Annotated in this window: 104 protein-coding genes, 3 tRNA genes and 1 pseudogene (1 of these 108 running past the window's edge); 66 read left to right on the top strand and 42 right to left on the bottom strand. The window is 59.9% G+C overall.

What is annotated here, in order from left to right:
- Window positions 1-834 precede the first annotated feature (834 nt).
- The 13 genes from INF35_RS12585 to INF35_RS12645 all read left to right on the top strand — a co-directional run bounded on the left by INF35_RS12585 (window position 835) and on the right by INF35_RS12645 (window position 14,291).
- Window positions 835-1,614, top strand: a complete 780-nt coding sequence (locus tag INF35_RS12585) for a type III pantothenate kinase (RefSeq protein ID WP_193503026.1) — start codon at window positions 835-837, stop codon at window positions 1,612-1,614.
- Between the two features lie 101 nt (window positions 1,615-1,715).
- Window positions 1,716-1,792 (top strand) — tRNA-Asn (locus INF35_RS12590).
- A 565-nt stretch (window positions 1,793-2,357) separates the two neighbouring features.
- The gene (locus INF35_RS12595) at window positions 2,358-3,143 is read left to right on the top strand and encodes an ABC transporter permease (RefSeq protein WP_193503028.1); all 786 of its coding nucleotides are present in this window, start codon (window positions 2,358-2,360) and stop codon (window positions 3,141-3,143) included.
- Window positions 3,119-3,910, top strand: a complete 792-nt coding sequence (locus INF35_RS12600) for an ABC transporter ATP-binding protein (RefSeq protein WP_193503030.1) — start codon at window positions 3,119-3,121, stop codon at window positions 3,908-3,910. The genes INF35_RS12595 and INF35_RS12600 overlap by 25 nt, the downstream gene beginning before the upstream one ends.
- 62 nt (window positions 3,911-3,972) lie before the next feature.
- A complete protein-coding gene (locus INF35_RS12605) occupies window positions 3,973-5,052 on the top strand; it encodes an ABC transporter substrate-binding protein (RefSeq protein WP_193503032.1) in 1,080 nt (359 codons plus the stop codon).
- A gap of 233 nt (window positions 5,053-5,285) precedes the next feature.
- Entirely contained in the window at window positions 5,286-6,806 is a 1,521-nt protein-coding gene (locus INF35_RS12610) for a sensor histidine kinase (protein ID WP_193503034.1), read from the top strand.
- On the top strand, window positions 6,803-7,474 hold the full coding sequence (locus tag INF35_RS12615; protein WP_193503036.1) for a response regulator transcription factor: 672 nt from the start codon (window positions 6,803-6,805) through the stop codon (window positions 7,472-7,474). The genes INF35_RS12610 and INF35_RS12615 overlap by 4 nt, the downstream gene beginning before the upstream one ends.
- 51 nt (window positions 7,475-7,525) lie before the next feature.
- Window positions 7,526-8,347, top strand: a complete 822-nt coding sequence (locus INF35_RS12620; protein ID WP_193503038.1) for a sugar phosphate isomerase family — start codon at window positions 7,526-7,528, stop codon at window positions 8,345-8,347.
- Between the two features lie 15 nt (window positions 8,348-8,362).
- Entirely contained in the window at window positions 8,363-9,514 is a 1,152-nt protein-coding gene (gene nagA, locus INF35_RS12625; RefSeq protein WP_193503040.1) for an N-acetylglucosamine-6-phosphate deacetylase, read from the top strand.
- A gap of 53 nt (window positions 9,515-9,567) precedes the next feature.
- The gene (locus INF35_RS12630) at window positions 9,568-10,722 is read left to right on the top strand and encodes a class II fructose-bisphosphate aldolase (RefSeq protein WP_193501174.1); all 1,155 of its coding nucleotides are present in this window, start codon (window positions 9,568-9,570) and stop codon (window positions 10,720-10,722) included.
- 2 nt (window positions 10,723-10,724) lie between these two features.
- Complete coding sequence (locus tag INF35_RS12635) at window positions 10,725-11,570, top strand: triose-phosphate isomerase (protein ID WP_193503042.1); 846 nt, start codon at window positions 10,725-10,727, stop codon at window positions 11,568-11,570.
- A gap of 41 nt (window positions 11,571-11,611) precedes the next feature.
- On the top strand, window positions 11,612-13,108 hold the full coding sequence (locus INF35_RS12640) for a lactate racemase domain-containing protein (protein ID WP_193503044.1): 1,497 nt from the start codon (window positions 11,612-11,614) through the stop codon (window positions 13,106-13,108).
- A 13-nt stretch (window positions 13,109-13,121) separates the two neighbouring features.
- Entirely contained in the window at window positions 13,122-14,291 is a 1,170-nt protein-coding gene (locus INF35_RS12645) for a diphosphate--fructose-6-phosphate 1-phosphotransferase (protein WP_193503047.1), read from the top strand.
- A gap of 284 nt (window positions 14,292-14,575) precedes the next feature.
- Here the strand turns inward: INF35_RS12645 and INF35_RS12650 are convergent, their stop codons facing one another.
- Entirely contained in the window at window positions 14,576-14,764 is a 189-nt protein-coding gene (locus INF35_RS12650) for a DUF3873 family protein (RefSeq protein ID WP_193503048.1), read from the bottom strand.
- 296 nt (window positions 14,765-15,060) lie between these two features.
- Between INF35_RS12650 and INF35_RS12655 the strand changes: the two genes are divergently transcribed.
- Window positions 15,061-16,260, top strand: a complete 1,200-nt coding sequence (locus tag INF35_RS12655) for a winged helix DNA-binding domain-containing protein (RefSeq protein WP_193503049.1) — start codon at window positions 15,061-15,063, stop codon at window positions 16,258-16,260.
- A gap of 110 nt (window positions 16,261-16,370) precedes the next feature.
- On the opposite strand, the gene INF35_RS12660 is transcribed toward INF35_RS12655, so the two are convergent.
- The 5 genes from INF35_RS12660 to INF35_RS12680 form a co-directional block, all read right to left on the bottom strand.
- Entirely contained in the window at window positions 16,371-19,394 is a 3,024-nt protein-coding gene (locus INF35_RS12660) for a glycoside hydrolase family 3 N-terminal domain-containing protein (protein WP_193503050.1), read from the bottom strand.
- Between the two features lie 202 nt (window positions 19,395-19,596).
- Window positions 19,597-20,874: an ATP-binding protein gene (locus tag INF35_RS12665; RefSeq protein WP_193503051.1), complete on the bottom strand. Its 1,278-nt coding sequence runs from the start codon at window positions 20,872-20,874 to the stop codon at window positions 19,597-19,599.
- A complete protein-coding gene (locus tag INF35_RS12670) occupies window positions 20,874-21,581 on the bottom strand; it encodes a LytR/AlgR family response regulator transcription factor (protein ID WP_193503052.1) in 708 nt (235 codons plus the stop codon). Before INF35_RS12670 ends, INF35_RS12665 begins: the two co-directional genes overlap by 1 nt.
- A 113-nt stretch (window positions 21,582-21,694) precedes the next feature.
- Entirely contained in the window at window positions 21,695-22,885 is a 1,191-nt protein-coding gene (locus tag INF35_RS12675; RefSeq protein ID WP_193503053.1) for a pyridoxal phosphate-dependent aminotransferase, read from the bottom strand.
- Between the two features lie 103 nt (window positions 22,886-22,988).
- A complete protein-coding gene (locus tag INF35_RS12680; protein ID WP_193503054.1) occupies window positions 22,989-23,651 on the bottom strand; it encodes an HAD family hydrolase in 663 nt (220 codons plus the stop codon).
- Between the two features lie 256 nt (window positions 23,652-23,907).
- Between INF35_RS12680 and INF35_RS12685 the strand changes: the two genes are divergently transcribed.
- From INF35_RS12685 to INF35_RS12710, 6 genes are all read left to right on the top strand, one after another.
- Window positions 23,908-24,777: an undecaprenyl-diphosphate phosphatase gene (locus INF35_RS12685; RefSeq protein WP_193503055.1), complete on the top strand. Its 870-nt coding sequence runs from the start codon at window positions 23,908-23,910 to the stop codon at window positions 24,775-24,777.
- 169 nt (window positions 24,778-24,946) lie between these two features.
- Window positions 24,947-25,174 (top strand): acyl carrier protein, encoded by a 228-nt coding sequence (locus INF35_RS12690; RefSeq protein ID WP_193503056.1) that lies wholly within the window; start codon window positions 24,947-24,949, stop codon window positions 25,172-25,174.
- Window positions 25,175-25,224: 50 nt separating this feature from the next.
- Window positions 25,225-25,935, top strand: coding sequence for a hypothetical protein (locus tag INF35_RS12695; protein WP_193503058.1), 711 nt, complete (start codon window positions 25,225-25,227; stop codon window positions 25,933-25,935).
- 247 nt (window positions 25,936-26,182) lie between these two features.
- Window positions 26,183-27,175: an ornithine carbamoyltransferase gene (gene argF, locus INF35_RS12700; protein ID WP_193503060.1), complete on the top strand. Its 993-nt coding sequence runs from the start codon at window positions 26,183-26,185 to the stop codon at window positions 27,173-27,175.
- A gap of 336 nt (window positions 27,176-27,511) precedes the next feature.
- Window positions 27,512-27,603, top strand: a tRNA-Ser gene (locus tag INF35_RS12705).
- A 76-nt stretch (window positions 27,604-27,679) separates the two neighbouring features.
- Window positions 27,680-28,240: a zeta toxin family protein gene (locus INF35_RS12710; RefSeq protein WP_007047949.1), complete on the top strand. Its 561-nt coding sequence runs from the start codon at window positions 27,680-27,682 to the stop codon at window positions 28,238-28,240.
- A 12-nt stretch (window positions 28,241-28,252) separates the two neighbouring features.
- Here the strand turns inward: INF35_RS12710 and INF35_RS12715 are convergent, their stop codons facing one another.
- The 5 genes from INF35_RS12715 to INF35_RS12735 form a co-directional block, all read right to left on the bottom strand.
- Window positions 28,253-29,440 carry a tyrosine-type recombinase/integrase gene (locus tag INF35_RS12715; RefSeq protein WP_193503062.1) on the bottom strand — a complete coding sequence of 396 codons (1,188 nt, stop codon included), beginning with the start codon at window positions 29,438-29,440 and terminating at the stop codon, window positions 28,253-28,255.
- A gap of 181 nt (window positions 29,441-29,621) precedes the next feature.
- Window positions 29,622-30,977, bottom strand: a complete 1,356-nt coding sequence (locus tag INF35_RS12720) for a relaxase/mobilization nuclease domain-containing protein (protein ID WP_193503064.1) — start codon at window positions 30,975-30,977, stop codon at window positions 29,622-29,624.
- A gap of 27 nt (window positions 30,978-31,004) precedes the next feature.
- Entirely contained in the window at window positions 31,005-31,274 is a 270-nt protein-coding gene (locus INF35_RS12725) for a plasmid mobilization protein (RefSeq protein WP_193503066.1), read from the bottom strand.
- Window positions 31,271-32,485, bottom strand: a complete 1,215-nt coding sequence (locus INF35_RS12730) for an AAA family ATPase (RefSeq protein ID WP_193503068.1) — start codon at window positions 32,483-32,485, stop codon at window positions 31,271-31,273. Before INF35_RS12730 ends, INF35_RS12725 begins: the two co-directional genes overlap by 4 nt.
- 270 nt (window positions 32,486-32,755) lie before the next feature.
- Window positions 32,756-33,028, bottom strand: coding sequence for a helix-turn-helix domain-containing protein (locus INF35_RS12735; RefSeq protein WP_193503070.1), 273 nt, complete (start codon window positions 33,026-33,028; stop codon window positions 32,756-32,758).
- A gap of 259 nt (window positions 33,029-33,287) precedes the next feature.
- Here INF35_RS12735 and INF35_RS12740 point away from each other — a divergent pair, with 259 nt between their 5' ends.
- Entirely contained in the window at window positions 33,288-33,800 is a 513-nt protein-coding gene (locus tag INF35_RS12740; protein WP_193503072.1) for a helix-turn-helix domain-containing protein, read from the top strand.
- Window positions 33,801-33,947: 147 nt separating this feature from the next.
- On the opposite strand, the gene INF35_RS12745 is transcribed toward INF35_RS12740, so the two are convergent.
- Window positions 33,948-34,571: a hypothetical protein gene (locus INF35_RS12745; protein ID WP_193503074.1), complete on the bottom strand. Its 624-nt coding sequence runs from the start codon at window positions 34,569-34,571 to the stop codon at window positions 33,948-33,950.
- Between the two features lie 587 nt (window positions 34,572-35,158).
- Between INF35_RS12745 and INF35_RS12750 the strand changes: the two genes are divergently transcribed.
- From INF35_RS12750 to brxL, 9 genes are read left to right on the top strand one after another with little or no spacing between them, the layout of a single operon-like run.
- Entirely contained in the window at window positions 35,159-35,428 is a 270-nt protein-coding gene (locus INF35_RS12750; RefSeq protein ID WP_193503076.1) for a helix-turn-helix domain-containing protein, read from the top strand.
- Window positions 35,425-36,054, top strand: a complete 630-nt coding sequence (locus INF35_RS12755) for a DUF1819 family protein (RefSeq protein WP_193503078.1) — start codon at window positions 35,425-35,427, stop codon at window positions 36,052-36,054. Before INF35_RS12750 ends, INF35_RS12755 begins: the two co-directional genes overlap by 4 nt.
- A gap of 15 nt (window positions 36,055-36,069) precedes the next feature.
- Entirely contained in the window at window positions 36,070-36,648 is a 579-nt protein-coding gene (locus tag INF35_RS12760; protein WP_193503080.1) for a DUF1788 domain-containing protein, read from the top strand.
- On the top strand, window positions 36,645-40,175 hold the full coding sequence (gene brxC / locus INF35_RS12765; protein WP_193503082.1) for a BREX system P-loop protein BrxC: 3,531 nt from the start codon (window positions 36,645-36,647) through the stop codon (window positions 40,173-40,175). The genes INF35_RS12760 and brxC overlap by 4 nt, the downstream gene beginning before the upstream one ends.
- Before the next feature lie 15 nt (window positions 40,176-40,190).
- Window positions 40,191-43,838, top strand: a complete 3,648-nt coding sequence (gene pglX, locus INF35_RS12770; protein WP_193503084.1) for a BREX-1 system adenine-specific DNA-methyltransferase PglX — start codon at window positions 40,191-40,193, stop codon at window positions 43,836-43,838.
- Between the two features lie 14 nt (window positions 43,839-43,852).
- On the top strand, window positions 43,853-44,317 hold the full coding sequence (locus INF35_RS12775; protein WP_193503086.1) for a TFIIB-type zinc ribbon-containing protein: 465 nt from the start codon (window positions 43,853-43,855) through the stop codon (window positions 44,315-44,317).
- The gene (locus INF35_RS12780) at window positions 44,304-45,104 is read left to right on the top strand and encodes a hypothetical protein (protein WP_193503088.1); all 801 of its coding nucleotides are present in this window, start codon (window positions 44,304-44,306) and stop codon (window positions 45,102-45,104) included. The genes INF35_RS12775 and INF35_RS12780 overlap by 14 nt, the downstream gene beginning before the upstream one ends.
- 27 nt (window positions 45,105-45,131) lie before the next feature.
- Window positions 45,132-47,732 (top strand): BREX-1 system phosphatase PglZ type A, encoded by a 2,601-nt coding sequence (gene pglZ / locus INF35_RS12785; RefSeq protein ID WP_193503090.1) that lies wholly within the window; start codon window positions 45,132-45,134, stop codon window positions 47,730-47,732.
- A 27-nt stretch (window positions 47,733-47,759) separates the two neighbouring features.
- Entirely contained in the window at window positions 47,760-49,853 is a 2,094-nt protein-coding gene (gene brxL / locus INF35_RS12790) for a protease Lon-related BREX system protein BrxL (RefSeq protein ID WP_193503092.1), read from the top strand.
- A 376-nt stretch (window positions 49,854-50,229) separates the two neighbouring features.
- Here the strand turns inward: brxL and INF35_RS12795 are convergent, their stop codons facing one another.
- From INF35_RS12795 to INF35_RS12805, 3 genes are all read right to left on the bottom strand, one after another.
- The gene (locus INF35_RS12795; protein WP_193503094.1) at window positions 50,230-50,748 is read right to left on the bottom strand and encodes a hypothetical protein; all 519 of its coding nucleotides are present in this window, start codon (window positions 50,746-50,748) and stop codon (window positions 50,230-50,232) included.
- A 3-nt stretch (window positions 50,749-50,751) separates the two neighbouring features.
- Window positions 50,752-51,939 carry an AAA family ATPase gene (locus INF35_RS12800; RefSeq protein WP_193503096.1) on the bottom strand — a complete coding sequence of 396 codons (1,188 nt, stop codon included), beginning with the start codon at window positions 51,937-51,939 and terminating at the stop codon, window positions 50,752-50,754.
- 395 nt (window positions 51,940-52,334) lie between these two features.
- Window positions 52,335-52,964, bottom strand: a complete 630-nt coding sequence (locus INF35_RS12805) for a helix-turn-helix domain-containing protein (protein ID WP_193503097.1) — start codon at window positions 52,962-52,964, stop codon at window positions 52,335-52,337.
- A 321-nt stretch (window positions 52,965-53,285) separates the two neighbouring features.
- Here INF35_RS12805 and INF35_RS12810 point away from each other — a divergent pair.
- Both INF35_RS12810 and INF35_RS12815 read left to right on the top strand, forming a co-directional pair.
- Window positions 53,286-53,374: transfer RNA gene (locus INF35_RS12810), tRNA-Ser, on the top strand.
- 166 nt (window positions 53,375-53,540) lie between these two features.
- Window positions 53,541-54,146, top strand: coding sequence for a Crp/Fnr family transcriptional regulator (locus INF35_RS12815; protein WP_193503099.1), 606 nt, complete (start codon window positions 53,541-53,543; stop codon window positions 54,144-54,146).
- Between the two features lie 106 nt (window positions 54,147-54,252).
- On the opposite strand, the gene INF35_RS12820 is transcribed toward INF35_RS12815, so the two are convergent.
- The 3 genes from INF35_RS12820 to INF35_RS12830 are packed head-to-tail and all read right to left on the bottom strand — an operon-like array spanning window position 54,253 to window position 56,169.
- On the bottom strand, window positions 54,253-54,576 hold the full coding sequence (locus tag INF35_RS12820) for a hypothetical protein (protein ID WP_235983245.1): 324 nt from the start codon (window positions 54,574-54,576) through the stop codon (window positions 54,253-54,255).
- 19 nt (window positions 54,577-54,595) lie between these two features.
- A complete protein-coding gene (locus tag INF35_RS12825; protein WP_193503101.1) occupies window positions 54,596-55,273 on the bottom strand; it encodes an alpha/beta hydrolase in 678 nt (225 codons plus the stop codon).
- A complete protein-coding gene (locus tag INF35_RS12830; RefSeq protein ID WP_193503103.1) occupies window positions 55,270-56,169 on the bottom strand; it encodes an AraC family transcriptional regulator in 900 nt (299 codons plus the stop codon). Before INF35_RS12830 ends, INF35_RS12825 begins: the two co-directional genes overlap by 4 nt.
- A 293-nt stretch (window positions 56,170-56,462) precedes the next feature.
- Here INF35_RS12830 and INF35_RS12835 point away from each other — a divergent pair, with 293 nt between their 5' ends.
- The 10 genes from INF35_RS12835 (at window position 56,463) to INF35_RS12880 (ending at window position 68,240) form a co-directional block, all read left to right on the top strand.
- Window positions 56,463-57,740 (top strand): ABC transporter substrate-binding protein, encoded by a 1,278-nt coding sequence (locus INF35_RS12835; protein ID WP_193503105.1) that lies wholly within the window; start codon window positions 56,463-56,465, stop codon window positions 57,738-57,740.
- Window positions 57,740-58,624 carry a carbohydrate ABC transporter permease gene (locus INF35_RS12840; RefSeq protein ID WP_193503107.1) on the top strand — a complete coding sequence of 295 codons (885 nt, stop codon included), beginning with the start codon at window positions 57,740-57,742 and terminating at the stop codon, window positions 58,622-58,624. The genes INF35_RS12835 and INF35_RS12840 overlap by 1 nt, the downstream gene beginning before the upstream one ends.
- A gap of 3 nt (window positions 58,625-58,627) precedes the next feature.
- The gene (locus tag INF35_RS12845; protein ID WP_193503109.1) at window positions 58,628-59,464 is read left to right on the top strand and encodes a carbohydrate ABC transporter permease; all 837 of its coding nucleotides are present in this window, start codon (window positions 58,628-58,630) and stop codon (window positions 59,462-59,464) included.
- 139 nt (window positions 59,465-59,603) lie between these two features.
- Complete coding sequence (locus INF35_RS12850; protein ID WP_193503110.1) at window positions 59,604-61,802, top strand: alpha-galactosidase; 2,199 nt, start codon at window positions 59,604-59,606, stop codon at window positions 61,800-61,802.
- A 272-nt stretch (window positions 61,803-62,074) separates the two neighbouring features.
- Window positions 62,075-63,193 (top strand): ABC transporter ATP-binding protein, encoded by a 1,119-nt coding sequence (locus INF35_RS12855; protein ID WP_193503112.1) that lies wholly within the window; start codon window positions 62,075-62,077, stop codon window positions 63,191-63,193.
- A 23-nt stretch (window positions 63,194-63,216) separates the two neighbouring features.
- Window positions 63,217-64,107 carry a carbohydrate ABC transporter permease gene (locus tag INF35_RS12860; RefSeq protein ID WP_193503114.1) on the top strand — a complete coding sequence of 297 codons (891 nt, stop codon included), beginning with the start codon at window positions 63,217-63,219 and terminating at the stop codon, window positions 64,105-64,107.
- 13 nt (window positions 64,108-64,120) lie between these two features.
- Window positions 64,121-64,996, top strand: coding sequence for a carbohydrate ABC transporter permease (locus INF35_RS12865; protein ID WP_193503116.1), 876 nt, complete (start codon window positions 64,121-64,123; stop codon window positions 64,994-64,996).
- Complete coding sequence (locus INF35_RS12870) at window positions 64,993-66,597, top strand: ABC transporter substrate-binding protein (RefSeq protein ID WP_193503118.1); 1,605 nt, start codon at window positions 64,993-64,995, stop codon at window positions 66,595-66,597. Before INF35_RS12865 ends, INF35_RS12870 begins: the two co-directional genes overlap by 4 nt.
- Window positions 66,598-66,729: 132 nt before the next feature.
- Window positions 66,730-67,512 (top strand): type I 3-dehydroquinate dehydratase, encoded by a 783-nt coding sequence (aroD, locus tag INF35_RS12875; protein WP_193503120.1) that lies wholly within the window; start codon window positions 66,730-66,732, stop codon window positions 67,510-67,512.
- Window positions 67,513-67,547: 35 nt separating this feature from the next.
- Window positions 67,548-68,240 (top strand): tRNA1(Val) (adenine(37)-N6)-methyltransferase, encoded by a 693-nt coding sequence (locus INF35_RS12880; RefSeq protein WP_193503122.1) that lies wholly within the window; start codon window positions 67,548-67,550, stop codon window positions 68,238-68,240.
- Between the two features lie 110 nt (window positions 68,241-68,350).
- Here the strand turns inward: INF35_RS12880 and INF35_RS12885 are convergent, their stop codons facing one another.
- From INF35_RS12885 to INF35_RS12895, 3 genes are all read right to left on the bottom strand, one after another.
- Window positions 68,351-69,703, bottom strand: a complete 1,353-nt coding sequence (locus tag INF35_RS12885) for a hypothetical protein (RefSeq protein WP_193503124.1) — start codon at window positions 69,701-69,703, stop codon at window positions 68,351-68,353.
- Window positions 69,700-70,257 carry an RNA polymerase sigma factor gene (locus tag INF35_RS12890; protein WP_193503126.1) on the bottom strand — a complete coding sequence of 186 codons (558 nt, stop codon included), beginning with the start codon at window positions 70,255-70,257 and terminating at the stop codon, window positions 69,700-69,702. Before INF35_RS12890 ends, INF35_RS12885 begins: the two co-directional genes overlap by 4 nt.
- 102 nt (window positions 70,258-70,359) lie before the next feature.
- The gene (locus INF35_RS12895; protein WP_193503128.1) at window positions 70,360-71,301 is read right to left on the bottom strand and encodes a magnesium transporter CorA family protein; all 942 of its coding nucleotides are present in this window, start codon (window positions 71,299-71,301) and stop codon (window positions 70,360-70,362) included.
- 480 nt (window positions 71,302-71,781) lie between these two features.
- Between INF35_RS12895 and INF35_RS12900 the strand changes: the two genes are divergently transcribed.
- The 9 genes from INF35_RS12900 to INF35_RS12940 all read left to right on the top strand — a co-directional run bounded on the left by INF35_RS12900 (window position 71,782) and on the right by INF35_RS12940 (window position 82,010).
- On the top strand, window positions 71,782-73,020 hold the full coding sequence (locus INF35_RS12900) for an argininosuccinate synthase (protein ID WP_193503130.1): 1,239 nt from the start codon (window positions 71,782-71,784) through the stop codon (window positions 73,018-73,020).
- Window positions 73,021-73,116: 96 nt separating this feature from the next.
- The gene (gene argH, locus INF35_RS12905; RefSeq protein WP_193503132.1) at window positions 73,117-74,499 is read left to right on the top strand and encodes an argininosuccinate lyase; all 1,383 of its coding nucleotides are present in this window, start codon (window positions 73,117-73,119) and stop codon (window positions 74,497-74,499) included.
- Between the two features lie 450 nt (window positions 74,500-74,949).
- Window positions 74,950-75,882: an N-acetyl-gamma-glutamyl-phosphate reductase gene (argC, locus tag INF35_RS12910; RefSeq protein WP_193503134.1), complete on the top strand. Its 933-nt coding sequence runs from the start codon at window positions 74,950-74,952 to the stop codon at window positions 75,880-75,882.
- A 54-nt stretch (window positions 75,883-75,936) separates the two neighbouring features.
- Window positions 75,937-77,172, top strand: a complete 1,236-nt coding sequence (argJ, locus tag INF35_RS12915) for a bifunctional glutamate N-acetyltransferase/amino-acid acetyltransferase ArgJ (RefSeq protein WP_193503136.1) — start codon at window positions 75,937-75,939, stop codon at window positions 77,170-77,172.
- A 51-nt stretch (window positions 77,173-77,223) separates the two neighbouring features.
- Window positions 77,224-78,078, top strand: a complete 855-nt coding sequence (argB, locus tag INF35_RS12920) for an acetylglutamate kinase (protein ID WP_193503138.1) — start codon at window positions 77,224-77,226, stop codon at window positions 78,076-78,078.
- A 36-nt stretch (window positions 78,079-78,114) separates the two neighbouring features.
- Window positions 78,115-79,320, top strand: a complete 1,206-nt coding sequence (locus INF35_RS12925; RefSeq protein ID WP_193503140.1) for an aspartate aminotransferase family protein — start codon at window positions 78,115-78,117, stop codon at window positions 79,318-79,320.
- A gap of 5 nt (window positions 79,321-79,325) precedes the next feature.
- Window positions 79,326-80,240, top strand: coding sequence for an ornithine carbamoyltransferase (argF, locus tag INF35_RS12930; RefSeq protein ID WP_193503142.1), 915 nt, complete (start codon window positions 79,326-79,328; stop codon window positions 80,238-80,240).
- Window positions 80,241-80,388: 148 nt separating this feature from the next.
- Window positions 80,389-80,907 carry a hypothetical protein gene (locus INF35_RS12935; RefSeq protein WP_193503144.1) on the top strand — a complete coding sequence of 173 codons (519 nt, stop codon included), beginning with the start codon at window positions 80,389-80,391 and terminating at the stop codon, window positions 80,905-80,907.
- A 32-nt stretch (window positions 80,908-80,939) separates the two neighbouring features.
- On the top strand, window positions 80,940-82,010 hold the full coding sequence (locus INF35_RS12940; protein ID WP_193503146.1) for a hypothetical protein: 1,071 nt from the start codon (window positions 80,940-80,942) through the stop codon (window positions 82,008-82,010).
- 108 nt (window positions 82,011-82,118) lie between these two features.
- Here the strand turns inward: INF35_RS12940 and INF35_RS12945 are convergent, their stop codons facing one another.
- Window positions 82,119-82,856: a metallophosphoesterase gene (locus tag INF35_RS12945; protein WP_193503148.1), complete on the bottom strand. Its 738-nt coding sequence runs from the start codon at window positions 82,854-82,856 to the stop codon at window positions 82,119-82,121.
- 201 nt (window positions 82,857-83,057) lie between these two features.
- Here INF35_RS12945 and INF35_RS12950 point away from each other — a divergent pair, with 201 nt between their 5' ends.
- From INF35_RS12950 to INF35_RS12975, 6 genes are all read left to right on the top strand, one after another.
- Window positions 83,058-83,414 carry a hypothetical protein gene (locus tag INF35_RS12950; RefSeq protein WP_193503150.1) on the top strand — a complete coding sequence of 119 codons (357 nt, stop codon included), beginning with the start codon at window positions 83,058-83,060 and terminating at the stop codon, window positions 83,412-83,414.
- An 88-nt stretch (window positions 83,415-83,502) separates the two neighbouring features.
- Window positions 83,503-84,150, top strand: a complete 648-nt coding sequence (locus INF35_RS12955) for a rhomboid family intramembrane serine protease (protein WP_193503152.1) — start codon at window positions 83,503-83,505, stop codon at window positions 84,148-84,150.
- A 109-nt stretch (window positions 84,151-84,259) separates the two neighbouring features.
- On the top strand, window positions 84,260-84,583 hold the full coding sequence (locus INF35_RS12960; protein ID WP_193503154.1) for a cyclic-di-AMP receptor: 324 nt from the start codon (window positions 84,260-84,262) through the stop codon (window positions 84,581-84,583).
- Window positions 84,583-85,494, top strand: a complete 912-nt coding sequence (locus INF35_RS12965) for a hypothetical protein (protein WP_193503305.1) — start codon at window positions 84,583-84,585, stop codon at window positions 85,492-85,494. Before INF35_RS12960 ends, INF35_RS12965 begins: the two co-directional genes overlap by 1 nt.
- Before the next feature lie 35 nt (window positions 85,495-85,529).
- The gene (locus INF35_RS12970; protein ID WP_193503156.1) at window positions 85,530-86,396 is read left to right on the top strand and encodes a PSP1 domain-containing protein; all 867 of its coding nucleotides are present in this window, start codon (window positions 85,530-85,532) and stop codon (window positions 86,394-86,396) included.
- Window positions 86,397-86,568: 172 nt separating this feature from the next.
- Complete coding sequence (locus tag INF35_RS12975; protein ID WP_193503158.1) at window positions 86,569-86,736, top strand: DUF362 domain-containing protein; 168 nt, start codon at window positions 86,569-86,571, stop codon at window positions 86,734-86,736.
- A 101-nt stretch (window positions 86,737-86,837) separates the two neighbouring features.
- Here INF35_RS12975 and INF35_RS12980 read toward each other — a convergent pair whose 3' ends face one another.
- The 5 genes from INF35_RS12980 to INF35_RS13000 all read right to left on the bottom strand — a co-directional run bounded on the left by INF35_RS12980 (window position 86,838) and on the right by INF35_RS13000 (window position 91,945).
- On the bottom strand, window positions 86,838-87,356 hold the full coding sequence (locus INF35_RS12980) for a hypothetical protein (RefSeq protein ID WP_193503160.1): 519 nt from the start codon (window positions 87,354-87,356) through the stop codon (window positions 86,838-86,840).
- Window position 87,357: 1 nt separating this feature from the next.
- Window positions 87,358-87,852: a DUF4430 domain-containing protein gene (locus INF35_RS12985; RefSeq protein WP_193503162.1), complete on the bottom strand. Its 495-nt coding sequence runs from the start codon at window positions 87,850-87,852 to the stop codon at window positions 87,358-87,360.
- Window positions 87,853-88,233: 381 nt separating this feature from the next.
- On the bottom strand, window positions 88,234-89,703 hold the full coding sequence (locus INF35_RS12990) for an ABC transporter permease (protein ID WP_193503163.1): 1,470 nt from the start codon (window positions 89,701-89,703) through the stop codon (window positions 88,234-88,236).
- Complete coding sequence (locus INF35_RS12995; RefSeq protein WP_193503165.1) at window positions 89,690-91,063, bottom strand: COG1361 family protein; 1,374 nt, start codon at window positions 91,061-91,063, stop codon at window positions 89,690-89,692. The genes INF35_RS12990 and INF35_RS12995 overlap by 14 nt, the downstream gene beginning before the upstream one ends.
- A 39-nt stretch (window positions 91,064-91,102) precedes the next feature.
- Window positions 91,103-91,945, bottom strand: coding sequence for an ABC transporter ATP-binding protein (locus INF35_RS13000; RefSeq protein ID WP_207728324.1), 843 nt, complete (start codon window positions 91,943-91,945; stop codon window positions 91,103-91,105).
- A 244-nt stretch (window positions 91,946-92,189) separates the two neighbouring features.
- On the opposite strand from INF35_RS13000, the gene INF35_RS13005 reads away from it, so the two are divergent.
- Entirely contained in the window at window positions 92,190-93,344 is a 1,155-nt protein-coding gene (locus INF35_RS13005; RefSeq protein WP_193503169.1) for a hypothetical protein, read from the top strand.
- Between the two features lie 134 nt (window positions 93,345-93,478).
- Here INF35_RS13005 and galE read toward each other — a convergent pair whose 3' ends face one another.
- The 15 genes from galE to ruvC all read right to left on the bottom strand — a co-directional run bounded on the left by galE (window position 93,479) and on the right by ruvC (window position 108,142).
- Window positions 93,479-94,504, bottom strand: a complete 1,026-nt coding sequence (galE, locus tag INF35_RS13010; protein ID WP_193503171.1) for a UDP-glucose 4-epimerase GalE — start codon at window positions 94,502-94,504, stop codon at window positions 93,479-93,481.
- Window positions 94,505-94,638: 134 nt separating this feature from the next.
- Window positions 94,639-95,571 (bottom strand): AraC family transcriptional regulator, encoded by a 933-nt coding sequence (locus INF35_RS13015; protein WP_193503173.1) that lies wholly within the window; start codon window positions 95,569-95,571, stop codon window positions 94,639-94,641.
- Window positions 95,572-95,589: 18 nt separating this feature from the next.
- Window positions 95,590-96,678, bottom strand: a complete 1,089-nt coding sequence (locus tag INF35_RS13020) for a hypothetical protein (RefSeq protein ID WP_193503175.1) — start codon at window positions 96,676-96,678, stop codon at window positions 95,590-95,592.
- Window positions 96,679-96,700: 22 nt separating this feature from the next.
- A complete protein-coding gene (locus tag INF35_RS13025) occupies window positions 96,701-98,992 on the bottom strand; it encodes an ATP-dependent Clp protease ATP-binding subunit (protein ID WP_193503177.1) in 2,292 nt (763 codons plus the stop codon).
- Between the two features lie 151 nt (window positions 98,993-99,143).
- The gene (locus tag INF35_RS13030; RefSeq protein ID WP_193503179.1) at window positions 99,144-99,824 is read right to left on the bottom strand and encodes a CvpA family protein; all 681 of its coding nucleotides are present in this window, start codon (window positions 99,822-99,824) and stop codon (window positions 99,144-99,146) included.
- Between the two features lie 46 nt (window positions 99,825-99,870).
- The gene (locus INF35_RS13035) at window positions 99,871-101,220 is read right to left on the bottom strand and encodes a DUF5711 family protein (RefSeq protein WP_193503181.1); all 1,350 of its coding nucleotides are present in this window, start codon (window positions 101,218-101,220) and stop codon (window positions 99,871-99,873) included.
- A 51-nt stretch (window positions 101,221-101,271) separates the two neighbouring features.
- Complete coding sequence (gene truA, locus INF35_RS13040) at window positions 101,272-102,072, bottom strand: tRNA pseudouridine(38-40) synthase TruA (protein WP_193503183.1); 801 nt, start codon at window positions 102,070-102,072, stop codon at window positions 101,272-101,274.
- 22 nt (window positions 102,073-102,094) lie between these two features.
- Window positions 102,095-102,910 carry an energy-coupling factor transporter transmembrane component T family protein gene (locus tag INF35_RS13045; RefSeq protein WP_193503186.1) on the bottom strand — a complete coding sequence of 272 codons (816 nt, stop codon included), beginning with the start codon at window positions 102,908-102,910 and terminating at the stop codon, window positions 102,095-102,097.
- Window positions 102,900-103,787 carry an energy-coupling factor transporter ATPase gene (locus INF35_RS13050; protein WP_193503188.1) on the bottom strand — a complete coding sequence of 296 codons (888 nt, stop codon included), beginning with the start codon at window positions 103,785-103,787 and terminating at the stop codon, window positions 102,900-102,902. Before INF35_RS13050 ends, INF35_RS13045 begins: the two co-directional genes overlap by 11 nt.
- 88 nt (window positions 103,788-103,875) lie before the next feature.
- Window positions 103,876-104,712 (bottom strand): energy-coupling factor transporter ATPase, encoded by an 837-nt coding sequence (locus tag INF35_RS13055; RefSeq protein ID WP_193503190.1) that lies wholly within the window; start codon window positions 104,710-104,712, stop codon window positions 103,876-103,878.
- 37 nt (window positions 104,713-104,749) lie between these two features.
- Window positions 104,750-105,616: a class I SAM-dependent methyltransferase gene (locus INF35_RS13060; protein WP_193503192.1), complete on the bottom strand. Its 867-nt coding sequence runs from the start codon at window positions 105,614-105,616 to the stop codon at window positions 104,750-104,752.
- Window positions 105,617-105,682: 66 nt separating this feature from the next.
- On the bottom strand, window positions 105,683-106,750 hold the full coding sequence (gene ruvB, locus INF35_RS13065; protein ID WP_193503194.1) for a Holliday junction branch migration DNA helicase RuvB: 1,068 nt from the start codon (window positions 106,748-106,750) through the stop codon (window positions 105,683-105,685).
- An 18-nt stretch (window positions 106,751-106,768) separates the two neighbouring features.
- Entirely contained in the window at window positions 106,769-107,371 is a 603-nt protein-coding gene (gene ruvA / locus INF35_RS13070) for a Holliday junction branch migration protein RuvA (protein WP_193503196.1), read from the bottom strand.
- A gap of 38 nt (window positions 107,372-107,409) precedes the next feature.
- Window positions 107,410-107,592, bottom strand: coding sequence for a PF20097 family protein (locus INF35_RS13075; protein ID WP_193503198.1), 183 nt, complete (start codon window positions 107,590-107,592; stop codon window positions 107,410-107,412).
- Window positions 107,593-107,644: 52 nt separating this feature from the next.
- On the bottom strand, window positions 107,645-108,142 hold the full coding sequence (ruvC, locus tag INF35_RS13080) for a crossover junction endodeoxyribonuclease RuvC (RefSeq protein ID WP_193503200.1): 498 nt from the start codon (window positions 108,140-108,142) through the stop codon (window positions 107,645-107,647).
- A 281-nt stretch (window positions 108,143-108,423) separates the two neighbouring features.
- Here ruvC and INF35_RS13085 point away from each other — a divergent pair.
- From INF35_RS13085 to INF35_RS13120, 8 genes and pseudogenes are all read left to right on the top strand, one after another.
- Window positions 108,424-109,095, top strand: a pseudogene (locus INF35_RS13085) (response regulator transcription factor).
- The gene (locus INF35_RS13090; RefSeq protein ID WP_193503202.1) at window positions 109,092-110,210 is read left to right on the top strand and encodes a HAMP domain-containing sensor histidine kinase; all 1,119 of its coding nucleotides are present in this window, start codon (window positions 109,092-109,094) and stop codon (window positions 110,208-110,210) included. Before INF35_RS13085 ends, INF35_RS13090 begins: the two are co-directional and overlap by 4 nt.
- The gene (locus tag INF35_RS13095; RefSeq protein WP_193503204.1) at window positions 110,173-110,700 is read left to right on the top strand and encodes a hypothetical protein; all 528 of its coding nucleotides are present in this window, start codon (window positions 110,173-110,175) and stop codon (window positions 110,698-110,700) included. The genes INF35_RS13090 and INF35_RS13095 overlap by 38 nt, the downstream gene beginning before the upstream one ends.
- A gap of 220 nt (window positions 110,701-110,920) precedes the next feature.
- On the top strand, window positions 110,921-111,229 hold the full coding sequence (locus INF35_RS13100; RefSeq protein ID WP_193503206.1) for a hypothetical protein: 309 nt from the start codon (window positions 110,921-110,923) through the stop codon (window positions 111,227-111,229).
- Between the two features lie 42 nt (window positions 111,230-111,271).
- Window positions 111,272-111,643, top strand: coding sequence for a hypothetical protein (locus tag INF35_RS13105; protein WP_193503208.1), 372 nt, complete (start codon window positions 111,272-111,274; stop codon window positions 111,641-111,643).
- A 106-nt stretch (window positions 111,644-111,749) separates the two neighbouring features.
- Entirely contained in the window at window positions 111,750-112,676 is a 927-nt protein-coding gene (locus INF35_RS13110) for a hypothetical protein (RefSeq protein ID WP_193503210.1), read from the top strand.
- A 184-nt stretch (window positions 112,677-112,860) separates the two neighbouring features.
- Entirely contained in the window at window positions 112,861-114,351 is a 1,491-nt protein-coding gene (locus tag INF35_RS13115; RefSeq protein ID WP_193503212.1) for a DUF1846 domain-containing protein, read from the top strand.
- 140 nt (window positions 114,352-114,491) lie between these two features.
- Window positions 114,492-115,064 carry the 5' portion of a response regulator transcription factor gene (locus INF35_RS13120; protein ID WP_193503306.1) on the top strand. It continues 102 nt past the right edge of the window, so only the first 573 of its 675 coding nucleotides appear in the window; it begins with the start codon at window positions 114,492-114,494; the stop codon falls past the right edge of the window.

A 115,064-nucleotide genomic window follows, 5' to 3' on the forward strand; every position in this document is an offset into this window, starting at 1 on the left:
GCGCCGCCAGCGTTCGTCCTGAGCCAGGATCAAACTCTTTATAAATGGTATTTAATCACTTACAAAGTGTTAAATCTCTGTAATTTCTCAGACACAATCGCTTGCGTCCTGTCGAATTACTTGTTTTGGAATTGTTTATCGTGTTCTTTCCAAACACGTTCAAGGTTCCACAAGTTTCAGTATTGTTCAATTTTCAAGGTCCTGTGCCGACCGTTTCTCGCGGACAGCTTGTTTATTATATCTCATTGAGTTCCGTTTGTCAAGAACTTTTTTGAAGATTTTTTTGAAGCCGCCCGGCCGTTCGGCCGGTGCTGCTTGAAGCGGCATTGCCTCATCAAAACAGCTTATTTATTTTACCTCACCCAAAGCCTTTTGTCAAGGACTTTTTTCGAGGTTTTTCGCTGCGCTTTCGGCAGCCTTACGAAAGGGTTTCACCGGGTAACTGAGCCTCCCGCAATCAGGAGCAAGTCTCGTTATGTCCGGTTTATCGCCTTTTTTCAGGGCCTGTCGTTCGTGACAGCTTGACTATAATACATCTTCCCAGCTCAAATGTCAACACCTTTTTTGAGGTTTTTCGATAATTTTTTTGCCGCATTTTTGTGCATCCCTTATATCGGTTTTGCTCGATCTCCAAGCCACAAAATATAGGGATTCTTCTTTCTTTGCCAGTCGCCTCACTCCTCAATCGGCATTTGGGGCGGAAAATACCGCTTTTATTATATATACATTATATAAGCAGGGAAAAGTTCTATCCCCATCGGAGAGTCTCACTTGCAATCGCCCTGTTTTCTTTTATAATGGTAAGCACAGGATTTACTGTTTAGGAGGCCCGCCATGCTTTTGGCCATCAATATCGGAAACTCCAACATTGCCTGCGGCGGCTATACCGACGACGGCAAGCTGACTTTCTGTTCCAAGCTTTATTCCGACAGTGCGCTCAGCTCGGACGAACTGACTTATAAAATTGTCGGCATTCTGGATTTGTACGGCGTCTCTCCCCTGGAGATCACCGATGCCATTCTGTCCAGCGTGGTGCCCGCTCTCACCCCCCGGGTGCGGGAGGCCATCGGCAAGCTGAGCCAGGCGCCCCTCATGACGGTGGGCCCCGGCCTCAAGAGCGGCGTGCGCATCCGCATGGACAACCCCGCTCAGCTGGGCGGCGAGCTGCTGTGTGCCGCGGTGTCCGCCCTGCGCCTGGTCAAACCTCCCGTCATCGTCATGACGGTGGATACCGCCATCACTATGCTGGCCATTGACAGCGCCGGCAGCATTGTGGGCGGCGCCATTCTGCCCGCGCCCCAGCTGGCCCTGACTGCCCTGGTGCGCAACACCGCCCAGCTGCCGCAGGTGGAAATCGAAAGCCGTCCCAAGGGCATTCTGGGCTCCAACACCGCCGACAGCCTGCAGAGCGGCATTGTCAACGGTTCCGCGGCCATGATGGAGGGCATGATCGGCCGTTTCCGCCAGGCCCTGAACGCCCCCGAGGCTCCTGTCATCGCCACCGGCTCCCTGCCCGACAGCATCCGGGAGTCCTGCAGCATTCCCATCCTCTACCGGGAGACGCTGATCCTGGACGGCCTTTACGCCATCTGGCGCCGCAATGCCCGCCGCTGAATCCCATGCCGGAACTTTCTGCATTTTTTGCAAAAAAGTGCTTGACAAACCACATACCCGGGGCTATAATAAAAAAGCTGATTCGTTCAGCGGTTATCTATTGCCCCTTAGCTCAGTCGGTTAGAGCACCTGACTGTTAATCAGGGTGTCCTCGGTTCAAGTCCGAGAGGGGCAGCCATCAAGACGGAAGAACTTCGGTTCTTCCGTCTTTTTGTTTTGTCCAGCGCCCCGTCCGCCGGACATTGTCCCAGAAAAAGGCATTTCTTTCTGTCACTCTTATCCAAGCCGCTCCTGTGAGCCCCTGTAAGGCTGCTCCGGTTTGCTCTTCATTTTTCACATTTTTGTCCCTGCTGCCTTTTCCCCGTGCATCGCACGTTTTCACACTTTGAAGCGTGAAACACCCGGGTCCGCAGTCGGGTTTGACCCACAGACTCTTGACACGTGTGTAACAGGGCGCTACAATGAGCGCAATGATTGATCAGCCACAAAGCGGTGGAACGAAAGTTCCGCCGCTTTGTTTTTGTCCCGGGCCGTATTGTCCCTTTTTTGCCACTCTGGTACATGATATTGCCTCAGAGCGCCCCCTGTTTTTTGTGCACTGTCCATAAAAGACAGGGGGATAAAAGTTCCCCCTTTTAGTCAGTATCTTTTTCCGTTATACTTGAGACAACGGTAAAGCAACTATGGAACGCAGCATCGACCGAAAACGGTGCTGCAAAGAAAAAAGAAGGCAGGGTGATTCCGTGAACAAAAAGTCAGGCGGTCTGGCAGATCGGATCCCGACCAAAGTCTGGCTGCTCATTTCTCTGGCAGCCGCACTTATCGTCTGGACGATCCTTTCTATCATTCCGGTCACATCCAGAAGTTTCCCCAACGTAATCGTAACAATCCAGCAGATCAAGGTCATGTACGACCGCGGCGTACTGCTCACCGATATCGGCAGTAGCTTGATCTCGGTCGGCGCCGGCTACGTCATCGGCTTCGTCATCTCGCTGCCTGTGGCCATCCTGATGGCCTGGTACGTCCCGGTCCGCAACATTCTGCAGCCGTGGATCTCCTTTATCCGCAACATTCCCCCTCTGGCCTACGTCCCGCTGATTGTTCTGTCCGCCGGCATCGGCCGCCGCCCGCAGATCATCACCATCACCATCGCAACCTTCCTCATCATGTGCATCACCATCTACCAGGGCGTTATGAACATTGATGAGACCCTCATCCGTGCCGCCCGGGTCCTGGGTGCCAAGGACCGGGACATCTTCATCCGGGTCATCGCACCGGCCAGCCTGCCCTTCATCATGACGGCCATCCGTCTGGGCGCTTCCACCGCGCTGACCACCCTGATCGCCGCCGAATCCACCGGCGCCATGGCCGGCCTGGGCATGCGTATCCGCACACTGAACTCCAACTTCGATACCGACCCCATGCTGCTGTACATCATCATCATCGGCATTATCGGCTTGATTATCGAGAAAGTGATTGACTTTGCAGAAAGGAAACTGACAGGATGGCAGGAGAAACGAGAAGCGTAAAGGTCAAGATTGACAACGTCAAGATGATCTTTAATACCCGCAAGGGTCAGATGACCGCCCTCAACGGCGTCAATCTGGACATTCACGAGAACGAATTCATCACCGTCGTCGGCCCGTCGGGCTGCGGCAAATCCACCTTGCTGAACATCATCGCCGGCCTTCTGCAGCCTTCCTCGGGCGAGGTCCTCTGCAACGGCCAGAAGGTGGAGGGCGTCGGCCGTGAGCGCGGCGTCGTCTTCCAGCAGTACGCCCTCTTCCCCTGGCTGACGGTCAAGAAGAACGTCTGCTTCGCCCTGGAGATGCGGGGCATCAAGGGCGCCGAGGCCGAGAAAGAGGCCATGCGCTATCTGCAGATGGTCGATCTGGAGAAATTCGCCGACCACTATCCCAAGGAGCTGTCCGGCGGCATGAAGCAGCGCGTCGCCATCGCCCGCGCCTACGCCGCCGAGCCGGAGATCCTGCTTATGGACGAGCCTTTCGGCGCGCTGGACGCCCAGACCCGTACCCAGCTGCAGACCGACCTGCTCAACACCTGGGAGAAAAAACAGAAGACCTGCTTCTTCATCACCCACGATGTGGAGGAGGCCATCATTCTGGGCCAGCGCTGCGTCATCATGAGCGCACGCCCCGGCCGCATCAAGAAGATCATCGACATCGACATCCCCTATCCCCGCACTCAGGAGACCCGCATGAGCCCCCGTTTCAACGAGCTGAAAAACGAGATCTGGGGCGAGGTCTACAAGGAGTATCTGGAAGTCCGCAAATAATCCCGGTACGAACGGGCGCCCGCCGGGTCCCGCACTGATACAGAATTGGAGGAAAGAAACACATGAAAAAACTGCTTGCAACCCTGACAGCTGCAGCCCTAGCTCTGAGCCTGGCGGCCTGCAGTTCCCCCAGCTCCACCAGCACCGACACTTCGTCCACCGCACCGGACAGCAGCTCTGCTGCCACCACCGAGGGCGCTGATGCTGCGGATACCGCAACCTCTCAGGAGCCCATCACCCTGAACATCGCCTACATGCCCAACTACGCCAGCCTGGTCGAGGTTGTCACCGCCGAGCAGATGGGCTACTTCGAGGAGGAGGGCATCACCGTCAACCTGAACTCCTTCGCCGACGGCCCCACCATCATCGCCGCCATGGAGAACGGCTCCATTGATATCGGCTACATCGGTTCCGGCGCTCACAAGCTGTGCATCAACGGCCAGGCCAAGATCTTCTGCTTCGCTCACGTGGGCAACGGCGACGCCGTCATGGCTCTGTCCGACCACGGCATCACCACCGCCGCCGACCTGAAGGGCAAGAAGGTCGGTTACGCTTCCGGTACTTCCAGCGAAGCCATCCTGCAGCAGACCCTGACCCAGGCCGGCCTGACCATGGATGACATCGAAGCTTACGAGATGGACGCTTCCGGCATCGTTAGCGCCATGATCTCCGGTTCTCTGGATGCCTGCGCTCTGTGGAGCCCCAGCACCCTGGCCGTTGAGGAAGAGCTGGGCGACAACGTGGTCGTTCTGGCCGACAACCTGAGCTTCTCCGACACTTCCGCTTCCATCTCCTCCTGGATCTGCATGGCAAACTACGCCGAGACCAACCGCGACAACCTGCTGCGCTTCACCCGCGCCCTGTACAAGGCCAAAGATTACCGCGCCGATCCCGCCAATGCCGAGCAGATCAGCCAGTGGATCGCTTCCGAGTGCGCTCTGGATTACGACACTGTTTACTCTCAGCGCGGCGACGCCGAGTGGCTCACCAGCCAGGAAATGATCGATCAGATCAACGACGGCACCATTGAGTCGCTGTACAAGTCTCAGCAGAACGCTTTCATCGCCAGCGGCGATGTGGCTGCGGAAGTTCCTGTTGAAGACTACGTCATGTTCGACCTGATGCTTGAGGCTGCCGAATAAAACGCGGCCCCGTGCATCCCGCTGACCGATAGAAAATAAAGACGGGGCACATACCAAAGGCGTGTCCCGTCTTTTTCATCGGCAAAGCACTTTCCCGTACAAAACTCCTTTTTTCGGCACAAGTTGCCCGGCAGCGTTTTTACACGGCAAAAGATTGTCTTTCTTTTCACTTTTTACTATAATAAAATTAACAAACAATTTGTTTTTCAGCCATTAAACAAATGGAGTGCATCATGCCGTTGATCGTTGCTGCCGGCCTTCTGGCCGTATCGGTTGCTTTTTCGATCCTCAAGCGCCAGAGAGGTTACTTTTTGCTTGCGGGTCTGTCCGCCAGCCTGTTTGTTTACCTGCTGTTCACCCTGATCTACATTGCCAAAAAGGGCGGCGTTGGGGAACAGCTCAGTTTCATTCTGTTTGTGGCCCCCGGCTTCCGGACCTTTCTCCAGTATTTGCAGCTGACTCTGCCCCAGCTGGGTTACAGCATGGCCGTGGGGCGCTACCTGTTCCCCTGGCTGTTTCTTCTCACAGCGCTGGACCATTCCAGCACCGCACGAATGCACGGTCTGCTTAAATTTACCGTTCCTTCCGCGCTGCTGCCGGTTTTTTCGCTGATTCTGTATTATCCCAGTGTTTTTCAGGCTGTCGCTTACAATGAGTCCCGCCAGCACATGGCTGTGACATTTTCTCTTGTGTGGGTGTTTGCCTATCTGATTCTGGGCTGTGCCATTCTGCTGCACGGTATGCGCAGCACCCGCATCCGCTACATCCGCAATCTGGAGCTCATCGTCCGGGTGCTGCTCATCAGCATTGCCGTCCTGTTTGCCTCCTATGCTCCCCAGGATCCGGCGCAGGTCTATCTCTTCTATCGGGAGACCTACATGTCCTCCCTGGGCCTGTGGTATCTGAACCCCTATCTTTCTCCGGCCATGTACGCAGCCATCCTGCTGGTCAATGCCGTCTCGTTGCTGCTCAGCATCTTCTCCATGATGACGGTGGCCAAGATGGAATGGAGCGAGACGCAGGACGATATCCGCCTGGAGCGCAAGTATGACATTGCCCGCACCGGCGGCGGGGTCTTCATGCACGGCATCAAGAACCAGCTGCTGGCCAACCGGGTGCTTTGCCGCCGCCTTAATGAGGCGCTGGAGGCCGACACCCCCGACCTGGAGCAGGTTCGGCTGTGCGCCAGCCAGCTGGCCGACAACACCGACGGCATGCTCTCCCATGTACAGGAGCTGTACAAGAGTCTCAAATCCAATTCTCTCTCCATGCGGCTGTGCAGCCTGGATGAGATTCTGGACGGCGCAGTCCGGAGCCTTTCCAAAAAGTATCCCACCGCCGCCGTCACCGTCTCTCCCCCCTGCGGCCTGTCGGTCCTGGCCGACCCCGCCCACCTGCAGTCGGCGCTGAGCAACCTGCTCATCAACGGCTGGGAAGCTACCGTTTCCGCCGGACGCAGCGATCCCCTGCGCCTGTCGGTGCAGGAAAAAAACACCTTTCTTGTCATCAGCGTGCAGGACAGCGGCACCGGCATCAGTAAGTATGACATGAAGAGGATCTTTGAGCCGTTCTATTCCAGCAAGAGTTCCAACTCCAACTGGGGCATGGGACTTTATTATGTACGCACGATCATAAAAAGGCATATGGGCACTCTCAAAGTGGAAAGCAGCTACGGCAAAGGTTCCTGTTTCTATGTTCTGCTGCCCAAGCTTCTTCCCGAGCACACCTCCAGAAAGGGGAACACCAAGTCATGAGTATCCGTATCCTTGTGGTCGACGACAACGACATCCTGCGGGAGGATCTCTGCCAGCAGCTGGCCAAACAGCCCGACTTTACCGTGGCGGGCAGCGCCTCCAGCGGCGCCGAGGCGGTGCGTCTGGCAATGGAGGTCGAATGCGACCTCATCCTCATGGATATCGAGATGGAAAGCATCCGCGCCGGCATCGACGCGGCCACCCAGATCCATTCCCGGCGCCCCAAGCTCCAGATCATCTATCTGACTGCCCATGACAACGACGACATGATCCTCACCGCCATGGCCACCGGCGCCGTGGACTACTTTGTCAAGGGCAGCGACAACGACGAGCTCTACCGTCACATCCGCATGGCTTACGAGGGCAATCCCATCATGAGCGCCCACACGCAGGAGGTCATGCTGCGGGAATACTCCCGCCTGCGCCGCAACGAGTTCAGTCTGTTGTATTTTGTCAACACGCTTGCGTCGCTGACGCCCACCGAGCGCACCCTCATCCGCTATCTTCTGCAGGGCCTCAACGCCCGGCAGATCAGCGAGATCCGGGTGGTGGGCATCGAGACCGTCAAGTCCCAGATCCACAGCATCCGGGAAAAGTTCGGCTGTACCCGTACCAAGGAGATCGTCGCCTTCATCCGGCAGCTGGGACTGGAACATCTGTTTTTGTAAGACCGCATCTTCACATATCGTATTCCAACCATTGAAAGGAGAAAAAGCAAGATGGACAAGGCATATTATCATATTTCTGAAGCACAGCTGGGCGAGGGCTCCAAGATTCCTCTCGTCAAGATGGAGAACTCGGAGGCCGTCTTCCGCAAGCTGGCCGACATCATGGCCGACTGCATCGTGGAGAACAACGCCGCCGGCCGCCGCACCGTCTTTATCTGCCCCGTTGGCCCTGTGGGCCAGTACCCCTTCTTTGTGGAGCGGGTCAACAAGGAGCGCATCAGCCTGAAGAACGTCTGGTTCTTCAACATGGACGAGTACCTCAACGACGACGGCAGCTATATCGACGCTTCCAATCCTCTGTCCTTCCGGGGCTTCATGGACCGTGTGGTCTACACCCAGATCGACCCTGAGCTGGTCATGCCCCCGGAGCAGCGCGTCTTCCCCGACCCGGCCGATCCTTCCCGCGGCGACCGCATGATCGAGGAGCTGGGCGGTGTGGACATCGCTTTCGGCGGCATCGGCATCACCGGCCATCTGGCCTTCAACGAGCCCCAGCCCGAGCTGTCCTGTGAGGAGTTTGCCGCTCTGCCCACCCGCGTGCTGGACATCCATGCCGAGACCCGCGCCACCAACTCGGTGGGCGATCTGGGCGGTGCCCTGGAGTGCATGCCCAAGCGCTGCGTCACCATCGGCATGAAGCAGATCCTCTCCGCCAAAAAGATCCGCCTGGGCGTCTTCCGTGACTGGCACCGCGCCGTCGTCCGCCGCGCCGGTTACGGCGACCAGACTGCGGATTTCCCCGTCACCCTGGCCCAGAACCATCCCGATGTTCAGATCCTCATCAATGACGTTGCTGCCAAGCAGCCCTACTGAGAGGAGGCCGCCATCATGTCGGATGTTCTCTTCAAAAATGCCCGGGTCTACCGGGATCACGCCTTTGAAACGGCGGACGTTCTGGTCTGCGGCGGCAAGATCGACGGCATCGGCCCGGAGCTCAACGCCCCCGCCGGCTGTGAGGTGGTGGACCTGACCGGTCTGACGCTGGTCCCCGGCTTCATTGACCTGCACACCCACGGCGGCAACGGCATTGATGTCAACGCCGCCACCGCCCAGGACCTGGACAGCATCGGTGCTTTCTTTGCCAAACACGGCACCACCGGCTGGCAGTGCAGCATCCTCACCGACACCGAGGAACAGACCCTCTGGTGCATCGACCAGGCCAAGGCCGCCATGGCGGCGCCGGCCACCGGCGCCAAGCTGCTGGGCATCCACCTGGAAGGCCCCTTCCTGGCACCCGAGTACAAGGGCGCCATGCCGGAAGACCTGCTGCGCAAGGGCGATGCCGAGCTGTTCCGCCGCTACCAGAAGGCCGCCGAGGGCGCCATCCATTACATGACCGTCTCCCCCGAGGTGGAGGGCGTGCCTGAGATGATCGCCGAGATTGCCGGCGAGGTCACCATTGCCATCGGCCACTCCGGCGCCGACTACGAGACCGCCATGCAGGCCATTGCCAACGGCGCCAAGGTCTGCACCCACACCTTCAATGCCATGGGCCTGTTCCACCAGCACCGCCCCGGCATGATGGGCGCGGCCCTGGAAAGCGATATCTTCTGCGAGGCCATCTGTGACGGCCGCCATTTGCATCCCGGTTCCGTCCGTATGCTGCTCAAGTGCAAGGGCTGGGACAAGGTGGTCGCCATCACCGACAGCATCCAGGCCGCCGGTCTGCCTGACGGTCACTACAAGCTGGGCGTCAACGACGTGGTGGTGGTGGACGGCGACGCCAAGCTGGCCAGCACCGGTGTGCGCGCCGGCAGCACCCTGTCCCAGGACACCGCCCTGCGCAACATTATGGCCTTCACCGGCCATCCCGCCGAGGATGTCATTCCCCTGCTCAGCGAAAACCCCGCCCGGGCGGTGGGAATCTTCGACCGCAAGGGCAGCATCGAGACCGGCAAGGACGCCGATTTTGCCGTGTTTGACGCCGACTGGACCGTCCGCCGCACAATTGTCGGCGGAACGACGGTTTATCAGGCTTGACACACGTGTGTATTTGAAATACAATGGAGAAAAAATAGAGGAGGAACCCCCATATGCTGGTACCCATGAGAGCCATTCTGGAAGCCGCCGACAAGTACCGTTACGGTCAGGCCGCTTTCAACATGAACAGCGTCGGCCAGATCGAAGCCGCCATCCGCATCCATGAGCTGCTGCGCTCCGGCGCCATTCTGCAGGGCGCGGAGGCGTCCAACGCCTACATGAGCGGCGAGCTGGACTTCATGCACGGCACTCCCGAGCAGAAGGCCGTCGGCGCAAAGAACATCGGCGACACCGTCAAGAAGTACGGCGCCGACAGCCCGATCCCCATTGCCCTGCATCTGGACCACGGCAAGACGCTGGAAAGCGTCAAGGCCTGCATCGCCGGCGGCTACACCTCCGTCATGATCGACGGCAGCAGCCTGCCCTATGAGGACAACGTGGAGCTGACCCGCGAGGTCGTCAAGTATGCCCATCCCTACGGCGTCACCGTCGAGGGCGAGCTGGGTGTGCTGGCCGGCGTGGAAGACCACGTCTTCAGCGCCACCTCCACCTACACCAACCCCATGCAGGCCGTCGACTTCTTCAAGAAGACCGGCTGCGACGCCCTGGCCATCAGCTACGGCACCTGCCACGGCGCCAACAAGGGCAAGGACACCAAGATCCGCCGCGAGATCGCCATCGCCACCAAGGAGTGCATGCTCCACGAGGGCATCAGCGGTTTCCTGGTCAGCCATGGTTCCTCCACCGTGCCCCAGGAGTACGTTCAGCAGATCAACGCCATGGGCGGCCAGCTGGAGAACGCCTTCGGCATCGACGTGGCCCAGCTGGTGGACGTGGCCCACTGCGGCATCAACAAGATCAACGTGGACACCGACATCCGTCTGGCCTGCACCCGCAACATCATGGAGCTGTTCCGCGACCATCCCGAGCTGAAGGAGAGCCCCTCCATCGGCCAGGTCTACCGCGATATGGCAGCCAATCCCAAGAACTTCGATCCCCGCAACTACACCGCTTCCATCATGGACGCCATCCTCTACGGCAAGATCGCCGACGAGGACGTGGCCAAGGTGGTGGAGTGCATGAAGAACGGCGTCACCGAGTCCATCGCTCCCCTGCTGGTCCAGTTCGGCAGCTACCGCAAGAGCAACCTCATCGAGCCCGTCACCTGCGAGCAGATGGCCGACCGCTACAAGAAGGAGGGCATCTGAGCATGAAGCACATCTTCCTCAACCTCAAGCGCTTTGACGTACCCGTGGAGATGGGCGGCGTCAACCGTCTGGCCCCCGTGGCCGACTGGGGCAAAGCCATTGTGGAAGGCACCCAGGACGGCCTGGCTGCCTACGACAAGAATGAAGTAGAGTTCGCCGCCTACCTGCCCGAGGCTCACCTCCTCAGCGCCGCAGCCGCCCGCAAGCCGGGCTGTGCTTTGCAGCTGGGCTGCCAGGGCGTGTTCCGCGCCGACACCGCCGTGGGCGGCAACTTCGGTGCCTTCACCACCAACCGTCCCGCATCCGCTGCGGTGGCCCTGGGCTGCGAGAGTGTCCTCATCGGCCACTGCGAGGAGCGCAACGACAAGATGGGCATCCTGGCCGAGGCTGGCGTCACCGGGCTGGAGGCTTCCCGCGCCGTCAACCGCCTGCTGAATCAGGAGATCCGCTGCGCCGTGGCCCGTGGCATGACGGTGCTCTACTGCATCGGTGAAAAGAGCGAGGAGCAGGACAACTGGGAGCAGGTGCTGGGCGAGCAGCTGTCCATCGGCCTGGAAGGCGTGGACAAGAGCAAGGTCGTCATCGCCTACGAGCCCGTCTGGTCCATCGGCCCCGGCAAGACCCCGGCCGACAAGCCCTACATCACCAAAATTGCCCGCTTCGTCAAGGAGCAGACCGGCGGCATGGACGTGGTCTACGGCGGCGGCCTGAAATCCGACAACGCCGCCATGCTGGCCTCCATCCCCGAGATCGACGGCGGCCTCATCGCCCTCACCCGCTTTGCCGGTGAGATCGGCTTCTACCCCGAGGAATATCTGGAGATCATCCGCCTGTATCTGGGCAAGTGAATCCGCCCTACCACACCGTAAAACAGCAAAGGAGCGTTATCATGAAGCATTTTGAGTTTGAGTACGGCGCCGGCACCATGGGTGCGGATCTGCCCGATTCCACCGACGAATTCATCCCCGGCATCACGGTGCCCGACCCGGACTATATCCCCGAGGACAAGCTGGAAGCCGCTTACCGTGAGAGCCTGGACCATCCCATCGGCATGCCCACCGTCAAGGAGCTGGCCCACAAGGGCAGCAAGGTGGTCTTCGTCGTGCCCGACCGCGTCAAGGGCGGCGAGCAGCCCACCAGCCACCGCAAGCTGTCCATCAAGTACATCCTGAAAGACCTGTACAGCGTGGGCGTGGAGAAGAAGGACATCCTGTTCATCATCTCCAACGGCCTGCATCCCCGCTCCACCGACAAGGACGCTCTGGCCATCTTCGGACCCGAGCTGTACAACCAGTTCTGGCCCACCGGTCAGATCATCAGCCATGACTCCGAGGACCCGGACAACATGGTGGATCTGGGCTTCACCAAGCGGGGCGACCCCGTGTGGATGAACCGCATGGTCTTTGAAGCCGACCTGCCCATCCTCATCGGCCACGTCAACGGCAACCCCTACGGCGGCTACTCCGGCGGCTACAAGCACAGCGCCACCGGCATCACCAACTGGAAGAGCATCGCCAGCCACCATGTGCCTTCCGTCATGCACCGGGACGACTTCACCCCCGTCAACAACGGCAGCCTGATGCGGGACAAGTTCAACGAGATCTCCATGCACATGGAGGAGAAGATGGGCCACCCCTTCTTCTGCTGCGACGCCGTTCTCGACTCCAAGAGCCGCCAGATCGCCATCTTCTCCGGCTATGCCAAGGAAATGATGCCCGAGAGCTGGAAGGTGGCCGACAAGCGCACCTACGTCCACTGGGCGGAGAAGAAGTACGATGTCCTCGTCTTTGGTATGCCCCAGAAGTTCCACTACGGCGACGGCATGGGCACCAACCCCATCATGATGATGCAGGCCCTGTCCGCCCAGGTGCTGCGCTTCAAGCGCGTCATGAGCGACCACTGCGTCATTATCTGCTCCTCCCTGTGCAACGGCTTCTTCAACGACAAGAAGTGGCCCTACCTGCGGGAGTGCTACGAGTGGTTCCAGCATGACCAGATGAACCAGCTGCCCGACATGAACCGTCTGGGCGAGTACTTTGCCACCAACGAGGAGTACATCCGCAAGTACCGCTTCACCAACGCCTTCCATCCCTTCCACGGCTTCTCCATGATGAGCTGCGGCCACATCGCCGAGATGAACACCAGCGCCATCTACATTGTCGGCGCCGAGGATCCGGGCTATGCCCGCGGCATGGGCCTCAAGACCCGCGCCACCTTCGAGGAGGCTTTGGAGGACGCCAAGAAGAAGTATGTGGGCGAGAACCCCAACATTCTGGCTCTGCCCCTGACCTTTAAGACCACCAGCGTCCATCTGTGCATGAAGAACCCCGCCGACGACTGCATGGACGAGTACGGCCATCGCCACGGCGGCTGCGGCTGCGGCTGAAAGGAGGCCGCTCATGGCCGGTAATCTTCTCATCGTACACGGCGGCGGTCCCACCGCCGTCATCAACTCCTCCCTGTACGGGGCCATCCGTCAGGCCCAGGACTGCCCGCTGGTGGACCGCGTCTATGCGGCCATCGGCGGCACCGGCGGCCTGCTGAAGGAAAAACTGCGGGATGTCACCGACCTGCCCGACGCGGAACTCCGGGGCCTGCTGTCCAGCCCGGCGTCCGCCATCGGCACCAGCCGGGACGCCCTGGAAGCCCCCGAGTATGAGGCCATGGTGCCCATTCTTGAAAAATACGGTATCCGCTATGTTCTCATGAACGGCGGCAATGGCACCATGGACACCTGCGGCAAGCTGTATGCCCGCTGCGCCGAACGGGGCATCAACGTCATCGGCATCCCCAAGACCATGGACAACGACCTGGCCATCACCGACCACTCGCCGGGCTTCGGCAGTGCGGCACGGTACATGGCGGGCAGCGTGGCGGAGGTCTGCTGCGACGTGGAGGGCCTGCCCATCCACATTGTGGTGGTGGAAGCCCTGGGCCGCAATGCGGGCTGGGTCACGGCGGCGGCATCCCTTGCCACCGACAGCTATGCCCACGGCCCGGACCTGATCTACCTGCCCGAGCGCGCCTTCAAGGAGGAAGAGTTCCTCTGCGACGTGGAGCAGCTCATTAAAACCAAGGGTCACGGTGTGGTGGTGGCCAGCGAGGGCCTGCACTACGCCGACGGCACCCCCATTGTGGAGCCCATCTTCACCGTGGGCCGGGCCACCTATTTCGGCGACGTGTCCGCCCATCTGGCCAACCTCATCACCAAAAAGCTGGGCTACAAGGCCCGTGCGGAGAAGCCGGGCCTGCTGGGCCGGGCGTCCATCGCCTGGCAGAGCGACACCGACCGCACCGAGGCGGAGCTCTGCGGCCGTGCGGCAGTGGATGCCGTCACCACCGGCCAGAGCGGCAAGATGGTGGCTTTGCGCCGTGTCCCGGGGCCCAATTACCGCTGCGAGACCTTCCTCGTGGACATCCAGGAAGTCATGATGACCGAGCGCAAACTGCCCGACGAGTTCATCAATGCCCGGGGCAACAACATTACCGAGGCTTTCAAGGAGTGGTGCCGCCCCCTCATCGGCGCACCGCTGCCCAAGCTCATGGACCTGCGCCCCGACGAGGACTGATGCCCTCCTGAGCCGCTGATTTCCGCCTGCCTTTGCACGATCCCCCCCTGATCGCAAGCATTCCTGCATCGCAGACGGACAGCGCCGTATGGTTGCTTTCTTTTCTCCACATTCCAAGACGGAGCCGTACCCGACTGCCTCCCGCTCCCGAGGGGCGGCAGAAGGGTCACGGCTCCGTCTTGTTATGTGTTATACAGGGCGCTAAAAAGCCCGGCCGTCCGGGGAAATCATCCCAGACGGCCGGGCTGTATCTGTATCATGCAGACTCCGTGGCAGTTGGAGGCTCAATACCGCTCACGGCGGGCCATCCAGTCCTCGCACAGATTCCGGGCTTCCTCCACGCTGCGGCAGACACAGGAAAAGAATTCCCCACGCTCCGAACGATAAGAATACTCCACGCGTTTCTGGCCGTTTTTGTTTGCCGCAAAAGGAACGCAGCGTTCCTGGCCGGGCAGCAGATATGCAACTTCCACAAGATCGCCCCTCTATATGTTGTGATGCTGCCGGCCGCATTTTGACCCGCAACGGTTCTTATCTTATCACAGCGGCCGCTTTTTTTGAATGGACTTTCGGCACGCACCGAATCCCGCCCCCCGGCGGCCGTTCAGCTGCCGGGGCTTGCATTATTGTTGCGGCGGAGCCGGTTCGACGGTTTTCGCGCTTTCTTTTTGTCAAAAACGACGGGGAAAATCCAGCCTTCCCGCTCTCCTTTTGAGGCAGAGATGCGCTATAATTTTTATAAGAATCTCTTCCCGAAAGGAGCCCTGCCATGGAACTGACCACTCCCAGGGTATGTGCGCTGCGTCTGCACGCCCATCATCTGGACCAGCCTCTGCCAGCCGACGGGCTGCTGCAGGCCGCCGGGGCCTGCGGGCTTCAGAACTCCCCGCCCGGCGCGTGGGAGACGGCCGCCTTCAACCGGGTGGAGGGGTGCTCGGTCTGTTCGCTGCACACCGCTCTCTATCACGACAAGACACTGCTGCAGGCATGGAGCTGGCGGGGTGTGCCTGCGGTCTTTCCCACCCGGGATGCCGGGGTGTTCCTGACGCCGCTGTGCGCCCGCCCGGGGGAGGACCCCTGGATCTACACCAAGGGCATCGGGCTGGCACTGGACTTTCTGGGCATGAGCTTTGAGGAACTTCTGCCCGTGGTGCGGCAGGCCTGCCGCTGTCTGGACAGCGAGACCGTCCGCAGCAAGGAAAGCCTGGACCAGCGTCTGGCTGACGCTGCCCGGGACAGCCTGCCCCCGGACAAGCGTCCCCTGTGGGATGCCCCCACCATGTACGGGCGGCCTGACCGGCAGACGGTGGGCGGGGCGGTCGTATCCTTTCTGCTGCGGCCCTGTTCCTTTGAGGGCCGGGTGGTTTTTGGGGAGCGCAGCGGCCCCACCCCCACCTTCACCTCCATGGCGCGCTGGCTGGGCAGTCTGCCGCCCGCCGTCCCCGACGGGGAAGCCGAGCTGGTCCGCCGCTTCCTGCATTGCTACGGTCCCGCTCTGCCCGGGGATTTTGCCGACTGGCTGGGAGCCAGCCCCGCGCAGGCAGCCCGGCTTTGGAACGCTTTGCCCCCGGAGGAAGCCGTCAACGTGACGGTGGAGGGCAAGCGCCGCCGGATGCTGGCCGCAGACCTGACTGCCGCCCACACCCTGCCGGAGCCAGACCCGGACCGTGTCCTGCTGCTGGGGCCCCACGACCCTTATCTGGACCTTCGGGACCGGGGACTCATTCTGCCGGACAAAAAGCGGCAGCGGGCGGTGTGGCGTACGGTGGGCAACCCGGGAGTGATCTTGCAGGGCGGATGCGTGGCGGGCATCTGGCGCACCCGGACGGTGCGAAACGGGCTGGAACTCACCCTCACCCCATGGGAGCAACCCTCCCCCGCCCTGCGCGCCCGGCTTGCTGAACTGGCAGAGGCTTACGCCGCCTTCCGCCTGCTTCCTCTGCACAAATGCACAGTGGAGGCCGGGTAAACACCCTGCTATTTGCCAACATCATAAACCGTAAACAAGCGGGGCCTCCCGGTCAGGAGGCCCCGCTTGCTGATGTATGGAATTTAGAGAATGTCGGTTTCAGGGTGCGGTCATTCCGCTTTCTGTGCAGCGGAGGTATTCGCCTTCTTGCGGCGGATGGCCAGCACCAGCTTGACGATGCACAGCACCGTCACAACGCCCAGCACCACATCCAGCACAATGAGGGCGATCTGCCACCACGGGGTGACGGAAACGATACGGGTATCGGCAGTAAAGCCGTTCATGGCGTTGGAGTTGGCCACCGTGTAGAGAATGCGATGGGTGGCCTGACGCATGGCCTGGGTCAGGTCGGGATCGCCCTGGTACAGGTTGATGAGGTCGTCGGTCCACTGCTCGGCGCTGGAGTCCCAGCTGTCGGTGCCGGCCATCAGGCCCCAGGCCACGTCAAAGCTCTTCATCATGATGCCGTAGGCAGCAAACTGAGAGTTGCCAGAGAAGTCGGTCAGCGCGAAGCCGGTCATGCCCCACTCGCCGCGCAGGACGTTGGTCATCAGACCCTTGTGCGCGCCGGACCAGGTGGCGCCGAAGCGGGCAAAGGAGTTCATGACGTTCTTGGCGCCGCCCTCGGTCACCGCGATGCGGAAAGGCTCCAGGTAGATCTCACGGATGGTCTGCTCGTCGGCCCAGGTGGAGATGCAGCGGCAGTGGCTCTCGGTATCGTTGAGGGCAAAGTGCTTGATGTAGACGTAAACGCCCTTGGACTGGATGCCCTGGATCTCGGAAGCGGCGATCTTGCCGGAGAGGAAGGAGTCCTCGGAGTAGTACTCGAAGTTACGGCCGGAGTAAGCGGTGCGGTGGATGTTCATGGCGGGGCCGTACAGGCCGGAAGCGCCCAGATCCAGCATATCGTTGCCGATGCAGCGGCCCACTTCCTCCATCAGTTCCACGTTAAAGGTGGCGGCCATGATGTTCTCGTCAGAATAAGCGCAGTGGCAGGTGGAGATACCGGTCAGCGTCTGGGTGAAGCCCTGGGGACCGTTGTCGTCCACGGTAGCGGGCTTGGAAACGGACAGCATGCGGGCGGTGTTGTGGTAGCCCTTGCCGATGAGCTCGGCCATCTCCTCAAAGGTGACCTGGTCCAGCAGCAGATCCCAGTCGGGATCGTCGTAGGCCTTGCCGACCATCATGCCCAGGGTCATGCCGTTGTCGGCGCCCATGGTGGGCATCTCGGTGGTGGAACCGTCCACGCCGTCATAGGTCTGGTAGAGGTTCAGGTCAGCCAGGATGGCGTCGTTGGCCTCCAGCTCAATGACCTGGGGCCAGGTGCCCTGCCAGTCACTGCGGGACAGGGTGGTCATGGTGTCCTCAACGCCGTAGTATTCCAGGCTGGCGTTGTCGAACTGGTTGGTGATCTCAGCGCCGGTGGCGGCGGAGACGGAGTAGGTCTCGGCATCCAGGGCGGCGTTGGTGTACTTGTAGGTCATGGCGGCATCGCCGGCGGCGGTCATGCCGTTTTCCACGGTGTAGCCCTTGGCGGCCAGGACGTTGTTGACGGCGTCGTGGGCGTCATGGGCGGCGGTCAGGTAGTAGTCGCCGGCGTCCAGGATGTAGGTCTTGGCGGTAGTTGCGTCGTAGCAGGTCAGTTCGGAGCGGGGCACGGTGATGGTGACCGTCTCGGAAGCGCCAGGCTCCAGGGTCTCGGTCTTGTCAAAGCCGCACAGCTCCACGCTGGCCTTTTCAATGCCGTTGGCCTTGTCGTAATCGGTATAGGGGGACTGGAAGTAGACCTGGACCACTTCTTTGCCGGCAACGCTGCCGGTGTTGGTGACGGTCACGCTGACCTGGAAGCTGTCCGACGCGGCGTCGTAGGTGGTGGAGAATCCGGACCAGTCAAAGGTGGTGTAGGACAGGCCGTAGCCAAAGGGATAGGCGACCACAGAGTTGTAGTCGTAGTCCCCGGCATTGCCCTGGCCCATGACCACGTCCTCGTAGCGGGTCTCGTAGTAGCGGTAACCCACGTAGATGCCTTCCTGGTAGGCGATGTAGTAGCCGTTGCCGTCCAGGCCGCCGTTGGCCACAGAGTACCAGGTAGCGGTGTCGGCCTCGTCAAAGTTGGTGTAAGCCTGGGCATAGTAGCCCACCAGGCCGGGGGCGGTGGTGTTGTCGTAGCAGTAGGTGTCCACCAGCTTGCCGGAGGGGTTGACGTTGCCCACCAGAATGTCGGCAACGGCGTTCAGGCCCCAGGTGCCGGTGTAGCCGATCCACAGAGCGGCGTCCACACCGTAGGCGGGATCGTTGAGGAAGCCGCATTCCAGAGCGTTGGTGGAGTTGATGAGGACAATGACCTTGTCAAACTCCTCGTTGGCCATCTTGAGCATGTCCTGCTCTTCCTGGGTCAGTGCCAGGACGTTGGTGCCGTCGGTATAGTCGCCGTATTCCAGGTCAGCGCCTTCGCCCGCCACGCGGGAGATGGTGACGATGGCGGCGTCACCGTACTGGGCAAAGCTGGAGCGGACGTCGGTGATGCTTTCCAGGCCGGCGGCGACATCAGAGGCGCTGACGTTGGTGCCGTAGGCGGAGACGGGCACCTCGTTGATGTGCCAGGCGGCACGGTCGCCCAGGCTGACGCCCTTGCCGGGGGAGCGGACGTAGTCCTTGCCGGCGCCGGTGGTGTAGAAGTCCCACAGGACAGGGTTGACTTCCAGGCCGACTTCTTCCAGAGCTTCCTTGAGGGTGGGAGCGTTGGAGGTATCAATGTCCGCAGAGCCGGTGCCGCAGGTCACGATGTCCACCGAGGAATGGCTCAGGGTGCTGACCTTGCTGCCCGCAGCCAGGGGCAGTGCGCCGTCGTTTTTGAGCAGGACGGCGCCCTCGCCGGTGAGCTGCTCGGCGATCTCCTTGTCGTGGGCTTCCAGTTCTTCCACGCTGTCGAAATCGCTTTCAAAGTAGACCGCCTCGTCATCGGTATTCTTGGTGGCAAAGGTGGAGGTCTGCAGGGCGATGTTTACCGCCTGCGAGCTGGCAAAGGCCAGCTGGGTGCCGATGCAGGCCGCCGCAAACAATACGGCGAACAGCACCGACAAAACAGAGAACAGCGCAATACCGCTGCCCTTCTTTTTTGCTTTGCTTTCCATTTTTCTTCTCCTTACATCATCAAACTGTTTCGGCGGACCGCCATTTCCGCCAAATGTCGATGTCAAGTGTAAACGTTTCTTTTTTCCCCATCAACCTCTTTGCGAAAAGCGGTCGCCAGGGCGGGATAATCGGTTTTTGGCACACAAAAAAGGAGCCCCGGTCTTGTGCATTTTGCGCAAGACCGGGGCTATATTTTCAGCATTATAACGTAGTCTCTCCTACCGGGATAACCACCCGCACGGTGAGCACACCGTCGTTCACATCCACGTTCAGCATACCATCGTACCGCCGCACGATGCGCCGCACACCCTTGAAGCCAAACCCCTGGAGCAGTGTGGCGCGGCGGGCCCGGGGCAGGCCGTCCTCAATGGTCAGCTTGCCGTAAACCGGATTGGATACATTCACCACAACAAAATCCTGCCTGCGACATACCAATACTTCCACCAAACGGCGGTCACTGTCCGCAAAGGCGGAGACCTCCTCAATGGCGTTGTCCAGCGTGATGGAAAACAGGCCGTACAGATCCGCGGCTTCCAGAAAATCCAGGGCTGTACCGTCAGCCACGCAGGTCAGGCGGATGCCCCGCTCCTCACATAGCAATCCCTTTTCGGTCAGGACGGTGTTGAGGACCTCGTTGCCGGTGCGGATCATACCGTCATAGTTGTCAATGGCCTGTTCCAGCTCTGTGTCGGGAGCGCCGCCCGCCTTGCGCAGGGCGGCCATCTCCATTTTCAGGGCGTGGCACCGGCGGTTGATAAGCTGAACACTGCGCCGGGCGTTGGCATACTGCCGTTTCTGCTGGTCCAGCAGCAGGTTTAGGGTATTCAATTCCTTTTGGATGGCCGCTTTTTTGAACAGTTCGTTCTGCAGGTAGAGTACCGTCAGACAATAAAACTGCCCCAAAACAGCAGGCAGGACAATGTTGTCCTGCCAGGCGGTGACCATCAGGCCCTGGCTGAGCAGTTCAAACAAAAGGGAAAACAGCAGTGCCAGCAGTCCCGCGCTGATCAGCTGCATGGCGCTGGGGTCATAGCGGCCGTTGTTGGGCATCCACCGGGCGGCGGTGAACCGCACCAGCAGATAAACCAGGGTGCCGAACAGCACCTCTACCCACCAGAACTGCCGCCAGGGCAGGGTGCCTTCCTCCAGCACGATGCCCTGCACGGCCATCCAAAGCTCATGCACACACTGGGCAGCCACGGTGCTCAGCACCGCACAGTAAGCGGCGCCCAGGGCAGACAGCTTTGCGCAGGAACCGGCCAGAAAGGTAAGTACCACCCACATCAGGATGCGCCGGGGCATGGCCCACATATCCTGCCCCAGAGGTGACAGTAAAAGCGCCGCCAGTACGCATGCGGCGATCCCGGCCACTGCGCGGATGGCATACTTGCCCCGGTGGCGCAGCGGGTCAATAAAGCACATGGCCGCCTGCCAGTAAAAAAGGCCTTCCAGCAGACCGCCGGCGATCAGCTCTCCCATCACGCACCGCCTCCCACATAGGCGGCTACCGCCGCCAGAAAAGCGGTCTTGCACCGGCGGCTGATCTCCAGGGAATGCCCCGCCACCGTCACGGTATCCCGCACGATGCCGCTGACATACCGCAGATTGACCAGGTAGCACTGGTTGCACCGGACAAAGTTCCAGGGGGCCAGTTCCTTTTCCGCCGCGGACAGACTGCCCCGCAGCCGGAATACCCCTTTGGCCGTATGATAATAGAGCATCCGGTCCCGGGTCTCCAGGTAATAGATTTCCTGGGTGTCCAGCATCTGCATGCCGTCGGCCAGCTGCAGGCAGACGGTGTGCCGTGCCTGCTGCCGGGCCCGACGCACCGCCCGGTCCAGCTTGACACTGAAGGTGAAATAGTTCACCGGCTTGAGGATGAAGTCCAACGCCTCCACCTCGTACCCATCCACCGCGTACCGGGCAATGTTGGTGATGAACACAATGACCACATCTCTGTCCCGCTGCCGCAGAGCGCGGGCGGTCTCCATGCCGTCGATGCCGGGCATTTCCACGTCCAGCAGCAGAATATCGCAGGAAGTGTCGTACTGCCGCAGCAGTTCGTCCCCGCTGGCAAAGGCCCGGACCTCCAGTTCCAGCCCGTGCTCCGCGCCGTACCGGTCCAGATACTGCCGCAGCTGCAGCGCCATGGCCGGGTCGTCCTCCGCAAAACTGATGTGCAGCATCTTTTCCTGCCTCCTCTGCTGCAAATTCAAAGGGCTGCGCCGCGGCACCCGCGGCGCAGCCCTGCTGCTGTCATTATACAGGGAATGCCGTCCCTTTTTCAACTGTGACCGTCTCAGCGGCGGTACTCCTCATGCACAAAGCGCTCCAGAGCGGCAAAGCTGCGCCGGACCTTGTCGGTGTCGATGCAGTAAGCCATGCGGAAATATCCCGGGCAGCCGAAGGTATCGCCGGGGACAAGCACCAGATCGTAGCGGGTGGCCTTCTGGCAGAAGGCGTTTGAGTCCTCCTCCAATGCCTTGGGGAAGATGTAGAAGGTGCCGTCCGGCTTGACCACCGTAAAGCCCAGGCGTTTCAGTTCGGCGTAGATCAGCTCCATGTTCTTCTCATACACCGAAAGATCGCTGGTCAGTTCCAGGCATTGGGCCACCGCCAGCTGGATGATGGAGGGCGGGCAGTTGTGGCCGGTGCCCCGGGAGATCTGCCCGCATACCGGGACCATCTTGTCCGCCTGCTCAGCGGCAGGGTTGACCGCCACGTAGCCGATACGCTCGCCGGGGAGGCTCAGGCTTTTGGAGAAGGAATAGCAGGTCAGGGTATCGTCGTAGAATTTGGCGGGATAGTTGATCTGCCGTCCCCCGAACAAAATCTCCCGGTAGGGCTCGTCCGAGATGAGGAAGATATGCCGCCCGTATTTGGCCGAGGCCCGTTTCAGGATGTCCGCCATGCTGGTGAGGGTCTCGCTGCTGTAGGCCGCGCCGGAGGGATTGTTGGGGGTGTTGATGAGCACCGCGGCAGTCTGGGGGCCCAGCGCCGCCTCAAAGGCAGCCAGGTCCACCTGGAAATCCTCCACCCGGGGCGGGACAATGTGCAGTTTCAGCCCGGCGCCCTCGATGTAGGGCTTGTACTCGGGAAAGAAGGGGGCCATGACCACGACCTCCTCCCCGGGGTTGGCCACGCAGCGCAGGGCGTGGGCGATGGCGCCCGCCGCACCGCTGGCCATAAAGATATGCTCAGGGCCATAGTTCATGCCGAAGCGGCGGTTGAGGCTTTCGGCCACAGCAGCCCGCACCGAGGCAATGCCCAGGGAGGGGCTGTAGCCGTGGAGCTCCACCGGGCGGGCAGTGCGCAGCAGATGGATCATGGTCTCGGTGAACTGGGGCGGGCAGGGTACGCTGGGATTGCCCAGGGAATAATCGAACACATTGTCGTAGCCGATCTCGGCGCCCCGGGCGGCAGCCCACTCGCTGAGGGTCCGGATGACGGATTTGGCGCCAAGCATGTCAAGATATTGCTGCGGAATCATCGAAACAACCTCCTCATATTCTTTCGCACGGCAGGCAGGGCCGCCCCGATGGGCCGCCGGGCCGTGCACCATGTCTTTGGATCTTTCCCGCCGGGGAGGGCCGTCAGACATCCTCCCCCAGGATGACCCGGGCCAGGGCGTCGGTGTCGGCGGCCAGATAATCGGCCCCCGCCTCGCTCAGTTCCTCCCGGGTGCGGAAGCCCCACAGCACGCCGCAGCAGGGCAGCCCGGCGTTTTTGGCGGTGGCCACATCCACGTTGCTGTCTCCCACGTAAAGAGTAGTGGCCGGGTCGGCACCGATCTGCGCCATCAGGGCCAGAGTGCCCTCCGGGGCGGGCTTTTTGGGCACGTCGGCAAAGGCCCCCCGCACCTGCACAAAGAGGGACGGGTCAAAGTAATGGGCCACCACCCCTCTGGCCAGGGCATCGTCCTTGTTGGAGAAGACCGCCAGCCGCACGCCCCTGGCATTGAGGACGGCCAGCAGCTCGGGCATACCCGGATAGGGCGCAGTCTTGTCGAACATGTGATCGTGGTAGTCGGCATCAAAGTCGTGATAAGCGGCTTCCAGCACCTCGGGGGTGCGCCGGTCCTCCGGTGTCAGACGCTCGATGAGCTTGGGAATGCCGTTGCCCACCAGGTAGCGGAACTGGTCCACCGTATGGGTGGGCCAGCCCCGGGCGGCGCACAGGCGGTTACCCGCGTCGGCCAGGTCCTCGATGGTGTTGAGCAGCGTCCCGTCCAGATCAAACAAAACGGTATGATACATCTTTCCTTTCCCTTTCCGCGGCGTGCCATTATCTGCCCCGCCGCTGTGCTACCTATTATAGAAGCATTTTTTCAAAACGGCAACGGGGAGGGGCAAATCCCGGGCAGGAATCTTTCCCCGGGAAAGATGTGGGCAGGTTTTGCCGGGCCGTCTGCCGGAATTTTACATCTTTCCCGCCGGACGAAGGGGGCGCCGGGGCTTTCCTTCCGCCAAATCTGTGATAAAATAGGAGCATAGAATCAGGGGGTAAATGGAAATGGCATTTTTGTTTGAGATTCTCAAGGCCGTGGCCTACGGCGTCATCGAGGGCATCACCGAGTGGCTGCCCATCTCCAGCACCGGCCATATGATCCTGGCCGAACAGATTTTGAAGTTCGACCTCTCCGCCGACTTCATGGAGATGTTCCGGGTGGTCATTCAGCTGGGCGCCATCCTGGCGGTGGTAGTGCTCTACTTCCAGAAGCTCTGGCCCTTCTGCCGGGACAACGGCCGGGACAACGGTCTTGCCCGCCATGTGCGCTGGCCCATCATGCGTATGTGGTTCAAGATCATTGTGGCCTGCATCCCCGCCGCCGTGCTGGGCATCCTGCTGGACGACTGGATGGATGAACACCTCTACAACAGCATTGTGGTGGCCCTCATGCTCATTGTCTACGGCGTGGCCTTCATCCTCATCGAGCGCCGTCCCCGCCCGCCCAAGGTCACCAAGCTCTCCCGCATCACCTACAAAAACGCGCTGGCCGTGGGCGGCTGGCAGGTGCTGTCCCTCATCCCCGGCACCTCCCGCAGCGGCTCCACCATCCTGGGCGGCATGCTCTGCGGCCTCTCCCGCCCCTGCGCGGCTCAGTTCACCTTCTTCCTGGCCATTCCCGTCATGGCCGGCGCCAGCCTGCTCAAGCTGGTCAAGTTCTTCGCCAAGGGCAACCTCTTCACCTTCAATGAGGTGGTCATTCTGCTGGTGGGCTGCCTGGTGGCCTTCTTTGTCTCCATCGCCGCCATCCGCTTTTTGATGGACTATGTCAAACGCCACAGTTTTACGGTGTTTGGCTGGTACCGCATCGTGCTGGGCGTCATCGTGCTGGCCGTCTGGGCGGTGCAGCAGCTCACCGCCGTGCCCGCCGCCTGACACAAAGACAAACCATTCCTGTTCTCCCCGCAAGGTGCCCGACCTGCGGGGATTTTTTTGTACAATTCGCCGTGGTTCCCTCTCTTGACGCACAACATCCCGGCCGCTATCATAAAAACAGAAACCGGCGGCGAGCTCCGCCGGGCAGTCAGGATTGGAGGGATTCAGGATGACGTTTGAAGATCTGCAGGAGATTCTGGCCGAGCAGTTCAGCTGCAGCCCTGAGGATGTGACCGAGGACACCGACCTCTTTGACGACCTGGGCGCCGATGAGCTGGACTTGACCGAGCTGGCCTGGAACGTGGGCGAGGGCATCGGTGAAGAGGTATCCGACGAGGACATTGCCGCCTGCCGCACCGTGGGCGATGTGTGGCAATATATCTGCGATCACACCTGATCCGCCCCGGATGTACCACACACGGTAAAAAAGAGAAAGAGGATGCATTCATGAGAAAAGCAAGAGCAATGGCGGTTATTGCCATGACCCTGGCCGTCCTGACTCTGGCCGGCTGTCAGTCTGGCGGACCGGGGGTCGGCCAGCCAGGCAGCCAGACGAGCGGAGAAGTGGAAGTGCCGGAATACGGCTGGGACACCACCCTTGATGAGGTGATCGCCGAACTGGACCAGGCCGGTGCGGAGTATTCTTCCTCCGACGACTGGATCGAGATCGAGGACGGAACGCTGTTCGGCCTGGACGCGTATACCGTGGAACTGAACTTTCAGGACGGTCAGCTGGTCGCGGTGTCGGGATACCTGATAGAAGATGAAGAAACCTGCATCGATGCCATCCGTTCGGCGCTGGGCGCTCCGGCAGAGGACTTCCGCCAGATCATGTCCCAGCTGTCGGACGACGGTCCCAAGGCCTATGAAAACGAAGCCATGGATGGCTATGTCTGGATCAGCACCAATACCCTGGCGGATAATCTTTCTCCCGAAGCCCTGGAACAGTACCGCAGTATCTACACCAAGGACTACGATGAAACCCAGATGGCCAGCCGGGAAGAAACCGAAGACGACGGGACCCGTGTCTGGTACGGTGAGGCAGCCATCGACGCTTTCCTTTCCAACCCCAGCAGCTACTGCCTGTGCGAGAAATACAACGCTTGGCAAGTCACCGTACAGCGCTATGACCTGCTTTTTGAAAATATGATCCTTTGATCGTTTTTCCACATCCCCGTGCAAATCATTTTTCAGCCGCCCGGTGTCCCGCAGCTGCGGAGCGCCGGGCGGCTGTCTGCTGTTGCGGGACCGCCCACAGGCAGGTCGCATAAATATGCAAAATATGCAAGAAATATAGATTTCTCTTGCAAATTCCGTCCGGTTGTGCCATACTGGAATCACACATTGTACCCAGGGACAGGCAGCTGTGCTCTGCCGTTTGGGAAAGAAAAGGAGAGAACATGGCATGAATCTGAAAGGCAGAGATTTTCTTACACTGCTGGACTATCCCCCGGAAGAGATCGGGGCGCTTCTGGACCTGGCCGCCGAGCTCAAGGCCAAAAAGAAGGCCGGCGTCCTCCACGACGTGCTGCGGGGCAAAAACGTGGCCCTGATTTTTGAAAAGACCTCCACCCGTACCCGCTGCAGCTTTGAGGTGGCGGCCCACGACCTGGGCATGGGCACCACCTATCTGGACCCCACGGGCAGCCAGATCGGCAAGAAGGAGAGCATCGCCGACACCGCCCAGGTGCTGGGCAGCATGTTTGACGGCATCGAGTACCGTGGCTACGGCCAGAGCATCGTGGAAGAGCTGGCAAAGTATTCCCCCGTACCGGTGTGGAACGGCCTGACCAATGAGTTCCACCCCACCCAGATCCTGGCGGATTTCCTGACCCTGCGGGAGCACTTCGGCCATCTGGCGGGGCTCAAGTTTGTCTATATGGGCGACGCCCGGTACAATATGGGCAACTCCCTCATGATCGGATGCGCCAAAATGGGCCTGCACTTCACGGCCTGCGCCCCCAAGGCCTACTGGCCGGAGGACGCCCTGGTCCAGCGCTGCCAGGCCATCGCTGCCGAGACCGGCGCCACCCTCACCTTTACCGAGAACCCCGACGATGTGGCCGGTGCCGACGCCGTCTACACCGATGTGTGGGTGAGCATGGGCGAGCCGGAGGAAGTCTGGGCCCAGCGCATCCACGACCTTGCCCCCTACCAGGTCAACGCAGCCCTCATGGCCAAGGCCGGGCCCCAGGCGGTGTTCATGCACTGCCTGCCCGCCTACCACGACCACTGCACCCAGGTGGGCCGCACCATGGGTGAAAAGTTCGGCCGGGACGCCATGGAAGTGACCGACGAGGTCTTTACCGGCAAGCAGAGCATCGTTTTCCAGGAAGCGGAAAACCGCATGCACACCATCAAGGCGGTCATGGCCGCCACTCTGGGCGCGGAGTTCTGAACCGGCTCCGCCGTCCTCATACTGTTTCGCGCCTCGCCCTGCGGCGGGGCGCTTTTTGCGCGCTGCCGCAAAAAAGAATTGACGCAATATATAAAGTTTGCTATAATATTCAGGTACATCGGCGCCGGTATCCGGCGCCATGATAGGGAGCAGTACTCAAGTGGTCGAAGAGGCGTGACTCGAAAGTTTGCAGCCCGTTGGCCGATTCGTCCGCCGCGAATGGCGTGACGGCGGGATTTTCCCGGGGTATGCATCCGGTTATTATCCGCTTATCTTGCATCGAAATCTTGCATTTTTCCGAAAGGTTTGCAAGGCGGTGCTGGAAAAACTTAATATGGAGATGTACTCAAGAGGTCGTAAGAGGGAGCACTCGAAATGCTTTAGGTCTCGAGAGAGGCGCGTGGGTTCGACTCCCACCATCTCCGCCAAATCCCTCAGGAATCTTCCTGAGGGTATTTTTGTATTTTCACGGCAAGAACCCCTTGCCGTTTGGGAGGAAGCGCTATGCCGACATTTACCATCGTGGGCGGGGTCAACGGGGCAGGCAAGAGCAGCCTGTCCGGTGTTCTGAAGGATTGTTTGGACGACTTGGGCGTTATCGTGGACCCCGACAGACTGACCGCCCAGCACGGCGGCGATGAGTATGCCGGGGGCCAGGCTGCCGTTGCCAAACTGCAGGACTGCCTTGCCCAGGGCATTGACTTCACCGAGGAAAGCACCCTTTCGGGCAGCTTCTCCCGCAAAATGGCCCGCGCGGCCCGGGACAAGGGCTACACCGTGCGGCTGTACTATGTGGGCCTGGATACCGCCGAGGAATCGGTCCGGCGGATCGCCAACCGGGTAGCCCGCGGCGGCCACGACATCCCGACCCAGGACGTGGAACGCCGATTTGCCCGGCGTTTCCGGGACCTGGGCAAGCTGCTGCCGCTGTGCAACGAGGCAACCTTCTATGACAACGACAATGGCTTCCGGGTGGTGGCTTTCTATCGCAACGGGGAACTGCTGCCCGCAACCGATACGCCGCCTGTCTGGCTCACCGACCTGCGTCGGGAGCTCGCGCTCTGAACCAGTGTAGGATTACCACCGGTTTTCGGGCAGTTCTTCCGGCAGCGGCAGGGCTTGCTCCATCGTGGCGGCGCTGAGCTGCTTGGACTGGGAATCCAGGTGGGCGTAGATGTTGGCCGTGGTGGAGATGTCGCTGTGGCCCAGCCATTCCTGGATCTGCTTCATGGGCACGCCCTGCTTGAGCAGCAGACTGGCGCAGGAGTGGCGCAGATCGTGGAACCGGATCTTCCGCAGGCCGTGGTCGGCCAGCAGCTTGGCAAATCCGTCGGTCACCGCGTTGGGCAAAATGAGATTGCCCATCTCGTCCACGAACAGGTAGCCTTTGTACTTCTGGTTGTAGCAGTTGCCGCACAGCTTCTCGTTGTAGGCCTGCTGCTCTTTCAACGCCCGCAGCCGCTGGGCAAAGCTGGCCACTAGCGGCAGGGTGCGCAGGCTGGACTTGGTCTTGGCCCGGTCAGCCTCCACCAGGACGTGTTTGCCCTCCAGGTTGGTGCTGGTTACGATGTGCCGGATGGTCAGGGTACCGGCCTCAAAGTCCACGGCGTCCCACCGCAGGCCCAGCACCTCGCCCCGGCGCAGCCCGTAGAAGGCTGCAAACTGGATGATCAGTTCCAGCCGATGACCCCGGGCGGCTTCGAAAAGCTGCTCCATCTCCTCGGCGGTGTAGTAGGCGGCCAGGTACTTCTCGGGTTTGGGCCGTTCTACCTTGTCCACCGGGTTGCCGGGGATCAGGTCCAGCTTCACGGCGTATTTCAGCGCCTTGTGCAGGTTGGCGTGCTGCCGCAGTACGCTGGTGGCTTTCAGCGTTTCCAGCTCGTGGAGATAGAAACTCTGGATATGCCGCGCCTGCAGCCCGCCCAGCGTGATGCCGGTGGGCTCGAAGTAGGGGACGATGTGGTTCTTCACATTGAAGTTGTAGGAGGACCAGGTGGTTTCCTGTACGGCGGGGCGGATGATTTTCAGCCAGTAGAGCATATAGTCACTGAACACCATATCAGGGCTCAGTTCCTCTTTGCGGTTGGGTTTGGGCGGCGTGAAGCTGCGGCGCAATTCCCGCAGCATCTCCTCCGCCCGTTTTTTGTTGCCCTTCACAGGCAGGCCGGTGGCGTGCCAGGGCTGTTTGCGCTTGCCGTCGGCACCGGTGTAGCTGAGCACCATGTAGTAATATCCGTTTTTCTCTTGCAGTCGGCCTGCGACCATAGGCATTTCTCCTTTCATACTCGTTTGTACGGGTTTTCCGGGTCCAGCACAACAATACCCGGAATCCCCGGCAAAAGCTATTCACAAATCTACACAAGGATACGGCCTTGTTTTGGGTACGAATCTACCAAAGCGCCCGCGTCGGGAACTTCCCGGCGCGGGCTTTTGGTATGGTTGTGGTTCAGCGCTCCAGATCGCGGCGGCGCTTGCGGTGGCGGGCTTTTTCCTCGGCCCGCTGGCGGGCCTGTTCCGCCAACGCCTTGCGGCAGGTGGTGGTGGCTCGTACCCTTCGGAGAATCCTGTCACAGACTTCATCCTCGTGCCGCAGCGCCTTGATCTGGCAGGTCAGTCCGGCCCGACGCTCGGCGGTACCGGGCGGCGTGACCTTGTGCCGCAGCAGCCGGGCACAGTTGGCGCGCTCCTTGCAGAGGGCGTCGATCTGTGCCGCCAGTTCCCGGCGGTGGGCCTCCACCTCGTCGGTGGTGTGGAAATCCCGGTCAAAGCAGAGGTGCATCTCCTCCAACGTGCGCTCCACGTTGCGCCAGATTGCTTCGATCTCGGGCCAGTTGATGGACGCCTGGGGATTCGGCTTGGCCTGCACCTTGTACCGGAAGTAGAGATACTGCCGGCCCAGGTGAGGCTTCCCGAAGAGCTCATCCAGCAGTCCCCTGTACCGTACCTTGGCCCAGGAACGGCAGACCGGGCGTTTGGGACGGTCGTACCCGCCGAACAGGCTGTAATAGTGGGGACCGAACTGGTAATAGTGGGCGTCCAGCACCTGGGCCAGCGCGAGCCAGTCGAACTCCGGGCCCAGGCGATGCACCCGCACCGGGCGGCCGCCGTCCACCGAGCGAAGCGTGGCGTACTTGCGGCCCTCCTCCCGCCGCCACAGGTAGCCCATCCGACGCAGGGCCAGGGCAAAGTCCTCCTCGGTGCTGGTCTGCTGGAGGGCGGTTTGCAGAGCCTCCCGCATCCGGTTGTACCGGGTGGGTTCACCCCGGCGTTCCGCTTCGTAGAGGGGACGCGGTGTGCTCTTGCCGGGGGTCTGTACCACCGACAACCCCTGGGCCCGGCAGAGGGCATCGGAAGCGCGGCGCAGTTCCCGGTACTGGCTGCGGCGCTGCTCGTACTTTTTGCCATCCACATAGGACACTGCGTTGATGACAAAGTGGTTGTGCAGGCAGTGGGTGTTCATGTGGGTGGCCACCAGTACCTGAAACCGCCCGCCCCACACCTGCCGGGCCAGCTCCACCCCGATGGCGTGGCACTGTTCCGGGGTCACCTCGCCGGGCTGGAAACTCTGGTAGGCGTGCATCGCCACCACGCCCTCGGTCTTGCCGAACTTCCGCTGCACCGCCCGCATATCCGCCCAGGCGGTTTCGGGGCGGCAATGAATGCCCGACACCAGCTTGGCGCTTTCCGTCAAGGTAGTCTTGGCGTCGTTCCCGGCGTAGTGCAGCGCCTGGGACAGGGCGCCGTATTCGGTTTTCTCCGGGTTGGCAGCATAATCCACCACCCGACGCAGGTTGTCCCGCACCGGCCAGATCTTGGTGACGGCCAGGGATTACTCCTTCGGCAGCAGGGCATCCCGGATCTGGTCTGTGGCCGCCCGGCAGGGGAGCGCGTCCCCGGGCGGCAGACGGTCCGCCAGCGCGTCCAGTTCTTCCAGAGCGGAAAATAAAGACGCGGGCGGATGAAACTGCGGTGTGTACCCCAGTGCCTGCTGCCGGAGATATTCCGACAGCGTCAGACCGCAGCGCCGGGCGGCGGATGCCATCCGGTGTTTTTCAGCCGGTGTCACCCGCACGTTGATGCCCACGGTGCGGTTTCTCACGAGACCGCCTCCTGTGAGAAATCGGGGCTCGGGGCCGTCCCCGTAGGAGCGGCGGTGTCCGCCGCGGCGAAGGGTTGCCCGTCGGCAACACAAAGCCCATGCTCGCTACCGTGATGCGGCCCCGGTGACGGTGATGACGATGATGACGGTACGGGGGTCGCACCCTCTTCACCAGCCGGTACCGTACCAGACGGTAAAGGGGATCTGCCGGTATCATCGTCACTACCGTCATGACCGTCATTCCTGTCACAGGTGAAGCACAGCAGCCGGGTGTTGGAGGTGCGCCGGGACTGGTAGCGGATGCCCTGCGGGGCAAACACCGTGTAGAAGTGCTCCACCAGTTTGCGGGTGAACTGGTTGGGCTGTACCCCGGTGATAGCCGCGGCGGTCAGCAGGTCGGTGGCGGTGCCTGTCCAGGTGCCGACGCGCTGGACAAAGTCCGCCGCCCGCCACAGGTAGTCCGGAACAGCCTTCCGGACCTGCTCCTCGGCAGATTCCTCCTCCAACAGCTGCCAGATGCAGTCCCGTGTCTGCAGGTGGAGGGTGCAGCTGTCCATGTCACGGCCTGTCACCAGCAGCCGGGCCGTGTCGCTCATCCGCTGGCGCTGCAGAAGCCAGATGGTGTCGGCGGCGCCCATCAGGCCGTTGGACCCGGAAATTTGCTGGAATGGGTCGGATGCGCCCTGTTTGCGCAGATGATGCACCAGCAGCAACCCGATGCCGCGGCGGTCCGCCAGGGATTTCAGCGCGCTCATATCCTGATAATCGCTGGCGTAAGCGCCGTTGTTCGGGTCGGCGGTGCGGACCTTCTGCAAGGTGTCGATGACCACCAGCCCGGTTTCGGGGTGCTGGGACAGGAATTTCTCGATCTGGAGTTCCAGTCCGTCCCCGATGGCGCAGCTTCCGGTCTGGAAGTACAACCGGCTGGGAACGGGGTCCTCGGTCAGGCGGAACAAACGACCCTGAATGCGGGCATAGGTGTCCTCCAGACAGAGGTACAGTACGGTCTGCGGCAGGGTGGTGCGGCCCCAGATCTCGCCGCCCCGGGCCAGCTGCAGGCAAAGCCACAGGCACAGCCAACTTTTGCCTGCCTTGCTGGCACCGGCCAACAAGGAAAGCCCGGCGGGCAACAGGCCGGGAATCAGCCACCGTACCGGCGGCAGCGGGGTGGAAAGTAGAGTTTCAGCATCAATAGGTTCGTTTCTCTGCATGGCATACGCCTCCTTCTTGCTGGGCCACAGGCCGCCCAACGGGGCCCTGTGGCGCAACCTTTGCGACAATGCGGGTAACGGTGCCCGCCGCCCGGCGGCGCGCGGCACGGCGCGGATTTGGGCGGAGGTACAGAGTGAATCTTAATAAGATTCACTCTGTCGGGAAAATCGCTTGCGTGAATCTTGTTAAGATACCTTTGGCCGCAATACAGCAGAAAGTGAATCATGTTATGATTCACTTTTCCTGCGGCGGATTTCCAGTGAATCATGCTATGATTCACTTTGCAGGTCTTGCCCGGCAAAACCTGCCCCTTGTGCATTGGTCAGCAGATAGCGGATGACGTTGATTTTGGGGATCTTGTAGGCGTTGCCCAGTTTGAGGGCTCCGATTTCACCCTCTCCCAGCAGATCATACGCCGCGTGACGGCTGATGCCCAACATAGTTTGCAGCTGCCGGACCGTCACCACATCGGGATAGTCGGCAAACAGCAGACCATAGCAGGCTTTCAGCTCTTTTTCCGGGATGAGGTGTTTCGCAGACATGCGACCCTTATAGAATGGAAGTGTACGAATTGGATAATCATAGGCAAATCTCCTTTCTGTAATCGTTTGCGGAAGATCTATTGAACTTTCGCAAATTTGATGAGAATATTATAATTCGCAAAAATGCGAACGTCAATATATTTCGCAAATTTGTTACAATTTCCTTGTAAAACGGGGACGGGTAGGGTACAATGAATACAAAAAGACGCGCCCACGGGAAATCCGTGGACGCGATAACGGCTTGGAGAGGAGCAAAACCGTGACGACCGGCGAGAAAATCAAACGCATACGCCGCCATCGGCAGATGACGCAGAAGGAACTGGGAGAAAAGATCGGGCTGGGCGCAGGCGGCGCCAACCGTATCGCCCAGTATGAGATGGGGTACCGGATTCCCAAAAAGCCACTGCTGGAGAAAATGGCTGAAGTACTGAACGTATCTGCGATGGCCTTGTCGGAAGGCGGAAACGGTGCAGCTGCTGATATGATGGAGCAACTGTTCTGGCTGGATGAGGAAGTGCCCGGTATTATCAACCTGGTCCGGACACAGCGGTCAGAGACCCGGTACAATGCCAACCAGGATTTTTCGTTGCGCTATGATGACAACGATGACTGGCCGCCAAACAGCCCTGTGGCCATGTGGTTCAATTCGACGATCTTGAACGATTTCCTTAAGGACTGGGCGGATGTGCAGCGGAAGCTTCGCCAGGGGGAGATTACCGAAAAGGAATACTTTGAGTGGAAGATTTGTTGGCCGGAGAGTGCGGACAAATAGGGAATAGCAGAAGTGCTTTTGTGAGAAAAGAGACCTGCCTTATAAAGTTGTGTGGATCTGTTGCTCTACAGTGAAATCTGAGGCTTTGAAAGAGACCTCTAGTGGCTTCGGTGTTTATTGGGGGAAATTTGCTCTTTCGCACGATAATTAAGTTGTAAGTACACAGCAGCAGAAAAATTGCTTGTCTTGATTCTGTTGAACAAAAAAGGAGAGCTCTTCTCCGCGGTGGCAACCGAAATTCTGATCCGGCTCATTAAGTAAAGTGCCCTTCAGACTGTGTTCTTCCAGGCCGGTGATGCGAACCCAGCAACCTTCCGGCGAAAGACGCTCTTTGAACAGATAGACCAGTACATCATCAATGTAAGAAGGATCACGGCTGGCATCCAGAAAATTCATCTGCCGAGTCTGCTCTACTTCCTGGCTTGCATCATAGTGGCGCAACTGTTCGATTTTGGTTGCGTGTTCAGCATAAAGGGAGCCGTCTTCATCCCTCAGAGCAAAAAACTCCTGCTCCATGACGGCACCAATGCGGAGAAAGGAGCGATAAGTGTCTGTGCCTTCAAAAAAGGTGACATTGTCCTTCTCTGCCACACCAACAGCTAGAATCTCCAGAGTCAGGCCGGCAGAGCGGTCAATATAACCATACGTCAAGATACAGTTCCCCTGCTCGGCACCGGGAAATTTTTTTGTGACCTCTCGCAAGGTGTCAGTGAACATAAAAACAGTGAATTTCCTGTAGAAAGCACGGAATCCGGTTTCTTTGTACTTCATGGGGTGAATCTTCCTTTTCCGTCGTGATGAGCGGTGGTCTTTTCTCTATTATAGTAGAGTGATAGTCCTATATTTTGGATATCCAGAAAATAAGGACTTGCCAAGAATGTAATCGCTAAAGAGATAAGATGATTGATAAAATTGTGATTGGATGCCGTCGGCAATCTCGACCAAGCGGCGCTGCAGCTGTTTTGCGGTTGCACTTGATTTCTATAATGCAGATCATCTGTTTTTCCATGATAATTCTCTATTCGAGTCATCCAGTACACCATAGTGCGAGATTTGAGAATATCTTTTTGAGAGAAAACTGTCTGACCGGAAATTTGAGGCTATAATTTACGGTTGTTTCTTTACCCATTATAGCGAAAAAATAGGACTTATAACATAAAAAATAAAATGGTTGACTATATATGCGATGTACACTTGTGTATTTCCTGCCTTCAACAAGGCTTTGTTTCACAAACACAAGAAAATTAAAAGCATCGCATCAATTTCTTCGAGAAAATTGTAGAAGCTTACAGGCGTTTCTGATATACTTTGAAACAGAATTGTGCGTATTTCAAATCTGAGAGGACGCGAGGTAAAATATGGCTATCCGCTATAAAAAACTATTTAAACTGCTAATTGATCGGGATCTTAAGAAAAAGGATCTGCGGGATATGACAGGCATCAGCTATGCCACGCTGCAAAAATTAGAACGTGGTGAAAATGTAATGACAGAGGTCCTAAACACCATCTGTCTTGCATTGCATTGCAAAATAGAGGACATTGCCGAGGTCGTTCCTGATGAACAGGACGCTGAAAAAGCGCCTGAAGCCAACGCGCAGCGACTCGCAGGAGGACAAGCGAAAGTATGATACCGCAGAATAAAAAAGCGCTTAAAGAGGCCAGCCCCTACACCGGCGTCATCACGAGAGAGCAGTTCCTTTTCTATGAAATGCGCACCACTGCGCGGTTGGTGGAAGAGGGGCTGACGGCCGCCGAGATTGCAGATCGTATATGCAAGGAAAATCTTTTCCAGTACCCCACGGAAAAGTCGGTACGTCAAATGGCGTTTACCTGTATCCGGCGCTTGAAAGCGCTGGATGATCCGGAACTGGTGTCTGCCATTGCAGTCCAGCCCAGTGAGATTGCAAAACAGATCTGTCTTTACGCAATGATGAAGCAGTACCGGCTGGTCTGGGATTTTATGGTGACGGTGATTGGGGAAAAGTACCATTTAAAGGACCTGTCTTTTGGTAAAATCGATTTGAATACATTCTTTATGCGCCTGCAAGAACAGGATGACTGGGTCGCCGCATGGAGCGAAGCTACGATCAGAAAAATCAAGCAGGTGCTGACAAGGGTGCTGGTGGAAAACGAATACTTGGACAGTGCGACTTCCGATCGTCTGAACCCGGTCCTGATTTACCCAATCCTGGAAAACGCCATTCAGGAAAAAGGAGACACAAGAGCACTGGCCGCATTCAACTGTTTTTCATAAAGGAGAGCTTGGGGTATGAGCAAATTAAAAGAGCGGCTCGACCTGCTTCGAGAAGAAATCCAAAAGGATGACTTTCTGGATGGAAAGGGCCTGAGTAATGAGGTCAATATCCGTATTTTTTGTTACGACGCTGCCGAAGAAATCACGGTGATGCATTTTCTCGATCAGCTTAGGACCGACCCGGCGCTCCAGTGCCGTCTGATCGAATGTAATCTCTATAAAATCTTTCTTGCCCTCTGTGATGATCTGGACATTACCGATGCGATTCCCGAGATGGAAGAAAGTGAAGGTAGTGACTTCCTTCTGGAGCAGTTGCATTCCGCCATCGGTGAATCCGAATTTATCGAAAAAATGCAGTATGCACCACACATGCGTGACGATGTTCTGTTGCTCACTGGCGTGGGTGATGTGTTCCCCTTTATGCGAGTTCATTCTTTGCTGGAAGCTTTACAGCCGCATTTTTCTGATATCCCCATTTTGGTGATGTATCCCGGCGAGTTTGACGGTCACTATTTGAAGTTATTTGGCAGGCTGAAACCCAACGACTATTACAGGGCATTTAATTTCTTCGCGGAGGAGGACACGAAACAATGATAATTCGTGACATGTTTGCCGAGGATATCAATCGGAAAATCAACGGAGTTATCAAGGTTGATCAGGATACAACAGATGTAATTGAACAGGAAGTGCGGGAATACGTTATCACCAAGGAACTGAAGAAGCATTTCATCTCCTTCTTTGACTATTACAGTGACGCCTTTGACAAGCCCACCGCCGACATTGGCGTATGGATCTCCGGCTTTTTTGGAAGCGGTAAATCTCACTTTCTGAAAATGCTGTCCTATATCCTTGAGAATAAATCCATTGGCGGCATCCCCACTGTAGAAAAGTTCCGCCAGAAATTCGCAGACGATCCCGCCACCTTCATGCTGATTGACCGCGCTACCCGCGGCAAGACCGAAACCATTCTGTTCAATATCGACATTGAAGGCTCAATCAACAAAGACAAGACCGCAGTGCTCCGCGTCTTTGCGAAGATGTTCTATACCCACCTCGGGTTTTATGGTGAAAACTTGAAAGTGGCCATGCTGGAGCAATACATCGACCAGCTCGGCAAAACGGAGGAGTTCCGCCGTGTCTTTGAGGCAAAGAAGGGTAAGCCCTGGACCGAGCAGCGCAAGGCATTTGCGTTTAACGGCAAGTTCATCGTCCCGACCCTGATGGAAGTGCTGGACATGAGCGAGGAAGATGCAAAATGTTGGTTCAATGACAAGACAGCTGTCGAGTTTTCCATCGCCCGGTTGGTAGAAGACATCAAAAGCTATGTGAATAATCAGCCGGACAATTTCCGCCTCCTGTTTATGATCGACGAAGTGGGTCAGTATGTAGGTACGGATACCGATATGCTGCTGAATTTGCAATCTCTGACAGAGAAGATTGGCAGCGAGTGCGGTGGTAAGGTGTGGGTCATGTGTACCGGCCAGGAGGCCATCGACGAGATCATCAAGGTTCGCGCTGATGAGTTTTCCCGTATCCAGGCTCGTTTCAAAACACGCCTCAGCCTGTCTTCCTCCTCGGTGGATGAGGTCATTCAGAAGCGTATTCTGAAAAAGAAGCCGGAGGCAGAGCAGAAGCTGGAGGCGCTGTACCAGGAGAATGACTCCGTGCTCCGCAATCTGTTCAGCTTCACAGATTCCATTCTGGACATTAAGGGGTTTGCCGGTGCTGGTGAATTCGCGGTGAATTTCCCCTTTGTGCCCTACCAGTTCATTATCATGCAGAAGGTGTTTGCCGAGATCCGTAAACATGGCAACTCGGGCAAGCACCTGTCCGGCGGCGAACGCTCCATGCTCTCCGGTTTCCAGGAGGCCGCCCAGAAGATCCAGGACCAGGACGAGTATGCCCTCGTCCCGTTCTTCCGCTTTTACGATACGGTCCACTCCTTCCTGGACAGCTCCATACGCCGCGTGATTGAGCGATGCCAGAACGCAGCGGATATGGGAGCTGGTATCCAGCCGCAGGATGTGGATGTGCTCAAGCTCCTGTACTTAATCCGCTATGTGGACGATATTCCTGCCAACGTGGACAACATCGTGATCCTGATGGCGGATGATATTCGCACAGACAAGATTGTCCTTCGGGAAAAAGTAGGCGAATCCTTGGGCCGCCTGATGAGCCAGAACTATATCGGGCGGTCTGGCGAGACCTACAACTTCCTCACTGATGAGGAGCAGGATATTCAGCGGGACATCAACAACACGGTCGTGGATACTGCCTCCATTGTGGAGCGCATCGCCCAAATGATCTACGCCGACATCTACCAGACCAAGAAGTTCCGCCGGGATAAATACGACTTCGACTTCGATAAAATGGTGGACGGTGTCACCACCGGCGCTGTGACCGGCGGCATGAAGCTGCGCTTTTTGACGGTTGCCACAGATGCGGTGGAAAAGTCCGAGCTTCGCTTGATGACGGAATCTCACGGGCAGGCTATTGTGGTGTTGCCTGGTTCTTCCTACTACGAATCGCTGGAAAGCGCCATGAAGATCCGCAAGTTCGTCAAGCAGCGGAACGTGGCCCAGCTGCCCAAGTCCATGCAGGACATCATCCGCGACCAGCAGGATGAAGCTACCCGCTATGAGCAGTCTGCCATGGAGGACTTGAAGCAGGCGATTGTCAACGCTGCGTTTTATGTGGATGGCGAGCACATTGAGATTCGCGGCGGTGACGCCAAATCCCGCATCGACCAGGCGCTGGACTACCTGGTCACCCATGTTTACAGTGAGCTGGACCTTGTCAACAAAAACATGGAAACGGATGCGGATGTCGAGGAGGTTTTAACCGGGAATTTCTTGCCCGGTGCAGAGCCGAACCGCGATGCCGCCGCAAAAGTCGAGGAATTTTTGGTGGTGCAGGATCGCACCAAGCTGCCCACCTCCATGTACGATGTGCAGAGCCGGTATCAGGGCATCCCCTATGGTTGGCGGGAAATAGACATTGCCGCCGTGGTGGCACTGCTCATCAACCAGCAGAAGGTGACCATCAAGTACGGCGGTGCGACCATCCAGCCGGATGATCCCAAGCTGTTGGACATGCTGCGAAAAAAGAACGAGATTGGCAAAACCAGCATCTCCATCCGGCAGGCGGTGACCGCCGTCAAGATGAAAGCGGTGAAGGAGCTGCTGCGGGAGTTCTTTGACGTCATGGATGTTCCCGACGACGAGGACGGTTTGGTCGCCTACATCGTCAAGAAATTTGAAGAACTGAAAACTCACTACGAGGATCTGAACCAGCGATATACCACCGGGCGCAAGTATCCTGACCAGAGCAAGGTACAGCAGGCAATGCAGCTGGCAACCGATGTCCTGTCCCAGAAAAAAGACAACATCGCGCTCATTGACCGGCTGTTGAAGCTGGAGGATCAGCTGTTTGACAGCAAAGAGGACCTCCAGGCTGTGGAAGGCTTTTTCAAAAATCAGGTGCAGGTGTTTGATGCCGCTGCCCAAATGGAGGAGAACTTGCGCAATGAGCTGGACTACCTTTCTCGCGAACCGGCAGCCAACGACGCGCTGAACAAGATCCGGCTGATCGTTGCTGTGCAGGGCGGGTTCAGTTATCAGAAAATCCCCGAGCTGAACGGCTTGATGGCTACGGTCCGGGACGGCCACGGCCGCTTGCTGGATGCCAAGCGGGCGGAAGTGGACGAGATGATCACCCAGTGCATGGGTGCGGTGCATCAGGCCGCGAACGGCGATCTCAAGGCAAAAGACCTGATCACACGGGCAGACAAATTTTATGCCCAGCAAAAGCAGAAGGTGCGGGACTACCAGAGCCTGGCCTTGCTGGATGGCCTGATCCCGCCCATGCTTCAGTACAAGGACGACGCGCTGGAGCGGATCGAGACGCTGCTGGCTCCCCCTGCACCTCCCAAGCCTCCGGTCCCGCTTGCGGACGGCGGCCCTGCACCGGCTGCCAAAAAGGTGATTCGGCCCTACAACCGTTCCATCATCTTCCCGGCAAAGAAGCTGGAGACGATGGAGGATGTGGACGATTATGTGGAAAAGATTCGGGAACAGCTCAAGCAGCTTTTGAAAAACTGCGACGGCATCCAGCTTAAATAAAGCGAGGAATCAAGGATGGACAAAAACGCAATCAAGAAATTCGCGGTTTGGGCCCGGCGGGAGCTGATCTCCCGGGTCAGTCAGCGGGCGGCATATTTTGAAATTACAGAAGCCGGGTTTGGCGACCCGGCAGCGGACAGCGTTCTGGGGAGGGTCCTATCCGCAGAGGAAAAGACCCAGCGGCAGGCGCTGATCGCCCAGATTCGGCAGAAGGGTTACCAGCAGGTAATGGAGGAGGTGGCCTATACCTGGTTCAACCGTTTCATCGCTCTGCGCTTCATGGAGGTCAACGGGTATCTGCCCTCCCATGTGCGGGTGTTCACCGATGAGGACAACCAGTTCAAACCCCAGATCCTGGCCGAAGCCATCCACATGGAACTGGACGGCTTGGATATGCAGAAGGTCTATGCCTTCAAGAACGCCAATAACGACGACGGCTTGTTCAAGTATATGGTCATCGTCCAGTGCAACGCCCTTTCATCCATCCTGCCCGGCATGTTCCAGCAGATCTCCGACTATACCGAACTGCTTTTCCCGGATAACCTCTTGCGGGAGGGCAGTGTTCTCCAGCAGATGATCCAGCTGATTCCCGAGGAGGACTGGAAGGACGCGGTGCAGATCATCGGCTGGATGTACCAGTATTACATAACTGAGTTGAACGAACTGGTTTATGATGGCTCTATGTCCAAAGCCCGGATTACGAAAGAATTGCTTCCAGCGGCTACCACGATATATACGCCGGACTGGGCTGTCCGCTACATGGTGGAGAACTCCCTGGGCCGCCTGTGGGTGGAGGGGCATCCCAACGACGAACTGAAAGCCACCTGGAAGTATTATCTGGAGGAAGCCGAACAGGAACCGGATGTGCAGGCGCAGCTGGCCGAGCTCCGCAAAGAGTATGCTGCTATGCCCCCGGAGCAGATTAAGTGCATCGACCCCTGCTGCGGTTCCGGCCATATTCTTGCCTATCTGTTTGATGTCCTGGTGCAGATTTATGAGAGCTACGGCTATACCACCCGGGAGGCGGTGACCAGCATCGTCCAGAACAATCTCTATGGCCTGGACATTGACGACCGCGCCGCCCAACTGGCCTATTTTGCGGTAATGATGAAGGCCCGCCAGTATGACCGGCGTTTCTTCAGCCGGGGGATGCAGCCCCATGTGTACGCCATCCAGAACAGCGGACCCTTGTCCCATGAGGCGTGGGGACTTCTGGGCGAAGAAGAGGAAATTGCCCACCGCCTGTGGGATTCCTTTGCAGATGCCAAGGAGTACGGCAGTCTGGTGAAGCCGAATGCCACTTTGGAAGAACTGGAAAGACTGAAAAAGCGGGTCACTGAGGTGGACCGTATGAGCAGCTATGGCAATCTGTTCACCGATGCCATGAGCTATGAGATACTGCGAACGTTTGAGCCGCTGATAGAACTGACGCAGGCGCTGGTGCAGAAATATGATGTGGTGGTCACCAATCCACCTTATTTGGGTAGTAGTCGGTTTTCTCCATTGCTTGATAAATTTGTAAAAGAAAACTATCCAGATGTCAAAAATGATCTAAGCATGGTCATGTATAAACATGCACTTGTTGATTTGGCAAAACCAATCGGATATACTGCATTTATAACGACATCTTCTTGGATGTTTCTCTCGGGCTTTGAAAAGCTCCGCAAATTTGTTGATTCTACCGCGGCGATTACCAGCCTTGTCGATTTTGGCACGGAACTGTTCGACGGAAAGGTGGGACATAATCCGATTGTATCTTGGGTTACATACAGTGCCAATCTCGATTACAAAATGTCTGCAGTTCGTTTGGTAGAATACTGTTATGCCCGTAGAGATGAAAAAGAACCAGAATTTTTTAATCAGAAAAATTGCTATACTGCCCGGCAGTCCAATTTCTCCAAGATTCCAGGAAGCCCGGTGACATATTGGGTAAATGAAAAAATAATAGGGTTATTAGAAAACAAAAAATTCTATGATGAATTTTCTTTTAAACGCGGATTGACAACAGCAGATAATAATCGCTTTTTACGTCTTTGGTTTGAAGTAAATCTAGCTGATGAAAGTTTATCAATATATACTCCTTCCAAGCGCTGGTTTTCTTATAATAAGGGCGGCGAATATAGGAAGTGGTATGGAAACAGAGAATATGTTGTAGATTGGGAAAATGATGGAGAGCGATTAAAAAACTATTCTGGCAGTGCAATGAGAAATTTGGCATTTGCATTCTCGAAAGTAATTAGCTATTCATCTTTAACCTCAGGTAAACTATCTTTCCGTATGTGCGACAATTGCCTCAACGATCAAGCTGGGAATTACTTTGTCCCTACAGCTACGACAACACTCACATATGCATTGGCATTACTAAACTCTTGTGTATCTGAATTTTTTATAAAAATCAAAAGTCAAACATTAAATACAACAGCAGATGACTTTAGTGCATTACCAATATGTGTAGATAGTGAATCTACGATTGAAAATTTTTCAAATGATAACATGGCACTTGCAAAGGCCGATTGGGATTCCTTTGAAACGTCCTGGGACTTCAAACAGCATCCGTTGGTTCGATTGAGGCTAGCTGGGGCGTATGCTTGGGGGAGCAAATTGCCGGTTACACTCCTTTCTTCTGCTTATCGCTCATGGAAACTGGAATGTGATGGCCGGTTCCAAAAGTTGAAAGCTAATGAGGAAGAACTCAACCGCATTTTCATCGCCATCTATGGTTTGCAGGACGAGCTAACCCCGGAGGTTACCGACAAGGACGTGACCGTCCACTATCTGGTGGATACCAAAGACGACATTCCCGCATCGTTGCGGGGCTCCAACTATGTGCTCACCAGGCGGGATGTCATCGTGTCCCTGATTTCCTACGCTGTGGGCTGTATGCTTGGCCGCTACTCCCTGGATGTGGAAGGGCTTGCCTATGCCGGCGGCGACTGGGACTCTGTGTATCGTATGCAGCAGGAAATTTATACGGTAGAGGGCAAAGAAGTTCATCTGGCAGATGGCAGAGTATTGACCGTGAAGCCGACTGGATATAACCAAATTAAAACAGATGATGGCTGGAAAACTCTTTCCTACCCGGTGGATGCTGACAATGTCATCCCCATCTGCGACGACGAATACTTCGATGATGACATGGTGGGCCGTTTTGTTAAGTTCATCGAGACGGTCTACGGCAGCGACACGCTGGAAGAAAACCTCAAATTCATTGCCGATGCCCTGGGCGGCAAAGGTACGCCCCGCGATGTGATCCGCAGTTATTTCCTGAACGACTTCTATGCCGACCACTGTAAGACCTACCAGAAGCGGCCCATCTACTGGCTCTTTGACAGCGGCAAGAAAAACGGCTTCAAGGCGCTTATCTATATGCACCGCTATCAGCCGGACACCATCGCACGCATCCGTACCGACTATGTCCATGAGCAGCAAAGCCGCTACCGCACCGCCATCGCCGACCTGGAAAGCCGCATCGCTGCGGCGTCCACCGCTGAGCGTGTGAAGCTGAACAAGCAGCTGAAGAAATTGCAGGAGCAGGACGCCGAGCTGCGGACCTACGAGGAAAAAATTCACCATCTGGCTGACCAAATGATTTCCATCGACCTGGATGACGGCGTTAAGGTCAACTACGCCAAATTCCAGGACGTGTTGGCAAAAATCAAGTGAGGGGGAAAAGTCCTGTGAGCGATGAATTTCACATGACCATTTCGATACCTGCTGATGATGATGGATATGTCCTCTTGCAGTGCGAACATTGCGGAACCTTTTTTAAGGCAACGCCCTCTGATATAGAGGATGATGGAGTGCTGCATATATTCTGCCCCAGCTGTGGATTAGTCAGTGATAGTTACGTTACAGAAGATGTAATAGAACTTGCAAGGCGGATGGTCGAAAATAAAGTCAATGATATGCTATATGACGCGTTCAAGGATTTGGAACGCCATAACAAGAGAAATAGTATCATTAAGTTTAAGGCTGGAAAGCGCCCAAATCATGAGCCAGAAGATCCAATTCGATCTGGGATAGAAGCATTAGAGATAACAATGTTTCCATGCTGCGGTCGTACAGCCAAAATTAAACCATTGTTAAAAATGACGGGGGCGTATTGCCCTTTTTGCGGGGTAAAGAACTATGAGATTGAGTAGGAGAGATTTAAGAAAAATACAATACGATTTCAACAGCATCTCCAATCGGTTACTTCAGGCTGATTATCAGGATTACTTGGATGTACTTGGGAAATTTCTTGGGTTTATTAAAAATACCCCGATTATCTTTGAGTATATTTCTGATTGCGGTTGCTGCGATTGGAATTTAGAAGAGAAAGCTAAGCAGGTGCAATCTTCTTATGGGCGGGTAATATTCCCGACTGGAGACACTGAAGAAGAAGAGGTTAGAAACGTGTATGCCGTTCTAGAATATATCGTAGAGCGACATATAGAGGTGCATCGAAGTTTGGCTTACGGATACTCTGCTTCCAAAAAGTTTCAAGATATGGTAAAAGGATTCAATGATCGTTTTGTTATGGTGCTGATTCGCCATATTGAGCGCTATCTGACGAAAGTGGGGATCGACATGGGCTTGGATGAAAAAGTAGTATACAATGTAACTGTTCAGAACGGACAAGCAATTATCGCAAACGATAATGCCACTGTTACTGCCACCGCTAATATTGGACTCAATACAAATGATCTAAAAACATTGATTGAGGCGGTACGCACAAGTGCAAGCGAACTGAATGCCGAAGATAAGGAAACCGTTTCTGATAGTTTGGAAGTTATTGAAGCGGAAGCTACGGCAGAAAAGCCCAAAAAGGGAATGCTGAAAACAGCGATCGCAGCGCTAAATAATGTAAAAGATACAGTAAAAGGGGTTGCCGAATTTGGTACAGCGGTTACCGCACTGATTCAGCTGGTCGCCCCCTTACTCCAATGAATCGATGCATAAAATGGAGGTGGCAGCATGGACATTGATACGATTAAACAAGATTTGATTCGCCGTTTCGCTGCACCTTTGCCGGAGTTTTACCAGCGCCGGATCATCTTCTGGTACGATGAGGAACGGGAGTTTGAGGACCAGGTCGGGGAACTGGCTCTGGATGGTGTCACCGTCCTGGCGCTGACAGGCAGTAACACCTTCGCTGTCAAAAAGCGACTCTGTGAGGATGATCTGACATCTAATTTTCTCGTTTACGACCCCAGGCCCAGCACGCAGGACGATGATAACTGGCTCATCAACGTGCAGCTGTACAGCGAGGAGTTCCGCGCCGACCTCAATTCCATCTGGATGGACGAGATGGGGCTGCCCGCCACCCCTATAATTCGTAACCAGGTGAAGCGGTACCAGAAATTCTTTCGTTCACAAAAGCACCGCAACGCTGTAAAGAAACTTGTCGGCAGCGTTTCTACGACTCCACAAATGCATCTGGCAGTCATGGCGGCGCTCAGCGGCTGCAGCAGGTTGCAGCCGAGTGCAGTTCTCCGGGCAGTCCTCAATGCCGGGCTGGAGCTGGAGACGAACAGCGTCTATCAAAGCTTTGCGAACTATGGGGCGGATCAGGCGTTTTGGGTCATGGTATCCCAGGGCACCGGATACAGCGAAGGAGAGGACTGCAGCCTGGGCCGGTTAGCCATTCATCTGCTGCTCACTGCCGCCACCCGTACTATGCACACTGATCTCCTGGCCGGTTTGGATGCCTTTCTGTCTGTTCCCCATCAAGCATACTGCTATGATTTCGTCTCGGACTGGCTGCACAGCCAGGACACCACACAGCTGTATGAGATCGCACGATATGTGGAACAGGAAGCTCGTCTGCCTCAGCGTTTTTCCAAGCTGCCGGTGACCGATCTGGTAGATACCGCCTGTTTCCCTTGCGTTGACGAGTGCATCCTGACCAGTCTAATGAAAGAGATCGGCAATCACATTATCCAGGTGGAGTCAATCCGGCTGGTGGTGGAAAAACGCCGCACCATGCCCTGGTACCAAAGCGTCGCTAGCTACTACGAGGGCCTGCTCCAGGTGGCCAATATGCAGGCGTTCTTTACGGAGCACTCCGCCGGATTCCATACGGTGGAACCGCACCGCATCTGGAGGGAATATACCTCCGACTACTATCGGATGGACACCTATTACCGGCTGTTCCATCTGTGCTTCCAGCGCAGTTTGAAGGAATCCCACCCGTTGCTGGATGACCTGTTCAAGCAGGTGGCGGACAAGGTGGAGGGGCTGTACACCCACTGGTTCCTGGGCCAGCTGGGCCAGAACTGGTCGGATGCCTGTGCTGAAACTCTGGAAAAGCACGGCCATATTCTGGAAGTGCCCCAGCAGACCGATTTCTATGCCCAAAAGGTGCGGCCCAGCGAGAACCGGGTTTTTGTGATCGTGTCGGACGCTTTCCGGTACGAAGCGGCAGCTTCGTTGGCAGAGGACCTTCGGCGGGAAATGCAGTGCAAGGTGACCCTCGGCAGCTGCGAGGGGATGTTTCCGACCGTGACCAAGTATGGCATGGCCGCGCTGCTGCCCCACAAAAAGCTGGAGGTCAAGCCTCGCACCGACGGTACCCTTGCCGTGCTGGCCGACGGTGAACCCACCGACGCTGGATACCGGGACAAGCTGCTGAAAAAGGCCAATCCCGCCAGTGTGGCGCTGAAATATGAAGAGATCCTGCTGCTGAAACGGCAGGATCGGCAGGCTCTCGTCAAGGGAATGAGCGTCGTCTATATCTACCACGACACCGTGGACAAGGCCAGCCACACCTCTGACAGCGCCGTCTTTTCCGCCTGCGAGGAAGCCATTAGCCAGATCAAGAACCTGGCTCGGATCATTGTCAACGATTTTGGTGGAACGAATATTCTCGTCACTGCAGACCACGGTTTTATCTACACATACAGCCCTCTGGGAGAGGACGACAAGGTGGACCGCACCACTCCCACCGAGCAGGACGTGGAAGTGGACCGCCGATATCTGATCACGCAAAAAGGTGCGCAGCCCAGGTATCTGCTGCCGATCCGGTTGTTGGACGGCAACACCGGCTATGAAGCTTTCGCACCGAGAGAATATGTCCGCATCAAGAAAAAGGGTGGCGGCCTCAACTTCGTGCATGGTGGTATCAGTTTGCAGGAAATGGTGGTGCCGGTGTTGGAGTTCCAGTTCCTGCGCAACTCCTACAAGGAGTATCAGCGCAACCGGGACAAGATCGATACCAAGCCGGTGACGGTCAGCCTGTTGTCTGCCAGCCGGAAAATCAGCAACATGATCTTCTCGCTGAACTTCTACCAGAAGGAAGCCGTGGGAGGAAACCGCGAAGCAGCCCGGTATCTGGTGTACTTTGTGGACGAGAACGGACAAAAGATCAGCGACACCGGCAAGATCATTGCCGATAAGACCAGCGACAACGCCCAGGAGCGGACCTTCCGCTGCAATTTCAGCCTGCGCTCCCAGAAGTACAGCAACCGGCAGACGTATTTCCTGGTGATCGCGGACGAGAGCGGGCTGCAAGCGCCGGAGAAAGAAGAATTCCAGATCGACATCGCCTTTGCAGTGGATGATTTCAATTTCTTCTGAGAAGGCATCTCCAAGGAGTAAAAATCAATGGAAGAGTTTGAAACGAGCGTGGATACCCGCGAGGCAATCAAAGAAAAGCTCCGCCAGAATTTTGACGGAAAGATCGTCCGCAAGGACCTGACCAAGAAAATCAAAGAAGGGGCAAATGTCCCCACCTATGTTCTGGAATTTCTGCTGGGGCAGTATTGCAGCACGGATGATGACGAAATCGTCCAAAAGGGTGTTGAGACCGTCAAGCGCATCCTGGCGGACAACTATGTGAGACCGGACGAGTCGGAAAAGGTGCTTTCCCGACTGCGCCAGCGTGGAAGTATGACCATCATCGACCAGGTGACGGTGGAACTGAACCTAAAATACGATTACTACGAGACCAGATTCTCGAATCTGGGTCTTGGCGGTGTGCCTATTTCCGAGGAATACCCGGAAACATTCGATCGCCTTCTGTGCGGAGGCATCTGGTGTATCGTTCAGCTCGAATACAATAATGAGCAAGAAACCGCTATAATCGTTCCCGATCGTAAACCTAAAAAGAAAAATGAATCCCTCATCAGCATTCGCAAGCTGACCCCGATCCAGATGCCCCATGTGGACATTGACGATTTGAAAAAGGGCCGCAAGGCGTTTACCAAAGAAGAGTGGATTGATGTGCTGCTGCGTTCCATCGGCATGGAACCGGATCAGCTAACCTATCGGGAAAAGTGGCTGCTGTTGTTGCGTATGGTGCCACTGGTGGAGAACAACTTCAATCTCTGTGAACTGGGGCCGCGCAGCACCGGAAAATCCCATCTATACAAGGAAGTTTCCCCGAATAGCATTCTGGTCTCCGGAGGCCAGACCACAGTCGCCAACCTGTTCTACAATATGGGTAAGCACACTATGGGATTGGTAGGCTTGTGGGATTGTGTAGCCTTTGACGAGGTGGCCGGTATCCGTTTCAAGGATAAGGATGGAATCCAGATCATGAAGGACTATATGGCATCTGGTTCTTTTGCCCGCGGTAAAGAGGAAAAAGCAGCAAACGCTTCGATGGTATTTGTGGGTAACATCAATCAGAGCGTAGACGTCCTGTTGAAAACATCCAGCCTCTTTGACCCCTTCCCGCCGGAAATGGGGACAGACACAGCTTTCCTGGACCGCATCCATTGTTACCTTCCGGGTTGGGAAATTCCCAAATTCCGCCCGGAGCATTTCACTGATGACTACGGCTTCATTACGGATTACTTAGCTGAGTTTTTGCGGGAGCTCCGCAAAGAGCAGTATGGGGATGCTTTGGACCGATATTTCCGCCTAGGGAAGAATCTCAACCAGCGCGATACCATCGCGGTGCGGAAAATGGTTGGCGGGCTTGTCAAGTTGGTATATCCCGATGGCGTTTTTGACAAGAAAGAACTGGAAGAAATTCTCCAGATCGCGTTGGAAATGCGCCGCAGGGTGAAAGAGCAGCTGAAAAAGCTGGGCGGTATGGAGTTCTACGACGTGAACTTTTCCTACTTGGACAACGAAACCTTTGACGAGCACTATGTTTCTGTGCCGGAGCAGGGCGGTGGCAAACTGATCCCCGAGGGTCTATGCAATCCCGGCCAGGTCTACACGGTGAGCCGGGGTAGATCCGGCATGATTGGCGTTTTCCGCTTGGAAAGCCAGATGTTGCCTGGAAGTGGAAAGTTCGAGCGTACCGGAATTGGTTCTGACCGGGATGCAAAGGAAGCCACCAATACCGCCTTCAACTACTTGAAGGCGAATGGCGGCCGCATCAGCGGCTCTATCAGCACATCCACGAAGGACTACATCATCAACTACCAGGACTTGCAAGGGATCGGCATGACAGGCAAGCTAGCGCTGCCTACGCTGATCGCGCTGTGTTCCATCGCTCTTGGAAGACCGGTGCTAAGCTCTACTGCTGTTTTAGGTGAGATCAGTATCAGCGGTACGATGATCAAGGTGGACGAGCTGCCCAACGCTTTACAGGTTTGCCTGGACAGCGGAGCCAAAAAGGTGCTGCTGCCCATGACCTCCGCGACAGAATTGGGGACAGTTCCTGCCGACCTGATCGGCAGCTTCAATTTGATTTTTTACAGCAGCGCCGAGGATGCTGTGTTCAAAGCACTTGGCGTGGAATGAAAAGGAAGGCGCTCGCTTTGAGATTCTAATGGTGCTCTCGATGCTTTTTTACAACATATTAGCAGAGAAAACGCACAATATTGTCCGCTTGATCTGCTAAATGAAGTGAAAGTAATGCGATATTGCTCCGGCCGAAATTTCGCGAGAAAGCAATAATTAAAGACGGATAAACATATCGGGCGTGCAGATGTTTCTGCACGCCCGATATGTCTTCTACCACAATAAGAACAGGGAGGAATATCTGAATTATATTTGTCTGTCTGCCTGCCCATATAACTATTTTGTTCTATATGACTGGGTAGATGAAAGAAGACAGATGACGGGGATAGATAGGAAATAGATTCTTTTGTGTGGGGGGATAAAAGCAAGAGGGTAGCTATTTCAGCAGATCCGCAAGTGAATATTCACCATGTGGAATATTAGATACACGCTTATATTCGCGGATTGCGGCAATTAACTTATCAGCATCCTGAAAATAGTCTTGAACGAAATCACGACTTTTGACATGGCGATATTGTAAGTTCTGCGTACAGAAATCACTGGGCTTCTTATGAGATGACTTATATTCTGTATACTTGTTTTCGGCCAAGATTACAAGCATTTCGATTTCTGGAGCGGTAATGACGTTAATTACATCTATCTTGTGCTGATATGCCTTACTGAGGTTAAACTTTTCCCTGCGGGAATCCAAAATGCGAATGATGGATATTTGATCTGTAAATCCCTTCCTTAAGTGGCGGGTTTCAAAAGTTTTTGCATCCCGACACCGGAGCGGTGTTTCCTCAATCAGCTGACTCCTGTTGAAAATCAATTTGTCATTATCCAAGAGAATGTTGATGATTACTTCTTCCGCGGTTCCCTCACAAAGGCAAGCGATATACTTGGAAAGCTCCATAGATTAGCCCTCCTCGTTTGCTTTGATAAGGGCTCTTTTCAGATCCATGTATGCCTCATACATGGGAACGGTTCCTTCCAGAAAACCGCTTTGATAGGCGTCGCTTTTCTTGATATCGTTTCTATTGAGAATTGTCGAAAGGTTGTCCAGGATAATGCCATGTCTGTTTCTGACAATATAGATATTATCATTGCGCTCAAATTCGTCGAGCAGTTCCGCGTAATGTGTGGAAAAAATCAGCATTGCACCGGATTTGTTTACTTTTTTGTCCATGAAAAGACGGATTAACGTGGATACAATCTCGTGGTTGAAATGATTTTCCAGTTCATCAACAATCAGATAGCCTCCGGCTTTAAATACCTTTATGGCTTTCAAGAAAGTGTTAATACCTTTAATTGTGCCGGACGAGAGATATCTGTTCAACTCCGAAAATTGATTTAGCGTGATTTCTTTTTTCCCTTTGAACTTCAGGCTGATGCGAATATCCTTACTATCTTTTTTAAATCTTAGATATTCGATACTGGGATCAAAGAAGGCGATTAATTCAAGCGGGCAATCATCGGACAAACTCAGTTGATTCACATTGGTGTACTGCAACATATCGGAAACAACGATTTGCTCATTGTTTCTTTTGTTAAAGGCCACCATAATGCTGACATCATCCAGCAAATACTCGTTAAAATGGCGAGCAAAATTGATTTCTACGCCTTTAAAGTCAAGAAGATTTTTCTTTCGAAGACCTGCTGAAATTACCTTGGTTTGAATGGTTTCTTTTGCAATCAATAGCTTATCGTTTCTTTTAATGATTACAGTTTTGAGCAGATTGATTGCATTGCCGCCAGCCGGAGAATATGTTGCACTGCTGTTCGCGTAGAAGTACGTTTCGATGGTGACACGTTGATCTTCCGTTAAGCCGTCAAGAAACTCTGCACAATCAATGCTGTTAAGAGGTTCATGATTCAGCATTCTGCAGACAAAGGTGATTAATTTTAGGACCGTAGTTTTGCCGGATGCGTTAATGCCGATCAGAGCAAGAACATTGTTCTGTGTGAATGCCTGATTTCCCGTGGAAAATACGGTGCTCATGGATTCCGCGTCATCTGCAGTCACCCTTTGTAAGGCAAGAAAATCAATTTCACAGGTGTCTTTGAATAAAGGAATTCCTGAAGCACGTATTTTTAGCAGCTTCACACAATCGCCTCCCCTAAATTAATTACGGATATTTTGTTTTTGTTGACGTTATTATACCGCATTTTCCTAAAACGGTCAACGTTAAAAACGGATTTATCGTTTTTAATTTTGTATAAAAACCACGTAGGAAAAAGGAAATGCTGACTTGGATGAGATACCCGTTAAAAGAGACAGATGAAACGGTAGGGCAAAAACTATCATCTAAAATTATAATAGAAATTTGCGAATTATATTATAAATCCAATTATTAGAATAATGATTAGAAAGATGATAAAATCTTTTGGGCATTCATTTAAAGCATACAAGAAAAATCCCGCGAATTGTTGCTGTTTGTAATATGAAAAGCCTGACAGCATCGTGCTGCCAGGCATTTTTACTATTTGTTGGGCGGTAGATTACAGTTTGGTGGGATGGGGCTTTTGGCTTATCTCCCGAATCATCCCATAATGTTTCCTGCTCTTCCTCGTTATCCTGTTATAATCATCCGAAACCAGGTAGTCCAACAGCCACGTTTTCGGCACCATGAACCGTGGGCGGCGCTGGATGGTGCGCAGGCGGCCCTCGGTGCACCAGCGGGAGACCGTGTGGGGCGTGTAGCCGGTGAAGCGGGCGATCTGCTCCACGGTCAGCACGTCTGGGGCGTCGGCCAGCTGCTGTTCCAGATGGCCGCGGAGGAGCAGGCGGCTGACAATTTCGTAGTCGAGGGTACGGGTCAGGGATACGGCGGGCGGTTTGCGCTGCGGATAGTTCTTGTACCACCCGCTGGGAGGAGCATAATGCTCCGGTTCGGTGAGACGGCGGCGCAGGTAGGCGGCCACGTCCGCCTTGGCAATCTTGTAGCAGCGGGTGCGCTTGCCGGTGTGGAGGCAGGGAACGAGCCCGCTCTGGAGCAGGTAGAGCGAGGTGCGGGTGCCGATGTGGCAGGCGATGCGGAAATCGTTGCGGCTCATGGGATCGGGATAAGGTGCCAACAGCGCGTCGATTTCCTCTGCCAGCCGGTCCTGTGTAGTGGTTTGTTCGTTCATGGTCGGATTCTCCTTTGATGAAATTCGGACCCGGAGAAACCGTATCTATACGACAAGATTCTTGAATTTTGGGGCGTTTTTCTCGCCTGCGGGAAAATCCTGCGTCGGGACAAACCGGCCAGAACCCGCCCCGGCGGGCCGGATGCCCTGCCGGTTATCTTGCACGGCGTCTTGCATTTTTCCCGGAAGGCGTTGCTTTTCTCCCTAAACGGTGGTACTATACTTTTACTTGTACCCACGCGATTTTGCGGGCGGATGCGCCGGAACTCCGCGTGGTGTGGTCAGAATGGGCGGGACGAAACGGCCTGTTTTGATCCTGGGGGAGCACAGACGGCATTCGGGAAACAAAACTCGAAATCTCGTAGGGTGTTAACAGCACCGCCAGGGTTCAAATCCCTGCTGCTCCGCCATGGAACAGGCTATCCAAGGGATAGCCTGTTTTTATATGCGCAAAGCCGCCCCACATCTCCGGTGAGGAGCCAAAAAAGATGATTCCTATTAAAATAGAATAATGCAAATTGTTGAAACCAAGCGTAAAATACCAATCATGCTTCTCAAAAAGAGGAAGGGTTGTCCATGCTGTTAATCGATTTTTACCGGGAGCTGCTGCACACTTCCGACGAAACGCTGCTGCAGAAAGTTTCCGAAGCCTCTCAGATCATTTCCCTCAAAACCGGGGAGCTCGCCATCAAGAGCGGCACTGTGCCCACGCATATCTGCTTTTTGCTCCACGGTGTGCTGCGGGGGGTGGCCAGCAATGCCAACGGCAAGGACATTACCGACTGTATTGTGTTTCGTACCGGTTCTCCCGCCATGCCGGACAGCGATTTCACCCAACCCGCCTCCATCACCCTGGAAGCGCTGGAATACACCGAGCTTGTGGCCATTCCGGTAGAAAAAGTACAGGAACTGCTGGCGGAATATCCCGACCTGATGGAAGTGTACCGACGGTTTCTGCTGTGGTCGGTGGCTCTGCACCGGGATCTCAAGATCGCCCTGTATCAATACACCGCCGCCCAGCGGTACGAATGGTTTTTGCGCCAGTATCCCGGTCTGATCGACCGCATCCCGCACAAGTACATTGCATCGCTGCTCAACATGACGCCCGTCACTCTGAGTAACGTCCGCAAAAATTCCCGCAAACCGGTTTGCGCAGTTCCGCCCCAGGACGCGACGGAATGAACCGCCTTTCTGCACAATCCGTTTTTCCCCTGCAATGCCGCAGGGACGCCAGCCATACCGGCCGGCGTCCCTGCTTTTTTCATATATGCCGTCTGTCCCTTCCCGCTCACTTGCATCCGCCTATATCGCAGGCACGGTGCTCCACGATCTCCTCCGGCCGGACCGGGGGCTGGCCGATCCAGTCCAGGGCCTCGTCCACATCCAGGGTCATGGCGCCGTCCTCCCCCACAAAGAGGGGGATGCCGATGCCGCCCTTTTCCCGCTGGGGAGCAAACAGAGGATCGTGGTCCCGGATGGCCAGGAATTCTTTGAGGTTGGCGGTGTTTTCGGTGATGTCAATATACTCTGCCGCAAAGCCGCGGCTTTTCTGGATGGCGCGATAGTTGCGGCAGTCGATGCAGATGGGGGTTCCATATACCTTCATATTCATATTATATAAGCACTCCTTTTCAAGATTTGGGCTCCGTACCGCCCAGCAGCCAGGCAATGCCTGCGGCCGTCCGCCTGGCAGGCTGGAAAAAGTGGTTGCCTGGGTTGAGGACAAAGGTGGTGCGGATGCCTCTCTCCCGGCACAGCGCCTCCACCGCCTCGGCGTTTTGCCGCACCGGCCGCATGAGCGGATTGCGGGTGCGGGCTTCCCGGCTGCCCACCGACAGATAGACCCGACAAACTCCGGGAGACATTTCATGTTCCGTCAGGTATTCCACAATTCCGGGGAACCACAGCGATCCCGACACGCTGGCCGCGCCATGGAAGGCCTCGGTCCGGCAGAGGGCGTACAGCGCAAACAGTCCGCCCAGGGAATACCCCGCAATTCCCCGCCAGCCGGGCGGCCCGGGCAGGCAGTCCTCCACAGCGGGCAGCAGTGTCCCGGTAAGCAGGCGAAGATAGTCGTCCGCCCCGCCGGCGAAGGATTCCTTCTCCCCCGGCAGATCCCAGGGTACCATGTCCCGGTTCCAGTCCAGGCCGCTGATGCCCGCCAGCGTGAAATCGGGCAGACCGCCGGGCAGTTCCCCATACACCGCCTCCGTCTCCTCGCCGCAGGCGTTCAGGCAGATGAGCGGGGCGCCGGGCTCTCGGGCAGGAAAGATACGGACTGTGCGGCCCGCCTTGGTAAACTGTATCATTCTTCCTCCTCCCGCTGTCCGTTGGAGCCGGACAGCTGCGCCGGGTCCAGCAGATGGGTCATCCGGTACTCCCGCGGGGAAATGCCGTGGACGTTTTTGAAGGCCCGGGAAAAATGCAGCTGATTGGCATAGCCCACCTGGACCGCGATCTCTCCAATGGTGCTGCGCGTCTCCTTGAGCAGCTGGGCCGCCCGGGCCATGCGGTAATGCATGAGATAGGCCTGGGGGCTCTCGCCCACCGCATCCCGGAACACCTTGCCGAAATAACTGCGGTTGAGTCCGCACTCAGCAGCCACCTCCTCGATGGAGATATCCCGCTGGTAGTTCTGTTCGATGAAGGTCAGCGCCTCCCGGATGTAAAAGTCCCGCAGCCGGCGCTCGCTGTTGTGGCGGCGGTCGGCGGAGGACTGCACCAGCTGATCCAGAAACAGAAACCCGTGAGCGATCAGGTGCACCGGGCTGGCGTCGCTGTGGTTGACGATGTAGAGCATCTCCTCCTGCAACAGGCGCCCCGCCTCGGCGTTCCAGGCGGTGTAGACCGGCTTTGCGGCGCTGATGCCCGCCAGATTCAGGCTCTCGTGGGCGCGCAGGCCGTCAAACTCCAGCCAGGTGTATTCCCAGGGGTCCTCGTCGTCGGCACAGTAGGTGGTGATCTGCCCCGGCACAATGAGAAAGCCGTGCCGGGGGGTGATCTCATAGGTGCCGGTGTCGGTATACAGCTTGCCCTTGCCCGAGATCACATAGTGGAACAGGTAGTGATTGCGGGCATGGGGCCCGTAGGAATGGACCGGGTCGTTGCGCTCCCACCCGAACTGATAGAGGTTCAGGTCGATGAACCGCTCGTCCCGGAAGACGTGAAACTTGAACTTGTGCTGTCCGCTGAGATTGTCCGCCATAGGCTGCACCTCCCGCCCTCATTATATACCAAAATGCGTTGTAACTTCAATAAAAATGGATGTTTTCAGAGAAATTGGTATATAAAAAGCGGCATTATGGTATTCTATCCCCTATCGTCAGATTGTATAATGATTCTGCTATCGAGGGTCGGAAACTGTGCAACGTGCACAATGCACAATTTCGTTTATCGTTTTTCGTCACTATGACGGAGAGCGGACCTCGCCCCGTTTTGTCAATACGGCCGACATGACAAACCCGCAATCGATTGTACCCAAACCAAAGGAGACTGATCATGAAAAAGTTGCATCGTATTGCCACCGGCGCTCTTGCGGCGTTGATGGCGGCCGGACTGGCCGGCTGCGCCGGGGCCGACGACGGCACCGTCAACCTGGCCTTCCAGATCTGGGACGTTGCGCAGCGTGACGGTATGCAGGCCATGTGTGACGCCTACACCGCCGAGCACCCCAATGTCCACATTGAGGTACAGGTCACCAGCTGGGACGAGTACTGGACCAAGCTGGAAGCTGCGGCCATGTCCAACCAGATGCCCGACATCTTCTGGATGCACACCAATGAGATCCTGAAGTATGCCGACTACGGTATGCTGGCGGACTGCTCCGACATTGTGGAGACCGAGCATTTCTCGGACATTTCCCTGGCCAACGCCAGCGGTTCGGACGGCAAGCTGTACGGCGTGCCCAAGGACAAGGACACCGTCGGCCTTGTGTACAACAAGGAAATGTTTGATGCGGCGAACGTTGCCTACCCCGACGAGAACTGGACCTGGGACGACCTGGTGGATGCCTCCCAGAAGATCTACGACGCCACCGGCAAGTACGGCTACATGGCCTACGGCGACGACCAGCTGGGTTACTGGAACTTTGTCTATCAGGCAGGCGGCAGCATCCTGACTGAGGATAAGACCCGGGGCAACTTCACCGATCCCGCCACCAAGATGGGCATGGAATTCTACATCGGGCTGCAGAGCTATGACTGGTGCCCTGACCAGACCTACTTTGCCGAGACTTCTCCCGGTACTGCCTTCTTCTCCGAGAAGGGCGCCATGTTCCTGGAAGGTGACTGGAACATTCTGACCGAGCTGCAAAACTACCCCGACATGGTGGGCAAGTGGGACGTTGCGGTTTTGCCCAAGTGCCCCAACCCTGTCAGCGGTGACGGCCGCGCCTCCATCTCCAACGGCCTGAGCTACGCCACCAGCGCCAAAAACAAGCACATGGACATCGTCAAGGATGTGCTGAAGTTCTTCGGCAGCGAGGAAGGTCAGCGCATTCAGGGCGAGAGCGGCGCCGCCATCCCGGCCTACGAGGGTCTGGAAGAGACCTGGGTCGGTGTGTTTAACGACTATCCCATCAACGTCCAGCCCTTCATCGACATGTTTGACTACTGCGTGCAGAGCGTCAACAATGCCGCCCGTCCTGAGTGGAAGACTCCGGTCAGCGACACCCTGCTGAAGATCTACACCGGTCAGCTTGACCTGGACACCGGCCTGCAGACCATGCAGGACATCGTCGATGAGGCCAGTGCCGAATATTACGAGGAGGATGCGTAATGCAAAAGACATCCAAGCTTGCCCGCGACGGTGCCAAGTGGGGCCTCATCATGGTGGCGCCCACCATCATCGGCCTGCTGGTTTTGAACATCTGGCCTTTTATTCAGGCCATCTACATGAGCTTTTCCAAGTCGCTGCCCTTCGGCCTGTTTGAATTTGAGGGCATTGACAACTACGTGGAGATGTTCCAGAATGTGGAGTTCTGGAAAGCCACCTGGAACACCATTCTTTTCTGCATCCTGACGGTGCCTGTGGGCATCTTCCTGGCATTGCTGGTGGCGGTGCTGCTCAACAGCAAGATCCGCGGCCGCACCACCTTCCGCGCCATCTTCTTCCTGCCCATGGTCGTTGCCCCCGCAGCCGTGGCCATGGTGTGGAAGTGGATCTTCAACTCCCAGTACGGCATCATCAACAGCGTTTTCGGCGTGAATGTGGGCTGGCTGACCGACTCCCGTCTGGTGCTCATCACCTGCGCCATCGTTCAGATCTGGTCCAACATCGGCTACGACGCCGTGCTGCTGCTGGCCGGTCTGCAGAACGTCTCCGCCACCCTGTATGAGGCTGCCAACCTGGACGGCGCGTCCAAGGTCAAGCAGTTCTTCTCCATCACTCTGCCCATGGTTTCTCCCACCCTGTTTGTCGTCATGATCATGCGTCTGATGTCCTCTCTGAAGGTCTTCGATCTGATCTACATGATGGTGGACGATGCCAACCCCGCCCTCAACGACGCACAGAGCCTCATGTCCCTGTTCTATCGCCAGAGCTTCATCGCCGGCGATAAGGGCTATGCCTCCGCCATCGTTGTCTGGACGGTGCTGCTGATCGGTGTTGTCACCATCTTCCAGTTCATCGGACAGAAAAAGTGGGTCAATTACGAGGTGTAAAGTATGAATACAAGCATGAAAAGCAACAAGCAACTTTCCACCGCGCTGACGTATGTCGTTCTGATCCTGGGCAGCATCATCATGATCTTCCCCTTTGTGTGGATGATCCTGACCGCCTTCAAGACCCAGGCCGAGGCAATGGCCATTCCGCCGCAGATCCTGCCTTCCAACTGGAATTTCGACAACTTCGTCACCGCACTGGAAAGCCTCCCCTTCGTCAACCTGTACGTCAACACCGGTTTGCTGATCCTGTTCCGCGTGCTGTGCGCCGTCATTTTCAGCTCCATGGCAGGCTATGCCTTTGCCAAGCTGGAATTCCCCTGCAAGAACCTGCTGTTCGGCATCGTTCTGGTTCAGATGATGCTGCCCAGCCAGATCTTCATCACCCCCCAGTACCTGATGCTGGCCCATCTCGGCCTGACCAACACCATCTTTGCGCTGGTCTTCCCCGGCCTGGTGTCCGCCTTCGGTACCTTCTTCCTGCGGCAGACTTATCTGGGCATCCCCAATGAGATTGCCGAGGCCGCCTATCTGGACGGCTGCAACAAGTGGCAGACCTTCACCAAGGTCATGTTCCCCCTGACCGGTTCCAGCATGGCCGCTCTGGGCATCTTCACCGCCGTGTTCGCTTACTCCGACCTGATGTGGCCGCTGATCTGCAACACCGACCTGAACATGATGACCCTGTCCGCCGGCCTGTCTACCCTGAACGGCCAGTACACCACCAACTTCCCCGTCCTGATGGCAGGCAGCCTGCTGGCCATGATCCCCATGGTCATTCTGTACCTGGCCTTCCAGCGCAACTTCATCGAAGGCATCGCCATGACCGGCGGCAAGTAAGCCAAATCTTTTCTTTGGAACGGAAACCGTAAATTTTTCCCCATTTTCGGCACCCGGCCCTCGCCGGCCGGGTGCCATTTTTTTGGCATCTGTGGTATATTAAAGACTGAAACTTTGAAGACAAAGGAGGATGCCCTCCATGAGTATCCAGATAACCCCTGCAAAGAAGCTCTTTACCCTGCACACTGCCCATACCAGCTACCAGATGTGGGCAGATGAGCGGGGAATCCTGCACCACCTCTATTACGGCCCCGCCATCGGGGACGACGACCTGCGGCCCACGGAATTCTATTCCGACTGCGGCTTTTCCCCCAACCCCGCCGGCGTGGAGGTGCGGGACTACTCTCTCGACACCATGAGCCAGGAATACACCGGCTGCGGTGTGGGCGACTACCGCATCTCCTGCCTGAGCGTCTCCAACCCCGACGGCAGCCCTCTGGCCGATCTGCGCTATGTGGACGCTAAGGTCCTGCCCGGCAAGTATGCCCTGCCCGGTCTGCCCGCCTCCTTTGACGGGGACGATGACTGCCAGACCCTGCAGATCACTCTGAAGGATGCCGTCACCGGCCTGACCGTCATTCTGCTGTACGGCGTGTTCGAGAAAGCGGACTTCATCACCCGGGCAGCCCTCATCCAGAACGGCGGCGACGCCCCCATGCAGCTGCACAAGGCCGCTTCCGCCTGTCTGGACCTGCCCTTCGGCAAATGGGAGCTCATCCACTTCCACGGCCGCCACTGCATGGAACGCCAGCCCGAGCGCGCCCCCCTGCCCTTTGCGGTGCAGACGCTGCGCTCCGCCCGGGGCGCCAGCAGCCACCACCACAACCCCTTTGCCATCCTGGCCGCTCCCCACACCACCGAGGACGCCGGCGACTGCCTGGGGGCCATGCTGGTCTATTCCGGCAACTTCAAGATCGAGTGCGAGGTCAGCCAGCTGCACAGCACCCGTCTGGTCGCGGGCATCAGCGACGACGACTTCACCTGGACCCTGGCCCCCGGCGAGACCTTCACCACGCCGGAGGTGCTGTTCAGCTACACCACCAACGGCCTGGGTGAGCTGTCCCGCCAGTATCACCGCTTTTTGCAGCACAGCGTCATCCGCAGCAGCTGGAAGGAGCGCCCCCGCCCCATCCTCATCAACAACTGGGAAGCCACCTATATGAACTTCGACGGCGAGCGCATCTACGCCATCGCCAAACAGGCTCATGAGCTGGGCGTGGAAATGATGGTGCTGGACGACGGCTGGTTCGGCGAGCGGGTGGATGACTCCAGCGGTCTGGGCGACTGGTGGGTCAACGAGGAGAAGCTGGGCTGCTCCCTGTCCGACCTTATCGCCCGCATCCGGGGCCTGGGCATGCAGTTTGGCATCTGGATCGAGCCCGAGATGGTCTGCTACGGCACCAAACTCTATGCCGAGCACCCCGAGTGGGTTCTGTCCGCCCCCGGCCGCACTCCGGCCACCGGCCGCAGCCAGCTGGTGCTGGACATGGGCCGCAAGGACGTGGTGGACTACCTGTACGGCATCTTTTCCGCCCTTTTGCGGGACAACGACATCTCCTACATCAAGTGGGACATGAACCGCAACATCACCGACCTGTTCAGCCGGGCCCTGCCCGCCGGGCGCCAGGGAGAGGCGGCCCACCGCTATATGCTGGGCCTCTACGACCTGCTGGAACGGCTGACCACCCAGTTCCCCGACGTGCTGTTTGAGGGATGCAGCGGCGGCGGCGGCCGTTTTGACGCCGGCATGCTCCACTACTTCCCCCAGATCTGGTGCAGCGACGACACCGACCCCATCCAGCGCCTGAAGATCCAGTACGGCACCTCCTTCGGCTATCCCCCCTGCTCCATGGGCAGCCATGTGTCCGCCTCCCCCAACCATCAGACGGGGCGTCACACTCCCCTGTCCACCCGCGCGGTGGTGGCCATGGCCGGTGCCTTCGGCTATGAGCTGGACCTGGGGCTGCTCTCCGACGAGGAGAAAGCCCAGATCCGCACCCAGATCGAGACCTGCCGTCAGCTGCAGCCCCTGCTCATCGACGGCCGGTACGACCGCCTGACCGACGCCATGACCGACACCTACTTCACCGCCTGGCAGTTCACCGCCCCCGACGCCAGCCGCGCCGCGGTCAGCCTGGTGGTGGTGGACCCCAAGCCCACTCCCTGGCCCATCCACATCACCCTCAAGGGTCTGGACCCCGAAGCCCATTACCGGGATTCCCGCACGGGCAAGGTCTATACCGGCGCAGCCCTCTGCCATGCCGGGCTGACTCTGCCCATCCTGGCGGGGGATTACACCGCCGTCCAGATTCTGCTGGACCGGGTGGACCCGGAATAAAATTCCGCTTTTTCCCGCGGCCGGCCCCGGACCCCACAGTCCGTCCCCGCCGCTGACCAAACCTTCTGCCTTGTCCGGCTTCCCGAATCGGCCGGGCAAATCTCCATCCCCCGATTGACCACAGGCGTCCTTCCGGCAGTCCCGGACGGGCGCCTGTGGCCTTTTTGCAGGCGGGGCCCCGCCCCCAAACCTTGAGATGTGCCGCAAAATCCGCTATAATCGGTAGCAGGAATGCAAAAAATGCTTTGATTTTCGGCAGGGAGATGTTCCAGATGAATATAACGTTGCAGGAGCTCACCAAACGGTTTCCCGCCCGGGGCCGCAAGGCAAAGGGCGAGACCACCGCTGTGGATTCGCTGAGCTTTACCATTCCCGACGGCATGCTGGTGGGACTGCTGGGGCCTTCGGGCTGCGGCAAGTCCACCACCCTCAACATGATCTGCGGGCTGGAGACTCCCACCTCCGGCCATATCTTCTTTGGGGAGGAGGACGTTACCGCCCTGCCTCCCGAGCTGCGGGGGGTGGGCATGGTGTTCCAGAACTACGCCCTCTACCCCCATCTCACCGTGATGCAGAATATCCTCTTCCCCCTGGAAAATCTCAAGGGCAAGGCCCGCCCCACCCGGGAGCAGATGCGTGACCGCGCCCTGGAGGCCGCCCGCCTGGTCCAGATTGAGGATCTCCTCGACCGGCGGCCCAAGGAATTGTCCGGCGGCCAGCAGCAGCGGGTGGCCATCGCCCGGGCGCTGGTCAAGATGCCCCGGGTGCTTTTGCTGGACGAGCCCCTGTCCAACCTGGACGCCCGGCTGCGCCTGCAGACCCGGGAGGAGATCTGCAAAATCCAGAAAAAGACCGGCATCACCACCCTCTTCGTCACCCACGATCAGGAGGAGGCCATGAGCATCTCCGACCGCATCGTGGTCATGAAGGAGGGCGTCCTCATGCAGCAGGGCGCCCCCCAGCAGGTCTACGACGACCCCGCCAACCTGTTTGTGGCGAAATTTCTGGGCACCCCGCCCATCAACGTCTTTGAGGGAGAAGTCAAAGGCGGAATGCTCACCCTGGCCGGCCAGAAGGTCCTCCCCGTTCCCGGCGCTCCCGACCGCAGGGTCTGGGCAGGCGTGCGGCCGGAGGGCTTTGTCCCCGCCGCCGACGGCGCCCTGACCTGCGAGCTGAGCCGGGTGGAGGTGCTGGGCCGGGATGTGAGCATCGTCTGCGCCCATCCTGCCTGCCCGGCAGGCACCCTGCGGGCCATTCTCCGCTCCGAGCACGAGGTGGACCCTGCCGCCAAACAGGTGTCCTTTGCCCTGCGCCCTGAAAAGACCTTCCTCTTTGACCGGGAGACCGAGGTCCGCATTCCCTTTGCGGTGCCCGCCCCGGCCGGGGACTGACCCGGACAAAGGAGGAGAAATCCATGGACCGCAATTCCAAAAAAGCATGGCTCTACCTGCTGCCGTCGCTGATTTTGCTGGGGCTCTTTCTGGTCTACCCCCTCATCGACGTGTTCGTCTACTCCTTTGAGGAGTGCTTCAACTTTGCCTCCCAGACCTATGAGGGCGTGGGCCTCTACAACTATCTCTACGTCCTCCACGACCCCTACTTTCTGCAGGCGGTGGAGAACACCTTTGTGCTGGTCATCATCACGGTGCCGGTATCCACCGGGCTGGCCCTGCTCATCTCCACGGGCTTAAGCTCCATCCAGCCCCTGCGCAATCTCTTCCAGACCGTCTACTTCCTGCCCTATGTCACCAACACCCTGGCTGTGGGCCTCGTCTTTATGGTGCTCTTCCAGAAAACCGAGTACACCGACGGCCTCATCAATCTGGTGATTCAGCTCTTCGGGGGGGAGAGCATCGACTTCATCAACGGTCCCCACTGGGCCAAGATGTTCGTCCTCTGCTTCTACACCGTCTGGGTGGTCATGCCCTTCAAGATTCTGGTGCTCACCAGTGCTCTGGCATCGGTGAATCCCGACTACTACAAGGCCGCCCGGGTGGACGGCACCTCCCGCACCCGCATCTTCTTCCGCATCACTTTGCCCATGATCTCCCCCATGCTGGTGTATCTGGTCATCACCGGCTTCATCGGCGCGTTCAAGGCCTACAGCGACGCGGTGGCCCTCTTCGGCACCGACCTCAACGCCGCAGGCATGAACACCATCGTGGGTTATGTCTACGACATGCTCTACGGGGACAGCGGCGGGTATCCGTCCTATGCTTCGGCGGCGGCGATCATCCTGTTCGTCATTGTGCTGACCATCACCTGCATCAACCTGCTTGTCACCCGCAAGCAGGTCCGGGAATAAGGGGGCGTACCGTATGACATCCCATAAGGACTATGAAACCATGCAGCGGGCCGCCCGGCGCAAAAGCGGCCTGCTTCAGGCGCTGACTTATCTGGGGCTCAGCATCTGGGCGGTGGTGGTGCTGTTCCCCTTCTACTGGATGGTGCTCACCTCCCTGAAAAGCTACGGCGCCTACAACTCGGAACACACACCGGTGTTTTTCACCCTGTCCCCCACCCTGGAAAACTACGAAAACGCCTTCACGGCGGTTCCTCTGGGGGGCTATCTGCTCAACACCCTGATTTTTGCCGTGGCCACCACCGCCATCATGGTGGTGGTGAGCACCCTGGCCGCCTACGCCTTTGCCCGGCTGAAATTCCGGGGCAAGAATCTGCTGTTCGGCCTGTTTCTCTCCATGATGATGATCCCCAGCGAGCTGGTGGTCATCACCAACTTTGTCACCATCACCAACTGGGATATGCGCAACAGCTTTCCCGGTCTGATTCTGCCCTCCATCACCTCGGTGTTCTACATCTACCTGCTCAAGGAGAGCTTTGAGCAGGTACCCGACGAGCTCTACCGGGCTGCCAAGGTGGACGGCACCTCCGACCTGAAATATCTGTGGAAGGTCATGATCCCCATCTGCCGCCCCACCATCGTCACCATCACCATCTTAAAGCTCATCGAGTGCTGGAATTCCTACGTCTGGCCCCGGCTCATCACCGACGATCAGGCCTATTTCCTGGTATCCAACGGCATCCAGGAGATCCGGGAAAACGGCTTCGGCCGGGAGAACGTCCCCGCCATGATGGCCGCCGTGGTGGTCATCTCGGTGCCGCTGATTCTGCTCTTCCTGGCCTTCCGCAACAAGATCATGGAGGGCGTTTCCAGAGGAGGGATGAAGGGATGAAAGCAACACGCATCCTTGCCGCCGGGGCGGCCCTGGTTATGGGGCTTTCCCTCTTCACCGGCTGTCACGGCAGCCGGGAGCAGGCGGCCTTCACGGTGCCGGAGGCCTTCGACACCTCCCGGGATTACGAGATCACCTTCTGGGCCAAAAACGACACCAACAAGCACCAGACCGACATCTACAAGCAGGCCATTGAGGATTTCCAGACCCTCTATCCCAACATCACGGTGACCCTGCGCCTCTACACCGACTACGGCGACATCTACAACGATGTCATCACCAACATTTCCACCGGCACCACCCCCAACGTCTGCATCACCTACCCCGACCACATCGCCACCTACATGACCGGCGACAACGTGGTGGTGCCGCTGGACGACCTGATGGCGGACGACAAGTACGGTCTGGGGGGCAGCGAGGTGGCCTTCGACGGCCCCACTAAAGACGAGATCGTGCTCCAGTTTCTGGACGAGTGCCGTCTGGGCGGGCACACCTACGCCCTGCCCTACATGCGCTCCACCGAGGCCTGCTACGTGAACAAGACCTACGTGGAGGCCCTGGGCTACACCCTGCCCGACACCCTGACCTGGGACTTTGTGTGGGAGGTGTCCGAGGCGGCGGCCGCCACCAAGGGGGCCGACGGCGTCTACAGCATCAACGGCCAGGAAGTGCTGATCCCCTTCCTCTACAAGTCCACCGACAACATGATGATCCAGATGCTGCGCCAGAAGGACGCGGGCTACTCCACCGAGGCGGGGGACATCCAGCTCTTCAACGACACCGCCAGGGATCTGCTGCTGGACATTGCCGACCACAAGGCCAAAGGGGCCTTCTCCACCTTCAAGATCTCCGGCTATCCGGCCAACTTTTTGAACGCCGGGCAGTGCATCTTTGCGGTGGACTCCACGGCGGGCTCCACCTGGATGGGCTCCGACGCGCCCCTGGTGGACATCGACAAGGACGAGATCGTGGATTTTGAGACGGCCGTCTACCCGGTGCCCCAGTTCGACCCCGACCATCCCCAAATGATCTCTCAGGGGCCTTCGGTCTGCATTTTCAACAAGGACGACCCTCAGGAAGTTCTGGCCTCCTGGCTGTTCACCCAGTATCTGCTCACCAATGAGGTGCAGATCGCCTACTCCCAGACCGAGGGCTACGTTCCCGTGACCACCAAGGCCCAGAGCGACCCCGAATACCAGGATTACCTCAGCCGGGGCGGCGAGGACAACGACACCCATTACGCCGTCAAGATCCAGGCAGTGCAGCTGCTGCTGGACCATCTGGACGACACCTTCATCACCCCGGTGTTCAACGGTTCCGCCTCCCTGCGTGACGCAGCGGGTCAGCTCATCGAGAGCGTGGTCAAGTCGGTGCGGCGCAACCAGCCGGTGGATGCCTCCACCATCGACCAGCTCTACACCGACACGGCGGCCCTCTACCACCTGGATTCGGTGTCTGCCACCGGCGGCAAGGTGGACCTGGGCCCCCTGCCCGGCACCGCCGTCGCCCTGCTGGCCGGCCTCGCCATCGCCTGGGCGGGCATCCTGCTCTATCTGGTCATCCTCCGGGTCAGAGGCCGCAAGGCCCGCCGGAAGGACTGAGCCGCGCTCTCCGCACAGATGCCAAAAGCCGCTCTGCCGGGCGGGTTTCCCGGGCGGAGCGGCTTTTTCTTGCCCTTTTTCCCCTCCCTGTGCTATGCTGGTAACAGAAACTGCATCCGGGAGGGGTTTGTCATGTCTGTTGTCAGTGTCCGGAACGTCCGCATCGGGGCGGGGCGGCCCAAGATCATCGTGCCCATTTTTGCCGCCGACGAGGCGGAGGCGGTAGCCCAGGCCAAAGCCCTGGCGGAGACCGCCGCCGACCTGGCCGAGCTGCGCCTGGACCCCCTGCGGGAGGCGGACGGTTCCCTGCCCGGCGCCGGGGCCCTCTGCCGGGTGTTGGCCGCCGTGCGAAAGGCTCTGCCTGAGCACCTGCCCCTGCTGGTCACCATGCGCACCGCCGCTGAGGGCGGCCAACGCGCTTATGCTCCCGGCGACTACATTACCCTGCTGGAGGTTCTCTGTACCGAAGAGCGGGCGGACCTCATTGACATGGAGCTGCACACCGCCGGGGACACGCTGCCCCGGCTCTGCCGGATGGCCCACCGCCATGGAGGCGCGGTGGTGGCCTCCATGCACGACTTTGCCAAAACCCCGCCCCGGGAGGAGATGGCGGCCTCCCTTCGCGCCATGGCGGAGAAGGGTGCCGACATCTGCAAGCTGGCGGTGATGCCCCGCACTGCCGCCGACGCCGCCGAGCTGCTGGCCGCCACCGCCGAGGCAAGGGCCGCCCTGCCGGGGATGCCCCTCATCACCATGGCCATGGGTCCCCTGGGGGCGGTGACCCGGGTGTGCGGCGGGGCCTTCGGGTCGGACGCCACCTTCGGCACGGCGGGGACCTCCTCCGCCCCCGGCCAGCCCGACGCCGCAGCCCTGCGCCGGGCGCTGGATGCCCTGGACGCCTGCCTGAACGGCTGAGACCCAGCCGTCAAAAGAGCCCAAAAGGAGCCCTCATGCCAAACATTGAAATTTTAGACCACGGCACCAGAGTCTTCACCGGGCCGGGGGCAACCTTCGGCACCGACGCGTTGCTGCTGGCCCGGTTTCTCCAGCCGAAGCCCGGTATCCCCGCCGTGGACCTGTGCAGCGGATGCGGCATCGTCTCCCTGGCCTGGCACGACGCCGGGCACCGGGGCCGCTGCCTGGCCCTGGAGATCGACCCCGCCGCCCACAGCCTCTGCGCCGCCGGGGTAGCAGAAAACGGCCCCGACGCCACCCACATCCTGCCGGTGCAGGCCGACCTGCGGAGCTACGCCCTCACCGGCCCCGAGAAAAACAGCTATGCCGTGGCGGCCTGCAACCCGCCCTATTTCACCGGGGGCTTTCGCAGCAGCGACCCCCGCCGGGCCGCCGCCCGTCACGACGACCTGTGCACCACCGCCGATGTGGCCGCCTGCGCCGCCCGCCTTTTGCAGAGCGGGGGCAAGCTGGCCCTGTGTCAGCGGCCGGAACAGATGGCGGCCGTCTTTGCCGCTTTGTGCGCCGCCGGGCTGGAGCCCAAGCGGGTGCAGCTGGTGCGGGCCGCCCCGGACAAAGCCCCCTGGCTGTTTCTGGTGGAAGCCCAGAAAGACCGCCGCCCCGGCCTGCGCTGGGAGCCGGACCTCATCGTCCGGGCAGGGGTGGCCTACGGCCCCGGCCGGGAATGATCTGCCGCCCCCTGACACAATATACAAAATCAGCCGCCCGCCTTTGACGCATCTGCCAAAGGCGGGCGGCTGTGTTTGTTGTTTTTACAAATTGCCTGTTGACCGGGCGGTCAATCGGCAAGAAGTGTCCCCAGGGTATCCAGAGAGACGGCAGGCACGTAGTAGGGACGGTAGGAGTGGAGGCCGTCGGCGGTGTTCTCCCGCTCTCCCTCGTCGACGACAAAGCACCACATGGGCACGTAGTAGAGGGCCCGGCCGCCGGTATAGCAGAGGTAGCTCTCCGCCTGTTCAATGTCCGCCGCGGCGGGGGCGGATTCGTCGTACTGGGCGTTCAGGTAGCTGCCGCCGGCCAGCAGGGCGGCGGCCTCTTCCCGGGAAATGAGGGGGTACTCTCCCACACTCTCCGCCAGGGCGGCCCCGGGAATGGTGAGGCTGAGCAGTTTGCCCGTCCCGTCGGCGGAAAAGCTCGCCTGGGCCAGGTCGTACCCGGCCAGCTGTTCCGACGGCGTCTCCCCGGTGCGGTACAGCACGGCCCAGAACTGCTGCCGGGTGCCGTCGTAGGAGTAGTCGCCCCCCGTCAGCCCCATGGCGTCGTAGCCGCCCAGGGCGTCCAGCAGGCCGGCATTGGCTTTCAGGATGGTGTCGGCCTCTTCGGCGGCCTGCGCATCAGTGAGGGCGCCGGTCTCGTCCCCGGTCAGGGTGACGGTCAGGGTCAGTTCATTGTTGACGGACAGGCTGCCGCCGTCGGGCAGGTCCACCTCCATCCAGGCAAGGCCCGACCAGTAGTCCAGCTCGCTGCCGATGCCGAACTTTTCATACAGGCTTTGGGCCACCGCCTCGGGGTCCTGGGTGGACTCCTCGTCATAGCCGGTGGTCAGCTGGGCGTCATCGGCCAGGGCGGGGTCATAGCCCAGGGCCGTCAGGGCGGATCTCATGGTGTCGGTCATGGCGTCGGTGTTCAGGCAGCGCCCCGCCAGGGTACCGCGATAGATGGCCAGAGCCTGGGGCAGTTCCCCTTCCAGCGGGTCCACCCGGGCGATCTCGGTATAGTCGTAGGCCATGAGGGCCACGCCGCTCCCCGCCCCGGAGGTCGGGGTCATCTTTTCCGCCAGTTCCGCCGGGATGCCCATGCTGCCGGCGCTCTTTTCCGACGCCGCATCATCGGCGGCGTCATAGAAAGCCGGGGCCTGGGCGGTATCCGGGGCGGTCTCGGGGGCGGCATCCGCCGCGCCTCCCGCCGCCTCGTTCTGGAGCATGGCGCCGGCACTGCTCTTGGCTGAGAACATTCCCCGCCCAAAGGACAGGACCGCTGCGCCCACGATACAAAGGCAGGCCGCCACGGACAGAACACGGCCCATCACCCGGCGGGGAGTCCAGGCAGGACGCCGGACCGGCCCGTCCGCCTCCTCCACCAGGTCCTCATCCACCATACCGATGGCTTCAAACAAATCTCGTGCGTTCACAGATACACCCCCTCCTGTTCCAGATAGTGTTTCAGTTTGCCCCGGACCCGGTGCAGCGTCACCCGGACCTTGCTGTCGCTGATATGATAGCGCCTGGCAATGTCCGCCGTGGCGTCGCAGTACCAGTACCGGCGCAAAAAGATGCCCCGGCTTTCCTCCGGCAAAGTGCGCAGAAAGGCGCTGATCTGCCGGGCAGTCTCGGCAGCCTCCGCATGGTCGGCCACAGTGCCGGGGGCGGGCAGGCATTCGTCCAGTTCCAGCAGCACGCCGCCCAGGGTGCCGCCCCGCTTCTGGGCAGTGTCGTGGTCATGGCGGTCCAGAGCCAGATTGCGGGTGATCCGCCCCAGATAGGGCGCCAGCCGTCCCGGCCGGTTGGGCGGGATGCTGTTCCAGGCCGCAAGCCAGGTATCGTTTTCGCATTCTTCCGCATCCCGGCGGCTGGCCAGAATGTTGTAGGCGATGGTCCGGCAGTAGGCGCCGAACTTTTTCGCCGTCTCGGTGATGGCATTTTCATCCCGGGCAAAGTACAGCTCGACGATGGCATGATCCTCCACAGCCATCTCCTCCTTTCTATCTGTAACAAACGGCATTTTTGTCCCGCTGTTACAAAAAAGGCCCCGCCGGGCGGAGCCTTTTGCTTTTTTGAAATTGTGCCGTCACAGCATATGCTTTTTGTGCAGCACCCAGGCCGCCCCCGCACACACCAGCAGGATGATGCCGCAGACAATGCCGAAGGCGCTGCCGCTGGAGACAAAGGGCATGCTCTCGGCGTTGACGTTCATGCCGTACAGGCCGGAGATGACCGTCGGCACCGCCATGATAAGGGTGACCGAGGTCAGGTATTTCATGGCGTTGTTCAGGCGGTTGTCCAGAATAGCCGAGAACAGCTCCCGGGTACCTTTGATATCGTCCCGGTAGATGCTGGTCATCTCAATGGCCTGGCGCAGCTCGACGATAACATCGTCCAGCAGTTCCCGGTCGTCGGGGTACTGTTCCAGCCGCTTGTACCGGGTCAGTCGGTCCATGACGGTGTTGTTGGCACGCAAACTGGTGGCAAAGTAGACCAGGGTGGATTCCAGCCGGTGCAGTTCCATCAGGTCCTTGTCCCGCAGGGTGCCGGACAGGTTCATCTCGATGGCCTGGCGGCGGCGGTCGATGAGGCGCAGTTCCAGCTGGTAGATGCTGGCCGCCCGGTAGAGGATCTGGTAGACAAAGCGCATCTTTTTGCGGGTGGAAAATCCCCGCACCCGGCAGGCGGCAAAATCCGCCAGCACCGGCGTTTCCACCGAGCAGACGGTGACGATCATCTGCTGGGTGAGCAGGATGCCCAGAGGGATGGTGGTATAGACGCCCTCCCCCGAGCCTTTTTCCTGGCTGGGGATGTCCACCAGAATGAGGGTATAGCCGTCCTCCAGAGAGATACGGGCGCTCTCCTCGGCGTCGAGGGCGGCCTGCAGGTCGGCGGGCTCAATGTCCAGGGAGGTGGCCACCTTGCGGATCTCATCCTGAGTGGGGGCGGTCATACAGATCCAGCAGCCTTCCACAAAATTGTCCTCTCGGGTGAGCTGCTGGTCCTTGGTCTGATAGATCTTCAACATAACCGGATACACCGCCATTCCGCCGTCCATTACGGTCGTTTTTTCGGGCAGATTTGCCCTATCTTTATCAGTATACGAGATGCGGCCCCATTGCGCAAGAGGGAGTCACCCCGGGCTGCCCGCTTGCAGCAAGCCGGATCGGCACCGCCCCGCCGCCATCCCCTTTTTGCCGGGATACGGCCCGGTCGCCGTCGCTCTTGTCCTGCTCCCCGGGGCGGTTTTGCAGCGCATTTTGCGGGACAGGGCCGCCTCTTTTGCGCGCACAAAATGCATATTTTATGCATATCATGCAATTCTATCCGTTTTTGACAGGCTGCAAAAGCAAAGTCATCCGCAAAGTGCATAAATATAAGCCGTGTTTTCTTGTCGGTTTGTGTGAAATGCCGTCTTGCAATTTCTGCCTACATGGTTATAATGGAAGCATGCAATGAATATTTATTCAAACTCATTTTTGAGCGATAGACGGGAGAGGGATTTGCTATGAAGAAATCGAAACAGAACATCAAAAAAGTGGTTCTGGCTTACTCCGGCGGCCTGGATACTTCCATCATCATTCCCTGGCTGAAGGAAAACTATAACAACTGCGAGGTCGTTGCCGTTTCCGGCAACGTGGGCCAGGGCACCGAGCTGGACGGCCTGGAAGAGAAGGCCAAAAAGACCGGCGCTTCCAAGCTCTACGTCCTGGACCTGAAAAAGGAATATGTGGAGGACTTCATCTGGCCCTGCCTGAAGGCCGACGCCAAGTATGAGGATTACCTGCTGGGCACCAGCCACGCCCGCCCCTGCATCGCCAAGGCTCTGGCCGAGATCGCCATCCAGGAAGGCGCCGACGCCATCTGCCACGGCTGCACCGGCAAGGGCAACGACCAGGTCCGCTTTGAGCTGACCCTCAAGGCCCTGGCTCCCGATATGGCCATCATCGCTCCCTGGCGTGAATGGGACATCAAGAGCCGTGACGAGGAGATCGACTACGCCGAGGCCCACAACGTCCCCCTGAAGATCAACCGTGAGACCAACTACTCCAAGGACAAGAACCTGTGGCACCTGAGCCATGAGGGTCTGGACCTGGAAGATCCCAAGAACGAGCCCCAGTACAACAAGGACGGCTTCCTGGAGCTGGGCGTCAGCCCCGAGCAGGCTCCCGACACCCCCACCTACGTCACCATCCACTTTGAGAAGGGCATCCCCACCGCCGTGGACGGCAAGGAGATGGACGGCGTCAGCCTCATCGAGCACCTGAATCAGCTGGGCGGCGCCAACGGCATCGGCCTGCTGGACATCGTGGAGAACCGCCTCGTCGGCATGAAGAGCCGCGGCGTCTACGAGACTCCCGGCGGTGCCATCCTGTACAAGGCCCACAATGTCCTGGAGACCATCACCCTGGACAAGGAGAGCTTCCACTTCAAAGAGATCATTGCCCAGAAGATGGGCGAGCTGGTCTACAACGGCCAGTGGTTCACCCCCCTGCGGGAGGCCATCTGCGCCTTCACCGACGACCTGCAGAAGACCGTCACCGGCGATGTGACCCTCAAGCTGTACAAGGGCAACATGATCAACGCCGGCGTCACCAGCCCCTACACCCTCTACGATGAGCAGACCGCTTCCTTCGGCGAGGATGAGGACTACAACCAGGCCGACAGCGCCGGATTCATCAATCTGTTCGGCCTGCCCATTGCCGAGCGCGCCAAGCTGGCGAAAAAGTGGCCGGAAGTCAAATAATCGATAAACCGTAACATTTCACAAGCCGTCCCGGGGCCCAGCCCGCTCCGGGCGGTTTGTCGTTTCCAATCATCAACTGTTCAGGAGGGGTTATCCATGCCGCAACTTTGGCAGGGCCGCGCAAGCAAGGCGGTCGACAGCCGTGTCAACGACTTCAATTCCTCGATCCGCTTTGACGCCCGCATGATCGAGCAGGACATCCGGGGCAGCATGGTGCATTCGGCCATGCTGGGCCGCCAGGGCATCATCTCCCAACAGGACGTGGAGGACATCCACAAGGGCCTGGAAGGCATTCTGGCCGACCTGCACTCCGGCGCTCTCGAGATCGACCCCGCCGCCGAGGATGTCCACACCTTTGTGGAGCAGACCCTCACCGCCCGCATCGGCGACGCAGGCAAGCGGCTGCACACCGGCCGCAGCCGCAACGACCAGGTGGCGTTGGACATCCGCCTGTGGATGCGGGATGAGAGCGAAGCCCTCCAGGCGGGCATCCGGGAGCTCATCGAGGCCCTCTGCCGTCAGGCCGAGGCCGCCGCGGGCTACGTCATGCCCGGCTACACCCATCTGCAGCGGGCTCAGCCGGTGACCTTCGGCCACCAGCTCATGGCTTATGCCTGGATGCTTTTGCGGGACCTGGGCCGCCTCAAAGACGCCGCCGCCCGCATGGACGCCGAGTGCCCCCTGGGCTCCGGCGCTCTGGCCGGCACCACCTATCCCATCGACCGGCAGTATACCGCCCGGGAGCTGGGCTTTGACGCCCCCTGCGCCAACTCCATCGACGGCGTGTCCGACCGGGATTTCTGCATCGAGTTTGTCTCGGCGGTGGCCACCTGCATGATGCATCTCTCCCGTTTGTCGGAGGAGATCATTCTGTGGTGCAGCTGGGAGTTCAAGTTCGTGGAGCTGGACGACGCCTTCACCACCGGGTCGTCCATCATGCCCCAGAAGAAAAACCCCGATGTCACCGAGCTCATCCGGGGCAAGACCGGCCGGGTCTACGGCGATCTGAACACGCTGCTGGTCATGATGAAGGGCATCCCCCTCGCCTACGACAAAGACATGCAGGAGGACAAGGAGGCGGTGTTCGACGCCGCCGATACGCTGGCCCTCTGCCTGCGCACCCTGACCCCCATGCTGGACACCATGCGCCCCCTGCCCGAGAATATGCGCCGGGCGGCGGCCAAGGGCTTCATCAACGCCACCGACTGCGCCGACTACCTGACCAAAAAGGGCATGCCTTTCCGGGATGCCTACAAGTGCACCGGCACCATGGTGGCCGCCTGCATCGCCGCCGACAAGACGCTGGAGGAGCTGACACTGGAGGAGTTCCAGTCTTACAGCCCGTTGTTTGAGCAGGATGTCTACCACGCCATCGACCTGACCACCTGCTGCGAGGGCCGCACCAGCTACGGCGGCCCCGCCAAGGCCAGCGTGCTGGACCAGATCGCCAAAGTGCGGGCCAAGCTGGCGGAGGAGTAATCCTTCTGCTGCCGAGAACATTCAGATTCCGGCAGATGCCGTAAAACTTTATTGCTGGCGAAGAAAGCCTTTACCCCAGGCCCGCAAGGTGGGCCTGGGAGCAGCCGCTGCTCGATTAGCAGATGTTTGCCATATTGCAGGGTCCAGGGGTTGCCGGCCCGAGCGATCATATCGCGAGTCTGCGCCGCAGGCGCAGTGCCGGCAACGGCCGGAGCGATGAGCGAGGACGTTCCTCTGTTTTTCATCACCGAACAGGTGATGCTTGATGGTATGCCGTGGCCTTGCCCCGCCGCACCGCCTCGAAACGGTGGCACCTTTCTTGATTCTTCTTTCGGTGACGAAAGAAGAATGCCTGCCTAGCCGCTTCCCCAAAAAATCGCCGCTGCCTTTGCCGCTTTCCCGGCATCCCCCTTCCCATTGTCCGTATCGCCTTTTTCAGGAGGAAATCTCATGAAAACCTATAAAATCTTTGTGGATGGTTCCGCCGGGACCACCGGCCTGCGCATTCTGGACCGGCTGTCGGGACGGCCGGAACTGGATCTTCTGACCATCTCGGAGGCTGACCGCAAGAATCTGCAGGCCCGAGCGGCGGTCATCGCCCAGTCCGACCTCACCTTCCTCTGCCTGCCCGACGCCGCCTCCCGGGAGATCGTCCCCCTCATTCCCGACCATGTACGGGTGCTGGATACCTCCACCGCCCATCGCACCGCCCCGGGCTGGGTCTACGGCCTGCCTGAGCTGGCGGGCCAGCGGGAGCGCATCGTGGAGGCCAACCGGGTGGCTGTGCCCGGCTGCCATGCCACCGGCTTTGCAGTGCTGGCTGCGCCCCTCGTCCAGATGGGCCTGGTGGCCGCCGACTATCCCTTCTCGCTGACCAGCCTGACGGGATACTCCGGCGGCGGCAAGAGCATGATCGCCGACTATGAGGCCCAGGGCCGGGACAAGGCCCTGGACAGCCCCCGCAGCTACGGCCTTGCCCTCCATCACAAGCACCTGCCTGAGATGCAGGCAGTGTGCGGTCTGACCAAGCCCCCGGTCTTTGTGCCGGTGGTGGCCGACTACTACTGCGGCATGCAGTCTCTGCTGCCTTTGCACATGGAACTGCTCAAGGCCCCGGCGGAGGAGATTGCCCGGGCACTGGCGGGCTACTACGCGGGCCAGAGCCAGATCACCGTCCATCCTTTGGGCGAGGTCCCCGGCTTTCTGGCCGCCAACCAGATGGCGGGCACCGACCGGCTGGAAATTTACTGCTCCGCCTCCCCCGACGGCAGCCAACTGCTGCTGGCGGCGGTGTTCGACAATCTGGGCAAGGGTGCCTCCGGCGCGGCGGTGCAGTGCATGAACCTCATGCTGGGCCTGCCCGAGACCGCCGGGCTGGAATAAGCCTCCTGCCCTTCCGATGATGTAACAAATCCGAAAAGAGAGAAGAGAAAGTATATGGAGAACATTCAGCTCACCCCCGTGGAGGGCGGCATCTGCGCCCCCCAGGGATTTTCCGCCGCCGGTGTGCACTGCGGCATCCGCCACAACCATTCCAAGCCTGACCTGGCCGTCATCAAGGCCGATGTTCGCTGCACCGGCGCCGCCTGCTATACCACCAACAAGGTGTATGGCGCCCCCATCACCGTGGACCGGGAGCATCTGGCCGACGGCTATGCCCAGGCCATCGTGGTCAACAGCGGCAACGCCAACACCTGCGCGCCCAATGGCATTCAGCTGGCCAAAGATGTCTGCGCCCTGACCGCACAGGCTCTGGGCGTGGCGGAGGCCGACGTGCTGCCCGCTTCCACCGGCGTCATCGGCCAGGCCATGAGCATCGAGCCCTTTGAGGCCGGCGTCCCCGACGCCGTCTCCAAGCTGGACAGCAGCCCGGCAGGCAGCCTGGCCGCCGCCACCGCCATCATGACCACCGACACCCATCCCAAGCAGGCGGCGGTGGAGTTCACTCTGGGGGGCAAGGTCTGCCGTCTGGGAGCCATCGCCAAGGGTTCCGGCATGATCCACCCCAACATGGCCACCATGCTGCTCTTTATGACCACCGACGCCGCCCTCTCCCACGAGGTGCTGCAGAAGGCCCTGTCTGAGGTCGTCCCCGCCACCTTCAACCAGATCTCGGTGGACGGCGATACCTCCACCAACGACACCGTCCTGCTGCTGGCCTCTGGTCTGGCGGGCAACGCCTCCGTGGCCGCCGACAGCGAGGACTACACCGTCTTTGTGGCGGCCCTGACCAAGGTTGCCGAGCAGCTCTGCCGTGAGCTGGCCGGCGACGGCGAGGGCGCCACCAAGCTGCTGGAATGCACCGTCACCCATGCGCCCACCCTGGAGGTTGCCCGCGCCGTCTCCAAGAGCGTCATCCACTCTTCCCTGCTCAAGGCGGCCATGTTCGGCGCCGACGCCAACTGGGGCCGGGTGCTCTGCGCCATCGGCTACACCCCGGGGGATTTCTCCATCGACCGCACTGCCGTGCGGCTGCGCTCCAAGGCCGGGGAGGTCTTTGTCTGCGAGAACGCCGCCTACCATCCCTACAGCGAGGAGGAGGCCGCCAAGGTCCTGAAGGAAGACGAGATCGACATCCTCGTGGATCTGGGCTGCGGCGACGCCGAGGCCAAGGCCTGGGGCTGCGACCTGACCTACGACTACGTCAAGATCAACGGCGATTACCGCACCTGACGGGCAGCCTTTTTCAGGCACCCTTACTTTTTCGATCGGAGGCATCCGCCCATGAAAAACGAAGAGATGGCGCTGCTGTTTTCGGAGGCAACGCCGTATATCCAGAAATACCACGGCAAGACGCTGGTCATCAAGTACGGCGGCAACGCCATGGTAAACGACGAGCTGAAACTGGCCGTCATGAACGACCTGGTCACCCTCACCCTGCTGGGCGTGCGGGTGGTGCTGGTCCACGGCGGCGGTCCCGCCATCAACGCCATGCTCAAAAAGGTGGGCAAGGAGTCCAAGTTCGTCAACGGCCTGCGCTACACCGACAAGGAGACCATGGCCATCGTCCAGCAGGTGCTGGCGGGCCAGGTCAACAAGGACCTGGTGGCCCTGCTCAAGGGCCGGGGCGTAGGACTCTGCGGCATGGACGGACATCTCATCACCTGCTCCCGCAAGAGCGATACCGACCTGGGCTATGTGGGCAATGTGGAGAAGGTGGACACTACTCTGGTGGAGCATCTGCTGAGCGACGGCTTTATCCCCGTCATCGCCACGGTGGGCATGGACGACAACGGCATCCCCTACAACATCAATGCCGACACCGCCGCTGCGGCCATCGCCATCGCGCTGCACGCTGAGAAGCTGGTCAGCATGACCGATATCGTCGGCCTGCTGTACAACAAGGACGACGAGAGCACCCTCATCCCCGAGGTGGAGCTGTCCGAGATCGCCGGCTACAAGGCCGCAGGCGTCATTGCAGGCGGCATGATCCCCAAGATCGACGGCATGGCCGACGCCATTTACGAGGGCGTCCACGAGGCGGTCATCATCGACGGACGGGTGCCTCACTCGGTGCTGCTGGAGATGTTCTCCGACCGCGGTTCCGGCACCCTGTTCTACCGCCGGGGCAGCCGCTGAGCCGTCCTTTTCCACCACACAAGCGAGGTATCTGCCATGAACACCGACAAGATCATCAAACGGGATAAAAAATACGTGCTGCACACCTACGCCCGCAGCCCCATCGTCATTGAGCGGGGCAGCGGCATGACTGCCTGGGACGCCGACGGCAAGTCCTATCTGGACTTCACCTCCGGCATCGGCGTCAACGCCCTGGGCTACGCCGACCCCCAGTGGGCCGCCGCCGTGGCCGAGCAGGCCGCCCAGCTGCAGCACACCTCCAACCTGTACTATACAGCCCCCTGCACCAAACTGGCCCGCAAGCTCTGCAAGCTCACCGGCATGGACAAGGTCTTTTTCGGCAACTCCGGCGCCGAGGCCAACGAGGGCGCCATCAAGTGCGCCCGCAAGTACAGCGTCACCACCTACGGCCCCGGCCGCAGCAAGGTCATCAGCCTGGTGAATTCCTTCCACGGCCGCACCCTGGCCACCCTGACCGCCACGGGGCAGGATGTTTTCCACCACGATTTCGGGCCCTTCCCCGAGAATTTCGGCTATGTGCCCGCCAATGACCTGGAAGCCCTGCGTCAGGCCCTGATTCCCGGGGATGTGTGCGCCGTCATGATGGAGCTGGTCCAGGGCGAGGGCGGCGTGGTGGCTCTGGACGCCGACTACGTCCACGACGTGGCCGCCCTCTGCGCCGAGAAGGACATCCTCCTCATTGTGGACGAGGTCCAGACCGGCGTGGGCCGCACCGGCACCTTCCTGGCCAGCCAGCACTTTGCCCTCCAGCCGGACATCGTCACCCTGGCCAAGGGTCTGGGCGGGGGACTCCCCATCGGCGCCGTGCTCATGAAGGAGAAGGTGGCCGACACCATGGGCCCCGGCTCCCACGGCTCCACCTTCGGCGGCAACCCGGTGGTCTGCGCCGGCGGCTGTGCCGTCATCGACCGCATGGACGACGCCTTCTTTGACAACATCAACGCCTGCGCCGCCCGTCTGCGGGAGGGCCTGGAGAAGATCCCCCAGGTGGAGGCCGTCACCGGTCTGGGCCTGATGGTAGGCATCGCCCTCAAGGGCGGGCGCAAGGCCTCCGAGGTGCGCACCCTGTGCGAGCATCACGGCCTGCTGGTACTCACCGCCAAGGACCGCATCCGCCTGCTGCCGCCCCTCATCCTGACGCCGGAGGACGTGGACACCGCCGTGCAGATTCTGGCCGAAGTGCTGGCCGAACTGCCCGCCGACGATCAGACGGGAGCGTGATGGCCATGAAGCATCTGTTGAAACTGGGCGACCTGTCCCCGGAGGAGATCCTCCATGTGCTGGACGTGGCCGACACCCTGAAAGCGCTGCACCGCCAGGGCAGCGACCCCAAGGACCTGGCGGGCAAATCGGTGGCCCTGATCTTCGGCAAGAACTCCACCCGCACCCGCACCAGCTTTGAGGTGGGCATCTACCAGATGGGCGGGCTGGGGACCTTCCTCAACGCCGCCACCGAGCTGCAGATCGCCCGGGGCGAGCCCATCCAGGACACCGCCCGGGTGCTGGGCCGCTATTACGACGCCATCATCTACCGCACCTACAAGCAGAGCGAGGTGGAGGCCCTGGCCCAGTGGAGCGGCGTGCCGGTGATCTCCGGCATGACCGACTACGGCCACCCCCTGCAGGTTCTGGCCGACCTGATGACGGTGCGGGAGCGCAAGGGCCGTCTGGAAGGGCTGAAAGCCGGGTTCATCGGGGACGGCTACAACATGGCCAACAGCCTGATCGTGGGCTGCCTGAAGGCGGGCATGACCATGGTGGCCGCCTGCCCCAAGGGCTACCGCCCCGCCGCCGACGTGCTCATGATGGCAAAACAGTACGGCGACCGCTTCCGCCTGGTCACCGACCCGGACGAGGCCGCCCGGGACGCCGATGTGCTCTTCACCGATGTGTGGATCAGCATGGGCATGGAGCGGGAGACCGAACGCCGCCGCCGGGATTTTGCGGGCTACTGTGTGGACGCCAAACGCCTGAAGCTGGCCAAACCCGACTGCATGGTGCAGCACCCCCTGCCCGCCCACCGGGGGGAGGAGATCACCGAGGAAGTGCTGGAATCCCACGCTGACGAGATCTTTGACGAGGCGGAGAACCGTCTCCATGTGGAGAAGGCTGTGCTGTCCATTCTGCTGGCAGGGCGGTGAGCCGACTGCCAGATTCTCTCACACCGGGGGACTGGCGCGGCGGCACTGCAATATGATATAATAGGTCCGGACGGCGTGCGGTGCCGTCCGGACGTTTGTTTTATACGGAAGTCGGCGCAGGAGCGCCATTTCAGGAGGGGTCAGTCGGATGGGGATTCTCAGCAAGATCTACACCAAGACGGGGGAGGCACGGGCCCGGGAAAAAATCCGTCCCCTGGTGGAAAGCCGCATGATGCGGGACATTCTGCTGGAGATCGGCCAGCGTGGCAGCGAGCAGTTGGACCCCCAGTCGGTGCCCCTGGACCAGCGGGCCCGGGCGGAAAAGCTGGCCGCCGAGTGCGGCACTGCCGGGCTCAAGCAGTCGGTGGTGGATGAGATCCAGCTGGACGCCGCCAGCATCACCCTGCTGGTGGACGGAGAAAAGACCATTTTCCGCTACGGCGACTACAACTACGAGGACATCGAAGACACCGAGTGTCTGCCCGCCGTGGCCCAGTACCTGGTGCAGCATCTGCGGGGGTACTACAACATCAGCCGCACCTTTGCCACCGTTCCCAAGGCCCGGGGCAAGGGCACCGAGGAGCGCACCCGCATGGTCTTTGTCCGCCGCCACCACGAGGCCACCCCCTTCTCCCCCCGGCCCGCCCAGAAACAGAAGCTGTTCTGAGCCTTTGCAGGTGTTTTGAGGTAACTTGTTTAATGAAAAAAGCATTGCTGTCCGCACTGATTTTCTTTGCCTGTATGCTGTCCGCCTGCGGCGGGGAGCACAGTGTGTCGGGCCGCATTGTGGAGGCCGACACCGACCCGGGTGTTGGCCTTGTTTCTTTTGTGGTCCGCACCGACCGGGACAAGGAAGTCGGCATCCTGCTCACCGACGAGACGCATATTTTCACCTTTGTGGACGGGTTGGCCGCCGACACCTTCCGGGAGGGAGCCCAGACCGACGTGGCCGTGACGGTGACTTACGACCCGTCCCGCCGCTCCCTGATCACGGAGGACGGCGAAAAACTTACCGCCTACAACGCCACCCATATTGAGGTGGAATCCTGCCGCCTTCCCGACACTACTCGCCTGTCCGACGGCACCGAGCTGGAAGTCTGGCAGTCCTCCCGGCATCTGACCTATTTTCTGCCCGACGGCACCGAGCTTTTGCGGGTAAACACCCCCGTGGGCCCGTCGGCCGACTATATGGTCGGCCAGGAAAGTCTGGACAGCCTGCCCGACCAGGCCCGAAACAAGATCCTTGCCTGGTATGACGACCGGGGCCTGCTCTACGACGAACAGGCCGAGCTTGAAAAGACCTATGCCTATTATCTGGCCGCCGGGAATACTCCCTTTGAAGCCCCTATGCTGGCCCAGGAGGTCACCCCTTCCGCCGCCAGCGACCGGGTCTTTTACCTGCTGACCTCAGTGTCCTTCCCTGCGGGCAGTTCCCTGATGTATGAGCAGCGCACCGGCGCTGCCTTTGACAAGGCCACCGGTGACTTCATCCCCGCCGCCGACCTGTTCACCTGCCCATGGGAGGATGTTCTTTTCCAACTGCTGGACCTGGCCCAGATCACCGACCCGGATCTGCGCCAGGAGATGTCCCAGGCCTTTACCCCGGAATGTCTGATCTTTTTCCCGGAGTATGTGATGCTCTGTTTCCCCCAGGGCAGCCTGCCCAGCCAGGAGTACACCTTCCTGGTGACGGTAAACTATGCGGACGGCGCTTCGGCACTGCTTCAGGACTGGGCTGTGCCCGCAGCCCCCGCGGAGGGACCTGCCTGACGCCGGTTCCTCCTGCCGCAAAGCCCGGCCTCTGTTCTCTGTACAATGCACTGCGCCCCGCCCCGGCATCCGCCGGGACGGGGCGTTTTGTTTTGATATGTATGGGGTTCACCACATGGGCAGGACGCTGTGATAGAGCACCTGATACCGGCCGCCATACAGCCGCTCGTGGTGGTAATGGCCGCAGTACCAGCGTTCAAACTCGCAGCGGCAACGCACCGTCTCCAGATAATCGGTGAGGCGGTCGTGGGCATAGAATCCCCCGCTGAACACATCCTGCACCGAGGAGGGCAGGCAATGGGTGATGATGTAGTCCACCTGCCAGTCCTGCCGCTGGAGGTTGCGCAGTCCCATGGACAGCTCCCGGGGACGGGGCAGTTCCTGGGGCCACCAGGACACCCGCCGGATGCGGTAGTGGCCGCCCCGCTGGTCCAGGGCCCGGCGCCGGGCGGCATAATCCGGGTCCCGGGGGTCGAGGATGCCGTCGGGGATGTCGTGGGAGGAGGCCCCGCCCATGGTAAAGATGGTGCGGCCCTCCATCTCGAACACCTGCCCCCGCATGAGGTGGTAGATCCGCGGCCGGATGCGGTGGACCAGTCCCCCCTGCAGGGCGCTGATGGGATAGTGTTCCAGCAGGTCGAAGTTCTCGTGGTTGCCGCAGACAAAGCAGACCCGGCAGCGCAGCCGCCCGCTGAGCAGGTCCAGGTGGAGCCGTTCCCGCCGGGTGCCCTTCCACAGCAGGCCGAAGTCCCCGCAGACGATGAGGGTATCCCGGGGGTCGAGGGGCCGGGCACGGCGCAGCAGTTCGTCGGCGTCCCCGTGCAGGTCCCCCGTCACATAAACCATGGCCCTCCCCTCCTTTCCCCGGCTGTGCGGCAGAAACCGGGCTTTTCCCCTTTTTCGGGGCCCTTCGCCCTGCCAGTCTGCCCTGTGCCGTCCATCTTTTCCACCGCCCGCCCACTCAAAGGAGGGGTCCGGGCAGGAAAGTTTTCCACAAAAACAGAGTTTTCCACCAAAAGTATACCATCCCCGCCTGCCGGGGGCAAGGTGGAAAACCACCCCGGCTTTCGCCCTCTTTTGATTGCAAGCGGGGCGCAGCAGGCGTATAATATTGTATATGCCTGCGGGACGGTTTTGCACCCGCGGCGGACAGGTTTTCGCTGTTTTTATTCGTTAATTCGTATATTTTGGATTGCAAGACCTTTGAGCAAAGATGGTCCAAATTTCCATGCGGGGCCGGGTGGTTCACGGCGTATGCGCAAAAAGGATTTTACAGTTCGTATAAGAGTATTCCACGTTGAAAATGTTGAAAACCCTGTTGAAACTGTTAAAAACCTTCCGGATTTTCCAGAACGTATCATTTCGACCCCTTTTTGCGCCGTCAAAGCCTTAACAAATTGTTGAACTGACCCCCGGAAAATGCTACAATAAACGAACAAAACAACCTCCGGCGGGCAAAAACCGCCGTACAACAAAAAGCTATGGAGGCATTATGCGCTGGCTTGATCGTCTCGAGCGCCGCTTCGGCCGCTGGAGCATTCCCAACCTCATGAATATCGTCATCCTCGGCCAGGTGGTGGTGTGGTTTATCACCATGTTCGTCAACTACCACATCTACGACCTGCTCACCCTCACCCGCAGCGGCCTTGCCGGGCTGCAGCTGTGGCGGGCCGTCACCTTCATCTTTGTGCCCACTCTCACTACCAGCGTCCTCTATCTGGTGCTGGAAGAATACTTCTACTGGTGGGTGGGCAACTCTCTGGAACGGGCCTGGGGCGATTTCCGCTTCATGGTCTACTGGCTGGCCGGCATGATCGGCGCCATCCTCAGCTGCCTTATCACCGGCAACGGCTCCACCTCCGGACTGTTTCTCAGCCTCTTCTTCGCCTACGCCTGGATGTGGCCGGACCAGCAGATCCTGCTCTTCTTCATCATTCCCCTCAAGGTCAAATGGCTGGGCTGGGCCGCCGCCGTGTTCTGGGCCATTGAGTTCATCCTCGGCAGCCTGTCGGTCAAATTGAGCCTGGTATTCGGCCTGGCCGGGTTCCTGCTCTTCTTCGGGCCGGAGCTTTGGCGCTGGTGCCGGGACACTGTCATCAGCCACAAGCGCCGCCGGGACTGGAACAACCGCTGGAAGTGATCCTTTCCCCGCCGCCTGTCCGCCGGAAAGGGCCGCCGCGCCGTTTCCCCGCCGCCCGCATCGCCGGGCATAACAATCTGTCAATTCAATCCCAAGGAGGAATCCTGTTATGAAACTGATCACTGCAATCGTCAACAAGGAAGATTCCAAGGCCGTCTGCAACGAGCTGCTGCGGGCCCATTTCTACGTCACCCGTCTGGCCACCACCGGCGGCTTCCTCATGGCGGGCAACATGACGCTGCTCATCGGCACTGAGGATGAACGGGTGGATGACTGTATTGCCTGCATCTCCAAGTGCTGCAAACAGCGCACCGAGATCGTGCCCGGCACCGCCTCCATCGGTCTGGGCATCGAGAGCGCCATGCCCATCGAGGTCACCGTGGGCGGCGCCACCGTCTTTGTGACCAATGTGGAGCGCTTTGAAAAGCTGTGATGCTTGACCGTCTGGCCGGCAACGCGGCACTCAAAAAGGACCTGGCCTCGGCGCTGACCGCCGGACGCCTGGCCCACAGTATCCTGCTGGTCGGCGAACGCGGATGCGGCGCCGGCTTTGCCGCGCGCTGCCTTGCGGCGGACTATCTCTACCCCGCCGGCGGCCCCCATGCCGAGGCAGTGCTGCGGGGGGAGGACACCGAGTGCATCTCCCTGCGGGGGGAGGGCGCTTCCGGCCAGATCAAGGTGGAGCGCATCCGCGCCGCCCGGGAGGCCATCCAGCACTCGGCCCTGTCCGCCGACGCCACGGGGCGCGTACTCTTTGTCTACGGCGCCCAGGACCTGAACCAGAGCTCGGCCAACGCCATGCTCAAGATCATTGAGGAGCCCCCCGAGGGGGTGCTCTTCCTCTTTACCGCCACCAGCGCCGCCAGCGTTCTGCCCACCATCCGCAGCCGCTGTGCCGCCTACACCCTGGCCCCCGTCCCGCCGGAGGAGTGCGCCGCCGTGCTGCGCCGCACCCTGCCCCAGCTGAGCCGGGATGCCGCCGACGATCTGGCCTTCCTCTACGAGGGTCACATCGGCTCCTGTCTGGACGCAGTACAGGACGCCGAGGTCCGCACCGCCCTGCAGACCGCCCGGGACTTCTGCAAGGCGGCGGAACAGGACGATACCTACCGGGCCGCAGCCCTCCTGGCAGGGCTGGAGAAGGACCGGGCCGCCGCTCAGGGCGTACTGCGCCAGGCCTGCTGTCTGGCCAGCGGGGCGCTGCGCCGTCCGGGATACGCCGGCCTTGCCCCTAAGCACGCTCAGCGGCTTCTCAACGCTGCCGCCAGGGCCCGGGACGCCATCCGCGCCAACGGCAACCTGCGGCTGACCCTGACGGTCTTTGCCGCCGAGAGCTGCGGGTGATCCGCAGCCCATCACAAGACAAAAGGAATACGAAGATGAAAGTCATTTCAGTCAAATTCAAGGAGAGCGGCCGGGTCTATTATTTCGATCCCGGCACCATGGAGATCCACCGGGGGGACTATGTCATTGTAGAGACTGCCCGGGGCACCGAGTGCGGCGAGGTCGTCCGCGGGGTGCATGAGGTCTCCTCCAACGGCTTCAACAAGGAGCTCAAGCCGGTCATCCGCATGGCCGACGGGGTGGACATCCGCCGCATGCACCAGAACCGCAACGACGAGCGCAACGCCTACCGCATCTGCGAGCAGCGCATTGCCGCCCACGGTCTGGCCATGAAGCTGGTGGAGGCCGAGTACACCCTGGACCGCAGCAAGCTGATCTTCTACTTCACCGCCGACAACCGGGTAGACTTCCGGGAGCTGGTCAAGGACCTGGCTTCCCACTTCCACACCCGCATCGAGCTGCGCCAGATCGGCGTCCGGGACGAGAGCAAGATGCTGGGCGGCCTGGGCATGTGCGGTCAGCCTTTCTGCTGCAGCCGCTTCCTCAAGAACTTCCAGCCCGTCTCCATCAAGATGGCCAAGGAACAGGGGCTGTCCCTCAACCCCACCAAGATCAGCGGCGCCTGCGGCCGTCTGATGTGCTGCCTGGCCTACGAGCAGAAGAGCTACGAGTACCTCAACTCCATCACGCCGCCGGTGGGCAGCACGGTGCGCACCCCCGACGGGGAGGGCACCGTCACCGAGGTCAACGTCATTTCCGGCATGCTCAAGGTGCGCAGCAATGTGGAGAGCCTGGCCCCCAAATATTACAAGCGGGAGGAGTGCGTCTACCTGCGGGGCGGCCGCCGCGCCCCCCGCAAGCCCGATCCCGCCTCCTCCGGCGAGGAGGGCAAGGAGGAATAACTTTCCACACGTTTTACCTCTTTGGTCTTGCAAAGAGGTCGGTGGAATGGTACAATATCTCTAAACAAGTTGGGCGCGTCTTTTCAGCCCCAATGCTTGCTGGCCGCCGGACTGCCGGCCGTGCAGGGTGCCGGAGGTAAAATCAATCAGCACGGAGATAAGGAGTTTCACGATGGCTCATATGGTTACCGACGAGTGTGTTGCTTGCGGCGCTTGTGTTGACACCTGCCCCGTTGGCGCTATCACTCTGGGCGACAAGGCTGAGGTCGACGCGTCTTCCTGCGTGGACTGCGGCGCTTGCGAGGGCGTTTGCCCCACCGGCGCAATCAAGGCTGAGTAATTGGTTTTGAAAACCGGAACGCGGTGCGGAGAAGTTTCTCCGCACCGCGTTTTTTTGTCTGTAATTCCGGCGGCAGGCAAACGCCCTCCGCCCTTTTGGATTCAATGGCTCCGGGTATACCGCCCGGCGTTTTGCAGCAGCCCGATGAGGGGGCAGATCAGCATTCCGCAAAAGAAATTGCTTACCCCATGGACAAAATCCCAGGGCAGCCCCGCCAGGATCCAGGCCGCCATCCCCGGCAGATCCAGCCCGAACAGCAGGGCCTGGGCCGGGGCATACAGCGTCCCAAACAGAAAGCCGTGGGCGGCACAGACCGACATGTACACCAACGGCCTGACCCTGGGCGGCATCTGCCTGGGCAGCAGCATGACCCACGCCCAAAGCACCGTCCACAGATACAGGTAGGGCAGCCACCACAGGGCAAACCCCGCCATAACCCCATTGAGAAAGACATAGGTGTAAATGGGATAGAGTGCCTTTTTTCGATACACCACCGTCATGGCCACCACAAAAACCCCCAGCAGATGGACGTTGGGGAAAGCTTCCATGAGAACCTTGGACGCATACATCAGGGCGCCCAGCATGCCAAAGACGGCGATCTCCTTTGCCGTGAGTTTCAAATCACTCGACGCGGAAGCTGTACTCGGAACCGGCGGTGACCTCGGTGGAATCCACGCCGGACTGGGCGTACTCCCCATCCACATAGAACGCCCAATACTTGCCGTCCGTATCGTAGTCCACAGTGATGCCGTCCACCGTCTTGACGTACAGGCCGTACTCGCTGTCCTCGCCGTCAATCAGGCCCAGCTCGGTCAGGGCGTCGCCCACCGTGGCCTGGTCGGTGTTGATCTCATAGACGGTCTGGTTGCCGTCGCCGTCCACCACCGTAAAAGTGAACCGGGTCTGGCCCTGGCCCAAGACCTGGCCTTCCGCCGTCTCGGCCGTCTCCGCCGCAGGGGTGGCTTCCACCGCTGCTTCCCGGGTGGCGCTGGTGCTGACGGAAGCCCCGTCCGCATCCTTGGTACCGCTGCAACCGGTTGTGAGCAGCGCCGTAGCCGCAAACAGCGCGCAGCAAACCAGAAGCGACACGGTTTGTTTGCATCGTTTCATTTGCATTGTCTTTTCTCCTTACTGAATGAATTGGTTCTCCGTAGGACCGGCGCTCGCGCTCCCCCCGGAAATGTTTGCCTGAAAAATATTCCGACTGTCCACAGCGGTTTTCGCCTTCTCAAGATAGCAATCTCAATGACTTGTCCCCGGTTTGCGGCACCGGGCAGAAAACCGTTGCTTCGTGGTATACGGCGACGGGCTCGTGCAGGCCTTGCACCTGCTTTCTTTTCAGACGGGTTCTATTATACGACGAAAGCTCCTGCTTTTCAATTTCAAAAAGCAGTCTTTTCCCGCGCTGTCTCCCACCCCGCCGGACAAAAAATGCCCCGAAACCGCTCCACTTGGGGCAGATCCGGGGGATTTTCCATTTTGTATTATTTGCTCGTTTTATTCGTGTCGTATTGCCTCCAGGGCGCTGATCTTGGTGGCCCTAGCGGCGGGCAGAATGCCGGCCACCAGGCCGATGACGGTGGCAAAAGCCAGCGCCAGCAGCACCAGCCAGGGGGGAACCACCGACACGGCGGAGCCCATGCCGCCGCCGTAATAACCGATGCTGTTCATAATGCCGGAGAGATTTCCTCCCCCGCCCCCGAAGATGGCCATGATGAGGGTAAGGTTGTTGAGCACAAAGCTGATGACCAAACTGACCACCGACCCGGTGACGCCACCGATAAAGCCGATGAAGCCGCTCTCGATAAGGAACATCATACGGATCTTGCCCAGGGCGCAGCCCAGCACCTTCATAACGCCGATCTCCCGGGTACGCTCATAGATGGCCATGGTCATGGTGTTGATGATGTTCAGCGCCGCCACCAGCAGGCTGAAGGCCGCCAGGCAGCCCAGGATCAGCATGAGCTGGGAGACCTGCTCCTGCATGGCTTCCCGCTGCTGGGTCATGGAGTAGGTGCTGAAGCCCAGTTCCTGGATGGCCTCGTCCACCGCCTCCACGTTGTCCATGTCGTCCACCTTGACGTAGACCTGGTCGTAACTGCTGCTGTCGCTGCCGTAGTAGGCGTCGCTGCCCGCCAGGTCCTTGTATTCCTCCTGCAGCATCTTCACATCCTGGATGCGCAGGATAAAGCTGCTCTGGGTCCACCAGCCCTTGGCGGTGTCGGGGTTGATGCTGCCCACCACCTTGAGCTTCCAGCTCTTGGTCTTGGGATTTTCGGCGTCGCCGCTGGACAGGGTGAGGGTCATCTCATCCTTGTTCACATCCACAAAGGGTTCCAGCAGATTGCCCGCAGCGTCGGTCTGGCCGTACCAGCGGTAGCGCTTGGAGGAATTGTAGCTCTTGCGGGTGTCCTCAAAATTGTAGCCGGTCTGCTCACAGACCATGACGGGGATGACATCCCGGCCATAGCTGCCGGTATCGGTCATCCAGTCCCCGCTGGCCAGGGTGAAGCCCATGGGCTCCATGGCGCTGGCGTAGACGCCCACGGCGTTGCCCAGATAGGCCGAGTACCGGTCGCCCTTGCCCGCCGTGATGGTCCCGTTGAGGGAATAGGCCTGATAGAAGGGCGTGGCCGCCACCACATGGTCCATCTTGGTAAAGCTGGCGACCATCTCGTCATTGAGCACCGCGGGCTGGTCCCCGCCGCCGCCACTGCTTCCGCCGATGACCGCAGTTCCGCTGCCCGAGGAATAGTAGACGGTCCCGCCGCCGTATACCTCGATCTGGGTCAGGTCGCCCCAGCTGGCCAGCATGGCTTCGTTGGCCTGGTTCATGGCGATACCAAAGCTGATCATGACGATGATCAGGCAGGTGCCCACAGCCACGCCGATGACCGTCAGCGCGGTGCGGCCTTTCCGGCGGGAGAGATTCCGCGCCGAAAGGGCGATCAGATCAAAGATCTTCATCTCCGTCCTCCAGCATGGCAAGGGCAGCGGCCTTCTTCTTCTTGCGGACGACCGCCACCACGATCACAACGACCACCACAACGCCCACCACAATGAGCACAATGCCCCACACCGGCATACCGCCGGTGGGTTCCGGCTCCACCATGCCGGGGTCGATCATGCCCGGGTCCTCATAGACGGGCATTTCCTGCACGGTGGCGCTGAAATCCTGGGTCAGCGTCTTGGTGGTGCCGTCGCTGGCCTCGTAAGTCAGGGTGATGGTGCCGGACAGCTCGCCCGCCTGCTGGGGGGTCAGATCAAAGTCCACGCTGTTCTCGGTACCGGCGGCAATGTTGCCGATGTACTGCTGGGAGACATCCACGCCCAGATTTTCGCCGCTGATGGAAGCTTCCAGGTTGGAGATGGGGTTCTTGCCCTTGTTGACAAAGTTCAGGGTGACCGAGGTGGTATCCCCCACATAGATGGTGTCGGTCAGCTCCATGGTGGTGATCTCGAAGCGGTCGGGCTGGGAGATGGGCACCGAGATGGTGCCGGTGCCGGTGACGGCCGTGCCGGACTCGGTGCCGGTGCCGGTCATGTTGACGGTGATGTTGGCCACGCCGCCGGTAAAGGACGCCGAGGGCAGCACCGCAAAGGTCACATCCCGGGTGCTCTTGGCGGACATGGTGCCCACATATTCGGACAGGCTGCCGCCGGTGAGGGTGATGCCGTCGGGCAGGGTGACCGACACAATGACATCGGAGAGGGACTCATCCCCGGCGGTGGCATAGGCCGTGACGCTGAGGGTGAAGGGGTTGCCTGCGGTGACGGTCTCGGTGCCGTAGCTGGACTCCCGCATGACCAGGTTGGGGGTTTTGGGGTCCTCGTCCACACACTGGCCGATGGTAACGGCAAACTGCTGCATGGCCATGGAGGAATCCAGATAGCTCAGGTCAATGTTGAGGGTGTTGCCGCCCCCCGCATAGATCACATCCCGGAACAGCAGCACATAGCTGTAGTAATCGCCGCCGTCGTCGGTGCCCTCAATGAGCTGGCTGATCTCGCCGGTGCCGGTGTACTGGAAAATCGAGGAATTGATGCGGGTAACGATCTGGTCGGCGGTGACGTTGTTCTTGGCCGAGGAGTGGTCCACCACCCGCAGCACAATGTTCACATGGTCATCCCGCTCCACGGTGGTGACCTCGCCGCCGGCAATGTCGGTGACGGTGGCGGCAGTGACATAGACGCCGTCGCCGGTGGTATTGGTCACCGGGGGCGTGGCGGAACCGTCGTCGCCCTCCGCAAAGGCGGGCATGGTGCACAGGCAGACCAGAAGCAACAGGGCCATGCCGATGGAAAGAATACGTGAGGTGGTTTTCACAGGGAGATCCTCCTTCATACTGCTGCCGGTGGGTCCGGCTTATTTTGCTGCGGCGTCTGCCGCGGATGTTTGCTGTCCGGCATTTTTCTGTGCCTGGCGGGCGGCCTGTTCGGCCTTTTCCCGGGCGGCTTCCTCCGCCTCGTCCCGGGCCAGCTCGTCGGCCAGGGCCTGACGGCGGCGGATGCGCTCCTCCTCAGGGGGGACCACATCGCTCTGCACCTTGCCGTCCAGAATGGTGATGATCCGGTCTGCACAGGCCGCCAGGGACGGCTCGTGGGTGACCATGACAAAGGTGATCTGTTCCTTTTTGGACATTTCCAGCATGCGCAAAAGCACCTGCCGGGAAGTTTTGCTGTCCAGGTTGCCGGTGGGCTCGTCGGCAAAGATGACCTTGGGCCGGCTGACAAAGGCACGGGCAATGCCCACACGCTGCTGCTGGCCGCCGCTCATCTCGGTGGGCAGGTGGTTCATGCGGGAGGCCAGCCCCATGCTCTTGAGCTCCTGTTTGGCCAGAGCCATGCGCTGCCGGCGTCCCATGCCCTTGAACATGAGGGGCAGGGCCACGTTTTCGGCGGCAGTCATGCTGGGCAGCAGGTTGTAACTCTGAAAGATGAAGCCCAGATGTGCCTGGCGGAAGGCCGCCAGCTCGTTTTCGGTCATGGCACTGATCTCATGCTTTCCGATGAAGACCTTGCCGCGGGTCGGTTTTTCCAGCCCGGCCAGCTGGTTGAGCAGGGTGGACTTGCCGCTGCCCGACTGGCCCACAATGCAGCAGAACTCGCCTTTTTCCACATTGATATCGACGTTGTCCAGGGCAACGACCCGTTCCTTGCCCACCGCGTAGACTTTGCGCAGTCCCACGGTACGGATGATCGGCGCCATTGGCATCCTCCTTTTTCGCCCGGTTTCGATGGTTTCAGCTTCTATCATATCATGCCGTGGGGATAAACAAAAGGCCCCGGGATGTAAATTTTTGCGAAGAGCTCTCTCACCCAAAATTTTCACGTGACAGCGCAGGCTTGTTATGGTATACTAAGTCAGTTACAGACCATTTTCGACGAGATTTTTCCGGGGAGTTTCGCCCCGGATTTTTCAGGAGCTTTTACCGGAGGTGCTTGGCAAAACGATGAAGAAGCTTCGTCTGCTTGGCCTGCTGGCAGCGTTTGCGCTGATGGCGGCATTTTCTCTGCCTGTGGCGGCGGAGGACTACGACACCGTGATCGACGGCCTTTCCCGCCTTCAGGCGCTGGCGCAGCAGTATGCCGACGACAATCCTTCCGAGTCTTTTGACCCCATCGAGCTGACCCTGTCCTACACCCGGACACAGCCCTACAATACCCCTTTGTGGCAGATGACCGCGGGCGCCCGCGACGCCGGGTTTGATGACTACGTGGAGGAGCAGGACCCCGACCTGGTCTCCCTGCAGGGGCTGGGCAGTGTGGAGACCTCCGCGGGCAGCGTGGACTTCGGCCACCTGCTGGCTTCCATCAACCTGGTTTACCGCGGTCTGCCGGTGGTGGGCAGCTGGGGCGGCGACTGTGTTGAGCTTGCCCAGCAGTACGCCGGCCAGGCCTCCGACGCCGCCGGCTATGCCGAGTTGATGAGCGGCACCTTTGAGGATGAAAATTCCACCTTTGGCGGGGAGGACCTCCGGGCCGACCTGGACGCCGTCATCATCGGCGCGGGGTTAAGCCAGGGCGACGACCTGGCTCAGGCCATGCAGGACTATTACAGCTCCGTCAGCGAATACGACCGCGCCTACCAGTTCATTGCCCTGACCTTCGGGGACGTGAACACCGGCAGCACCACGGATTTTGCCAACGAGGTCTACCAGGCCGCCACCCAGGACACCGGCATGCAGCTGCTGCTCTACCTCAATGATATGTGGGTCAGCGACGGCTGGACCATTGCGGAAGACGCGGCCGCTCCCCTGCAGGGCTCCTGTCAGGTCTTTGCCCAGTACCTGTCCGGGGCCGTGAACGGCGAGAAAGTCAAGAGCGACTCCGACACCCGGATGATCACCATGGCCGGGGACCAGCTTTCCCAGTTTTTGTCGGGACTGGGGGATGACAGCGCCGCCAGCGCGGCCCTGAACGCCAACGACGGCGAGGCTGAGACCTCCAACAGCGGCAGCACCGTGTCCGAGATCTTCTCCGGCGCGGCCCAGGGCTTCCAGAGCGGGTTCAGCCTGCAGGTGTTCGAGATCGTGCTGCTGGTCATCGGCGCAGGTGCGCTGATGCTGCTGCTCATCTGCATCGTCATGCTGGTGCGCCGCCGCTGAACTGTTTCTCTCTGGTAAAGACGGAAATCCACGGTCTCCGTTACCGAAAAAACGGCACAATACATCAAAAGGCGCAGGCCCCGCAGGGTCTGCGCCTTTTTCGTATCTGTATGGAAATGCCTGACGGTTACGCTTTATGCCTTGGTCTTGTAGCCGTCGGGGTTATGGCTCTGCCAGTTCCAGCTGTCGCGGCACATCTCGTCGATGCCGTACTCTGCCTTCCAGCCCAGTTCCCGCTCCGCCTTGGAGGGGTCGGCCCAGCACTCGGCGATGTCGCCGGGGCGGCGGGGATCGATGACATAGGGCAGCTCCCTGCCGCATGCTTTGCTGAAGGCATGAATGACATCCAGCACGCTGTAGCCGTGGCCGGTGCCCAGGTTGCAGATGAAGAGGCCGGGCTTCTGCGCCAGCTTTTTGACGGCGGCCACATGGCCCCTGGCCAGGTCCACCACGTGGATGTAATCCCGGACGCCGGTGCCGTCGGGAGTGGGATAGTCATTGCCGTAGACATGGACCTTTTCCAGCTTGCCCACGGCCACCTTGGCGATGTAGGGCACCAGGTTGTTGGGGATGCCGTTGGGGTCCTCGCCGATGAGTCCGGAAGGATGGGCGCCGATGGGGTTGAAGTAGCGCAGCAGGGCCACATTCAGTTCGGGGTCGGCGTGGCAGCAGTCGGTGAGGATGCGCTCGGTAAAGACCTTGGTGGTGCCGTAGGGGTTGGTGGTGGCGCCGGTGGGGAAGTCCTCGGTGATGGGCACGCTGGCGGGGTCGCCGTAGACGGTGGCCGAGGAGGAGAAGATGAAGTTGTGGCAGTTATGACGGCGCATGACATCCAGGATGTTCAGGCTGCAGGCCAGGTTGTTGGAGTAATACTCGATGGGCTTGGCAACGCTCTCGCCCACGGCCTTGTAGGCTGCAAACTGAATGACGCAGTCGATGTCGGGGTTGGCGGCAAACAGAGCCTCCACCGCCGCCTTGTCGGTCATGTCGGCCTCCACAAAGCGGAAGTCCTTGCCGGTAATGGCCTTGACGCGGTTCAGAGCCTCGGGGCAGGAGTTGTAGAAGTTGTCCGCCACAACGATGTCGTAGCCGGCCTCCAGAAGTTCGACACAGGTATGGCTGCCGATGTATCCGGCGCCGCCGCTGACCAGAATTGCCATAGTACTCGCTCCTTCGTTTCGTTTGTATTTTTGTTGCCGGCAAAAGGCATACCCGCTGTTGGTTCAGGCGATTTTTGTCGGCTTCGGTCCGATTTTTTGCGTTGTTTACGTTGGTTATTCCGGTGTTTCTGTCCTTATTCTACTTCACTGCCTGACTTTATTACATGGACGTTTGAGGGAGTCGCATGTCGGTTTGTTGCGGGCTTCGCATCTGCGGGGTGCAGCCTGCGGCAGTACTCCCGGGGAGACATGCCCTCCGCCCGGCGAAAGCACCGGGAAAAGTACGCACTGTCGGCAAAGCCCAGTCGCCCGGCGGTCTCGCCGGGGGTGCAGCCAGCGGCCAGCAGTTCCCTGGCCCGCTCCATCTTCATGGCGGCAAAGGTTTCCATGGCGCCCCGGTGCATTCGGGCGCGGAAGGCCTTCTGCAGCCGGGCGCGGCTGACCCCGCAGTCCTCACAGACCTGGGCAATGGTCAGCTCCCGGGCAATGTTTTTGGAAAAATAGACCCGCACATAATCCACCAGCGCCTGCTGATCCCGCTCCTGACGGGCACGGGCGCTCAGGCGGCGAGTACGTCGGCGGGCCCGCACCAGCTGGATGAGCAAAAGTTCCAGACAGTCGCAGAGATACTGTTCTGCCCCAAAGGGCGGCTCGGCCTTGCGCTGAGGCTCGCCCCCCGGCTCCTCCGCCTGGACAAAGAGCTCCCGCACGGCGGTGGTGATCTGCTGCATGCGCAGCTTTTCCGCCAGGTCGATGCGCAGCGGGCGGCCGTAAAGCTCATCCAGCGCTGCGCCGGAGCAGACAAAGCCCACCCGCAGCACCTCGGGGGGGACCTCTCCCACCGCCCGCATGGAGACGGTCTCTCCGGGACGGTGGAACAGCAGCTGCCCCGCCCGCAGGGTCACGGTGCGGCGGTCGCCGTGTTCCTCCACCATGCCGCTGAACAGATAAACCATCTGCCAGTTTTCACACAGGCGCTCGGGGAGACAATCTCCCACACGCCATTCCTCACAGCCTGCCCCGGCCACCTGTTCAATGCGCAGGGGAAAGTGTTCGCTGCCGTCCATAGGCATTCTCCCTCCCTGTCAGGCCGCGGGCCGGGCCGCCACGGCGCCGTCGGGCAGCGGGACGCTGCTGTCCGGCGTCCGGGCCGAAAAGGCCCCCGCGGGCAGTTCGGTCACCTGGGGGAAGCGGTCCATCCCCTCAAACCGGGTGCACAGCCCCAGGCGATAGGCCGTCAGGGGGCTGATCTGTTTTTCAATGCCGCCGTACATCAGGCTGCCGCCGGGGCCGTAGGTATCCAGCATGATCTCGTCCGGCCAGGTTTCCTCCACAAAGGCGGTGAGCTCGGGCGTGACATAGTAGTCGGTGCTGCCCTCGTACAGATCGGGAGCGCCGAACATGTGCAGGATCTCGTGGGCGTAGACCGCCGGGGTCTCCGCCGCGTCGGGGGAGGTGTAGGCGTCGCTGCGGTACAGGCAGCTGAATTCATGATAATAATCGGCGTCGTCCTCCATATAGTGGACGATGGTAAAGGAGGCTCCCGCCACCGGCAGGAAAAAGAGAAATCCCACATTGGATGTTCCGTATTTCTGGTGCAGCTCGTCGGTATCCAGCCCGGCGCAGATATCATAGGCGGCGGTGTAGAAGTCGTCGCTCTCGTTGGACTCGGTCCCCCCTGCAAAGCTGCCGTTGTAGGTCAGGTGATAAAACAGGCCGCTGTCCTCGGAGCCGTCATCGCAGGTGATGGAGGGGGAAGTGTTGTAAAGAGCACACTGTTCCTCGATCCAGTCCACCGCCACCGCCAGCGTCTCCCGGCTGTCGGCGATGGATTCCTCGTCCCAGGAAGCCCCCCCCGCCTCGTCCAGATAGACGCTGACCAGCACACTGGGCCAGGCCAGCAGGGCGGCGCTGCCGTAGCGGCGCTGTTCCGCCGTGGTTCCCTGAGCGGGCGCCCAGCCCTGCCAGGGGTCGGACTCCCCCCAGGAATCCCATCCGTCGTCCCAATCATCGGGCGTCTGCTCCCCGGAACCGGCATCCGGCCAGTCTCCGGGGGTCCGTCCCGCCTGGCTGGGCAGGGTCAGTCCGGCGCGGGGGGCGCAGCCCGCCAGCAGCAGCAAGGCCGCCAGCAGAGCCGTCAGGCGCAGGAAGGCCGGTCGCTTGATGTTGTGCATGGTGTGTCCCTTTCCGGGCCGGTCACTGCGGCAGGCGCAGCACCGGCTTGCCGTCCTCGGCTTCCAGTACCACGGTGTCGGGGGAAACGCCCTGTCCCAGGCGGCTCTCGATGAGGGCCTGGGCCACCGGGTCCTCCACCTCCTTGCGGATGGTGCGGCGCAGTTCCCGGGCGCCGAACTTGGTGCTGGTCTCGTTCACCAGGGCGGTGAGTGCCTCGGGGGTGTATTCCAGATGAATGCCGTGGGCCTCCATGCCGGGCTTGTATTCGTCCAGCATGAGGGCGGCGATGCGCTCCAGGTCGGCCTGTTCCAGCGGGCGGAAGGTGATGATCTCATCCACGCGGCCCAGGAACTCGGGGCGCAGGAACTCCTGCAATGCCTTCATGCTCTTGTTGGCGCTGATCTGCTCGGCGGTCTTGTTGAAGCCGGTCTCCCCCGAGCGGTCGGTGCTGCCGGCGTTGGAGGTCATGCAGATGACGGTGTTGGAGAAGTCCACCGTGCGGCCCTGGGCGTCGTTGATCTTGCCCTCGTCCAGGATCTGCAGCAGAATGTTCATAACGTCGGGATGGGCCTTCTCGATCTCATCAAAGAGGACCACGCTGTAGGGATGGCGGCGGACCTTTTCGGTGAGCTGGCCGGCCTCGTCGTAGCCCACGTAGCCCGGAGGGGAACCGATGAGGCGGGAGACGGCATACTTCTCCATATATTCGCTCATGTCGATGGAGATAAGGGGATCCACCGTGTCAAAGAGCTGATTGGCCAGCTGCTTGACCAGTTCGGTCTTGCCCACGCCGGTGGGGCCCACAAAGATGAAGCTGGCAGGACGGTGACGGCCGGACAGGTCGGCCCGGGACCGTTTGACGGCCTGAGCCACCTTGTGGACGGCCTCGTCCTGACCGATGATGTGGGCTTTGAGGGCGTCCTCCAGCCCCAGCAGACGGCCGTACTCGCTCTCCTTGATCTTGACGGCGGGAATGCCGGTCCACAGCTCCACCACCTGGGCCACGTCGTCCATGGAGACAGCGATGTCGGCGGTGCGCAGCTGAAGGGCAGGCAGCTTTTCCCGCACCCGGGCCAGCTCGGTCTTGACCTTGGCCAAAGCCTCGTAGTCGATGGCCTTGCCGTCCTCGGGGTTTTCCAGATCATGCTCCTGGGCTTCCAGGGCGGTGACCTGTTTCTGGGCGTTCAGGAATTCGGTGATCTCGGGGTGGCGCAGGTTGCAGCAGGCGCAGGCTTCGTCCAGCAGGTCGATGGCCTTGTCGGGCAGGAAACGGTCGGTGATGTACCGCTCGGCCAGGCGGACGATGCTGGCGGCCACCGCATCCGGCACACGGACGCAGTGATGCTTTTCGTAGTAGACCCGCACGCCCTTGAGCACCTCGATGCTGTCGGCGATGGAAGGTTCATCCACCTTGACGGGCTGGAAGCGGCGTTCCAGGGCCTGGTCCTTCTCGATATACTTGCGGTACTCGGTGAAGGTGGTGGCACCGATGACCTGGATCTGTCCCCGGGAGAGGGCCGGCTTCATGATGTTGGCGGCGTTCATGGCGCCTTCCGAGTCGCCCACACCCACCAGGTTGTGCAGCTCGTCGATGAACAGAATGATGTTGCCGGCCCGGCGCACCTCGCTGATGAGGCCCTTGACCCGCTGCTCGAACTGGCCGCGGAACTGGGTGCCCGCCACCAGGGCGGTGAGGTCCAGCAGATAGATCTCCTTGTCCGCCAGACGGGCAGGGACCTTGCCCTCCACAATGCGCTGGGCAATGCCCTCGGCAATAGCGGTCTTGCCCACGCCCGCCTCACCGATAAGGCAGGGGTTGTTCTTCTGACGGCGGCAGAGGATCTGGATGGTGCGGTAGATCTCCCGGTCACGGCCCACAATGTGGTCGATGCGGCCATCCCGGGCCTTCTGGGTCAGGTTTTCACAGTAATTGTTCAGGAACTTGCGCTCCTGTTTCTTGTCCCGGCCGTGCTTGTCGGACTTTTTGTCCTCGCCGTTCTGGGCTGCCTGAGCGCCGGGGCCGAAAGGGAACACCGGGCTGCCGCCGGGGACAAACTCCTCGGGTTCGCCGCCGTCCTCAGCAGGCATCATGGCGCCGTTCTGGGCCGCTTCCTCCAGGAAGCTGGTCATGCGCTCCTCCATGTTTTCCAGGTCCTGATCCGACACGCCGAAGCGCTTCATCAGATCATCCACCGGCTGGATATGCATTTCCCGCGCGCAGGTCAGGCAGTAGCCTTCCTGAATGGGTTTGCCGTTTTCCATGCGCTGGACAAACACCACGGCGGTTCTCTTTTTACAACGGACACAAAGCATAGGGTTCCCTCCCTCGATTGCAGAATGCGGCGGCTGCCGCCGTTATCACCGGAAGGACCTCCCCGCGGGAGGCGTTTTCCGGCGCAAATGCGGCGCGGGCGGCAGTGTCCTCCGCCGCCTGAGCCACCTTTATCTTACCATGATTCTGCGGTTATAGCAAAAACGGATTGAATCCGGTGAAGAACCGGTACAAAAAGCTGCCCGACAGCACATCGGGAGCCAGCCAGGTCAGGGTGCCGCCGGTGACGGAGGAAGCGCCCCACATCAGCAGGCTGAGCATCCAGCAGTCCAGGGCGCCGGTGACCAGGCCCAGCAGAAGGCCCAGGGTCTGGTTGAGCCCGCCCACGATAGGCAGGTCGTTGCAGCCCCGCAGCAGCTTTGCCAGCAGGCGGAAGACCCACCGGATGACGGTGCACAGCACCAGGAAGATGATCGCCTGCAGCAGAGGCAGGAAGATGGGTTCCAGAGCAGCCACCACCTGCTGGGAGATATCGGCGGAAGAGCTTTCCAGCGCCAGCTGGAGCTGACCGGCCACCTGGTCATACAGCTCCTTGGGCAGGAAGCCCAGGTACTGCTCCATGACGGCGGGGAGGTTTTCTCCCTGGGTGGTCAGGGCGTCGGTGACGGTCTGGCCCACCGCCACGCCGATGTGGTCGGTGTAGATGACGGGGGCCAGCTCACCGGCGGCCCAGACCGCCCCCAGCACCCCCAGCACAGCGCCGGCCAGGCCCACAAGGCCGGACAAAAGGCCCTGACGGCGGCCGTGCAGCGCAGTGATGACAAGAATGATGACAAAGACCAGATCATAGATCAGGCCAAAGGACAGAGGCATGGCGGGTTCTCCTTTCGGGACGGGGAATGTACGGATCAATGGGCGGTCAGGACAAAGTCCGGACCTGGGTACCGCTGAAAATCAGCGGGGAATCGGCGTTGAGCAGGGCGATGGCGGGGCTGTCCAGGGTCTGTTCCCAGTCGGTCTGGCCGTCGTAGCCGGTGCGGCGGACCTGATTGCCCCCCGCCAGATAGATGTCGGTGCGGGTGCAGCAGAGCATGGCGGAGGTTCCCGCATCCACCCGGGCCAGCTCGTTGAGTTCGCTGTCCAGCACCACCAGGGTGGAATCGCTCTGGCCGGAAAGCAGCAGGGCGATGCCCCGTCCGGCGGTATCCACATCCAGCAGAGTGCCGCCGTTGAAGCCGCAGCGGGCCACCTCGGTGCCGTCATCTGGGTTGAGCAGCACGGCGCCGTCGTCAAAGATGGCCAGCACCCGGCTGTCGGACAGCCAGTAGAGATGCAGAATCATGCTGCCTGCGTCGGCGGTGTAGGTGGCCACCGGCTCGTCGGCGGTCACGTCCATAAAGAACAGTTTGGTGCACAGCTGGCCCTCCGCCGCCGACAGGCAGCCCGCCGCAAACCGGCGGTTGTCCGAGGCAAAGGCCAGGGCCACCGGGGTGCCGTCCGCCTGGGTGGGGTACCACTCATACAGAGCGTCGAACATGGGGTCGAAGACCTCCACCCCCGCGGCGTAGCGGGTGGACTCGGTGACCACGGCGGTGGTGCCGTTGTTGCTCATGGCGCACAGCAGGATGTTGGAGGAAAAGTTGTGGGTGTACAGGGTGCCGGTGCGGCTCTCGATGCGCAGCTCCGCCCCCGCCCGGTTGTACAGGGCAAAGCGGGTGTTGCCCACCGCAATGGCGGGACGGGCGTAGCCGGGCTGGATGGTGCGCACCTTGGCCCCGTGGGAGGAAAACACCGCCACATCGGTGGCTCCCAATTCCACAAAACCTCCGGCCAGTTCCTCGATCTGCAAGGGGTCTGCAATGCCGGTGGAGGCAGGCCAGCCCCCCGGCTCAAAGGCCAGGGTAACGCTGTCGGCCAGATCCCCCAGCATGGCGATGGAGGTGCTGAACACACCGGTGAGCACTGCAAGCCCCAGCGCCATGACCAGCACCAGGGCGATGAGCAGATTGCGCTTGCGGCGGCGCCGCCGCTGCAGGATGGGACTCAAGGGACGGGTGTTGCCGGTACGGCTCTGCCGCCCGGCCGGTTGGCCTCCGGCGGCCTTTTCGGCGTCGGGGGAGGCGGATTTTTGCCGGGGCGTGCGGAAGGCAGCATCCTCCGCCGGGGATTCCGGGGTTTCCTGGGGTTCGTCGGGGGGCAGGGTCTCTCCCCGCTCCCGGGCCAGCATGCGCTGCATTCTGGCCCGGCGTTCCTTTTCTTCCCGGTTCAAAGCCTTCCCCTCCTTTCCACGCCGCCCTGAAGGCGGCTGCTGAACTCGAAATTATGATTCTGGTGATTCTGCCTTTGGGGCGCTGTTCTCCGCGGGCTGCAGTGCCTGTTCGGGATAATCCACCCGGATCAGGAACAGCCCCCTGGCGGGCAGGGTGGCCCCTGCCCGGCGGCGGTCCCCTTTTGCCAGAATGTCCGGCAGGGCGGCGGGGTCCAGTTTGCCCCGACCCGCCTCCACCAGCGTTCCCGCCAGAATGCGCACCATGTTGTACAGGTAGCCGTCCGCCGTGACGGTGACGGTGACCAGCTCGCCCCTGCGCTCCACCGTGCAGGCGGTGATGGTGCGCACCGTGTCCCCGTGGGCCGCCGGGCCGGAACCCGCCGCGCAGAAGGCCCGGAAATCGTGGGTCCCCACCAGTTGGTCTGCGGCGGCCTGCATGGCGGCCACGTCCAGCGCCCCCGCCGTCCGCCAGCAGGTGTCCCAATCAAAAGGATCGTCCACCGCGCTGTTGCGGATGCGGTAGCAGTAGGTCTTGGCGTGGGCGGCGTACCGGGCGTGAAAGTCCTCGGGCACGGGGCGGGCGCTTTTAACCCGGATGTCCTCGGGCAGGTGGGCGTTCAAGGCCAGCACCAGCCGGAAGGGCGGGATGTGTCCATCATAGTGGAAGTTGAGCGCGAAATCCAGCGCATGAACGCCCGCGTCGGTGCGGGAACAGCCTTTTACGTCGGGGCGTTCCCCCAAAACCGCCTCCAAAGCGTCCTGAAAGGCCTGACAGACGGTCATGGCGTTGGGCTGGACCTGAAACCCGGCGTAGCGGGTGCCCTTGTAGGCCAGGCGGAGCAGCACGTTCATGGCAAAACCTCTCTTTGTCCGGTCACAGGCCGGGGAAGATCCACCGGGTGGCCAGAATGATGCCGAAGGTCACCAGGCAGAACAGAGCGCACCAGGCGTCGGTGCGGGTGAGATGCAGCACCTTCAGGCGGGTGCGGCCCTCGCCGCCCCGGTAGCAGCGGCACTCCATGGCCATGGCCAGCTCGTCGGCCCGGCGGAAGGCGGACAAAAACAAGGGGATCAGGATGGGCACCAAAGCGCGCATCCGCTCGCTCAGCTTGCCGGTGTCCAGCTGGGCGCCCCGGGCTTTCTGGGCGTTCATGATCTTCTCGGTCTCATCGATGAGGGTGGGGATGAACCGCAGGGCGATGGTCATGATGATGGCGAACTCATGCACCGGCAGATGGAGCTTGGACAGCGGCCGGAGCAGGTTTTCGATGGCATCGGTCAGGACCACCGGGCTGGTGGTGTAGGTGAGCAGGCTGGTGCCCGCAATGAGGGCCATGACCCGCACCGCCATGAGGATGGCGAAGCTGACGCCCTCGGCATAGATCTTGAATACCCAGAAGGAGACCAGCGGCTCCCCCTCCCCGGTGATGAAGAAGAGGTTGATGACCGAGGTGAAGATAATGATGGGCACAATGGGTTTCAGGCTCTTGAGAATGAGCTTGAAGGGGATTTTGGACAGGGCATACAGCGCCCCCAGCAGCACCACCGACAGCGCCACGCCCACGGCGTTGCCGCAGGAGTAGAGCACCACAATGTAGGCGATGGTGGCGATGAGCTTGAGACGGGGGTCGCAGCGGTGGACCACCGAGTTGCCCGGGAAATGCTGGCCGATGGTGATATCACGAAGCATCTGCGCCGCCTCCTTTGCCCTGTTCTTGCTGCCACAGACGGCGGATGGTCTTGACCGCGTAGGGCACGGTGTAGACATCGATGGGGATGTCCAGGCCTTTCTGCCGCAGTTTCAAAAAGATCTGGGTCACCTGGGGCACAGACAGACCCAGTTCCAGCAGTTCCGGCGCACGGGCAAAGACCTTTTCCACCGTGTCGTACATGGCCACCTTGGCGTGGCTCATGACCAGCACCCGGTTGGCGTACTTGGCAATGTCCTCCATGGAATGGCTGACGAGCACCACCGTGATGCCGGTCTTTTCGTGGTAGGCCTTGATCTGGGAGAGGATGGTGTCCCGGCCCTCCGGGTCCAGACCGGCGGCGGGCTCATCCAGCACCAGAATGCGGGGCTCCATGGCCATGACGCCCGCAATGGCCACCCGGCGTTTCTGGCCGCCGGACAGTTCAAAGGGGCTGCGCTGCAAAAGGTCGTCGCTCAGGCCGGTAAAGGCTGCCGCCTCTTTTACGCGGCGTTCGATCTCGGCGTCGTCCAGGCCCATGTTCTTGGGGCCGAAGGCGATGTCCTTGGCGCAGGTCTCCTCAAAAAGCTGGTATTCCGGGTACTGGAACACCAGCCCCACCAGAAAGCGGAAGGACCGCAGATCGCTGCCCTCCGCCCACATATCCTTGCCGTCCACGATGATCTTGCCCGAAGTGGGGCGGTTGAGGCCGTTGAAGTGGCCGATCAATGTGGACTTGCCGCTGCCGGTGGAGCCGATGATGCCCACGAAGTCCCCTTCCTCAATGGAAAAGCTGACGTCGTCCAGGGCGGCGGTCTCATCCGGCATGCCGGGGTTATAGACGTATTTCAGATGTTCAACTCGAATGATCTCGGACAAAGTGGTTCCCCCTGTTCCCTGAGATATATCCCCGGCGGTCCGGGTGATGTTCTCATCCTTGGTGTTGGGCGGGCCGAAAAAGGCCCTTTCAGTCTTTCAGCAGTTCGTACAGCCAGTCGGCGGCGGCGTCCGGCGTGATGATGCGCCTGGGCGCAGGCAGACCTTCCGCTTCCAGGGCGTCCCGCAGCTCGGCGGCCTGAGGTACGTCCAGATGGTAGCGCTTGAGGCGCTCGGTCTGGGCAAAGATCTCCTCCGGGGTGCCCTCCATGACGATGCGGCCGCTGTTCATGACCAGCACCCGGTCGGCCTGGGCCGCCTCCTCCATATAGTGGGTGATGGAGACGATGGTGATGCCCGACGCCCGCAGCTTGCGGATGGTCTGCATCACCGACCGGCGGCCGCTGGGGTCCAGCATGGCGGTGGCTTCGTCCAGCACCAGGCAGTCGGGCCGCATGGCGATGACGCCTGCAATGGCCACCCGCTGTTTCTGGCCGCCGGAGAGTTTATGGGGCGCCTTGTCCCGCTTTTCATAGATGCCGGCCAGCTTCATGGCCTCGTCGATGCGGGTGCGGATCTCGGGGGAGGGCACGCCCAGGTTTTCGAGAGCGAAAGCCACATCCTCCTCCACCACGGTGGCGACGATCTGGTTGTCCGGGTTCTGGAACACCATGCCCACCTTCTGGCGGATGTCGTAGAGCTTTTCCTCGGTGCGGGTGTCGATGTCCTCCACCAGCACCGTGCCCTTCTCGGGCAGCAGAATGGCGTTGAAGTGCTTGGCCAGCGTCGACTTGCCGCAGCCGTTGGCGCCCAGCACCGCCACAAACTCGCCTTTCTTGATGTCCATGCTCACCCCCGACACCGCCCACACGGGCTGTTCGGGGTCATAACGGAAATGCACGTCCTGCACGCGCAGCATCTCTTCCATGATGGTTTTCCTTTCCTGATGGGGTTGCTTCCCCCGTTCAGCTCTCCTGCCAGATGGCGGTGGCGCCGCAGGGCACCACGCCCCCGGTGGCCGACACGGGCAGGCCGATCTCGTCGCAGCTGGTCCGGCCGCCGAAGCGGGGGACGATGGTAGTCTTCATGATGTATTCCATCACCGCAGGGCTCAGGCCCTCGGTGTAGCTGTTGACCGCAAAGAAGAGGGGCTGCTTGCTCAGCACCCCCACGCACTGGGCGATGAGGTCGTAGATGTTGTCCTCCAGCTTCCAGATCTCGCCCCCGGGTCCCCGGCCGTAGCTGGGCGGGTCCATGATGACGGCGTCGTAAAAGCTGCCCCGGCGGATCTCCCGGGCGACGAACTTGCCGCAGTCGTCCACGATCCACCGGCAGGGGCGGTCCTGCAGGTTGCTGGCGGCGGCGTTTTCCCGCGCCCAGGCCACCATGCCCTTGCTGGCATCCACGTGGGTGACAGTCGCCCCCGCAGCCAGACAGGCAAGCGTCGCGCCGCCGGTGTAGCCGAAGAGGTTGAGCACCCGGATGGGCCGTCCCGCGGCGGTGATGATCTTGCGGTACCACTCCCAGTTGACGGCCTGCTCCGGGAAGACGCCGGTGTGCTTGAAGCCGGTGGGGCTGACAATAAGGGTCAGGTCCTGCCAGCGGATGCGCCATTTCTGGGGCAGGCTGCGGCGGGTCTCCCAGCTGCCGCCGCCCTTGGTGGACCGGTGGTAGACGGCGTCGGCCTTGTCCCACAGGGGGCTGGCCGGGGCGTTTTTCCACACCACCTGGGGGTCGGGACGGATGAGCAGGGTCTTGCCCCACCGTTCCAGACGGTTTTTCTCGGTGGCGTCGATGAGTTCATAATCCTGCCAGGTTTCGGCAGCGCGCATGGCGGCGACTCCTTTCTGTCATAGCGAATCTATCATAGCGGACAAATGTGAAGTTTTCTTGGCGGTTCAGTAAAGACTCTGCTGGCCGTCGTCGGCGGGGCCGTCCTCGGCGCGCAGCTGGCGGGGCACCGGCATGTGCAGATGCTCGTAGGCCAGCCGGGTGACGCAGCGTCCCCGGGGCGTCCGGGTGAGAAAACCCATCTGCATCAGGTAGGGCTCGCAGATGTCCTCCAGGGTGACGCTCTCCTCCCCCAATGCCGCGGCCAGCGTCTCCAGACCCACCGGGCCGCCGCCGTACATTTCAATGATGGCCCGCAGCAGGCTGCGGTCCAGCTCGTCCAGGCCCAGCTCGTCAATGTCCATCTGGATGCGGGCGTCGATGGCGGTCTCCTCGTCGATGGTGCCGTCCCCCCGCACGGTGGCAAAGTCCCGGGCCCGCTTGAGCAGCCGGTTGGCGATACGGGGGGTGCCCCGGCTGCACCGGGCCAGTTCCAGAGCACCCTCGTGGGTGGTGGGAATGCCCAGAATGGAGGCGCTGCGCTCAATGATGCGGGCCAGCTCGTCGGGGCTGTAGGGTTCCAGCTTGAGCAGGATGCCGAAGCGGTCCCGCAGGGGGCCGGTGAGCTGTCCCGCCCGGGTGGTGGCGCCGATGAGGGTGAACCGGGGCAGGTTGATACGGATGCTCTGGGCGCTGGGGCCTTTGCCGATCATGATATCCAGGGCGTAGTCCTCCAGCGCCGGATAGAGCACCTCCTCCACCTGCCGGGACAGGCGGTGGATCTCGTCAATGAAGAGCACATCCCCCTCCTGCAGATTGGTAAGCAGAGCGGCCAGGTCGCCGGGCTTTTCAATGGCGGGGCCGGAGGTGATGCGGATCTGCACTCCCATCTCCTGGGCCACAATGCCCGCCAGCGTCGTCTTGCCCAGGCCGGGAGGGCCGTACAAAAGGATATGGTCCATGGGCTCGCCCCGGCGCTGGGCCGCCCGCAGATAGATGGAAAGGTTGGATTTGACCTTTTCCTGCCCCACGTAGTCTTCCAGCGTTTTGGGGCGGAGGCTCACTTCCTCGGTGTCGGCCTCGGTGGCGTCGGGGGTGACCAGGCGGGTGGGGTCAACGGTATATTCCTGATTCACGGTATCCCTCCTTGACGGTTACAGCTTGGAAAGCCCGCGCAGGGCAATTTTGATGATGTCCTGCACCGGCAAAGTGTCGTCCACCCGGGAGACGGCCCGGGCGGCGTCGGAGGCATTGTAGCCCAGAGCCACCAGCGCCGCCACTGCCTGAGAGGGGGCGGAACCGGCGGCGGGAGCTTGCTCCCCGGCGTCGGCAAAGCCGGTACCCATGGCCAGGCCCTTGCCCACCTTGTCCTTCAGTTCCAGGGCGATGCGCTGGGCCAGCTTGGGCCCCACGCCGCTTGCCTTGGTGAAGGCCTTGTGGTCCCCGGAGGAGGCCGCCAGGGCGACTTTCTCGGGGGTCATGACGGACAAAACCGCCAGCGCCGCCTTGGGGCCCACGCCGGTGACCGAGGTGAGCATCTTGAAGCAGGACTGCTGTTCCTCCGACGAAAAGCCGTAGAGGGCCACGTCGTTCTCGGTGACGTTCATGACGGTGTAGAGGGTGGCTTCCTCCCCGGGGGCGGGCAGGCTGCCCGCCGTGGTGGTGGGCACCTGGGCCAGGTATCCCACGCCCCCGCAGCTGATGACCACGGTGTCCAGTGTTTTTTTGACGACCTTGCCGGTCAGGCAATAGATCATGGTGTGTGCTCCTTTTCTCTATGGAAGGGCGGCCGGGGTCATTCCGGCCGGATATTGGACTCGTAGCCGGAGGCATCCAGCAGGATCTTCCGGCAGCGGGGGCAGAACCAGCTTTCCAGCTGATGGGGAGAGAACATGGTTTTGCCCAGGCTGAGGGCATAGACTTCCCCCGGCCCCGGGTTCAGGGTCAGGGCGTGTTTTTTCTCGCTCCAGAGGGCCATGCCGCATGGGAATTTTGCAGAAAGGACAGTCCATCCGGTTTCCTCCTCAGGTTCAGCGGGGCGGGGTGCCGGCGATGCGGCTGCGGCTGCAATGGCAGTGGGCGATGGCCAGGGCCAGGGCGTCGGCGGTGTCGTCGGGTTTGGGGACGGCGTCCAGATGCAATAAGATCCGGGTCATTTCCTGGATCTGCTTTTTCACCGCCTTGCCGTAGCCGGTGACCGCCTGCTTGACCTGCATGGGGGTGTACTCAAAGATGGGCACCCCCGCCTGGGCCGCCGAGAGCAGGATGACCCCCCGGGCCTCCGCCACCCCGATGACGGTGGTCTGGTTGTGCTGGTAGTACAGTTTTTCAATGGAGAGAGCCTGGGGACGGTACTTGGTACAGACCTCGTTCATGCCGGTGTAGATCTCGGCCAGGCGCTGTTCAAAGGGGGTGTCCTTGTCGGTCAGAATCGCCCCGTAAGCCACCGGCGCAAACCGGTTGCCCGTATAATCCAGTACCCCCCAGCCCACGATGGCATACCCGGGGTCAATGCCCAAAACCCGCATTTGTCTACACCTCTCCATTTTAACCGTAATAGTATACCACAAACCGACTTTGGCGGCAAGAAAAACGGCCGGTATCTCCGGCATTTTCCTGCGGCGTGCGGCGGCGTCTTGCGGCAAAAGCTCCGGTGCCGTATGATGGTAACAGAGACTTTCCCGCCCCCGTTAACAATTCTCAAACAAAACCCAAACAGTACGCCAACAACGGCGGGGTACAATGGGGCATCCACCCGGGAAAGGGTCTGCCCGGCCCGTTCCGCTTTACCGAAAGAGAGGGGTTTTCCATGGTCCGTATCCTTGTTGTGGAGGATGACGCCAGGCTCAATCAGGCGGTGTGCACCTACCTCAACGACAGCGGCTTTGCGGCCACCGGCTGTCTGTCGGCAGCGGCCGCCTATGAAGAGATGTACAATCAGCTGTACGACCTCATTGTCTCCGACATCATGATGCCCGGGGAGGACGGCTTTTCCTTTGCCGAGAACGTCCGCCGGGTCAACCGGGTCATCCCCATCCTGTTCATGTCCGCCCGGGACGACCTGCCCGCCAAGCAGAAGGGCTTTCAGCTGGGCATCGACGACTACATGGTCAAGCCCATCGAGCTGGCCGAGCTGCTGCTGCGGGTGCGGGCGCTTTTGCGCCGTGCCAACATCGAGATGGAGCGGCGGCTGACAGTGGGGAATCTGGTGCTGGATGCCGACGCCGTCACCGCCGCGGCGGACGGATAGGACATTCCCGTCACCACCCGGGAGTTCAACATTTTATACAAGCTTCTGTCCTACCCCAACAAGACCTTTTCCCGGGCGCAGCTCATGGACGAGTTCTGGGGGGTGGAGACGGAGACCAGCCTGCGGGCGGTGGACGTTTACATCACCAAGCTGCGGGACAAGTTTTCCCGCTGTACCGGCTTTACCATCAAGACCGTCCGGGGCCTGGGCTACAAGGCGGTGCTGAAATGAGGGCCCCGGGCAAATTTTCCGACGACCGGGTGAAAAAAGAGCTGTTTCCCCTGTCCACCTTCCTGCTGTTTTTCCTGGTGTTCGCCCTGCTCACCACCCTGCAGATGATGATGATCGGTCGGGTCATCGACTACCGCAGCCTGCCCGCCGCCAGCGTGGCCGGGGTGGTGGGGTTCTGGGCGGCGGCCTCCGCGGCCGCCACCCTGACCACCGGGCTCATCATCCGCCGCCATTACCAGAAACCCATTGAGGAATTTTCCGAGGCCGCCCGCCGGGTGGCTGCTGGGGACTTTTCGGTCTATCTGCCGCCCCGGCACACCATCGACAAGCGCACCCATCTGGATGTGCTGTACATGGACTTCAACAAGATGGTGGAGGAGCTGGGCAGCATCGAGACCCTCAAGACCGACTTTTTCTCCAACGTTTCCCACGAGATCAAGACCCCGCTGACGGTCATCCAGACCAACGCCGAACTGCTGCAGACTTCCTCCCTCACCGAGGCCCAGCGCCGGGAATGCACCGACACCATCCTGCAGGCCACCCGGCGGCTGTCCAGCCTCATCACCAACATGCTCAAGCTCAACAAGCTGGAAAAGCAGGTCATCCAGCCCATGCCCCGGCCCTACGACCTCTGCGCCCAGCTGTGCAGCTGCGCCCTGCAGTTTGAGGACCAGTGGGAGCGCCGGCACATCGACTTTGAGGCCGATCTGGAGGACCGGGCGGAGGTCTTTGCCGACGAGGGTCTGCTGGAACTGGTGTGGACCAACCTGCTCTCCAACGCCCTCAAGTTCACCCCGGAGGGCGGCCGCATCACCCTGGGCCAGCGCTCGGGGCCCGAGGGCCTGACTGTATGGGTGACGGACACCGGCTGCGGCATGGACGCCGGTACCATGGCCCGCATTTTTGACAAATTCTATCAGGGGGACACCTCCCACGCCACCGAGGGCAACGGCCTGGGTCTGGCGCTGGTGCGGCGGGTGCTGGAACTCTCCGACGGCAGCATCGCGGTGGAGAGCACCCCCGGGCAGGGCAGCACTTTCACCGTGCGGCTGCCCGCCCCCCCAGGGAGGCACAGACATGACCCAATCCTCTTCCGGCCGGTACATCGGCTATGAATACAAGCAGGTCCCCGCAGCGGGACAGGACATCTCCCTGCTTCTGGACTGCTACGAAAGCTTCGGCTGGCAGCAGGATGAAAACCATCCTGTTGCCCCCGGCGTCCGGCCCGCGGTCCTCTACCTCAAGCGGGACCGCAAGATCATCAACAAGATGGAGCTGACCCGTCTGCAGCGCAACTTTGAGGCCTGTCTGCGGGAGATTGACCTGCTGGAACGGTCCAAAACCAGCGCCGCCACCCTGTGGGCCCTGCTGGTGGGGCTGGCAGGCACCGCCTTCATGGCGGGGTCGGTGTTTGCCGTCACCGCCGCCCCGCCCCATTATCTGCTGACCATCCTGCTGGCGGTGCCCGGCTTTGCGGGATGGATTCTCCCCGTCTTTCTGCGCCGGGGGTTGACCCGGGCCCGCACCCGCAGGGTCCAGCCCTTCATCGAGGCCAAGTATGAGGAGATCTACGCCCTGTGTGAGAAGGGCCACGCCCTTCTGTGACTCCGTCCTGCCGTTTTCCCGTATCTCTGCTGAGAGTCCGCTGTCCGGTCTGCCCGGGCGGCGGATTTTTTTGCTTTTTCAGGAGCGGATTTAACATTTTGCAAACACAACCCAAGCAGAGCGCAAACAATCCGGCCCTATACTGTAGGCACAAAAGGGAAAGCCCCGGATGCCCGGCGCGGGCAGGGCCTTTCCGCCAACAAAACAGGAGGTTACAACCATGAGTGAATATCAGCTGAAGCCCGGCAAGCTGGGCAAAAAGGTTCTGGACGCCTACAAGAATGTGGAGGACAGATTTGTGGATGCTTTCCTGGAGGAGGACGGCTCCCTCAGGACCGGCGGCATGGCCGACAAGGTCACCGGCGCCTATCACAAGGTGGAGGACACGGTGGTGGGCGGTTATCAGAAGGTGGAGCGCACCGTGGTGGACGGCTACAAAACCATCGAGGGCGCCTTTGTGGATGCCTTTCTGGAAAAGACCGACTCCGATGCCCCCGCCGGCGACCACTCCCCTGAATCCTGCCGCTGACCGTCCCGCTTTTGTATCCCGTTTACAAGGAGGAAACTTTCCATGAAAAAGAAAAATTTTGTCACCCTGATCCTTGCCACCGTCGGCGGCATTCTCTTCGCCCTGGGCATGTGCATGGCGCTGCTGCCTCAGTGGAACGCCATGCAGGAGGGCGTCATCACCGGCGGGGCGGGCCTGGTGGTCCTGCTGATCCTGTGGCTGGTCCGCCGCCGGATGGAGGGCAAGCCGATGGTCCGCCTGAGCGTCCGTTCTGTGGCCACCGCCCTGCTGGGCATCATGGGTGCCCTGATGCTGGGGCTGGGCATGTGCATGGTCATGCTGTGGAACATGCTGGTGCCCGGCATCGCCGTGGGCCTGGCCGGGATTGTGCTGCTGCTCTGCCTGATCCCCCTCATCCGGGGCATTCGGGACTGAGGCGTCCTCTTAACAATTCCCAAACAAAAGGCAAACAAAATCCAAACATCCCCCGGGTAGGATACCGGTATCCCCTTCCACCCTTTTCCCGATTGGAGACAACGCCATGTCCGGACACCGCCTCTCCCGCCCAAAAACAACCAACCGCTTCTCCTTCCGGCCGCCGCTTTTCCCCTGCTGTCTGGGGGCGGCGGCCTTTTCCGCTGCCGCCCTCTGGAAGGCGGCCGCTCCGGAACAGCTTCCCCTGCCCGCCCCGGCGGAGTACGCCCTCTACACGGCGGCGGGGGTATTTCTGGCCCTGGCGGTCTGGGCGGCGATTGCCTGTGTGCGGCGGGCCTCTCCCCTGCGGGCCGTCTCCCGCGCTGCCTGCCGCCATCCCCTTCTCGCCCGGCTGTATGACGACGCCGACCTCCGCATTCGGTGGACAGGGTACGGCTCCCTTGCCTTCAGCGGCATACTCGCCCTCTCCCGGCTGGCGGCGGGCTGGCAGCTGGCCTCCCGGTGGCTCACGGTACTGGCGGGGTACTCTCTGGCATTGTGCGCCACCTGGGGACTGGTTTTGCGGGGCAGCCGGGCAGCCGCCCGGCTGGACGATCCCGACGCCCGGCTGCGGGCAGGCTGGAAAACCTACCGTCTGTGCGGGGCGCTGCTGGTTTTGCTGGCCCTGACCCTGCTGGGCGTGGCGGTGCTTATTGTGCGGGAGGACAACGGCTTTGTCTATGACGGCTTCCGGATCTTTGCCGTGGCCTTCTATGACTTTTACAGCCTGATCTCCTCGGTGGTCTTTCTCATCCGGTTCCACCGCCGCCGCTCCCCCGACCTGCTGGCCCTGCGGCAGATCCGCTTTGCCGCCTCCCTTGTCTCCATGCTCTCCCTCCAGACCGCCATGCTGGCAGCCTTCGGGACGGATACCCCCCTGCCTCTGCGCCGCCTCATGAACCTGGCCACCGGCAGCGCCGTCTGCCTTCTGTTGGCACTGACCGGTCTTTTTATGGTGCTGCGGGCCAGGCGGCAGCTGTTGCCTCCCCCGTGACCGTCAAATTCTGCACACTGCTTTTTTTGCCCCATACCGGGCATTCCCCCGGTGCCCCGTCAAAAAGTGGAATTGCACCGGGTTTTTGAGTATGCTATACTGGATTTGGTATGTATTTTGGGAAAAGGGGATGCTCCCGCCCCGGGGGTGCCCCCACAGATTTTGCAGAGGAAGTGGGACGCAGATGAATATAGGATTTGACAACAACAAATATCTGGTCATGCAGTCGGCGCACATCCGGGAGCGCATTGCTCAGTTCGACAACAAGCTGTACATGGAATTCGGCGGCAAGCTGTTTGACGATTACCATGCTTCCCGGGTGCTGCCCGGCTTTCAGCCCGACTCCAAGCTGCACATGCTGCTGCAGCTGAAGGACCAGGCGGAGATCGTTATCGCCATCAGCGCCGAGGCCATCATCAGCAACAAAAAGCGGGGCGACTACGGCATCACCTACGACATGGACGTGCTGCGCCTTATCGACGCCTTCCAGGGGGTGGGCCTGTTTGTGGGCAGCGTCTGCATCACCATGTACACCCCCGAGCCGGAGGTCATTGCCTTTGAGCAGAAGCTCCAGACCCTGGGCATCCGCAGCTTCCGCCATTACAAGATCGCCGGCTATCCCGGCGATGTGGCCCGCATCGTCAGCGACGAGGGCTACGGCAAAAACGACTACATCGAGACTCAGCGTCCCCTCATTGTGGTGACCGCCCCCGGCCCCGGCAGCGGCAAGATGGCCGTCTGCCTGTCCCAGCTCTACCATGAGTACAAGCGGGGCATCAAGGCGGGGTATGCCAAGTTCGAGACCTTCCCCATCTGGAACCTGCCCCTCAAGCATCCGGTCAACCTGGCCTACGAGGCAGCCACCGCCGACCTCAACGATGTCAACATGATCGACCCCTTCCATCTGGAAGCCTACGGTGAGACCGCCGTCAACTACAACCGGGACATTGAGATCTTCCCGGTGCTCAACGCCATGTTCGAGCTCATTGCGGGCAAGAGCCCCTACCGCTCCCCCACCGACATGGGCGTCAACATGGCGGGCAACTGCATTGTGGACGACGAGGTCTGCCGGGAGGCCTCCCTCAAGGAGATCCTCCGCCGCTACATGAAGTGCCTCTGCGACCAGAAGGTGGGCGGCACCGTCAAGGATGAGCGCTTCAAGCTGGAGCTGCTCCTCAACCAGGCGGGCCTGACCGTGGGCAGCCGGGCGGTGGAACAGCAGGCCCATGCCCGCTCCCAGGCCACCGGAGGCCTGCCCGCCGCCGCCATCGAGCTGCCCGACGGCACCATCGTCACCGGCAAGACCGGTCCCCTGCTGGGCGCCGCCTCCTCCGCCCTTCTCAACGCCCTGAAAAAGCTGGCGGGCATCGATCAGGAGATCGAGCTGGTCTCCGCCCGTGCCATTGAGCCCATCCAGACCCTCAAGACCACCTACTTCGGCAGCAAGAACCCCCGCCTGCACACCGATGAGATTCTCATCGCCCTGTCCAGCTCCATCTCGGAGAACAAGTATGCCGCGGCGGCGTTGAACCAGCTGCCCAATCTGCGGGGCTGCGACATGCACTCCACCGTCATCCTCTCCCGGGTGGACAGCGAGACGCTGAACTGCCTGGGCATCTACGTCACCTGCGACCCCGTCTACGAGGAAGAAGACCGCAAGTACCACAAGGTCTGACCCCGTCTTTTCCCGCCCTGCCGGGCGGTCATCATGATATCAGGCGCCGTGCATTTGTCAGGAGTTTGACAAATGCACGGCGCTATTGTATGCTGACGGCAGAACACCCTGACATTTCCAACGCCAAGGAGGACTTTCCCATGGCCACCACCATTCTCATTGCCGAGGACGACGCCGACATCCGGGAGGTGCTCCGCCTCTATCTGGAGGGGGAGGGCTTTGCGGTGGCGGAGGCTGCCGACGGTGACGCCGCCCTGCAGCTGGCCCGCTCCGCCGACCCCGACGCCGCCATTCTGGACGTGATGATGCCGGGCATGAACGGCTACGAGCTGACCCGGGCTTTGCGGCGGCAGAGCGATATTCCCATCCTGATCCTGTCCGCCAAAAGCCAGGACAACGACAAGATCCTGGGCCTCAACCTGGGGGCTGACGACTACATTGCCAAGCCCTTCAATCCCATGGAGGTGGTGGCGCGGCTGAAAGCCCATCTGCGCCGGGCGGGGCGCGCCCGCCGGGACACCCTGACGGTGGGCCCCCTGACCCTGGACACCGCCGGGCTGCAGCTCTACAAAAACGGCGAACCCATCCCCCTCACCCCCACCGAGTACAAGATCCTGGCCCAGCTCATGGCATCGCCGGGGCGCATCTTCACCAAGGTGCAGCTGTACGAGGGCATTGCCGGGGAATACTTTGAGAGCAACGACAACACCATG

Origin of the sequence: Gemmiger gallinarum (assembly GCF_014982805.1) — a bacterium.
Taxonomy (GTDB): Bacteria; Bacillota; Clostridia; order Oscillospirales; family Ruminococcaceae; genus Gemmiger; species Gemmiger gallinarum.

Excerpts from the sequence above, each read along its gene's own strand:
- INF35_RS13100 (WP_193503206.1), top strand. The coding sequence starts at position 110,921 with ATGAGTGAATATCAGCTGAAGCCCGGCAAGCTGGGCAAAAAGGTTCTG.
- INF35_RS13030 (WP_193503179.1), bottom strand. The coding sequence starts at position 99,824 with ATGCCTCTGTCCTTTGGCCTGATCTATGATCTGGTCTTTGTCATCATT.
- INF35_RS12730 (WP_193503068.1), bottom strand. The coding sequence starts at position 32,485 with ATGCAGAGAAACGAACCTATTGATGCTGAAACTCTACTTTCCACCCCG.
- INF35_RS12985 (WP_193503162.1), bottom strand. The coding sequence starts at position 87,852 with ATGCAAATGAAACGATGCAAACAAACCGTGTCGCTTCTGGTTTGCTGC.
- argB (WP_193503138.1), top strand. The coding sequence starts at position 77,224 with ATGAAAAACGAAGAGATGGCGCTGCTGTTTTCGGAGGCAACGCCGTAT.
- INF35_RS12835 (WP_193503105.1), top strand. The coding sequence starts at position 56,463 with ATGAAAAAGTTGCATCGTATTGCCACCGGCGCTCTTGCGGCGTTGATG.
- INF35_RS12840 (WP_193503107.1), top strand. The coding sequence starts at position 57,740 with ATGCAAAAGACATCCAAGCTTGCCCGCGACGGTGCCAAGTGGGGCCTC.
- INF35_RS12760 (WP_193503080.1), top strand. The coding sequence starts at position 36,070 with ATGAGCAAATTAAAAGAGCGGCTCGACCTGCTTCGAGAAGAAATCCAA.
- INF35_RS12640 (WP_193503044.1), top strand. The coding sequence starts at position 11,612 with ATGAAGCATTTTGAGTTTGAGTACGGCGCCGGCACCATGGGTGCGGAT.
- INF35_RS13000 (WP_207728324.1), bottom strand. The coding sequence starts at position 91,945 with ATGGCGCCGATCATCCGTACCGTGGGACTGCGCAAAGTCTACGCGGTG.
- INF35_RS12630 (WP_193501174.1), top strand. The coding sequence starts at position 9,568 with ATGCTGGTACCCATGAGAGCCATTCTGGAAGCCGCCGACAAGTACCGT.
- INF35_RS12845 (WP_193503109.1), top strand. The coding sequence starts at position 58,628 with ATGAATACAAGCATGAAAAGCAACAAGCAACTTTCCACCGCGCTGACG.
- INF35_RS12860 (WP_193503114.1), top strand. The coding sequence starts at position 63,217 with ATGGACCGCAATTCCAAAAAAGCATGGCTCTACCTGCTGCCGTCGCTG.
- INF35_RS13045 (WP_193503186.1), bottom strand. The coding sequence starts at position 102,910 with ATGCTTCGTGATATCACCATCGGCCAGCATTTCCCGGGCAACTCGGTG.
- argC (WP_193503134.1), top strand. The coding sequence starts at position 74,950 with ATGAAAACCTATAAAATCTTTGTGGATGGTTCCGCCGGGACCACCGGC.
- INF35_RS12675 (WP_193503053.1), bottom strand. The coding sequence starts at position 22,885 with ATGATTCCGCAGCAATATCTTGACATGCTTGGCGCCAAATCCGTCATC.
- INF35_RS12925 (WP_193503140.1), top strand. The coding sequence starts at position 78,115 with ATGAACACCGACAAGATCATCAAACGGGATAAAAAATACGTGCTGCAC.
- INF35_RS12945 (WP_193503148.1), bottom strand. The coding sequence starts at position 82,856 with ATGGTTTATGTGACGGGGGACCTGCACGGGGACGCCGACGAACTGCTG.
- INF35_RS12935 (WP_193503144.1), top strand. The coding sequence starts at position 80,389 with ATGGGGATTCTCAGCAAGATCTACACCAAGACGGGGGAGGCACGGGCC.
- INF35_RS13020 (WP_193503175.1), bottom strand. The coding sequence starts at position 96,678 with ATGCACAACATCAAGCGACCGGCCTTCCTGCGCCTGACGGCTCTGCTG.
- INF35_RS13110 (WP_193503210.1), top strand. The coding sequence starts at position 111,750 with ATGTCCGGACACCGCCTCTCCCGCCCAAAAACAACCAACCGCTTCTCC.
- INF35_RS12970 (WP_193503156.1), top strand. The coding sequence starts at position 85,530 with ATGAAAGTCATTTCAGTCAAATTCAAGGAGAGCGGCCGGGTCTATTAT.
- INF35_RS13095 (WP_193503204.1), top strand. The coding sequence starts at position 110,173 with ATGACCCAATCCTCTTCCGGCCGGTACATCGGCTATGAATACAAGCAG.
- INF35_RS12895 (WP_193503128.1), bottom strand. The coding sequence starts at position 71,301 with ATGTTGAAGATCTATCAGACCAAGGACCAGCAGCTCACCCGAGAGGAC.
- INF35_RS13115 (WP_193503212.1), top strand. The coding sequence starts at position 112,861 with ATGAATATAGGATTTGACAACAACAAATATCTGGTCATGCAGTCGGCG.
- INF35_RS12870 (WP_193503118.1), top strand. The coding sequence starts at position 64,993 with ATGAAAGCAACACGCATCCTTGCCGCCGGGGCGGCCCTGGTTATGGGG.
- INF35_RS12940 (WP_193503146.1), top strand. The coding sequence starts at position 80,940 with ATGAAAAAAGCATTGCTGTCCGCACTGATTTTCTTTGCCTGTATGCTG.
- INF35_RS12880 (WP_193503122.1), top strand. The coding sequence starts at position 67,548 with ATGCCAAACATTGAAATTTTAGACCACGGCACCAGAGTCTTCACCGGG.
- INF35_RS12955 (WP_193503152.1), top strand. The coding sequence starts at position 83,503 with ATGCGCTGGCTTGATCGTCTCGAGCGCCGCTTCGGCCGCTGGAGCATT.
- INF35_RS13075 (WP_193503198.1), bottom strand. The coding sequence starts at position 107,592 with ATGGCCCTCTGGAGCGAGAAAAAACACGCCCTGACCCTGAACCCGGGG.
- ruvC (WP_193503200.1), bottom strand. The coding sequence starts at position 108,142 with ATGCGGGTTTTGGGCATTGACCCCGGGTATGCCATCGTGGGCTGGGGG.
- INF35_RS12805 (WP_193503097.1), bottom strand. The coding sequence starts at position 52,964 with ATGAACGAACAAACCACTACACAGGACCGGCTGGCAGAGGAAATCGAC.
- INF35_RS12830 (WP_193503103.1), bottom strand. The coding sequence starts at position 56,169 with ATGGCGGACAATCTCAGCGGACAGCACAAGTTCAAGTTTCACGTCTTC.
- brxC (WP_193503082.1), top strand. The coding sequence starts at position 36,645 with ATGATAATTCGTGACATGTTTGCCGAGGATATCAATCGGAAAATCAAC.
- INF35_RS12850 (WP_193503110.1), top strand. The coding sequence starts at position 59,604 with ATGAGTATCCAGATAACCCCTGCAAAGAAGCTCTTTACCCTGCACACT.
- brxL (WP_193503092.1), top strand. The coding sequence starts at position 47,760 with ATGGAAGAGTTTGAAACGAGCGTGGATACCCGCGAGGCAATCAAAGAA.
- INF35_RS12820 (WP_235983245.1), bottom strand. The coding sequence starts at position 54,576 with ATGAATATGAAGGTATATGGAACCCCCATCTGCATCGACTGCCGCAAC.
- INF35_RS12960 (WP_193503154.1), top strand. The coding sequence starts at position 84,260 with ATGAAACTGATCACTGCAATCGTCAACAAGGAAGATTCCAAGGCCGTC.
- INF35_RS12690 (WP_193503056.1), top strand. The coding sequence starts at position 24,947 with ATGACGTTTGAAGATCTGCAGGAGATTCTGGCCGAGCAGTTCAGCTGC.
- INF35_RS12585 (WP_193503026.1), top strand. The coding sequence starts at position 835 with ATGCTTTTGGCCATCAATATCGGAAACTCCAACATTGCCTGCGGCGGC.
- INF35_RS12680 (WP_193503054.1), bottom strand. The coding sequence starts at position 23,651 with ATGTATCATACCGTTTTGTTTGATCTGGACGGGACGCTGCTCAACACC.
- INF35_RS12750 (WP_193503076.1), top strand. The coding sequence starts at position 35,159 with ATGGCTATCCGCTATAAAAAACTATTTAAACTGCTAATTGATCGGGAT.
- INF35_RS12755 (WP_193503078.1), top strand. The coding sequence starts at position 35,425 with ATGATACCGCAGAATAAAAAAGCGCTTAAAGAGGCCAGCCCCTACACC.
- INF35_RS12655 (WP_193503049.1), top strand. The coding sequence starts at position 15,061 with ATGGAACTGACCACTCCCAGGGTATGTGCGCTGCGTCTGCACGCCCAT.
- INF35_RS13025 (WP_193503177.1), bottom strand. The coding sequence starts at position 98,992 with ATGCTTTGTGTCCGTTGTAAAAAGAGAACCGCCGTGGTGTTTGTCCAG.
- INF35_RS13105 (WP_193503208.1), top strand. The coding sequence starts at position 111,272 with ATGAAAAAGAAAAATTTTGTCACCCTGATCCTTGCCACCGTCGGCGGC.
- INF35_RS12610 (WP_193503034.1), top strand. The coding sequence starts at position 5,286 with ATGCCGTTGATCGTTGCTGCCGGCCTTCTGGCCGTATCGGTTGCTTTT.
- INF35_RS13090 (WP_193503202.1), top strand. The coding sequence starts at position 109,092 with ATGAGGGCCCCGGGCAAATTTTCCGACGACCGGGTGAAAAAAGAGCTG.
- galE (WP_193503171.1), bottom strand. The coding sequence starts at position 94,504 with ATGGCAATTCTGGTCAGCGGCGGCGCCGGATACATCGGCAGCCATACC.
- INF35_RS13005 (WP_193503169.1), top strand. The coding sequence starts at position 92,190 with ATGAAGAAGCTTCGTCTGCTTGGCCTGCTGGCAGCGTTTGCGCTGATG.
- ruvA (WP_193503196.1), bottom strand. The coding sequence starts at position 107,371 with ATGATCTATTGCCTGACCGGCAAGGTCGTCAAAAAAACACTGGACACC.
- INF35_RS12900 (WP_193503130.1), top strand. The coding sequence starts at position 71,782 with ATGAAGAAATCGAAACAGAACATCAAAAAAGTGGTTCTGGCTTACTCC.
- INF35_RS12965 (WP_193503305.1), top strand. The coding sequence starts at position 84,583 with ATGCTTGACCGTCTGGCCGGCAACGCGGCACTCAAAAAGGACCTGGCC.
- INF35_RS12620 (WP_193503038.1), top strand. The coding sequence starts at position 7,526 with ATGGACAAGGCATATTATCATATTTCTGAAGCACAGCTGGGCGAGGGC.
- INF35_RS12660 (WP_193503050.1), bottom strand. The coding sequence starts at position 19,394 with ATGGAAAGCAAAGCAAAAAAGAAGGGCAGCGGTATTGCGCTGTTCTCT.
- INF35_RS12665 (WP_193503051.1), bottom strand. The coding sequence starts at position 20,874 with ATGGGAGAGCTGATCGCCGGCGGTCTGCTGGAAGGCCTTTTTTACTGG.
- nagA (WP_193503040.1), top strand. The coding sequence starts at position 8,363 with ATGTCGGATGTTCTCTTCAAAAATGCCCGGGTCTACCGGGATCACGCC.
- INF35_RS12710 (WP_007047949.1), top strand. The coding sequence starts at position 27,680 with ATGCCGACATTTACCATCGTGGGCGGGGTCAACGGGGCAGGCAAGAGC.
- INF35_RS12975 (WP_193503158.1), top strand. The coding sequence starts at position 86,569 with ATGGCTCATATGGTTACCGACGAGTGTGTTGCTTGCGGCGCTTGTGTT.
- INF35_RS12715 (WP_193503062.1), bottom strand. The coding sequence starts at position 29,440 with ATGGTCGCAGGCCGACTGCAAGAGAAAAACGGATATTACTACATGGTG.
- argF (WP_193503142.1), top strand. The coding sequence starts at position 79,326 with ATGAAGCATCTGTTGAAACTGGGCGACCTGTCCCCGGAGGAGATCCTC.
- INF35_RS12865 (WP_193503116.1), top strand. The coding sequence starts at position 64,121 with ATGACATCCCATAAGGACTATGAAACCATGCAGCGGGCCGCCCGGCGC.
- pglX (WP_193503084.1), top strand. The coding sequence starts at position 40,191 with ATGGACAAAAACGCAATCAAGAAATTCGCGGTTTGGGCCCGGCGGGAG.
- argH (WP_193503132.1), top strand. The coding sequence starts at position 73,117 with ATGCCGCAACTTTGGCAGGGCCGCGCAAGCAAGGCGGTCGACAGCCGT.
- argJ (WP_193503136.1), top strand. The coding sequence starts at position 75,937 with ATGGAGAACATTCAGCTCACCCCCGTGGAGGGCGGCATCTGCGCCCCC.
- INF35_RS12670 (WP_193503052.1), bottom strand. The coding sequence starts at position 21,581 with ATGCTGCACATCAGTTTTGCGGAGGACGACCCGGCCATGGCGCTGCAG.
- INF35_RS12795 (WP_193503094.1), bottom strand. The coding sequence starts at position 50,748 with ATGGAGCTTTCCAAGTATATCGCTTGCCTTTGTGAGGGAACCGCGGAA.
- INF35_RS12635 (WP_193503042.1), top strand. The coding sequence starts at position 10,725 with ATGAAGCACATCTTCCTCAACCTCAAGCGCTTTGACGTACCCGTGGAG.
- aroD (WP_193503120.1), top strand. The coding sequence starts at position 66,730 with ATGTCTGTTGTCAGTGTCCGGAACGTCCGCATCGGGGCGGGGCGGCCC.
- pglZ (WP_193503090.1), top strand. The coding sequence starts at position 45,132 with ATGGACATTGATACGATTAAACAAGATTTGATTCGCCGTTTCGCTGCA.
- argF (WP_193503060.1), top strand. The coding sequence starts at position 26,183 with ATGAATCTGAAAGGCAGAGATTTTCTTACACTGCTGGACTATCCCCCG.
- INF35_RS12695 (WP_193503058.1), top strand. The coding sequence starts at position 25,225 with ATGAGAAAAGCAAGAGCAATGGCGGTTATTGCCATGACCCTGGCCGTC.
- INF35_RS12735 (WP_193503070.1), bottom strand. The coding sequence starts at position 33,028 with ATGTCTGCGAAACACCTCATCCCGGAAAAAGAGCTGAAAGCCTGCTAT.
- INF35_RS12605 (WP_193503032.1), top strand. The coding sequence starts at position 3,973 with ATGAAAAAACTGCTTGCAACCCTGACAGCTGCAGCCCTAGCTCTGAGC.
- INF35_RS12600 (WP_193503030.1), top strand. The coding sequence starts at position 3,119 with ATGGCAGGAGAAACGAGAAGCGTAAAGGTCAAGATTGACAACGTCAAG.
- INF35_RS13015 (WP_193503173.1), bottom strand. The coding sequence starts at position 95,571 with ATGGACGGCAGCGAACACTTTCCCCTGCGCATTGAACAGGTGGCCGGG.
- INF35_RS12615 (WP_193503036.1), top strand. The coding sequence starts at position 6,803 with ATGAGTATCCGTATCCTTGTGGTCGACGACAACGACATCCTGCGGGAG.
- INF35_RS12825 (WP_193503101.1), bottom strand. The coding sequence starts at position 55,273 with ATGATACAGTTTACCAAGGCGGGCCGCACAGTCCGTATCTTTCCTGCC.
- INF35_RS12990 (WP_193503163.1), bottom strand. The coding sequence starts at position 89,703 with ATGAAGATCTTTGATCTGATCGCCCTTTCGGCGCGGAATCTCTCCCGC.
- truA (WP_193503183.1), bottom strand. The coding sequence starts at position 102,072 with ATGAACGTGCTGCTCCGCCTGGCCTACAAGGGCACCCGCTACGCCGGG.
- INF35_RS12645 (WP_193503047.1), top strand. The coding sequence starts at position 13,122 with ATGGCCGGTAATCTTCTCATCGTACACGGCGGCGGTCCCACCGCCGTC.
- INF35_RS12780 (WP_193503088.1), top strand. The coding sequence starts at position 44,304 with ATGAGATTGAGTAGGAGAGATTTAAGAAAAATACAATACGATTTCAAC.
- INF35_RS12855 (WP_193503112.1), top strand. The coding sequence starts at position 62,075 with ATGAATATAACGTTGCAGGAGCTCACCAAACGGTTTCCCGCCCGGGGC.
- INF35_RS12685 (WP_193503055.1), top strand. The coding sequence starts at position 23,908 with ATGGCATTTTTGTTTGAGATTCTCAAGGCCGTGGCCTACGGCGTCATC.
- INF35_RS12745 (WP_193503074.1), bottom strand. The coding sequence starts at position 34,571 with ATGAAGTACAAAGAAACCGGATTCCGTGCTTTCTACAGGAAATTCACT.
- INF35_RS12815 (WP_193503099.1), top strand. The coding sequence starts at position 53,541 with ATGCTGTTAATCGATTTTTACCGGGAGCTGCTGCACACTTCCGACGAA.
- INF35_RS13060 (WP_193503192.1), bottom strand. The coding sequence starts at position 105,616 with ATGCGCGCTGCCGAAACCTGGCAGGATTATGAACTCATCGACGCCACC.
- INF35_RS13055 (WP_193503190.1), bottom strand. The coding sequence starts at position 104,712 with ATGGAAGAGATGCTGCGCGTGCAGGACGTGCATTTCCGTTATGACCCC.